110 protein-coding genes and 1 tRNA gene (2 of these 111 running past the window's edge) are annotated in these 112,722 nt (G+C 64.3%); 45 read left to right on the top strand and 66 right to left on the bottom strand.

Annotated features, from left to right (window positions below; all coding sequences use genetic code 11):
* The 4 genes from QF118_RS00850 to QF118_RS00835 all read right to left on the bottom strand — a co-directional run.
* Positions 1-943, bottom strand: the 5' portion of a protein-coding gene (locus QF118_RS00850; protein ID WP_282300750.1) for an Lcl C-terminal domain-containing protein. Its footprint begins 263 nt before the window's first position; only the first 943 of its 1,206 coding nucleotides appear in the window; it begins with the start codon at positions 941-943; the stop codon falls past the left edge of the window.
* 59 nt (positions 944-1,002) lie between these two features.
* Complete coding sequence (locus QF118_RS00845; protein ID WP_282300749.1) at positions 1,003-1,536, bottom strand: ricin-type beta-trefoil lectin domain protein; 534 nt, start codon at positions 1,534-1,536, stop codon at positions 1,003-1,005.
* Between the two features lie 93 nt (positions 1,537-1,629).
* Positions 1,630-2,370, bottom strand: a complete 741-nt coding sequence (locus QF118_RS00840) for a hypothetical protein (protein ID WP_282300748.1) — start codon at positions 2,368-2,370, stop codon at positions 1,630-1,632.
* 161 nt (positions 2,371-2,531) lie between these two features.
* On the bottom strand, positions 2,532-2,798 hold the full coding sequence (locus tag QF118_RS00835; RefSeq protein WP_282300747.1) for a hypothetical protein: 267 nt from the start codon (positions 2,796-2,798) through the stop codon (positions 2,532-2,534).
* 109 nt (positions 2,799-2,907) lie between these two features.
* On the opposite strand from QF118_RS00835, the gene QF118_RS00830 reads away from it, so the two are divergent.
* Positions 2,908-3,342, top strand: a complete 435-nt coding sequence (locus QF118_RS00830) for a MarR family winged helix-turn-helix transcriptional regulator (RefSeq protein WP_282300746.1) — start codon at positions 2,908-2,910, stop codon at positions 3,340-3,342.
* A 25-nt stretch (positions 3,343-3,367) separates the two neighbouring features.
* On the opposite strand, the gene QF118_RS00825 is transcribed toward QF118_RS00830, so the two are convergent.
* The 5 genes from QF118_RS00825 to QF118_RS00805 form a co-directional block, all read right to left on the bottom strand.
* On the bottom strand, positions 3,368-3,736 hold the full coding sequence (locus tag QF118_RS00825) for a cytochrome c3 family protein (RefSeq protein WP_282300745.1): 369 nt from the start codon (positions 3,734-3,736) through the stop codon (positions 3,368-3,370).
* 2 nt (positions 3,737-3,738) lie between these two features.
* Positions 3,739-5,319, bottom strand: coding sequence for an FAD-dependent oxidoreductase (locus QF118_RS00820; protein ID WP_282300744.1), 1,581 nt, complete (start codon positions 5,317-5,319; stop codon positions 3,739-3,741).
* A 199-nt stretch (positions 5,320-5,518) separates the two neighbouring features.
* Positions 5,519-8,554, bottom strand: a complete 3,036-nt coding sequence (locus QF118_RS00815; RefSeq protein WP_282300743.1) for a response regulator — start codon at positions 8,552-8,554, stop codon at positions 5,519-5,521.
* A 200-nt stretch (positions 8,555-8,754) separates the two neighbouring features.
* The gene (locus QF118_RS00810) at positions 8,755-10,101 is read right to left on the bottom strand and encodes an aminotransferase class III-fold pyridoxal phosphate-dependent enzyme (protein ID WP_282300742.1); all 1,347 of its coding nucleotides are present in this window, start codon (positions 10,099-10,101) and stop codon (positions 8,755-8,757) included.
* Positions 10,098-10,907, bottom strand: coding sequence for an IclR family transcriptional regulator (locus QF118_RS00805; protein ID WP_282300741.1), 810 nt, complete (start codon positions 10,905-10,907; stop codon positions 10,098-10,100). Before QF118_RS00805 ends, QF118_RS00810 begins: the two co-directional genes overlap by 4 nt.
* Positions 10,908-11,021: 114 nt before the next feature.
* Between QF118_RS00805 and QF118_RS00800 the strand changes: the two genes are divergently transcribed.
* From QF118_RS00800 to QF118_RS00780, 5 genes are all read left to right on the top strand, one after another.
* Positions 11,022-11,966 carry a tripartite tricarboxylate transporter substrate binding protein gene (locus QF118_RS00800; protein WP_282300740.1) on the top strand — a complete coding sequence of 315 codons (945 nt, stop codon included), beginning with the start codon at positions 11,022-11,024 and terminating at the stop codon, positions 11,964-11,966.
* 66 nt (positions 11,967-12,032) lie between these two features.
* The gene (locus QF118_RS00795) at positions 12,033-12,572 is read left to right on the top strand and encodes a tripartite tricarboxylate transporter TctB family protein (RefSeq protein WP_282300739.1); all 540 of its coding nucleotides are present in this window, start codon (positions 12,033-12,035) and stop codon (positions 12,570-12,572) included.
* Positions 12,573-12,584: 12 nt separating this feature from the next.
* On the top strand, positions 12,585-14,102 hold the full coding sequence (locus tag QF118_RS00790) for a tripartite tricarboxylate transporter permease (protein ID WP_282302518.1): 1,518 nt from the start codon (positions 12,585-12,587) through the stop codon (positions 14,100-14,102).
* 5 nt (positions 14,103-14,107) lie between these two features.
* Positions 14,108-15,592, top strand: a complete 1,485-nt coding sequence (locus QF118_RS00785; RefSeq protein ID WP_282300738.1) for an aldehyde dehydrogenase family protein — start codon at positions 14,108-14,110, stop codon at positions 15,590-15,592.
* Positions 15,593-15,601: 9 nt separating this feature from the next.
* Positions 15,602-16,831: a Tm-1-like ATP-binding domain-containing protein gene (locus QF118_RS00780; protein ID WP_282300737.1), complete on the top strand. Its 1,230-nt coding sequence runs from the start codon at positions 15,602-15,604 to the stop codon at positions 16,829-16,831.
* Here the strand turns inward: QF118_RS00780 and QF118_RS00775 are convergent.
* The 4 genes from QF118_RS00775 to QF118_RS00760 are packed head-to-tail and all read right to left on the bottom strand — an operon-like array spanning position 16,828 to position 20,454.
* Positions 16,828-17,949: an ABC transporter permease gene (locus QF118_RS00775; protein WP_282300736.1), complete on the bottom strand. Its 1,122-nt coding sequence runs from the start codon at positions 17,947-17,949 to the stop codon at positions 16,828-16,830. The two genes, QF118_RS00780 and QF118_RS00775, sit on opposite strands and share 4 nt — an antisense overlap.
* On the bottom strand, positions 17,946-18,869 hold the full coding sequence (locus QF118_RS00770; protein WP_282300735.1) for an ABC transporter ATP-binding protein: 924 nt from the start codon (positions 18,867-18,869) through the stop codon (positions 17,946-17,948). Before QF118_RS00770 ends, QF118_RS00775 begins: the two co-directional genes overlap by 4 nt.
* Positions 18,866-19,816, bottom strand: coding sequence for an HlyD family secretion protein (locus QF118_RS00765; RefSeq protein WP_282300734.1), 951 nt, complete (start codon positions 19,814-19,816; stop codon positions 18,866-18,868). The genes QF118_RS00770 and QF118_RS00765 overlap by 4 nt, the downstream gene beginning before the upstream one ends.
* A complete protein-coding gene (locus tag QF118_RS00760) occupies positions 19,813-20,454 on the bottom strand; it encodes a CerR family C-terminal domain-containing protein (protein ID WP_282300733.1) in 642 nt (213 codons plus the stop codon). The genes QF118_RS00765 and QF118_RS00760 overlap by 4 nt, the downstream gene beginning before the upstream one ends.
* Positions 20,455-20,719: 265 nt before the next feature.
* On the opposite strand from QF118_RS00760, the gene QF118_RS00755 reads away from it, so the two are divergent.
* From QF118_RS00755 to QF118_RS00745, 3 genes are all read left to right on the top strand, one after another.
* Complete coding sequence (locus QF118_RS00755) at positions 20,720-22,984, top strand: putative bifunctional diguanylate cyclase/phosphodiesterase (RefSeq protein WP_282300732.1); 2,265 nt, start codon at positions 20,720-20,722, stop codon at positions 22,982-22,984.
* A gap of 194 nt (positions 22,985-23,178) precedes the next feature.
* Positions 23,179-24,156, top strand: a complete 978-nt coding sequence (locus tag QF118_RS00750) for a D-2-hydroxyacid dehydrogenase family protein (RefSeq protein WP_282300731.1) — start codon at positions 23,179-23,181, stop codon at positions 24,154-24,156.
* A 69-nt stretch (positions 24,157-24,225) separates the two neighbouring features.
* Positions 24,226-25,467 (top strand): aminopeptidase, encoded by a 1,242-nt coding sequence (locus QF118_RS00745; protein ID WP_282300730.1) that lies wholly within the window; start codon positions 24,226-24,228, stop codon positions 25,465-25,467.
* A gap of 3 nt (positions 25,468-25,470) precedes the next feature.
* On the opposite strand, the gene QF118_RS00740 is transcribed toward QF118_RS00745, so the two are convergent.
* Positions 25,471-25,902, bottom strand: a complete 432-nt coding sequence (locus QF118_RS00740; RefSeq protein ID WP_282300729.1) for an RbsD/FucU family protein — start codon at positions 25,900-25,902, stop codon at positions 25,471-25,473.
* Between the two features lie 124 nt (positions 25,903-26,026).
* Between QF118_RS00740 and QF118_RS00735 the strand changes: the two genes are divergently transcribed.
* Positions 26,027-26,500 (top strand): DUF2938 domain-containing protein, encoded by a 474-nt coding sequence (locus QF118_RS00735; protein WP_282300728.1) that lies wholly within the window; start codon positions 26,027-26,029, stop codon positions 26,498-26,500.
* Between the two features lie 65 nt (positions 26,501-26,565).
* Here the strand turns inward: QF118_RS00735 and QF118_RS00730 are convergent, their stop codons facing one another.
* Both QF118_RS00730 and ettA read right to left on the bottom strand, forming a co-directional pair.
* A complete protein-coding gene (locus QF118_RS00730) occupies positions 26,566-26,772 on the bottom strand; it encodes a cold-shock protein (protein WP_282300727.1) in 207 nt (68 codons plus the stop codon).
* 287 nt (positions 26,773-27,059) lie between these two features.
* Positions 27,060-28,715, bottom strand: a complete 1,656-nt coding sequence (ettA, locus tag QF118_RS00725; protein WP_282300726.1) for an energy-dependent translational throttle protein EttA — start codon at positions 28,713-28,715, stop codon at positions 27,060-27,062.
* A gap of 236 nt (positions 28,716-28,951) precedes the next feature.
* Here ettA and QF118_RS00720 point away from each other — a divergent pair, with 236 nt between their 5' ends.
* Complete coding sequence (locus QF118_RS00720; RefSeq protein WP_282300725.1) at positions 28,952-29,557, top strand: nicotinate-nucleotide adenylyltransferase; 606 nt, start codon at positions 28,952-28,954, stop codon at positions 29,555-29,557.
* Positions 29,558-29,664: 107 nt separating this feature from the next.
* A complete protein-coding gene (dacB, locus tag QF118_RS00715; RefSeq protein ID WP_282300724.1) occupies positions 29,665-31,170 on the top strand; it encodes a D-alanyl-D-alanine carboxypeptidase/D-alanyl-D-alanine endopeptidase in 1,506 nt (501 codons plus the stop codon).
* 6 nt (positions 31,171-31,176) lie between these two features.
* On the opposite strand, the gene QF118_RS00710 is transcribed toward dacB, so the two are convergent.
* Positions 31,177-31,605, bottom strand: coding sequence for a L,D-transpeptidase (locus QF118_RS00710; protein ID WP_282300723.1), 429 nt, complete (start codon positions 31,603-31,605; stop codon positions 31,177-31,179).
* A 158-nt stretch (positions 31,606-31,763) separates the two neighbouring features.
* Complete coding sequence (locus tag QF118_RS00705; RefSeq protein ID WP_282300722.1) at positions 31,764-32,186, bottom strand: tellurite resistance TerB family protein; 423 nt, start codon at positions 32,184-32,186, stop codon at positions 31,764-31,766.
* Positions 32,187-32,287: 101 nt separating this feature from the next.
* Here QF118_RS00705 and QF118_RS00700 point away from each other — a divergent pair, with 101 nt between their 5' ends.
* Entirely contained in the window at positions 32,288-33,865 is a 1,578-nt protein-coding gene (locus tag QF118_RS00700; RefSeq protein ID WP_282300721.1) for a lysine--tRNA ligase, read from the top strand.
* 23 nt (positions 33,866-33,888) lie between these two features.
* On the opposite strand, the gene QF118_RS00695 is transcribed toward QF118_RS00700, so the two are convergent.
* Positions 33,889-34,578, bottom strand: coding sequence for an ImmA/IrrE family metallo-endopeptidase (locus QF118_RS00695; protein ID WP_282300720.1), 690 nt, complete (start codon positions 34,576-34,578; stop codon positions 33,889-33,891).
* A 134-nt stretch (positions 34,579-34,712) separates the two neighbouring features.
* On the opposite strand from QF118_RS00695, the gene QF118_RS00690 reads away from it, so the two are divergent.
* Both QF118_RS00690 and QF118_RS00685 read left to right on the top strand, forming a co-directional pair.
* The gene (locus QF118_RS00690) at positions 34,713-35,129 is read left to right on the top strand and encodes a DUF4864 domain-containing protein (RefSeq protein ID WP_282300719.1); all 417 of its coding nucleotides are present in this window, start codon (positions 34,713-34,715) and stop codon (positions 35,127-35,129) included.
* Between the two features lie 114 nt (positions 35,130-35,243).
* Positions 35,244-37,535: a glycosyl hydrolase family 28-related protein gene (locus QF118_RS00685; protein WP_282300718.1), complete on the top strand. Its 2,292-nt coding sequence runs from the start codon at positions 35,244-35,246 to the stop codon at positions 37,533-37,535.
* 69 nt (positions 37,536-37,604) lie between these two features.
* Here the strand turns inward: QF118_RS00685 and QF118_RS00680 are convergent, their stop codons facing one another.
* Both QF118_RS00680 and QF118_RS00675 read right to left on the bottom strand, forming a co-directional pair.
* Positions 37,605-38,084 (bottom strand): HugZ family pyridoxamine 5'-phosphate oxidase, encoded by a 480-nt coding sequence (locus QF118_RS00680; RefSeq protein WP_282300717.1) that lies wholly within the window; start codon positions 38,082-38,084, stop codon positions 37,605-37,607.
* 19 nt (positions 38,085-38,103) lie between these two features.
* On the bottom strand, positions 38,104-38,772 hold the full coding sequence (locus tag QF118_RS00675) for a hypothetical protein (protein WP_282300716.1): 669 nt from the start codon (positions 38,770-38,772) through the stop codon (positions 38,104-38,106).
* A 127-nt stretch (positions 38,773-38,899) separates the two neighbouring features.
* On the opposite strand from QF118_RS00675, the gene parA reads away from it, so the two are divergent.
* Positions 38,900-39,541, top strand: a complete 642-nt coding sequence (gene parA, locus QF118_RS00670; RefSeq protein WP_282300715.1) for a ParA family partition ATPase — start codon at positions 38,900-38,902, stop codon at positions 39,539-39,541.
* Between the two features lie 24 nt (positions 39,542-39,565).
* Complete coding sequence (locus QF118_RS00665) at positions 39,566-40,414, top strand: DUF6206 family protein (protein ID WP_282300714.1); 849 nt, start codon at positions 39,566-39,568, stop codon at positions 40,412-40,414.
* Between the two features lie 105 nt (positions 40,415-40,519).
* On the opposite strand, the gene fsa is transcribed toward QF118_RS00665, so the two are convergent.
* A complete protein-coding gene (fsa, locus tag QF118_RS00660) occupies positions 40,520-41,173 on the bottom strand; it encodes a fructose-6-phosphate aldolase (protein ID WP_282300713.1) in 654 nt (217 codons plus the stop codon).
* Between the two features lie 57 nt (positions 41,174-41,230).
* Between fsa and QF118_RS00655 the strand changes: the two genes are divergently transcribed.
* Positions 41,231-43,450, top strand: coding sequence for a primosomal protein N' (locus tag QF118_RS00655; protein WP_282300712.1), 2,220 nt, complete (start codon positions 41,231-41,233; stop codon positions 43,448-43,450).
* On the opposite strand, the gene QF118_RS00650 is transcribed toward QF118_RS00655, so the two are convergent.
* From QF118_RS00650 to QF118_RS00585, 14 genes are all read right to left on the bottom strand, one after another.
* Positions 43,447-43,878, bottom strand: a complete 432-nt coding sequence (locus QF118_RS00650; protein WP_282300711.1) for an acyl-CoA thioesterase — start codon at positions 43,876-43,878, stop codon at positions 43,447-43,449. The genes QF118_RS00655 and QF118_RS00650 overlap by 4 nt on opposite strands.
* Positions 43,878-44,639 carry a TIGR02186 family protein gene (locus tag QF118_RS00645; protein ID WP_282300710.1) on the bottom strand — a complete coding sequence of 254 codons (762 nt, stop codon included), beginning with the start codon at positions 44,637-44,639 and terminating at the stop codon, positions 43,878-43,880. Before QF118_RS00645 ends, QF118_RS00650 begins: the two co-directional genes overlap by 1 nt.
* A gap of 2 nt (positions 44,640-44,641) precedes the next feature.
* Positions 44,642-45,547 (bottom strand): sulfite exporter TauE/SafE family protein, encoded by a 906-nt coding sequence (locus QF118_RS00640; RefSeq protein WP_282300709.1) that lies wholly within the window; start codon positions 45,545-45,547, stop codon positions 44,642-44,644.
* Between the two features lie 81 nt (positions 45,548-45,628).
* Entirely contained in the window at positions 45,629-46,594 is a 966-nt protein-coding gene (locus QF118_RS00635; protein WP_282300708.1) for an ABC transporter permease, read from the bottom strand.
* Positions 46,594-47,688: an ABC transporter permease gene (locus tag QF118_RS00630; protein WP_282300707.1), complete on the bottom strand. Its 1,095-nt coding sequence runs from the start codon at positions 47,686-47,688 to the stop codon at positions 46,594-46,596. Before QF118_RS00630 ends, QF118_RS00635 begins: the two co-directional genes overlap by 1 nt.
* Before the next feature lie 87 nt (positions 47,689-47,775).
* Positions 47,776-49,374, bottom strand: coding sequence for an ABC transporter ATP-binding protein (locus QF118_RS00625; protein ID WP_282300706.1), 1,599 nt, complete (start codon positions 49,372-49,374; stop codon positions 47,776-47,778).
* A 109-nt stretch (positions 49,375-49,483) separates the two neighbouring features.
* The gene (locus QF118_RS00620) at positions 49,484-50,488 is read right to left on the bottom strand and encodes a BMP family lipoprotein (RefSeq protein ID WP_282300705.1); all 1,005 of its coding nucleotides are present in this window, start codon (positions 50,486-50,488) and stop codon (positions 49,484-49,486) included.
* Between the two features lie 143 nt (positions 50,489-50,631).
* Positions 50,632-51,045: a ribosomal protein S18-alanine N-acetyltransferase gene (rimI, locus tag QF118_RS00615; protein ID WP_282300704.1), complete on the bottom strand. Its 414-nt coding sequence runs from the start codon at positions 51,043-51,045 to the stop codon at positions 50,632-50,634.
* Complete coding sequence (tsaB, locus tag QF118_RS00610; RefSeq protein ID WP_282300703.1) at positions 51,035-51,640, bottom strand: tRNA (adenosine(37)-N6)-threonylcarbamoyltransferase complex dimerization subunit type 1 TsaB; 606 nt, start codon at positions 51,638-51,640, stop codon at positions 51,035-51,037. Before tsaB ends, rimI begins: the two co-directional genes overlap by 11 nt.
* Complete coding sequence (locus tag QF118_RS00605; protein WP_282300702.1) at positions 51,630-52,193, bottom strand: NifU family protein; 564 nt, start codon at positions 52,191-52,193, stop codon at positions 51,630-51,632. The genes tsaB and QF118_RS00605 overlap by 11 nt, the downstream gene beginning before the upstream one ends.
* A gap of 72 nt (positions 52,194-52,265) precedes the next feature.
* Complete coding sequence (locus QF118_RS00600; RefSeq protein WP_282300701.1) at positions 52,266-52,784, bottom strand: ClbS/DfsB family four-helix bundle protein; 519 nt, start codon at positions 52,782-52,784, stop codon at positions 52,266-52,268.
* Positions 52,785-52,863: 79 nt separating this feature from the next.
* Positions 52,864-53,319 carry a universal stress protein gene (locus tag QF118_RS00595; protein WP_282300700.1) on the bottom strand — a complete coding sequence of 152 codons (456 nt, stop codon included), beginning with the start codon at positions 53,317-53,319 and terminating at the stop codon, positions 52,864-52,866.
* A 63-nt stretch (positions 53,320-53,382) separates the two neighbouring features.
* Positions 53,383-54,243, bottom strand: coding sequence for a branched-chain amino acid aminotransferase (locus QF118_RS00590; RefSeq protein WP_282300699.1), 861 nt, complete (start codon positions 54,241-54,243; stop codon positions 53,383-53,385).
* Between the two features lie 131 nt (positions 54,244-54,374).
* On the bottom strand, positions 54,375-54,851 hold the full coding sequence (locus QF118_RS00585; protein WP_282300698.1) for a VOC family protein: 477 nt from the start codon (positions 54,849-54,851) through the stop codon (positions 54,375-54,377).
* A gap of 279 nt (positions 54,852-55,130) precedes the next feature.
* Here QF118_RS00585 and fdhF point away from each other — a divergent pair, with 279 nt between their 5' ends.
* On the top strand, positions 55,131-57,902 hold the full coding sequence (fdhF, locus tag QF118_RS00580) for a formate dehydrogenase subunit alpha (protein ID WP_282300697.1): 2,772 nt from the start codon (positions 55,131-55,133) through the stop codon (positions 57,900-57,902).
* 69 nt (positions 57,903-57,971) lie between these two features.
* On the top strand, positions 57,972-58,157 hold the full coding sequence (locus QF118_RS00575; RefSeq protein WP_282300696.1) for a hypothetical protein: 186 nt from the start codon (positions 57,972-57,974) through the stop codon (positions 58,155-58,157).
* A gap of 52 nt (positions 58,158-58,209) precedes the next feature.
* Here QF118_RS00575 and QF118_RS00570 read toward each other — a convergent pair whose 3' ends face one another.
* From QF118_RS00570 to QF118_RS00555, 4 genes are all read right to left on the bottom strand, one after another.
* The gene (locus QF118_RS00570; protein ID WP_282300695.1) at positions 58,210-58,908 is read right to left on the bottom strand and encodes a response regulator transcription factor; all 699 of its coding nucleotides are present in this window, start codon (positions 58,906-58,908) and stop codon (positions 58,210-58,212) included.
* Positions 58,905-60,791, bottom strand: coding sequence for a hybrid sensor histidine kinase/response regulator (locus QF118_RS00565; RefSeq protein ID WP_282300694.1), 1,887 nt, complete (start codon positions 60,789-60,791; stop codon positions 58,905-58,907). The genes QF118_RS00570 and QF118_RS00565 overlap by 4 nt, the downstream gene beginning before the upstream one ends.
* Positions 60,792-60,918: 127 nt before the next feature.
* Positions 60,919-61,203: an NfeD family protein gene (locus QF118_RS00560; RefSeq protein WP_394357101.1), complete on the bottom strand. Its 285-nt coding sequence runs from the start codon at positions 61,201-61,203 to the stop codon at positions 60,919-60,921.
* A complete protein-coding gene (locus QF118_RS00555) occupies positions 61,200-62,069 on the bottom strand; it encodes an SPFH domain-containing protein (protein ID WP_394357068.1) in 870 nt (289 codons plus the stop codon). The genes QF118_RS00560 and QF118_RS00555 overlap by 4 nt, the downstream gene beginning before the upstream one ends.
* Positions 62,070-62,565: 496 nt before the next feature.
* Between QF118_RS00555 and QF118_RS00550 the strand changes: the two genes are divergently transcribed.
* The 7 genes from QF118_RS00550 (at position 62,566) to QF118_RS00520 (ending at position 70,230) form a co-directional block, all read left to right on the top strand.
* Entirely contained in the window at positions 62,566-64,530 is a 1,965-nt protein-coding gene (locus tag QF118_RS00550) for an AMP-binding protein (protein WP_282300691.1), read from the top strand.
* A gap of 187 nt (positions 64,531-64,717) precedes the next feature.
* Positions 64,718-65,473 carry an ABC transporter ATP-binding protein gene (locus QF118_RS00545; RefSeq protein WP_282302517.1) on the top strand — a complete coding sequence of 252 codons (756 nt, stop codon included), beginning with the start codon at positions 64,718-64,720 and terminating at the stop codon, positions 65,471-65,473.
* 10 nt (positions 65,474-65,483) lie between these two features.
* Complete coding sequence (locus tag QF118_RS00540) at positions 65,484-66,437, top strand: branched-chain amino acid ABC transporter permease (RefSeq protein WP_282300690.1); 954 nt, start codon at positions 65,484-65,486, stop codon at positions 66,435-66,437.
* Positions 66,438-66,554: 117 nt separating this feature from the next.
* Entirely contained in the window at positions 66,555-66,800 is a 246-nt protein-coding gene (locus QF118_RS00535) for a hypothetical protein (protein WP_282300689.1), read from the top strand.
* 74 nt (positions 66,801-66,874) lie between these two features.
* Positions 66,875-67,951: a branched-chain amino acid ABC transporter permease gene (locus QF118_RS00530; protein WP_282300688.1), complete on the top strand. Its 1,077-nt coding sequence runs from the start codon at positions 66,875-66,877 to the stop codon at positions 67,949-67,951.
* A 58-nt stretch (positions 67,952-68,009) separates the two neighbouring features.
* Positions 68,010-69,302 carry an ABC transporter substrate-binding protein gene (locus QF118_RS00525; protein WP_282300687.1) on the top strand — a complete coding sequence of 431 codons (1,293 nt, stop codon included), beginning with the start codon at positions 68,010-68,012 and terminating at the stop codon, positions 69,300-69,302.
* 103 nt (positions 69,303-69,405) lie between these two features.
* The gene (locus tag QF118_RS00520; protein WP_282300686.1) at positions 69,406-70,230 is read left to right on the top strand and encodes an ABC transporter ATP-binding protein; all 825 of its coding nucleotides are present in this window, start codon (positions 69,406-69,408) and stop codon (positions 70,228-70,230) included.
* A gap of 56 nt (positions 70,231-70,286) precedes the next feature.
* Here QF118_RS00520 and QF118_RS00515 read toward each other — a convergent pair whose 3' ends face one another.
* Positions 70,287-70,424 carry a hypothetical protein gene (locus tag QF118_RS00515; protein ID WP_282300685.1) on the bottom strand — a complete coding sequence of 46 codons (138 nt, stop codon included), beginning with the start codon at positions 70,422-70,424 and terminating at the stop codon, positions 70,287-70,289.
* On the opposite strand from QF118_RS00515, the gene QF118_RS00510 reads away from it, so the two are divergent.
* The 3 genes from QF118_RS00510 to QF118_RS00500 all read left to right on the top strand — a co-directional run bounded on the left by QF118_RS00510 (position 70,423) and on the right by QF118_RS00500 (position 73,756).
* The gene (locus QF118_RS00510) at positions 70,423-70,779 is read left to right on the top strand and encodes a hypothetical protein (protein ID WP_282300684.1); all 357 of its coding nucleotides are present in this window, start codon (positions 70,423-70,425) and stop codon (positions 70,777-70,779) included. The two genes, QF118_RS00515 and QF118_RS00510, sit on opposite strands and share 2 nt — an antisense overlap.
* Entirely contained in the window at positions 70,776-71,948 is a 1,173-nt protein-coding gene (locus QF118_RS00505; RefSeq protein ID WP_282300683.1) for a phenylacetate--CoA ligase family protein, read from the top strand. The genes QF118_RS00510 and QF118_RS00505 overlap by 4 nt, the downstream gene beginning before the upstream one ends.
* 128 nt (positions 71,949-72,076) lie before the next feature.
* Entirely contained in the window at positions 72,077-73,756 is a 1,680-nt protein-coding gene (locus QF118_RS00500; RefSeq protein WP_282300682.1) for a peptidoglycan-binding domain-containing protein, read from the top strand.
* 120 nt (positions 73,757-73,876) lie between these two features.
* Here QF118_RS00500 and ykgO read toward each other — a convergent pair whose 3' ends face one another.
* Both ykgO and QF118_RS00490 read right to left on the bottom strand, forming a co-directional pair.
* On the bottom strand, positions 73,877-74,002 hold the full coding sequence (gene ykgO / locus QF118_RS00495) for a type B 50S ribosomal protein L36 (protein ID WP_007792261.1): 126 nt from the start codon (positions 74,000-74,002) through the stop codon (positions 73,877-73,879).
* Between the two features lie 92 nt (positions 74,003-74,094).
* Positions 74,095-74,169: transfer RNA gene (locus QF118_RS00490), tRNA-Val, on the bottom strand.
* A 170-nt stretch (positions 74,170-74,339) separates the two neighbouring features.
* Here QF118_RS00490 and QF118_RS00485 point away from each other — a divergent pair.
* Positions 74,340-75,200, top strand: coding sequence for an N-formylglutamate amidohydrolase (locus tag QF118_RS00485; RefSeq protein ID WP_282300681.1), 861 nt, complete (start codon positions 74,340-74,342; stop codon positions 75,198-75,200).
* Between the two features lies 1 nt (position 75,201).
* On the opposite strand, the gene lpxK is transcribed toward QF118_RS00485, so the two are convergent.
* From lpxK to rbfA, 7 genes are all read right to left on the bottom strand, one after another.
* The gene (gene lpxK, locus QF118_RS00480; RefSeq protein ID WP_282300680.1) at positions 75,202-76,194 is read right to left on the bottom strand and encodes a tetraacyldisaccharide 4'-kinase; all 993 of its coding nucleotides are present in this window, start codon (positions 76,192-76,194) and stop codon (positions 75,202-75,204) included.
* On the bottom strand, positions 76,194-77,408 hold the full coding sequence (locus tag QF118_RS00475; protein WP_282300679.1) for a 3-deoxy-D-manno-octulosonic acid transferase: 1,215 nt from the start codon (positions 77,406-77,408) through the stop codon (positions 76,194-76,196). Before QF118_RS00475 ends, lpxK begins: the two co-directional genes overlap by 1 nt.
* 3 nt (positions 77,409-77,411) lie before the next feature.
* Entirely contained in the window at positions 77,412-77,651 is a 240-nt protein-coding gene (locus tag QF118_RS00470) for a DUF4170 domain-containing protein (protein ID WP_282300678.1), read from the bottom strand.
* 78 nt (positions 77,652-77,729) lie between these two features.
* Positions 77,730-78,503: an inositol monophosphatase family protein gene (locus tag QF118_RS00465; RefSeq protein ID WP_282300677.1), complete on the bottom strand. Its 774-nt coding sequence runs from the start codon at positions 78,501-78,503 to the stop codon at positions 77,730-77,732.
* Positions 78,490-79,836, bottom strand: a complete 1,347-nt coding sequence (locus QF118_RS00460) for a TldD/PmbA family protein (RefSeq protein ID WP_282300676.1) — start codon at positions 79,834-79,836, stop codon at positions 78,490-78,492. The genes QF118_RS00465 and QF118_RS00460 overlap by 14 nt, the downstream gene beginning before the upstream one ends.
* A gap of 71 nt (positions 79,837-79,907) precedes the next feature.
* Positions 79,908-80,657 carry a phosphodiester glycosidase family protein gene (locus QF118_RS00455; RefSeq protein WP_394357100.1) on the bottom strand — a complete coding sequence of 250 codons (750 nt, stop codon included), beginning with the start codon at positions 80,655-80,657 and terminating at the stop codon, positions 79,908-79,910.
* The gene (gene rbfA, locus QF118_RS00450; protein WP_282300674.1) at positions 80,657-81,052 is read right to left on the bottom strand and encodes a 30S ribosome-binding factor RbfA; all 396 of its coding nucleotides are present in this window, start codon (positions 81,050-81,052) and stop codon (positions 80,657-80,659) included. The genes QF118_RS00455 and rbfA overlap by 1 nt, the downstream gene beginning before the upstream one ends.
* An 89-nt stretch (positions 81,053-81,141) precedes the next feature.
* Here rbfA and dapB point away from each other — a divergent pair, with 89 nt between their 5' ends.
* Positions 81,142-81,954, top strand: a complete 813-nt coding sequence (gene dapB, locus QF118_RS00445) for a 4-hydroxy-tetrahydrodipicolinate reductase (protein WP_282300673.1) — start codon at positions 81,142-81,144, stop codon at positions 81,952-81,954.
* Between the two features lie 80 nt (positions 81,955-82,034).
* Here the strand turns inward: dapB and QF118_RS00440 are convergent, their stop codons facing one another.
* Positions 82,035-82,217, bottom strand: a complete 183-nt coding sequence (locus QF118_RS00440; RefSeq protein WP_282300672.1) for a DUF1674 domain-containing protein — start codon at positions 82,215-82,217, stop codon at positions 82,035-82,037.
* Between the two features lie 89 nt (positions 82,218-82,306).
* Here QF118_RS00440 and QF118_RS00435 point away from each other — a divergent pair, with 89 nt between their 5' ends.
* From QF118_RS00435 to QF118_RS00400, 8 genes are all read left to right on the top strand, one after another.
* On the top strand, positions 82,307-83,560 hold the full coding sequence (locus QF118_RS00435; protein ID WP_282300671.1) for an RsmB/NOP family class I SAM-dependent RNA methyltransferase: 1,254 nt from the start codon (positions 82,307-82,309) through the stop codon (positions 83,558-83,560).
* 147 nt (positions 83,561-83,707) lie between these two features.
* A complete protein-coding gene (locus tag QF118_RS00430) occupies positions 83,708-85,456 on the top strand; it encodes a heparinase II/III family protein (protein WP_282300670.1) in 1,749 nt (582 codons plus the stop codon).
* Between the two features lie 29 nt (positions 85,457-85,485).
* Positions 85,486-87,075 carry a bifunctional phosphoribosylaminoimidazolecarboxamide formyltransferase/IMP cyclohydrolase gene (gene purH / locus QF118_RS00425; protein WP_282300669.1) on the top strand — a complete coding sequence of 530 codons (1,590 nt, stop codon included), beginning with the start codon at positions 85,486-85,488 and terminating at the stop codon, positions 87,073-87,075.
* Between the two features lie 72 nt (positions 87,076-87,147).
* On the top strand, positions 87,148-88,302 hold the full coding sequence (locus QF118_RS00420) for a serine hydrolase (protein WP_282300668.1): 1,155 nt from the start codon (positions 87,148-87,150) through the stop codon (positions 88,300-88,302).
* Positions 88,303-88,431: 129 nt separating this feature from the next.
* Complete coding sequence (gene lspA / locus QF118_RS00415; protein ID WP_282302516.1) at positions 88,432-88,902, top strand: signal peptidase II; 471 nt, start codon at positions 88,432-88,434, stop codon at positions 88,900-88,902.
* 52 nt (positions 88,903-88,954) lie between these two features.
* A complete protein-coding gene (locus QF118_RS00410) occupies positions 88,955-89,473 on the top strand; it encodes a DUF3035 domain-containing protein (protein WP_282300667.1) in 519 nt (172 codons plus the stop codon).
* 113 nt (positions 89,474-89,586) lie between these two features.
* Positions 89,587-90,936: a M16 family metallopeptidase gene (locus QF118_RS00405; RefSeq protein WP_282300666.1), complete on the top strand. Its 1,350-nt coding sequence runs from the start codon at positions 89,587-89,589 to the stop codon at positions 90,934-90,936.
* The gene (locus QF118_RS00400) at positions 90,933-92,249 is read left to right on the top strand and encodes a M16 family metallopeptidase (RefSeq protein WP_282300665.1); all 1,317 of its coding nucleotides are present in this window, start codon (positions 90,933-90,935) and stop codon (positions 92,247-92,249) included. The genes QF118_RS00405 and QF118_RS00400 overlap by 4 nt, the downstream gene beginning before the upstream one ends.
* Before the next feature lie 63 nt (positions 92,250-92,312).
* Here the strand turns inward: QF118_RS00400 and dapA are convergent, their stop codons facing one another.
* Complete coding sequence (gene dapA / locus QF118_RS00395; RefSeq protein ID WP_282300664.1) at positions 92,313-93,188, bottom strand: 4-hydroxy-tetrahydrodipicolinate synthase; 876 nt, start codon at positions 93,186-93,188, stop codon at positions 92,313-92,315.
* Positions 93,189-93,330: 142 nt separating this feature from the next.
* Here dapA and QF118_RS00390 point away from each other — a divergent pair, with 142 nt between their 5' ends.
* Positions 93,331-95,283 carry a lytic transglycosylase domain-containing protein gene (locus QF118_RS00390; protein ID WP_282300663.1) on the top strand — a complete coding sequence of 651 codons (1,953 nt, stop codon included), beginning with the start codon at positions 93,331-93,333 and terminating at the stop codon, positions 95,281-95,283.
* A 71-nt stretch (positions 95,284-95,354) separates the two neighbouring features.
* Here QF118_RS00390 and QF118_RS00385 read toward each other — a convergent pair whose 3' ends face one another.
* Both QF118_RS00385 and mnmD read right to left on the bottom strand, forming a co-directional pair.
* Positions 95,355-96,227, bottom strand: coding sequence for a DMT family transporter (locus tag QF118_RS00385; protein ID WP_282300662.1), 873 nt, complete (start codon positions 96,225-96,227; stop codon positions 95,355-95,357).
* A gap of 1 nt (position 96,228) precedes the next feature.
* Positions 96,229-96,894 (bottom strand): tRNA (5-methylaminomethyl-2-thiouridine)(34)-methyltransferase MnmC2, encoded by a 666-nt coding sequence (gene mnmD / locus QF118_RS00380; RefSeq protein WP_282300661.1) that lies wholly within the window; start codon positions 96,892-96,894, stop codon positions 96,229-96,231.
* Positions 96,895-96,942: 48 nt separating this feature from the next.
* Between mnmD and QF118_RS00375 the strand changes: the two genes are divergently transcribed.
* Positions 96,943-97,983, top strand: coding sequence for an NAD(P)/FAD-dependent oxidoreductase (locus tag QF118_RS00375; RefSeq protein ID WP_282300660.1), 1,041 nt, complete (start codon positions 96,943-96,945; stop codon positions 97,981-97,983).
* Here QF118_RS00375 and uvrC read toward each other — a convergent pair.
* The 10 genes from uvrC to ubiA form a co-directional block, all read right to left on the bottom strand.
* Entirely contained in the window at positions 97,980-99,842 is a 1,863-nt protein-coding gene (uvrC, locus tag QF118_RS00370) for an excinuclease ABC subunit UvrC (RefSeq protein WP_282300659.1), read from the bottom strand. The genes QF118_RS00375 and uvrC overlap by 4 nt on opposite strands.
* 298 nt (positions 99,843-100,140) lie before the next feature.
* Complete coding sequence (locus QF118_RS00365; RefSeq protein ID WP_282300658.1) at positions 100,141-100,932, bottom strand: SDR family oxidoreductase; 792 nt, start codon at positions 100,930-100,932, stop codon at positions 100,141-100,143.
* Positions 100,933-100,940: 8 nt separating this feature from the next.
* Positions 100,941-101,891, bottom strand: coding sequence for a calcium/sodium antiporter (locus QF118_RS00360; protein ID WP_282300657.1), 951 nt, complete (start codon positions 101,889-101,891; stop codon positions 100,941-100,943).
* Between the two features lies 1 nt (position 101,892).
* Positions 101,893-102,072 (bottom strand): hypothetical protein, encoded by a 180-nt coding sequence (locus QF118_RS00355; RefSeq protein ID WP_282300656.1) that lies wholly within the window; start codon positions 102,070-102,072, stop codon positions 101,893-101,895.
* Position 102,073: 1 nt separating this feature from the next.
* The gene (locus QF118_RS00350) at positions 102,074-102,871 is read right to left on the bottom strand and encodes a S49 family peptidase (RefSeq protein ID WP_282300655.1); all 798 of its coding nucleotides are present in this window, start codon (positions 102,869-102,871) and stop codon (positions 102,074-102,076) included.
* 148 nt (positions 102,872-103,019) lie between these two features.
* Positions 103,020-103,463: a MaoC family dehydratase gene (locus QF118_RS00345; RefSeq protein ID WP_282300654.1), complete on the bottom strand. Its 444-nt coding sequence runs from the start codon at positions 103,461-103,463 to the stop codon at positions 103,020-103,022.
* A gap of 102 nt (positions 103,464-103,565) precedes the next feature.
* Complete coding sequence (locus QF118_RS00340; protein WP_282300653.1) at positions 103,566-104,438, bottom strand: TIGR01459 family HAD-type hydrolase; 873 nt, start codon at positions 104,436-104,438, stop codon at positions 103,566-103,568.
* A 76-nt stretch (positions 104,439-104,514) separates the two neighbouring features.
* Positions 104,515-104,844: a hypothetical protein gene (locus QF118_RS00335; protein WP_282300652.1), complete on the bottom strand. Its 330-nt coding sequence runs from the start codon at positions 104,842-104,844 to the stop codon at positions 104,515-104,517.
* The gene (locus tag QF118_RS00330) at positions 104,837-106,735 is read right to left on the bottom strand and encodes an OmpA family protein (protein WP_282300651.1); all 1,899 of its coding nucleotides are present in this window, start codon (positions 106,733-106,735) and stop codon (positions 104,837-104,839) included. The genes QF118_RS00335 and QF118_RS00330 overlap by 8 nt, the downstream gene beginning before the upstream one ends.
* Positions 106,736-106,795: 60 nt before the next feature.
* On the bottom strand, positions 106,796-107,761 hold the full coding sequence (gene ubiA, locus QF118_RS00325) for a 4-hydroxybenzoate octaprenyltransferase (protein WP_282300650.1): 966 nt from the start codon (positions 107,759-107,761) through the stop codon (positions 106,796-106,798).
* Positions 107,762-107,773: 12 nt separating this feature from the next.
* Between ubiA and QF118_RS00320 the strand changes: the two genes are divergently transcribed.
* The 3 genes from QF118_RS00320 (at position 107,774) to QF118_RS00310 (ending at position 110,448) form a co-directional block, all read left to right on the top strand.
* Complete coding sequence (locus QF118_RS00320; protein WP_282300649.1) at positions 107,774-108,493, top strand: 16S rRNA (uracil(1498)-N(3))-methyltransferase; 720 nt, start codon at positions 107,774-107,776, stop codon at positions 108,491-108,493.
* Positions 108,490-109,014 (top strand): hypothetical protein, encoded by a 525-nt coding sequence (locus QF118_RS00315; protein ID WP_282300648.1) that lies wholly within the window; start codon positions 108,490-108,492, stop codon positions 109,012-109,014. Before QF118_RS00320 ends, QF118_RS00315 begins: the two co-directional genes overlap by 4 nt.
* Positions 109,015-109,077: 63 nt before the next feature.
* Positions 109,078-110,448 (top strand): glutamate--cysteine ligase, encoded by a 1,371-nt coding sequence (locus QF118_RS00310; RefSeq protein WP_282300646.1) that lies wholly within the window; start codon positions 109,078-109,080, stop codon positions 110,446-110,448.
* Positions 110,449-110,459: 11 nt separating this feature from the next.
* On the opposite strand, the gene QF118_RS00305 is transcribed toward QF118_RS00310, so the two are convergent.
* Complete coding sequence (locus QF118_RS00305; RefSeq protein WP_282300645.1) at positions 110,460-111,029, bottom strand: DUF805 domain-containing protein; 570 nt, start codon at positions 111,027-111,029, stop codon at positions 110,460-110,462.
* A gap of 132 nt (positions 111,030-111,161) precedes the next feature.
* Positions 111,162-112,722 carry the 3' portion of a gamma-glutamyltransferase family protein gene (locus tag QF118_RS00300; protein WP_282300644.1) on the bottom strand. 14 nt of this gene lie beyond the right edge of the window, so only the last 1,561 of its 1,575 coding nucleotides appear in the window; the start codon falls outside the window, past its right edge; its stop codon occupies positions 111,162-111,164.

The following is a 112,722-nucleotide window of genomic DNA, read 5'->3' as shown; positions in this document are numbered from 1 at the left end:
CAAAAACGGTTTCGTCGATGGCGGGCAGCTCTGTCTTGTCGTAATCGACGATGCTTTGCAGTTCCTTGGAATCCGGCAGCGCCCAGTCGTCATGTCCGGCCAGGTCCAGCGCTTCGCAATAGGCCAGCGCCTCGGCCCATTCGCGGCGTGTGCCGTCATCGGCCTGCTGCCACATCCGGCCCGTGGCCCTGTCGGTGACCGTGCCGTCGCCGTTGTCCTGGAAATCGTTCACACCATACAGGTTTTCCGTGCCGCTGACACAGCGCACATAGTTGCCGGGGGCATTGCCGCCGGTGGGCAGCCCGCTGTCGGCCGATGCCTCGCCGGTAAAGAAATCAAACCCGGTGCCATAGGCCTTGATATGGCCATCGGCAAAGTTGAACCCAAAGGCACCCTGGTTCTGGCCGTTGATGACCGGGCCTTTGACGTACAGGGTGCTGCTCCAGTACTGGCCGGCAAAGACCATCGGGGGCTGCGGATAGTCAAAGCCGAACACGGCGCTGTCCAGATAGGGGGTGGGTGTGCCTTGCTCGGGTTTGAGCAGTTCGCCGCGGAAATCGGCCAGCGAATACAGCTCTTTTATGGTGGGAACGCGCCAGTCGGACCGGCCCCCAAGTTCCAGCGCCTGACAAAAGGTCAGGCTTTCAGAGAACTGCAGCCGGGCATTTTCCGGCGTTTGCTGCCATGTCAGGTTGGTGACGCTGTCGGTCACGGTTCCGTCGCCGTTGTCGATGTAGACGGCGGCGCGGCGGGCGTACTGCGCATCCTGTCCAGACAGGGGCTGCCCTTCGGCGGGGCAGGCGATGGTTTGACCGGCGGTGTCAAAGCACCGGTCCTGCATCGTATCGACCAGCGGATAGGTCAGGTCCTGCGCAAGACAGGCCCCGGCGGCCGTGATGGCAAGGGCGGCAATCGCGGCGCATTCAAGGAAACGGGGCATCATCAACCTTCCTTTGGGGGGTGTCGTTCGGATCGCGCGGGGGCGTCCCCGCGCCGTGCGGGTCACTGGGCGGTGCGGTTCGCCCAGGTCTGAAACGCCGCCAGGTCATCGCTGCAGGTTTGCAGCGACAGCGCCTTGATCTGGTTGGTGGGGCTGCGCCCGAACCGGGTGTCGGCACCCAGCGTCAGGCACAGATCGGGCGCCAAGGCCGGGCTGATCGTCCCCTGACCCGCAAAGACAAAGCTTTGGGTTTCACTGCCCGTGCAATTGGCCAGGGCGACGGTCGCGCCGACCTGCGGCGCGGCGATCTCGGCGCAGACGTCAAAGGCAGGCATGTACAAAACCCCGTCGGCGAACCGGTTCGTATCAAATCCCTGGTCCACAAAGATATTGCCCGAGGGGCTGTAACAAGTATGGCCCTGAAGCCCGTTGCCGGGGTCGGCGTCCGCCCCCTGTCCGCCGGCGATATCCAGGCAGTATCCGTTCTGCGTGTTGTCCAGCAGGTCGGTCAGGTGGATTTCGACGGTCTCGGCTTGGGCGGTGGCAGCTGTCAGAAAGGCCCCGGCAAGGGCGGCAGAGAGGCGTATGTTGATCATGGCAATGAGTCTCTTGTTCGTGGTGGGGTCAGGGGCGTTGGGTCTGTCGGGGGGCTTTGCTGACAGTGCGTGGGCTGTCCTTTGCGAAACCGGTCACGCCCAGGGCGGCGCCGCCAGCAGCAGATGGGTGAGCACGGCGTCAGCCGCGTAAAAGCTCCAGTGCAGCGAATAGGCCCAGCGAAAGCCGCTGCGCATGCGCAGGTACAGATAGGGCAGCAATGCGCCGAAAAGGGTCGCGGCCAGCGTGAAGCGGGCGACGTACAGCCACAAGAACCCGTCGAAGGCCAGTCCAAGATGGAACAGCCCGAAGGTCGCCGCCATGCCAAGGCTCATGGCGCCAAGGCCCAGCCCGGCCCGCACGCCGGTCAGGATCAGCGCGGAAATCAGCACCTGCTGGAAAAGGATGTCAGCGGATTTCGGCAGGTAATACCAGGCCGATGCGAACATGAACTCGGGCGGGTTCGCCGGTGCCCGCACCTCTGACACCTTGGGCAACAGCGGCAGGACATAGACGACAAAGACCGCAAAGCCGGCGAGGATCGGCAGCAGGGCAAGCCCTTCGCGCGTCAGCCGGTCACGGTCGAGGACGTCGTTGAACAGCGACCGGAAAAGCCAGGCAGCCACGCCGGCCCAACCAAGATAATAACCCGTGAACAGGATCGGTGCGCCATCATACCCGTTTTCAAGCCCCAGCGCGTCTACAAGGGCATAGTACCCCTGGCTCGACACGATCCACAGCGCGGCGACGATGAAAAGCGTGCGGGCGATCGGGCCAAGTGCGTCGCCGGATTGGTCGCGCGTCGCTGTCGGTTTCATCTTGAGAGAGAGGGTCATGTTCTGGCCTCGCGGCTTTTGGCGCAAAGGGGGGTCACATCAAAGGGTGTCGATTCTGGCGGATGTCCATGCCCCGCCAAGGCCAAAGCGCCAGTTCTGGCCGGATGGACGGTGTATCGGGTATCGGGTCATTCAGGACGGCTCCGGATCAAAAGGCGGGGTCAGGGACGCGGCGGGCGACGGCTTGCATCGCAAACCGTCTCTCCTTGTACGGGGGCACAGCCGGTTTCCGTCGCAAGACAGCCAAGTTTCTGGTGCGAGCCCGCTTGGCCCGCGCCGGTCCGGTTTCTGGGGGTCGAGCGTTCGACCGGAACATTGTCCGGCGGCAGGGCGCAGGTCAGCGTCGGATCCTGCGGCAGGAATTCCGGCAGGTATTGTACGAACCGGTTCTGACAGGCCGGATTGGTTGCGGCGAGGGCGGCAAACATCACGGGAAATCTGGGTGCGCTGCGCGTCGCGGAAAACATGGCCGAATCCTGATTGGACTGCGGGGGCAGCCCTTGTATCCTCCAAAAGAATAGGATACTAACTATCAGCATGCAAGCTGATCAACACCGTTTTCACGGTCTCCTGCACAGCGCCGAGCTGGTCGAGGCTGAACTTCGCCGGCGGCTTTCGCCGCTTGGCCTGCAACCAAGGCAGGCCCGCGTGATCGAGGCGATGGCCCGCATCGGCCCGGTGTCCCAGGCGGTTCTGGCGTCCGAGTTTCAGATCACCTCGGCCAGCATGAGCACGATGACCGACAGGCTATTGGCGGCTGGCTATATCTCGCGCGGGCCTGACCCCGCGTCCCGGCGTCAGAACGTGCTGGAACTTACGGACAAGGGGCGCGCCCAGCTTGCCGGGATCGAGGCGGCCTGGGACGCGGTGGATGACATGCTGGCGGCGGCCCTGGGGCAGAACGCCAACACGTTCTTTGATCTGGCGCGACAGGTGCGCGATGGGCTGGGCGGCACGGTTCCCGGCTCTTGATCGGTGCGCTTGCGCGCTCTGCCGGTCAGGGAACCTTGAAACCCCACATATGGCACTGCGCGCAGGCATCCACTGATGGTTCATGCGCCCGGTGGCAGGTTTCACAGGCCTGCTCTCCCTTGTGAGAGGCATGCGGGTTCGGCTCGATCTCGGCCGTCCGGTTGGCCAGGGCATCGAATGTGCCATGGCAGGTCTTGCAGACTGCCGAGCCAACGGCCTGGGGCGGCGCGCTGCCCTGGTGACATGCGGTGCAGTCCAGCCCCATGTCGACATGGGTGTCGGCCAAAAGATGCGGCGCAGCGCCGTCCCCGGTTTCCTGGGACAGCGCCGCCCCGGACAGCGACAGCATGGCCATGGCGGCCATGCCGTGGCGGGCCCAAGTGGGAACCCGCACCGCTATTCCCCGCGCACCGGCTGGGCGGCGGCGTTCGCCCCGGCGATGCGGCCAAAGGCAAGGCATTCTCCGACGTTGGCACCGCCCTGCGGATACTGGACAAAGATCGAGCCAAGCTCACCGGCGCTGTAAAGCCCGGTGATCGGATCGCCAAAGGTGTCGATGATCTGCGCCTTGGCGTTGCGGCGCGGCCCGCCAAAGGTGTTGTTCAGGCCCGGCCACAGCTGCACCGCGTAGAAGGGCGCAGCATCAAGCGGCGCCATGCTGCTGGCGGCACGGCCAAAATCCGCGTCCTCGCCATCGTCAAAGCCCTGCACCTGCGCGGCCAGAACCGCCGGGTCCACGCCCATTTCCGCGGCCAGCCCTTCGATCGTGTCGGCGCGCTTGATCCAGCCCTTTTCGATCTCGGCGCTGTTGTCCTTGCTCCAGTCGTACATGCCGATGGGGCCCGCGGCACCAAAGAAGGTATAGACGATCGGCCCGGCCAGCCGGCGCTTTTCATCAAAGACGTACCAGGCGGGGATGCGCGGCCAGGTATAGTTGACCGTGTCATAGACCAGCGCGTTCCAATAGCCGGAATAGCCGCCCAGCTCTGCCTCGGACTTGAAGCGTTCGCCGAACTTGTCGACCACCATGTAGCTGCCGGACCCAAAGCTGGGCGCAAAGGCGGTGGGAAACCCGTCGAACTGGTATTTGAACCCGCCGCCCAGCACCGTCATGTGCCACAGGTCGGCGCCGACGCCCTGCGCCATGCGCATGCCGTCACCGGTGTTGTCGGGGTTGCCGTAAAAGACCATCGGCGAGGCCGGCAGATAGGTCCGCCGCGCGGCCATGTCGAATTCGAAACCGCCGGTTGTCAGGACAACGGCGCGCCGTGCCCTGATCGACAGGTCCTTGCCGCCCTGTGTCACCTGAACGCCCACGACCGCGCCGTCGGCGTCGGTGATCAGGCGTTTGCCGGGCGCATCCCAGCGCACGTCGATGCCGCGGTCCTGCACCAGCCCGTCGAGAAATTCGAACAGGTCCTTGCCGATCCCGACCGATCCGTCTGGCTTTTTGATCTGATAGGCCTTGATCTGGTCATTGCCGGGCCAGTCCGGATCGCGCCCGGTGGCGGAAAAGACCTCGAATTCCTGGACGCCCATGCTGGTCAGCCAATCGCGGTTTCTGACGCTTTCCTCGGCCCAGACGCGGATGGTGTCGTCGTCGATGTCCTTTGACTCCGGCATGTCGACGTTCACCAGCGAGGCGACGCTCATGTAGTCGATGCAGCCCTGTACCGTGTCGGGGGACAAAAAGACGCCAAGACACATCTGGGTGTTCGATGTGTGCCCGTCCGAGGCCTGCTTTTCCAGGACCATCACCTTGGCCCCGGCGTCATGTGCCGTGACCGCTGCGACAGCCCCCGCGCCGCCGTATCCGACGACCAGCACGTCGGCTGCGTCATCCCAGGTTTCGGGGATCGCTGCCGGTGCGGCAAGGGCGGGCGCTGCTGCCATGCCCAGTGCTGCCGTGCCCACTCCGGCCCCTGCGCCCAGCAATACGCCGCGCCGTGTGGTTTTGATGCTGCCTTTGTTGTCCATGCCGTCCTCCTACGTGTCAGGAGGGGCGTCGCGATGTCCGCCCCCGAACCCGCCGCGCGGTCGGTTCATGTGGAAAGGCACCAACCGCACCGGGCCCGATCAGCAGTGTTTCACGACTGCAAAACGCCGCATTAACCCCGGTAAATCGCGGGGCAGGCTTAGTGGCGAACCCGCATCGCCGGTCCCGTCATGCGGCATCTCAGCCTTGCAAGGCCTGGCGGACTGCAGCCAGCAAGTCCTTGCGCATGAACGGTTTCGACAGCAGGGTGCCTTCGCTTGGGGCGGCTATGCGGTGCAGGGTCGTTTCCGACGCATAGCCGGTCATGTAGACAACAGGCAACTGCGGCGCTCTTTCCTTCAGCACGGCGGCCAGTTCCGGCCCCTGCAAGCTGCCCGGCATGACGATGTCGGTCAGCAGCAGGTCAAAGGTCGGATCCGCGTCAAAGGCGGCCAGCGCGGCGTCACCGCTGTGCGCGGCGACCAGGTCATAACCGGCCCGTTCAAGAACGGTCACGATCAGGGCCATCACTTCGGGTTCATCTTCGGCAACCAGGATCCGCGCGCCTTTGCCATGGCCCTCGGGGGTATGCAGGTCGGGAAGTTCGGCTTGGCGCCCTTTTATCGACGGCCGGAACAGCAGTTCGAACCGCGTGCCTTTTCCGGGTTCGGACATAACGCGCACGCCACCTTTCGACTGGCGCAGGAAACCCTCGATCATGGACAGACCCAGCCCCGAGCCCGAGCCGGGGGCCTTGGTCGAATAGAAGGGATCGAAGATGCGGGCCAGTTCGTCCTTGGCGATCCCGTGGCCGGTGTCGGTAACGGCCAGCATGACATAGGGTCCGGCCGGCATGTCGGGACAGATCTGGCCGGCCTCGGCGGCATCCAGGGTCACGTTGCCGGTTTCCACCGTGATCCTGCCGCCATCGGGCATGGCATCGCGGGCGTTCAGCAGCAAATTCAACAGCGCGCTTTCTGTCGACCCCGGATCGGCCTCGAGCGTGGCAAGGTTTTCGGACAGGCGGGTTTCGATCGCGGTATTGGCCGGAAAGGCGCGCCCGGCCCATTGCACCATCTCGCGGACGATGTCGTTCAGCTCGATCACCTCGGGCTGAAGCCGCGCCTTGCGGGCAAAGGCCAGCATCTTGCGGGTCAGGTCGGCGCCGCGATGTGTCGCCCCGATGCTGGCATCAATCAGCTGGTGCAGGTCAGGGTCCGCGATTTCCTCGCGCAGCAGTTCCAGGTTGCCAAGGATGACCGCCAGAAGATTGTTGAAATCATGGGCCACGCCGCCGGTCAGATGGCCGATGCTTTCCTGTTTCTGGGCCTGCAGGGCAACGGCTGTCTGCGTCTCGAGCGCCGCCTGCATTTTCACTTCGGCGGTCACGTCCCGGTAAAAGCTGTCGGTCAGGATCATGTCGTCGGCGTCGCGCCGCACACTGGCGTGGATGTCCAGCCACTTTCTTGCGCCGGACCGTGTGGTGATCTGGAACCTGTGGGTAAAGGGTTTTCCGTCCTCGACCGCCTGGTACATCTTGGCGAACATGGCCTCCAAGTCCGCCTGTTTGACACTGGACCGCAAAAGCCCGGGGTTTTCGTAGACTTCATCGGTGGTGTAGCCCCACAGGTCCTCGACCCGGGGGCTGACAAACAGATGGTCCGGCAAGTCTGTGCCGCGATGTTGCATCGCGATGATTGCCCCGGGCAGGTTCGCGATGATCCGGTTCAGGCGTTCCTCGGCCTCGGTCCTGCCGCGTTCGGCGATACAGCGCTGGGTGATGTTGCGCGCAACGACAAGGTATTCGTCGCGCCCGGTGATGGCGCTGATCCGGGCCTCGAAATCCTGCCGGCCCATGGCCAGATCAAGGTGGTATTCCCAGCTGACCACCTTGCCGGTGGTCTTGTGGGTCTGCAATGCCTTGGCAAAGCAGGCATAGGCGTCGGGCGGCAGGACCCTGTTCAGTTGCTGCCCCAGGAAAAAGTCCGGCGCATGCAGCAGGTCGGCGGTGTCGGGGCTGTGATATTCGATGATGCGTTCGTCCTGCGAGATCCGAAAGATGTTGTCAGGAAGGGCGGCGATCAACGCCGACATCTGGTCAGTGCTGGACTGCAAACCGCTTTGGGCGCGCTGCTGGTCCTGGGTTATCTGCTGGAAACTGCGCGCGATCCTGTGAAAGTCCGAGGGCCTTGCAGTCCCGGCGTTTCTTCCGGTGGGGTGATCCCCCGGCGCGTCCCTGTGCAATGCGTCGTGCAGGCCACTGCGGGGGCCGAACACGCGTTTCTGGATCGTGTGGGCTGTCATGAACCAGATCAGGGACAATACGGCGAAGGCCCCGGCAAGCTCCAGCCACAGGGCGCGGTTCGCCTCCTGCACTCCGCTGTCCAAAGGCAGCCCCAGCCACATGAAGGCCGGGTTGCCAAGATCGTCTTCCAGCAGAAGGTGGCGGGTCAGGGCAAATCGCACCCCGTCGATTTCGGCATCGCGGGTCTTTTGGTCAAAGGAGGTGGGCAAATCGGCAAAGTCTGTGCCCTGAAGGTCGGGCCGCTTGGGAAAGCTGGCGACGATCTGCCCGCTTTCATCCTCGACAAAGGCGACGGTCCCTTCGGGCAGCCCCATGTCGGTCAGCTCTCCGGACCACCAATCCATTGAGACAACCGCGAAAACAGAGCCGATCAGCGTATCCGGCTCCTGCCTGGAATAGACCGGATTGACAAAGGTGATGGTGGCCCCCCGGTCCACCTGGTCCTGTTGGAATGTGCTGATACCATAGGTTTCGGTCGCCAGGGTGCGCTGGAAATGAGGGCGGTCGGCGACGTTGATCGGCGCGGCCAGCGGCGCGGCGCTGCAAACCAGATCGCCATTGGCGAGGGTCGCGCCAAGGTTCACGTATTGCGGCGTCAACGACAGGATTTCGGTCAGGGCATCGGCGCAGGCGGGCGCGCCCGGCGCGCGCACGGCGTCCAGGGTGGCAAGACGGTGCAGAAAATCCCGGGTTTGCGCGATGCGTTTGGTCTGAACGGTCACCACGTGCTCGGCATGCCGTGCGGCCAGGGCTCTGATCTCTTGAATGCCGCGATGCCGGTCGGCAAGGCCCAGAACAAGGATGGTGGCCAGAACCACGGCGGCAAGCAGAACAAAAACCGCCTTGATCCGTGTCCGGATTGCCCCCAGCACATGTTCGAGTTCATCTCCATTGATGAACGGTTGCGACGTGCCTTGCGGAGCTTCGGTCATGGATGTGCCGCCTCGTATCAAATCGGTTGCGGTATCATCCATACATCACATGATCTGGATGTAACCCGCAACCGACTCGTGATGCCCGGGTGGGGCAGGGGCCGGGAAATCGCGCCGCTGTGTGCCGGGTGCAGCGGAAATGACCTTGCGCGGCCGGGCGGCGGCGGCGCGCAGATCGACCTGCGGCCCTGGATGGTCCGTCAGGTCGCGGCAAAGCCCGCATCAAGCGCCGACAGGATGGCGTCTGCGTCCGCTTGGGACAGCACCAGCGGCGGCGACAGGATCAGGTTGGCACCGGACACGCGGATCATGGCGCCGTTCTGATAGGCGATCTCTTGCACCGTGGCGGCGGTCCCCGCGTCGATTGGCGCCTTTGTGGCGCGGTCGCTGACCATTTCGATGGCGGTCATCAGGCCATGCCCGCCCCGAACGTCGCCGATGATGTCGTATTTCTCCATCAGCTTGCGGCAACCGTCATATAGCTGCGTGCCCCGGGCGGCGGCGTTGTCGATGACGTTCAGCCGCCGGGTTTCGGCAAGGCAGGCCAGCGCCGCTGCCGCACCGACCGGATGGCCCGAATAGGTATAGCCATGGGCAATCTTGGCGGCGGCGTTGTTTTCGAAAACCTCGATCATCCGGTCGCCCAGCATGACAGCGCCAAAGGGGAAAAAGCCGTTGGTGATGGCCTTGGCCGTGCACATCATGTCGGGCTGTATGCCCCACAGGCGCGCACCCGACCAGGCCCCGGTGCGGCCATAGGCGGTGATGACCTCGTCGGTGATCAGCAAGATGCCATTCCGATTGCAGATCTCTTGCACCATCGGCGCAAATGAGCTGTGCGGGGGGATCACGCCGCCAGCGCCCAGGATCGGCTCCATGATCATGGCGGCGATGGTGTTGGCCCCCTGAAAGGCTATCTCGTCCTCGAGCGCGGCGGCGCAAAGCTGGGCAAGGCGCGCAGGGTCGGTTTCGTCAAAGGGGTTGCGATAGGTGTAGGGCGCGGGAATGTGGAAACAGCCGGGCAGCAACGGTTCATAGGCGTTGCGGAAATTGGCGTTGCCATTGACCGAGGCAGCACCGATGTGCGTGCCGTGATAACCCTTCTTGAGGCTCAGAAACTTGGTTCGGCCCGCGTCACCGCGCAGCTTGTGGTACTGGCGCGCCAGCCGCAGGGCGGTTTCGACGGAATCCGACCCGCCCGAGGTGAAAAAGGCCCGCGTCAGCCCGTCAGGGGCGAAAAAGGTGCTCAGCTCGTGCGAAAGCTCGATTGCGACGTCGTTCGAGGTGCCGCGAAAGGTGGAATAGTACGGAAGGCGGTCCAGCTGGGCGGCAATCGCATCCTTCACCGGCTGGCAGGAATAGCCCAGGTTGACGTTCCACAGCCCGCCCACCGCATCCACCACCTGGTGGCCGTCGATATCGGTGATCGTCACCCCGGCCGAACTGGTGATGATCTTGGGCGGGTTCTGGATGCTGTCCTGCGGCGAGGTCATCGGATGCCACATCAGACGGCCATTCTGTTCCTTCAGGAAATTCGAGTCTTTCATTTTGCAATGTCCAATGTCTGCGCAGGTGCCAGGGAACTGGCCCAGGCGGTCTCGATTTCGGGGGGCAGGGCACCGCCCCAGTTGCGGGTGATGTCGCGGCTGGCGGTGACAAGCTGTGTCTTGATGTCGTGTTCAAGCGCGGGCGTGAAACGCGAGGCGACACAGGCCACGGACACCGCGCCGGCAAACAGGCCGGTCTGATCGTAGATCGGGGCGGACAGGCTGTGGATCTCGGCCTCAAAGCTGCGGTCCGAGCGGGCAAAGCCGGTCGCGCGCGCGTCCTCGACCAGCCGGGCCACGGCATCGGGGGTGACCGGTGTGTTGGCAGTATAGGGCGTCATCCTGGCGGTCGCGGATTTGAACAGCTGCTCTGGCCCGAAAGCCAGCGCGCAGATCCCCGAAGCGGTGGCATGTAGGGGAAAGGTCGTGATGTCGATGACGGCCCGGGTGCCGTGTTTCGGGGATTCGCAGGACGCCAGCGCATAAAGCGTGTTGCCCGACAGGACAGACACATGGGCGGTTTCCCCCGTGACGTCTGCCAGCTGCGTCATCGGCAATTGTGCCGAGGCCTTGCGCGGCACCGTCGCCTCGCGCACTTGCGCAAGCTGCATGACCGCCGGTCCCAGCCGGTACTGCCGGGTCACCGGGTTCTGTTCGACAAATCCTGCGGTTTCAAGCGCCTGCAGGTGGCGATAGGTCGTCGCCTTGTCCCGTCCGGCGATGCGGCACAATTGCGACAACCCGATTTCCGGGCGGGCGGTCGAAAAAAAACTCAAAAGCTCAAGCGTTTTGCGCGCAGAGGACATTGCCTCGGGTCCTTCCGTCCGGGTTCAGAAAAAATTTGACACATGAAGATTAACAAGGCAACCTTTTTTCAGAAACGATGGTTCACAATGTGAACCGAAGCGGAGGGAAGAAAGATGTCCAGATTGGCAAAGCCGATGGCCGTGGCGGCCCTGGCCCTGGCGGCCGTTACCGGAGCCGCGCAGGCCGAGTATCCCGAAAAGCCGGTTGAATTCGTGGTGCCCTGGCCCCCCGGTGACCTTGAGGATGTCCTGACCCGGATGATCGCCGAGGATTTCTCGGAGGCTTATGGCGTGCCGTCGGCGGTGGTGAACAAGCCTGGCGGCGGCGGTGGCCCGTTCCCCGGCGCCATCTCGGTCGCGACGGCCCCTGCTGATGGCTACACGGTCGGGTCTTTCCTGATCGCGATCCCGGTGGTCGGCCCGCAGATCGGCATCCCGGAACTGAACCCCGACCCCTTTGTGCCGCTGGGCAATTTCCTGACCTATCCGTTCGTCATCGCGACCGGCGGCGACGCGCCCTATGACGACATGGCGGGGCTGGCCGCCCATGCGCAGGAAAACGACGTGGTTCTGGGCCATTTCGGCGCGCCGCTGGTGCCGACGCAGGTGACCTTTGGCCTGGCCCGCAAGATGGGGTTCTCCTTTGCTTCGGACGCGGCCTTTGATGCGCTGGACTGCAACACGCTTGCCTCTGGCGATGTGGATGTCATCAACACCACGCTGCAGCTGATCCTGCCCTGCCTTGGGGATGTCAAAGTGCTGGCCTCGATCGGGTCCGAACGTATCCCCCTGACGCCCGACACCCCCACGGTTGCCGAACTGGCGCCGGAGCTGGACGTGTCGTTGTGGAACGGTCTGTTCGTCCACAAGGACACGCCGCAGGACGTGCAGGACAAGATCATCGCCGTGGCGCAAAAGACGGTGATGTCCGAACGCGCCCAGACCCTGGCCCGCGAAACCGGCGCCGCCGTCTACTGGCAACCCGCCGCCGAGGTCGCCGCGCAGATCACCAAGGATATCGAGACGCTGGCGGGCATCGAAAAGATGCTGTCTGAATAGGCCAGGCTTGTCCGGCCGGGCGGCCCGCGCTGCCCGGCCATTTTCCGATCTGACGGGGGTCGCACGGTGTCGCGTGTCCAAACGCTCCAATCCTTGTTCAAGCGCTACCGCCGGCCGGGTGACATCGTCTTTGCATGGATTGCCCTGATCGTGTCGCTGGGCTTGCTGTCGCAGGTGGTGGACCAGACGGCCTGGCGCAGCGGCGGCAAACTGTTTGCGCAGCCCCGGTTCTGGCCGGCGGTGTCCCTTGGCGGCATGGCCTTTTTCGCTGCCTTTCACCTGTTGGGATCAGCGCTGTCTGAGCGCATTCCGGGGCGCTGGCGCGAAGTGTGGCGTTGGATCGCCTCGCTGGAATATGCGGGGTGGTTCATCGCCTATGCCGCCCTTGTGCCCTATGCCGGTTACCTGCCCGCGACGGTGCTTTTCGCCGTGGGGCTTTGCCTGCGGGTGGGGTATCGCCGGGTGTCCGCGCTGTTGGCCGCGGTGCTGTGCGCGGTTGTCATCGTTGTCCTGTTCAAGACGCTGCTGGGGGTGAACCTGCCCTCTGGCCAGCTTTACGAGATGCTGCCCGAGGGGCTGCGCCGCATCATGCTGACCTATTTCTGATCGGACCCGATGATGGAAAACCTGATTGCAGGACTGGAAATGCTGGCCCGCTGGGACGTGATGCTGGCCTTGCTTGTCGGATCGGTCGGCGGTGTGACCATCGGCGCTATCCCTGGCGTCGGGCCCGCCGTGGCCATTGCCATCCTGCTGCCCGCCACCTTTTCGCTGGACCCGATCGTCGGGCTGACCATGCTGTTGGGCATCTACGGGTCGTCCATGTACGGCGGGGCCATTCCGGCGGTTCTGATCAACACGCCCGGAACGGCGGTCAATGCGCTGACCTCGTATGACGGTTATCCGATGACCCAGAAGGGGCAGGCGCACCGCGCCGTGTCGCTGGCCTACAGCGCGTCCTTCTGGGGCGGGATGTTCGGCATCCTTTGCCTGATCCTGCTATCGCCGGTGCTGGCCCTGGTCGCCCCGATGTTCGGCAGCCGAGAGATTTTCCTGGCCGCCTTCCTGGGCATCTTGCTGGTGATCCTTGCGCACCGCGGACAGATCTTTGCCGCCGGACTTCTGGCGATGTTCGGGATCTTCCTGCAGACCATCGGGCTGGACGCGGTGACCTATACCCAACGCTTTACCTTTGGTCTTTCGTTTCTGAGTTCGGGCATCAACCTGATCGTCGTGGTGCTTGGCCTGTTCGCGCTGAGCCAGGCGTTCTTTTTGCTGACCGAACCGGACAGCACACCCGATGCCAAGCCGGTGACCGGCAGGATGTCGGATGGCATCAAGGAGCTGTTGCAGCACAAACGCGTCGCGACGGTGGCTTCGGGCTTTGGTGTCCTGTTGGGCATGATCCCGGGCACCGGCGAATTCACCGCCCAGTTCATGAGCTATACCTACGCGCAGAAAACCTCGAAAACCCCCGAGGCCTTCGGCAAGGGATCACCCGAAGGGCTGATCGCCTCGGAGGCGGCGAACAACGCCGTGCCGGCCGCGGCGATGATCCCGCTGCTGGCGCTGGGCATCCCGGGCGAAGCGCTGACGGCGATGATGCTGTCGGTCTTTTACGTGCACAACGTCGTGCCGGGCCCGCAGCTGTTCCAGAACAACATCGACCTTGTCTATGGGCTGTATTTCGCGCTGATCGCGCTGAACCTGATCGTCATGGTGTTCTTGCTGTTCTCGACCAACCTTCTGACCCGGATCATCCGCGTCCCGACGCGGTTCCTGGGGGTAATGATCCTGCTTTTGTCTTTTGTCGGGGTCTATTCGCTGCGCAATTCGCTGACCGATTGCATGATCTCGGCGGGCTTTGGTGTGCTTGGGCTGGTGCTCAAGCGGCTGAACCTGCCGATTGTCCCGATCATCCTTGGCATGGTTCTGGGCGGCATCATGGAGGTCAAGCTGCGCTCGGCCCTGCCGCGGCTCAAGACTCCGCTGGACATGATCGACCGCCCGATTTCCTTTGTTCTGTTCGTGATGATCCTGATCGTCCTGGCGCTGCACATCCGGGCGCTGGTGCGGGAATGGAATGCCCATCAGACCGACGCGGACCACGACATGCACGACAGCCAGATGAGGTGACCCCATTGGATCAAAGCAAGATAGATGCGCTGCGGGCCTTGCCTGTCCCGGCCTTCTCTCACCTGATCGACGGCCGGGTCGTCGACGCATCGGACGGCGGCCGGATGCCCGTCCTGTCGCCGATCGACGGCACCGTGCTGACCAGCGTTGCCATGGGTACCGCCAGGGACATGGAGACGGCGATTGCCGCGGCCAGGGTCGCCTTTGACGATGGCCGCTGGTCTGCCCAGCCCCCCGCCGCGCGCAAGAAGGTGCTGCTGCGCTGGGCCGATCTGATCGAGGCCAACGCCATGGAGCTGGCGGTTCTGGGCGTGCGCGACAATGGCACGGAAATCGGCATGGCCCTGCGCGCCGAGCCGGGATCGGCGGCAGGAACCATCCGCTATTACGCCGAGGCCCTGGACAAGATCTATGGCGAAATCGCCCCGACAGCCCCCGATGTCCTTGGCCTGATCCACAAGGAGCCGGTTGGTGTCGTGGGCGTGATCGTGCCATGGAACTTTCCGCTGATGATCGGGGCCTGGAAACTGGCGCCGGCGCTGGCGATGGGCAATTGCGTCGTGCTCAAGCCGGCGGAAACGGCGTCTTTGACGCTGTTGCGCATGGCCGAACTTGCGCTCGAGGCGGGGCTGCCGCCCGGGGTGCTGAACGTGGTCACGGGCAAGGGCGCCGTGGTCGGCGAGGCACTGGGCCTGTCGATGGACGTGGACGCGCTGGTCTTTACCGGGTCGGGCGGCACCGGGCGGCGGTTGATGGAATACGCCGCGCGTTCGAACATGAAGCGCGTCTACCTGGAACTGGGCGGCAAATCCCCCAACATCGTCTTTGCCGATGCCCCCGATCTGGCCGAGGCCGCCAGGACCGCGGCCACGGCGATCTTTCGCAACGCGGGGCAGGTCTGCGTGGCGGGTTCGCGCCTGTTGGTCGAGGCCAGCATTCACGATGATTTCGTCGCCGAAGTCGCAAGCGCCGCGCAGGCGATGCGTGTCGGTGATCCGCTGCGTCTGGACACCCATATCGGCGCGGTCAATTCCGAAGCGCAGTTGATGCGGAACCTGGGCTTTGTCGACACGGCCAGGGCCGAGGGCGGACAGGTCATCACCGGGGGCGGGCGTATCCTGCAGGAAAGCGGCGGCTATTACATGGCGCCGACCATCGTGACAGGGGTGACGCCAGACGCGACATTGGCGCAGCAAGAGGTCTTTGGCCCGGTGCTGGCCGTGACGCCCTTTGACACCGAAGCCGAGGCGGTGCGGATCGCCAATGCCACGGTCTATGGTCTTGCCGGAGCGGTCTGGACTTCGGACCTGGGGCGGGCGCACCGGATGGTGCGCGCGGTGCGCACCGGCGTCATGCATGTGAACACCTATGGCGGGGCCGACGGAACGGTGCCGCTGGGCGGTGTCGGGCAATCGGGCAACGGCCACGACAAGTCGCTGCATGCGATCGACAAATACATCAACCTCAAGACCGCCTGGATCAGGCTTTAGGGGGCTGCCATGACCGACAGGACCATTTTGGTGATCGGAACCTATGACACCAAGGACGACGAACTGGGCTTTCTTGCCGGGGTGATCCGGGACCAGGGCGGCAGGGTCGTCACCATGGATGTATCGGTGCTGGGCGACCCGTCGCAGCAAACCGATCATTCCAAACATGACGTCGCGCAGGAGGCGGGCAGCTCGATCCAGGAGGCCATCGACAGCGGCGATGAAAACCACGCCATGCAGATCATGGCCAGGGGCGCCAGCCTGCTGGCGGCGCGGCTGTACGCCGAAGGGCAGTTTGACGGCGTGATCGTGCTGGGCGGCACGATGGGCACCGACCTGGCGCTGGATGTCTGTTCGGCCCTGCCGCTGGGGGTTCCGAAATACATCGTCTCGACGGTTAGTTTCTCGCCTCTGGTTCCGGCGGAACGCCTTGCGGCGGATACTCAGATGATCCTGTGGGCGGGTGGGCTGTATGGGTTGAATTCGGTCTGCAAGGCCTCGCTCAGCCAGGCGGCGGGCGCGGTTCTGGGGGCGGCGCGGGCAGTGCAAAAACCAACCCGCGACAGGCCGCTGATCGGGATGACGTCGCTGGGCACCTCGGCGTTGAAATATGTCGTGCCGCTGAAGCCCGCGCTTGAGGCGCGCGGCTACGAAGTTGCGGTGTTCCACGCGACCGGCATGGGCGGACGGGCCTTTGAAAACCTGGCGCGGCAGGGCGCCTTTGCCTGCGTCTTCGATTTTTGCACGCAGGAACTGGGCAACCACGAGCACGGGTCCAGCATTTCCGCCGGGGCCGACCGGCTGACCAATGCCGGCGCCAGCGGCACGCCGCAGATCGTCGCGCCCGGGTGCTATGACCTGGTCGATATCGTCGGCTGGCAGCCGGTGCCGGAAAAATGGGCGGGGCACCTGCAGCACGCGCACAACCGGCTGCTGACCTCGGTGGTGCTGAACGCTCAGGAACGCAAGGCCGTGGCGCGGGCCCATGCGCGCCAGCTGGCCGGGGCCAAGGGGCCCGTGGCGATGATCTTGCCGCAGGCCGGACTGGGGGAGTGGGACCGCGTGGGGGCGGACCTGCATGACCGGCCCGGGCTGGACGCCTTCCTGGCCGAGATCGAGGCGACGCTGCCCGGCACCGTGGCGCTGCACCGGATTGATTGCCACATCAACGACCCGGGCTTTGCCGACAAGGCGCTACAGATTTTCGACGCCTGGCGCGCCGAGGGCACCGTGCCCTAGTCCAGCGTGCGCCGGAACCGGAGCAGGGCAAGGACCGTCAGCAGCAAGGTGAACAGGCCAAGCGCCGCAAACGACCGGACAACCGTTTCAAAGTCCGCCCCTTTCAACATGACCGCCCGGATCAGGCGCAGGAAATGGGTCAGGGGAAAGATCTCGCCCAGCCATTGCGCCCACAGTGGCATGCCGCGATAGGGAAACATGAAACCCGAGATCAAAAGCGACGGCAGGAAAAAGAAAAAGGTCAGTTGCATCGCCTGCATCTGGGTGCGCGACAGGGTCGAAATCAGGTATCCCAGAATGACCAGCGCCAGCACAAAGACGAAAATCCCGGCCAGGACCAGCGGCAGGGAGCCGACAAAAGGCACGTTGAACACCAGCTTTGCCGCGATCAGAACCACCACCACCTGCACCCCGCCCACCGCCAGGTAGGGCATCACCTTGCCCAGCATGATTTCCAGCGGCGTGGCGGGCATGGACAACAGGTTTTCCATGGTGCCGCGTTCGGTTTCGCGGGTCAGGGCCATGGCGGTCATCATCACCATGGTCAATTGCAGGATCACGCCCAGCAGACCGGGGACGATGTTGTATTGGGTGATGCCTTCGGGGTTATAGCGGCGGTGCACGATGATCTGGACCGGGGCGGCGGGGGCGGTAAACCCGGCCTCGCGCTCCAGCGCCGAGCTGGCCACCGTCGACAGCGTAGAAATCGCGCCCGAGGCCACCGACGGGTCGGTGGCGTCCGCTTCGATCAGGATCGAGGCGCCGTCGCCGCGTTCGACCCGGCGGCCAAAGTCCGACGGCACGGTGACCACAAAGGACACGTCGCCGCGTGCGATCATCGCCTCGGCCTGGGCGGCGGACGCGCCCATTTCGGTAAAGCGGTAATAGCCCGTCAGCTCAAGCGCGCTGACCATGGCGCGGGTGAACCTGTCCTGGGTGGGGGCAACCAGCACGGCGGGCAGTTCCTTGGGGTCGGTGTTGATGGCAAAGCCGAATAGCATCAGTTGCATCAGCGGCACGCCCAGCATCATGGCAAAGGTCACGCGGTCGCGGCGCATCTGGATGCTTTCCTTGACCAGAAGCGCGCGAAGGCGACCAAGCGAAAAGAACCGGTTCATCGCATGTTGTCCCTTGTCTGCCCCATCAGCTGGATGAAAACGTCCTCGAGGCTGGTTTCGGCCATCGCCGCCGTGCAGCCGGTCTGACGGGCCACCTGGTTGACCGAGCTTTCCAGCGCCGCCGCGTCCTGTCCGACCACGTGCAGCGATGCGCCAAAGGGAGCGATCTGGTCGACGCCGGGGGCGCCGCGCAGCGCCTGGGCCGCCGCGCTGACCGCGTCACCGCTGACAATCATGGTGGTCAGCCCTGCGCCTTGCAGCACCTCGGCGACGGTGCCCTGGGCGATCAGCTGGCCGTACGAGATATAGGCGATGCGGTGGCAGCGCTCGGCCTCGTCCATGTAGTGGGTCGAGACCAGCACAGTCAGCCCGCCCTGCGCCAGGCGGTGGATTTCGTCCCAGAACTCCCGCCGCGCCTTGGGGTCGACGCCTGCCGTGGGTTCGTCCAGCATCAAAAGATCGGGCTTGTGCATGATGCAGGCGGCCAGCGCGAGGCGCTGTTTCCAGCCGCCCGAAAGCGATCCTGCCAACTGGTCGCGGCGGCTGGTCAGGCCCAGGTCCTGAAGCGTGTCGCGCACCACCTGGGCCTTGGGTGCCATGCCGTAAAGCCCGGCGACAAAATCGAGGTTCTCGGCAATGGTCAGGTCTTCGTAAAAAGAAAAGCGCTGGGTCATATAGCCGACGCGACGCTTGATCGCCCGGCGGTCGCGGCGGATGTCCTGCCCCAGAACCGTGCCATTGCCTTCGTCGGGTTCCAGCAGGCCGCACATCATGCGGATGGTCGTAGTCTTGCCCGACCCGTTGGGGCCAAGGAAACCCAGGATCTCGCCCTTGCGGACATCCAGCGATACCCGGTCAACCACGGTCTTGTCGCCGAACCGCTTGGTCAGCCCGGTGACGCTGATGGCATGGGCGCTCATTGCGCGGGCTTTGGCAGGGCAACATCGACGATCTGCCCGGGTTTCAAAGGGCTGCCCGGCTCGGGGCGCGCTTCGACCAGATAGACCAGTTTCTGCCGGTTCTGAACCGAGTAGATCACCGGAGGGGTGAATTCGGGCTCGTCCGAGATATAGCTGATGCGCGCCTGCCCGCCCGAGGGGCAGCCATCGCAGTTGACCCTTAGCAGATCGCCGACAGCGATCAGCGCATAAGAACTTTGCGGTACGTAAAGGCGCAGCTTTATGGCGCCGTCCGCCAACACCGCCAGAACGGGGGCGGAAGGGCCGGCAATTTCGCCTTCTTGCCGGATGATGTCGATCACGGTGACCGGTTCGGGCAGCGACAGCCGGCGTTGATCCAACCGCCAGGACACCTGGTCACGGGCGGCTTCGGCGGCGCTGACGGCGGCCTTGGCCTGGGCGATGGCCTGCGGTCGGGCAGGCAGGCGCGCCACCGCCAGTTCGGCCGAAACCTGCGTGACCCGGGCCTGCGCCACCTGCGCGGCCGTGATGGCGTCGTCGCGCTGAGCGCTTGTCACCACGCCGCGATCGGCCAGCTGGATGATGCGTTCACGGGCGCGCTCGGCCTCTTCAGCCTGAAGCCGGGCCGAGGCAAGCGTGGCCTCGATCACTTCGATTTCCGCGTCGCGCGCGCCTTCGAGCAGGTTGGCCAGTTGGCTTTGGGCCTGGGCCAGGTTGGCGTCCGCCTGCGCCAGGGCGATTTCGGCGTCGCGCCGCTCCATCTCGACCAAGGGGGCGCCGGCGGCCAGCCGATCGCCGCGCGCCACAAGAACCTTGCGGACCTGGGCGGTTTCCACCGGGGCGACAAGCGTGAATTCCCCTTCGACATAGCCCGTGGCAAAGGGCGCGGGCGCGTCGCAGGCTGAAAACAACGCGGCAATCAACGGCAGGCTGCACAACAGGCTCATGCCCGGTTCCTTTCGATCATGGCGGTCAGGTTGCCGATCAGGACCTGGGCGATCTGCTCGGCCTGCTGCGGTCCTGTCTCGGGCCAGTCCATGCGCCGCGCGACAAAGGGTTCTGCGATGCGGAAATAGGCGATCTGCCCGATCAGGGAAAAGACCACCAGTTTGACGTGATCCGTATCGGCGGGTTGACCGGTGGCCACGGACCAAAGCCGGCACAGCCTGTCGTGGCGGGGCAGGAACACCCTGTCAAAGATCAGGTCGGCGACGGTGCCCGGAACGGTCAGCTCGCGCATTACAAAGGCGACCATGTCGCGCGCATCCTGCGACCCCAGGATCAGCGCGACAAGGCCGCGGATGGCGGTCTGCATTTCGGCCTCGGCGGCCTGCGGGGATTGCGGCAGGGGGCGGGCCTGCGCGGGCGAAACCACGCCGTTCATCTTGTCGCCGATGGCCTCGGCGCAGGCCAGACGCAACCCGTCCTTTCCGCCAAAGTGATAGGTGATGGCGGCAACATTTGCCCCGGCCCGGCGCGCAATGGCCCGAATCGAGGTGCCGTCAAAGCTTTGATGCCCGAACAGGTGCATCCCCGCTTCGATCAAGGCTGTGCGCGTGCTGTGTTCATCGGATGATGTTGTCATGGACCTAAGTTTAGTCAAACGTTTGATTGAAATCAAGCGAAGCTGATGGAAACGGTCCCAAGGGCCGCAACTGCCGGTTTGTGCAGGTATTTCGGGCGATCGAGCCGTAAAGCCCGCGCAAAGGGCATGTGGGCCGGGCAGGATTTCGGGTCTGTGAACGATGGGGCGATCAGGTATAATTGCATTGCAATCTTTGTAGTTCGGGCCGCGTTAACCAATTGGAAACGTTTCCACCAGCTTATGCAGGGTGGGACGTGAATACATCATGCAAGAAACGGCATCCTTTTCCGAGGGCACCCTGCCCCCTGTCTGGCGCAGATATCTGCCAACGCTTCTGGTCGCCGTCGTGGTGGTGCTGGCCAGTGGATTTGCGGACCATGCGAACCTGCAATTCGAATTGCAGCAGGAACGGGACCGCGTGCGCAACGAGGTGGCGATTTTGGCCACAAGGCTGGAACGCCGCGTGAACGCACCGATCCGCGGCGCCCAGGTTCTGGTTGCGGCGCTGTCGTCCGAACCGGACATGACACCAGATCGTTTTGCCGAATTGGCCGGGCCGCTGATCGAGAAGGTCCCGGAAATCAGAAATCTTGCCGCGGCGCCGAACCTGGTGGTCACGATGATACATCCCTTGGCACACAATGCCTCGGCTTTGGGGCTGGACTATACCCGGAACGAAGCGCAGCGGGCCGCCGTCTACCACGTGCGCGACAGCGGTGAATTCATCCTGGCGGGTCCTTTGGACCTGGTGCAAGGCGGGCAGGCGCTGGTCGGGCGATTCCCGGTCTATGCCGAAGTCGATGGCGTCCATGCCTTTTGGGGGATCCTGTCCGTGGTCGTGGATCTGCCCGAGCTGTATTCCAACGCCGGCGTCAGCAACCCCGAGCTTGATCTGGAAATCGCGATGTTCGGGCGGGACGGGACAGGGCGCTATGGGCCGCAGTTCTACGGACCGATGATGTCCGGACAGGATGCCCCGATTACCGATCATGTGCTGTTTCCGAACGGGTCGTGGACTGTGATGGCCAAACCGATCGCCGGCTGGGGCAGCACCCTGTCCATTGGCCCGTTCCGAGCCTTTCTTGCGGCGGCCGGGCTGATCGCCCTCGCGCTGGTTGCCTTGACCAACTACATGGCGAACCAGCGCCGCGAGACGATTGCAATGCTGCGCCAACGGGAACGGCAGTTGGAATCGGCAAGGCGCGAGGTCGAGGCGCTGGCCCTTCATGACCCTTTGACCGGCTTGCCCAATCGCCGGCTTCTGGATCGCAAGCTCAAGGAAATTGCGGGTCTGCCCTATCCTGGCTTGATGACACTGGACCTTGATGGCTTCAAGGAGGTGAACGACCGATATGGCCATGCGGTGGGTGACCAGCTGTTGTCGCTTGTGGCCGAGCGGCTGCGCAAGGTTCTGGGCCCCGACGCCATCCTGATCCGCAGTGGCGGCGACGAATTCGTGGTGATCCTGTCGCCTGAGCCGGACAGCGAAACCTGCGCCCGCATCGACCGGAAAAAGCTGGAAGATACGGCCAATGCGCTGATCGCCAGCATGAACGCACCGATCATGGTCGGAACAAGCAAATGCCGCATCGGCATTTCGGCGGGCATTCACCAGCACGACGCAGCCGCGAATATTTCCCCCGAAGAACAGCTGATCCGCGCCGATCACGCCATGTACATGGCCAAACAGGCCGGGCGGAATCGCTATGTCTTTACCGCGCCGGGCGTGCCGCAGCCGAAATCGGCGCGCCATGGCAGCTCGGAACTGCTCGAAGCGTTGAGCGAAAATCAGATCGTTCCGTTCTATCAGCCGCAATTCGCCAGCGACGGCGAAACGCTGGTCGGCGTCGAGGCGCTTGCCCGCTGGCGCCATGCCGACGGCAGCCATAGCGTGCCGGGCGATTTCATGGCGCTGGCCCATACGCTCAAGATCGAAGGGGAAATCGACCACCGGATTCTGGAGCAGGCCAAGGCGGACCTGGAGGAATGGGACAAGGCGGGCATATCTGTCCCGCAGGTTTCCGTGAACGTATCCCTGCGCCGCCTGAATGACGAACGTCTGATCGAGCAGATCGACAGCATCAATGTCGATCCGGCGCGCATCACGCTGGAACTTCTGGAATCGATCTGCCTGGATGAACAGAGCATACAGATCACCAGCAATATCGAAGCCTTGAAAAAGCGCGGGTTCCGCATCGAGGTGGATGACTTTGGCACGGGCTATTCGTCGGTCACCAGCCTGCTCAAAATGCGCCCCGATTGTTTCAAGATCGACCGAAGCCTTGTTCAGGCTGCGCCTTATTCGCGTTCGAACCGGCGCCTTTTGGGCAGCATCGCGGAAATGGGCCATGCCTTGAACATTTCCGTCTGCGCCGAGGGCATCGAAACCATCGAGCAGCTTCAGACCGCGCGCGCTGTCGGGTGCACGGTCTTTCAGGGCTTTCTTCTGGCGCAGCCCATGCCCGCCCCCGAGCTGGTGCGCTATCTTCTGCAGATGACGCAAAGCAGCCGCAAGCCACTGGCGGGTTAGGGCGGGACGCAGATCGCCCAAGCTCCGCCTTCCTCAGCCAAGGCCAGGAGTGCCGACGCCCAAGGGAGGCTGTCGGTCGCGCGCAAAACGGCGCTTGCCCTTTGCGTGCGGTCAAGGCTCTGGACGATCTGCCCCGTCTGGGACAAGCTTCGCCCCGAACAGCGCAACCCGTGCCAAGAACGAAAGATCAAACCATGAAAATTCACATCCTTGATGACTGGTTCGACACGCTGCGAACCCTGCCTGGGTTTGCGCGCCTGCAGGGGCATGACGTGACGGTCTGGAACGACCATACCGAGGATCTTGATGTTCTGGCGCAGCGTTTGCACGATGCCGAGGCGCTGGTGCTGTTCCGCGAACGCACCCCGGTCACGGCGGCGTTGCTGGACCGCCTTGGGCCCCTGAAGCTGATCAGCCAGCGCGGGGTCTATCCGCATGTGGACGTTGCCGCCTGCACCGCGCGGGACGTGCTGCTGTGTTCCAACATGAGCGCCGGAAAACCCTCGATCGCGGCGGCTGAGCTGACCTTTGCGCTGATCCTTGCGTCGGCCCGGCAGATCCCGCAGCAGATGGCATCCCTGCGGGCGGGCAACTGGCAGATGGCGCCGGGGCAAACCCTGAAGGGACGGGTGCTGGGGCTGTATGGCTATGGCAAGATCGGCAAACAGGTGGCGCAATTTGCCCAAGCCTTCGGGATGAAGGTGGTCTGGTGGGGCTCGGACGAGGGGCGCGCACGGGCCCGGGCCGATGGCCAGACGGTGGCCGAAAGCCGCCAGGCATTCTTTGAAACCAGCGATTTCGTCAGCATCCATGTGCGGATGACACCGCAGACGCGCGGGTTGGTCACGACCGCAGACCTGCTGGTGATGAAGCCCACGGCGACTTTCGTGAATACCTCGCGCTCTGGTCTGGTCGAAGCCGGGGCTATCCAGTCCGCCCTGCAACAGGGGCGGCCCGGGCGCCTAGCGCTGGATGTCTTTGACGTCGAACCCTTGACCGACCGCAACGATCCGGTGATCCACCATCCCAATGTCATCGCGACCCCGCACATCGGCTTTGTCACCGAGGATGAGTTGGACATGCAGTTTTGTGACATCTACGACCAGATCAACGCCTATGCCGAGGGCGCGCCGATCCACATGATCAATCCGGAAGTCTGGACCGGTGGCTAGGTGCCGCTGGCCAGACAGGGACCCGTGTGTGCCCTTTTCATTTCCCGACAGTCCTGACAGCATGAGACCATGACAAAAGACATCATTGATCCCCGCGCCCTCGACCGCCTTGCAGAGGCGGCCATTTCCGTTGGTCTGAACTTGCAGGAAGGTCAGGACCTGGTCCTGACCGCGCCCGTCGCCGCCATGCCTCTGGTGCGGCGCATCGCGGCGGCGGCTTACCGCGCCGGCGCCGGCGTCGTGACCCCGATCCTGTCCGACGAAGAACTGACGCTGGCGCGCTATCGCAATGGCCACGATGCCAGCTTTGACAAGGCGCCGAAATGGTTGCTGGATGGCATGGCAGCCGCCTTCGAAGGCGGAGCGGCGCGTATGGCCATCGTCGGCGACGACCCCATGCTGCTGGCCGACGAGGACCCCGACAAGGTTGCGCGCGCCGGCAAGGCCAATTCCATCGCCTACCGTCCGGCGCTGGAACACATCGCGAATTTCAGGATCAACTGGACCATCCTGAGCTATCCCACGGCGTCCTGGGCCAAGCGCATGTTCCCCGATCTGCCCGAAGACGCGGCCGTGGCCAATTTGGCCGAGGCGATCTTTGCCGCATCGCGCGTGATGGGTGATGACCCGGTGGCCGCATGGAAAGCGCACAACGCCGCGCTGCGCACCCGTACCGAATGGCTGAACGGCCAGCGCTTTGATGCGCTGCATTTCACCGGGCCCGGCACCGATCTGAAGGTGGGGCTTGCGGATGGGCACGAATGGCACGGCGGAGCCTCGACCGCGCAGAACGGGGTTTTGTGCAACCCGAACATGCCCACCGAAGAGGTGTTCACCACCCCCCATGCCGCCCGGGTCGAGGGCCATGTGCGTTCGACCAAGCCATTGTCGCATCAGGGCAGCCTGATCGACGAGATCGAAGTGCGCTTTGATGGCGGCAAGATCACCGAGGCGCGCGCTTCGAAGGGTGAGGCGGTGCTGCTCAAGCTGCTGGATACGGACGAAGGCGCGCGGCGCCTGGGCGAGGTGGCCTTGGTGCCGCACAGCTCTCCGATCTCGCAATCGGGGCTGTTGTTCTACAACACGCTGTTCGACGAAAACGCCGCCTGTCACATCGCGCTGGGCCAGTGTTATTCCAAGTGTTTCCTGGATGGCGCATCGCTGAGCGAAGACCAGGTCACGGCACAGGGCGGCAACAGTTCGATGATCCATGTCGACTGGATGATCGGCGGGGCCGAGACGGATATCGACGGCCTCAAGCCCGATGGCAGCCGTGTTCCGGTCTTTCGCAAGGGCGAATGGGCATCCTGACCGTCAGGGGGCGATCACGCCCTTGGTCAGGATGATGTTGCCATATAGCCGCGTCTCGCCGGTCTGGACCACAGCAAAGGCCGTCCTGGCGCGGTCATAGAAATCAAAGCGTTCCAGCGATGCGATGCGGGCGGGGATGTCGGCGGTGGTGTCGATGATTTCCTGGAACTTCTGCACGATCTCGGGCACGGCGTCGGGGTCACCGACCACCTGCATGACATGGGCCGGGCTGTCGACAAAGGCGTCCAGAGGCATCAGCGTCAACACGGCCTCAAGCAGTTGGGTCGCGGGGATGCCGTCAAGGCGCAGGGCGGTCGGACCGATGGATTCGGCGGGGAAATTGGCATCGCCAATCACCAGTTCGTCGCCATGGCCCATGGCCCGCAGGGTATAAAGCAGCTCTGGAGACAGGATCGGGGGGATGTTGCGCAGCATGTCCGGGCTTCCTTGTGATTTGCGGCATTGGACCCGAGGCAGGGGCCTGCGGGCAAGCGAAATCGAGAAGGATTGCGCCAGCCGCGCCGGTCGGGCACTGTCAGCGCAAACAGGGAGGACGCACATGGGATTGCTGAGCGCGGGAATACTGATCGGGGCAGGCGGAACGGTGGCCATGGACCTTTGGGCGCTGGCGCTGAACCGGGCCATTGGCCAGCCGCTGCCGAACTGGGGCAACGTCGGGCGTTGGACCGGGCACCTGCCGCGCGGCGTGATCTTTCACGACGATATCGGCGTGGTCGAACCGGTCGAGGCCGAAATCGCCATCGGTTGGGCGCTGCACTATGCGGTGGGCATCGCCTATGGCGTGATCTTTGTGCTTTTGGCGGGGATGGATTGGGTCGCGGCGCCGACTTTCCTGCCGGTCTGGATCTTTGCGATCGTGACCATCGGGGCAGGTTGGTTCCTGCTGCATCCGGGCATGGGGCTGGGCTGGGCGTTGGCCAAAACGGCAAACCCCTGGAAGGGGCGTGTCATGGGGCTGTTGGCCCATACGATGTTTGGCTTGGGGATGTATCTGACCGCGCTGGCGATCTGAGCCGTCTCTGGAATGTCACAGAAAGGCGGGGGTGGAGCGGGCCGAATGGCCCGCCCCGAAACTGATCAGGCCAGTTCGATGTCCGAAGCGCTTTCGCGGCCGTCACGGCCGGACTGCAGCTCGTAGGTCACCTTCTGGTTGTCCTGCAGGCCGGTCAGGCCCGAACGCTCAACAGCAGAGATGTGAACAAAGATGTCCTTGCCGCCGTCGTCGGGTGCGATGAAGCCGTAGCCTTTGGTGGTGTTGAACCATTTCACGGTGCCAGTAGCCATATCCGTGGTCTCCTTGGTATTTGCCGCTCGCGGAGGTGCAGCGGCCCGGCGTAGTCAGAGCAAGTATCGAGCGCTGTAGCCGGATTAGGGAGACAGGTAGGCGATAGTGGTAACGTAGCAGTGCGTCATATGGCACGGGTAGAGATTCGTTTCAAGGGGCTTGCAAGCATTGCGCGAATTGCGGCGCAGCGCAGGCAGACCCGCCGAAAAGATACAGGGCGGGAACGACCCCGCCCTGCCTGATCTGATCGCTGTGCCGGCGAAAGGGCCCGGCGCGGCCGGCTGCCTTAGCGCACGAACTTCTTGAACTTGACCCGCTTGGGTTCCAGTGCGTCGGCGCCCAGGCGGCGTTTCTTGTCTTCTTCGTAGTCGGTAAAGCCGCCTTCGAACCATTCCACATGGGCCTCGCCCTCGAAGGCCAGGATATGCGTACAGATCCGGTCAAGGAAGAAACGGTCGTGCGAAATGACCACGGCGCAGCCGGCGAAATCGACCAGCGCATCTTCCAAGGCGCGCAGGGTTTCGACGTCAAGGTCGTTGGTCGGTTCGTCAAGCAGCAGGACGTTGCCGCCCTCTTTCAGCAGGCGCGCCATGTGGACGCGGTTGCGTTCGCCGCCCGAAAGCGAGCCAACCTTTTTCTGCTGATCGCCGCCCTTGAAGTTGAAGGCGGAGCAGTAGGCGCGCGAGTTCATCTCGGCATCGCCCAGCTTGATCTGCTCGGCGCCGCCGGTGATTGCCTCCCAGACGGTATCGTTGGGTTTCAGGTCGTCGCGCGACTGGTCGACATAGGCCAGCTGCACGGTGTCGCCGTATTCGATGCTGCCTGCGTCGGGCTTTTCATGGCCGGTCAACATCTTGAACAGGGTCGATTTGCCCGCGCCGTTGGGGCCGATCACGCCGACAATGCCACCGGGCGGCAGCGAAAAGGTCAGGTCTTCGATCAACAGCTTGTCACCCATGGCTTTTTTCAGGTGATCCACTTCGATCACCTTGTTGCCAAGGCGCGGGCCGTTGGGAATGATGATCTGGGCACGGGCCAGTTTTTCACGCTCGGACTGGTTGGCCAGATCGTTGTAGGCGCTGATCCGGGCCTTGGACTTGGCCTGACGGGCTTTGGCGCCCTGCCGCATCCATTCCAGTTCGCGCTCCAGCGTCTTTTGCTTGGCCTTGTCTTCGCGGGCTTCTTGTTCCAGCCGCTTGGCCTTTTGTTCCAGCCAGGACGAATAGTTGCCTTCGTAGGGAATGCCGCGGCCGCGGTCGAGTTCGAGGATCCAGCCGGTGATGTCATCCAGGAAATAGCGGTCGTGGGTGATGATCAGGATGGTGCCCTTGTAGTCGATCAGGTGGTTTTGCAGCCAGGCGATGGTTTCCGCGTCCAGGTGGTTGGTCGGTTCGTCCAGCAGCAGCATTTCGGGCGCTTCAAGCAGCAGCTTGCACAGCGCGACGCGGCGGGCCTCGCCGCCTGAAAGGGTCGTGACATTGGCGTCGTCGGGCGGGCAGCGCAGGGCCTCCATCGCGACGTCGATCTGGCTGTCCAGATCCCACAGGTTCTGGCTGTCGATCTCGTCCTGCAGGCGGGCCATTTCGTCAGCGGTCTCGTCGCTGTAGTTCATCGCCAGTTCGTTGTACTTGTCCAGCTTTGCCTTCTTTTCGGCAACGCCCAGCATGACGTTTTCCCGCACGGTCAGGGTTTCGTCCAGCTTGGGTTCCTGCGGCAGATAGCCGACGCGCGCGCCCTCGGCGGCCCAGGCTTCGCCCGAGAAATCCTTGTCGATTCCGGCCATGATCCGCATGAGCGTCGATTTACCGGCGCCGTTGACGCCGACAACACCGATCTTGACGCCGGGCAGGAAGGACAGGCGGATGTTTTCAAAGCATTTTTTGCCGCCGGGATAGGTCTTGGAGACGCCATCCATGTGGTAGACATACTGATAAGAGGCCATGATCCGCTCCGCTTGGGTTCTTGATATCGCCAAGGGGAGTAGCCTTTTGAGCGCGCAGGCGCAATCCGGCACGAAACAGCGCATCGGCAAGGGTTGGCCGCGGTTTTCAAGGGCAGGGGATCAATCGGGTGCAGGCAAGTGCAGGCCATGGCCCGTTCTTGATATGCCTGCGGCACTGCCCTATCCCTGTTCCCCGGCGCCAAGAGCGCTTGGGGGCGGTAGGGGATTTGCGGAACATGCGGGCTGATGACGGCGTTTTGCTGACACCGGGAATGCGGGTCGGCCTGCTTGGCGGTTCGTTCGACCCGCCGCACGCGGGGCATCTGCATCTGTCGAAAGAGGCGCTCAAGCGGTTCGGGCTGGACCGGGTCCTTTGGCTGGTCAGCCCGGGCAATCCGCTGAAGGCCGATGCGCCGGCCCGGCTGGAAAAACGGCTTGCGGCCGCGCGGGCGCTGGTCGATCACCCCGCCATTCTGGTCAGCGACTTCGAGACGCGGGCCGGAACGCGCCATACCGCCCGCACCATTTCCGCGATGCAGGCCCATTGGCCGGGCGTGCGCTTTGTCTGGCTGATGGGGGCGGACAACCTGGCGCAGTTCCACCGCTGGCAGGATTGGCAGGACATCATGCGCCGCGTCCCCGTCGGCGTCCTGGCCCGCCCCGAGGCGCGGCTTGCGGCGCGTGGTTCGGTTGCGGCGCAGGTCTTTTCGCACCATCGCCTGTCGGGGCGGGCCGCAAGGCTGCTGGGCCGGGCCGACGCGCCGCGATGGTGTTTCATCAATATCCCGATGATGCCGCACAGCTCGTCCGCCATTCGGGCATCGGGAGGCTGGACCAGGTAACTGCGGGTCGCCCCCGCGCGCCAAAGCGGGTGGTGATGGGGGAAATGTGATCCATGGGGCAGGGTTGGCCGCTTGCCCAAAGGCGCGGCTTGGGCTTAGATCGAGACATGACGAAAAGCATTTCAAAACGACAATTTCTGGGTTCCGCGCTGGCTTTCGGGGGGCTGGCCGTGGCCTCTCCGGTATTGGCAAAGGCGCCGCTGACCTCGTTGCGGCCCATGGCGCGCGGCGAAGATTTCCGCAAACGCATCCAGCCCCCGGCCGAGGCGCTGATCGAGCGGGCCAACCTGGGCGGCAAGGTTTCCTTTTGCGTGGCCGACGCCCGGACGGGCCTTACGCTCGAGGATCATATGCCCGCGCTTTCGCAGCCGCCCGCCAGTGTCGCCAAGGCGCTGACCGCTGCCTATGCGCTGGAGCTTCTGGGGCCCGAGCATCGCTTTGTCACCCGCGTCATGGCGACGGGCGGCGTGTCGGAGGGCGTGGTGCAGGGCGATCTGATCCTTGCCGGCGGCGCCGATCCGACCCTGGACACCGATACGCTTGCCGGTCTTGCGGCGGCCCTGAAAGAGGCTGGGATCACCGCCGTGAAGGGCGGGTTCAAGGTTTGGGGCGGCGCGCTGCCCTTTGTCGCGCGAATCGACACCGAGCAACCGGATCATGTCAGCTACAGCCCGGCGGTTTCCGGGCTGAACCTGAACTACAACCGTGTGCATTTCGAATGGAAGCGGGCCGGGCAGGGCTATAACGTCGCGATGGAAGGCCGGTCGGAACGGCACCGGCCTTCTGTGCATTTCGCGCGCATGGGCGTCGTGCCGCGGTCCTTGCCGGTCTACACCTACGAGGACAAGGCAGGCCGCGATGAATGGACCGTTGCCAAGGGGGCCCTTGGCGATGGCGGTGCGCGCTGGTTGCCGGTGCGCAAACCCGAGCTTTACGCGGGCGAGGTCTTTCAGACCTTTGCACAGGCGCATGGGATCAAACTTGCCGCGCCCGAAATCATCAAGGCCCTGCCGGACAGCGCCGAACTGGCCCGCACCGAAAGCGCGCCGCTGAATGACATCCTGCGCGACATGCTCAAGTGGTCGACCAATGTCACCGCAGAGGTGGTCGGCATGTCGGCGACGCGGGCGCGCACGGGGGCGATGCCGGGCGATCTGGTCGCTTCGGCGCAGGAAATGAGCCTTTGGGCGAAAGAGCGGTTCGGCATCCAGAGCATGGATTTTGTCGATCACTCGGGCCTTGGTGAGGACAACCGCATCAGCGCCCCCGACATGATGGCCGCGCTGTTGCAGCTGCGCTCCGGATCGGAGCTTAAGACGTTACTGAAATCCTTTGACCTTCGCGACGAAAACCGCCGGGTGATCAAGGACCATCCGATCGACGTGCTGGCCAAGACGGGAACGCTGAACTTTGTCAGCGGGCTGGCCGGGTTTGTCGATCTTCCGGATGGGACGGAACTGGTGTTCGCGATCTTTGCCGCGAACATGGACCGCCGCGCCAAGCTGAGCATCGACGAACGCGAACGCCCTGCCGGGGGATCGTCGTGGAACGTGCGGGCCAAGACGCTGCAACAGGCGCTGATCGAACGCTGGTCGGTTCTGTACAGCGCCTGAGCGACCCTAGTTCTGGATGACGACGCGCATGTTCTGTTTGCCGACGCGCTGGGTCAGCTCGAACAGGCGGGCGGCGTGATCGGGATGCAGGCGCACGCATCCGGCCGAGGCCGGGCGGCCAAGGCGGCTGATCTGGTTGGTGCCATGGATCGCGTAGTTGCCATTGAAAAAGATCGAATAGGGCATCGGCGCGTTGTTGTAGAGGCTGGATTTATGGTGGCGTGACAGCCACTTGGCCGACCAGGTGCCGCGCGGCGTCCATTTGCCTTTGCGGGCTGTCGACACCGGCCAGCGATAGGCCACTTCGCCGTTGTAAACGACGGTCATGGTCTGCGAAGAAATATCAACCTTGGCCACAAGCGGCGCAGCGGCGGCAAAAACGGGCAGCAGGCAAAGCGCAATGGCGCCAATCAATGGAAGGATGATCCGTTTCATTGTGTTCCCCAAAATTGGATGTCTGTAGTGTGCAGAGCGTTAAATACCTGCTTTGGTTATACAATATCCTAACCCTTGGGTCAGTCAGGGAATCCTGACCCAAGGTAAATTTTTCGCACGGATTTGAAACACACCCCACGAGGGCGCGGAATACCGCGTCAGGCGCGCAGGTGGCGCGCCCTTGCGCCGCGTTCGATCGCGGCGGCGTGCAGCCGGTCGATGTTCAGCTCGTACCGGATTTCTTCCAGCAGACGCAGTTCGGCATCCTTGAGCGTTCCGTCGGCGGCGGCCACGTCGCAGGCCAGCGCATAGGCGGTTTCGAACAGACGTTCGGGCAGGTGATCGCGCAGCAGGCCGAACAGGGCGTCCAGGCCGTCCTCCTGTTCGAACAGGTCGAACACGAGCGACGCCATGACGCGCACCCGGTCCGCGTCGTATTCGGCAAAGACCGGCAGGTTGTCCACGGCGCTTTCGATCTTGACCAGTTCGGCGGTCCGAAGGTTTTCGTCCGAGGCCGAAACCGCGATCATCAGGGCAACAAGGCTGTCCTGCGGGCTGAGGGGATGGGCAGTTTCATTCATGGCATGGCCTTTCGGGCGTTGCGGCATTGCAGCACAATTTATTGACGCCGGGACCATGCCGCAATAGGAAGCGCGCTGATATCCCAACAGGAGTGTTTCAGATGTCCGAGATGCGCGACGCGGCAATGAGTTCGAAGGCCTGGCCCTTTGAAGAGGCCCGCCGGATTCTGAAACGCTATGAAAAGGCAGCGCCTGAAAAGGGTTACGTGCTGTTCGAGACGGGTTATGGCCCCTCGGGGTTGCCGCATATCGGCACCTTTGGCGAGGTTCTGCGCACCACGATGATCCGCAAGGCCTTCGAGGTGATCAGCGACATTCCGACTCGGCTGATCTGTTTTTCGGACGATCTGGACGGCATGCGCAAGGTTCCCGGCAACGTTCCCAATCAGGAAATGTTGCAGGACAACTTGCAAAAGCCGCTGACCTCGGTGCCCGATCCCTTTGAGACGCACGAAAGCTTTGGCCATCACAACAACGCCATGCTGCGGCGGTTCCTTGATACCTTCGGGTTCGAGTATGACTTCTATTCGGCGACGGAGTTCTATCGCAGCGGCCAGTTCGACGCGGTGCTGTTGCGCGCCTGCGAACGCTATGATGACCTGATGGCGATCATGCTGAAAAGCCTGCGCGAAGAACGGCGCCAGACCTATTCGATCTTTCTGCCGATCCATCCCGAAACCGGGCGGGTTCTGTATGTTCCGATGAAGAACGTCGATGCCGCCAAGGGCGAAATCACCTTTGACGACGAAGACGGCCGCGAATGGACGCTTCCGGTGACCGGCGGCAACGTCAAGCTGCAGTGGAAGCCGGATTTTGGCGCACGCTGGGCCGCGCTGGGCGTCGATTTCGAGATGTACGGCAAGGACCACAGCACCAACACGCCGATCTATGATGGCATCTGCCGCGCCCTTGGTGCCCGCGCGCCTGAACATTTCACCTATGAGCTGTTCCTGGACGATCAGGGGCAGAAAATCTCCAAGTCCTCGGGCAACGGGATTTCCATCGACGAATGGCTGACCTACGCCAGCACGGAATCGCTGTCGTATTTCATGTACCTCAAACCGAAGACGGCCAAGCGCCTGTATTTCGACGTGATCCCCAAGGCGATGGACGAATACCACCAGCAACTGCGCGCCTATGCGACGCAGGATGCGGCGGCGCGGCTGAACAACCCGGTCTGGCACATCCATTCCGGCGATGTTCCCGATTCGAAGATGGTTGTGCCGTTCTCGATGCTGCTGAACCTGGCCAGCGCTGCGGGCGCCGATGACAAGGCCGCGATGTGGGGCTTTATCCGCCGCTATGCGCCGGATGCCACGCCTGAAACCCATCCTGATCTGGATGCGGCGGCGGGCTATGCCGTGAAGTACTATCAGGACTTCGTGAAACCCTCCAAGACGTTCCGGGCACCGGACGAAACGGAGCGGGCGGCGATGGATGATCTGGCGGCGCGGCTGCGGGCCTTTGATGGCGAGGCGGATGACGAAGCGCTGCAAAGCATCGTCTTTGCGGTCGGCAAAGAACACGGGTTCGAGCCGCTGCGCGACTGGTTCAAGGCGCTTTACGAGGTCCTGCTGGGGCAAAGCCAGGGGCCGCGGTTCGGCGGGTTCATCGCGCTGTACGGCGTTCAGGAAACCGTTGAACTGATCGAAAACGGCCTGTCTGGCAAGCTTGGCTGAGGGCGATCAGCCCGGCGCCGGGTTCAGGACCCGACGCGCCGGGCATATCCCCCCATCCCGGCCCCGGGCGATTGCGGAGGCGGGTTAGGATCGGCCTGATCCGCCTTGGTGTCGGGATCGCTTGGGTCGTGGGAGGCGTGATCCCCAACCGAAGTCAGGTCCAACCATCTGGCGCGATCATAGACAGCCTGTGTCGGAACGTTCAGCGTTTCTGCGGTCAGCTGCGCGCGCCCTTCGTACCAAAGGTTGGTAAAGGTCTCTTCCGGCATCAGTAGATCAAAGGCGAACAGCCGTGCTTCGCGCAGGGCCTTGGTATCCGTGGGGGAATACAGGGCCTGGATGCCGTTGTGTGGATACGCTTCGCGGGTGACGGGGACATGCAGCAGCCAATGGCCGATCCCGGTTGCCAGTGTCATCCTGTCCTGGCGGGGTTTGCCACGCCTTGGTAGCCAGATCACCGCATGGCGGTTCAGCGGCACATCCAGAAGGATTTCATTGGGCGCGTCCGAATATTCCACATCGACATTGAGCGCGCGGCACAGTTTGTCCAACGGCCCGCCGTCGTTCAGCGAAATGGTGGGGTTTTGCGACAGCATGTCCTCGACCATCTGGACGATCTCGGCCTCGGACAGGTTGGCGGCAATCGGTTCGATATAGGGATAGTCGGGGTAGGCCCTTGGCATCGCGGCAATCCTGTTCTTGTTGGCGGTCATGGTGTCCGGGGAACCAGGGACAGCGGGGTTTTACAGCGGGAGCCTTTACACTTCCTCAATCCTGGCGCTTCGTTTTGACGAAAATGCAACACGAGCTAGGTTCAAGGGTATGATAGCGGACAGGGAGTGACGCCATGCGCCTTTTGATTTCAGCCATCGCCGCGATGATCGTCCTGAGCGGGGCGCTGCGCGCGCAGGATGTTCAGCCGGCCAATCCGGGGATCGAGCAGGTGATCCGCGATCAGACCCGGGCTTTTCAAGCCGATGATTTTGTCGCGGCCTTTGATTTTGCCGGGCCGGGCATTCGCAGCATGTTCCGCACGCCCGAGAATTTCGGCGCCATGGTGCGCAACGGCTATCCGATGGTCTGGCGCCCGGAAAGCCTGCGCTTTGGCGATCTGCGCGAGATCGGCGGCGCGCTTTGGCAAAAGGTGATCGTGCAGGATGATCAGGGGCGCACCCATGTTCTGGACTATCGCATGGGCCAATACGACGGTGGCTGGCGCATCGACGGCGTGCAACTGCTGGAGGCCCCCGGTCTGGCCGCCTGACCCTGCGATCCGGGCAACACCCACCGCACGGTGCTGTCAAAGCCCGTTAAGAGCCCGTTGATATTTCCCTTGTCCGACCGAGGCGTGATGCCTCTTGCGAGGAAAGGGATGTCGATGAACATGGCAATTACCGATGGGGTGGTCTTTGCACCGCCCGCTTTTGCGGCTGACAATCTTGGGGTATTTTCGCGGGGGGACGGCACCCCCGGATCATCCACCTATGCCAACCTGCCCACGGCGGCCTTTGTCCCGGCGGATCAGGACTTTGGCGGCTGCCTGGAAATCCAGAAGACCGACAGCACGCAGCGCCTGCGTTACATGGGCCAGACGCCGATGTTCCCGGGCACCTACCTGCAGGTGACTATTCGCATCAAGGCGGTCGCGGGGTCGTTGCCCAGCGTGCGCATCGCCGGGTGGGCCGGGGACGCGGGCGGCAACCAGATCAGCGGTGTGACAACGACCGGCCCTTCGGTCCCGCTGACCACCTATGGCAAGGTCGTCGAAGTCAGCGCCATTGTCGGCACCGGCACACGCGGCGGCGTGGACATGGCCTGGGGGCCGCAGGCGGCCTATGGCCATTTCGGCCTGGACCTGACCGGCGCCAGTGGCGGCGTGGTGCGGATTGACGACATCCGGATCGAGGACGTCACGGCCTATTTCCTGCGCGACATGCTCAGCTTTGTCGATGTGCGCGACTATGGCGCCCGCGGGGATGGCACCACCAATGACAGCCCGGCCTTTTCGGCCGCCGATGCCGCGGCCAACGGCCGCCGCGTGCTGGTTCCGGCCGGCACCTATTACCTGGCCGATTCCGTCGAAATCACCAACCGCATCCAGTTCGAAGGCAAGGTCAGCATGCCCGCCGACGCGATCCTGTCGCTGACCAAGAACTTTGAACTGCCGACCTATATCGACGCCTTTGGCGGCGACGAGGAACTGGCCTTCAAGAAGGCTGTCCAGTCGCTGATGAACAATTCGGACCACGAAAGCCTGGACCTGGGCGGACGGCGGATTTCCGTCACCGCCCCGATCGACGTGCGCGGCGCGGTGCCCAACCGCTCCAGCTATGCGCAGCGCCGGGTCATCCGCAACGGTCAGCTGCGCGCCGAGGAAAGCACCGCCTGGAACGAAGAGGTCGTGACCAGTCAGGCGACCTATTCGGCGAACAACCAGTGGAAGCTGACCAATGTGACCAACATCGCCAACATCAAGAAGGGCAGCTATGTCGAAGGTGCCGGCGTGGGGCGCGAGATCTACGTCAAGGACGTCAACCTGGGCGCACAGGAAATCACCCTGTCACAGCCGCTGTCCGACGCGGTGGGGACCCAGTCCTATACCTTTACCCGGTTCAAATACATCCTGGATTTCAGCGGCTTTGACCGTTTGAACGTGTTCGAGATCGAAGACGTGGAATTTCAGTGCGGAGAGCGCGCCTCGGGGATCATCCTTGCGCCGCTGGGGACGGTCAACGTGATCCGCAACTGCGTGTTCAACCGTCCGGCAAAGCGCGGTATCACCTCTCCTGGGGATGGTTGCCAGGGGATGCTGATCGATCACTGCCAGTTCATCAGCTACGAGGGCGGCACCCTGACCCAGGACCGGGTGAGCGTCGCGCTCAACACCAATGCCAACGACGTGAAGATCCGCAATTGCCGGGCGTCGCAGTTCCGTCATTTTGCTGTCATCAGCGGATCGCATGCGATCGTGTCGGGCAACCACTTCTTTCAGGGCGATCCGTCCTCGAACGGGGTGCGCAGCGCCGGGATCGTCATCTGCCTGCGGGCCTGCAACACCCAGATCACCGGCAACTATATCGACAACTGCTTTATCGAATGGACCAACGAACGTGAACCGGAACCGGATTTTACCGGGGGCTTCGGGTTTGCGGGCCTGTCGATCACCAACAACGTGATGTTGTCGTCCAGTGTCGCATCGTGGTTCAGCTATATCGTGGTCAAACCCTATGGCACGGGCCACTACATCAATGGCATGAACGTGTCGGGCAACACCTTCCGCTGTATCGGCGCGACGATCAACCGGGCCGAGCGGGTCGATACATCCTTTGCCAACCTGACGTTCCAAAGCATGAAGAACGTGTTCTTTACCGGGAACACCTATCACAACGTCAGCAAGGGCGCCGAGAACCCGTTGTTGGTGCGTCATTCGCAGGCCAGCGGGGCGCAGACCTGGGTTGTCGATACCGATGATCGCCTGCCCTTCAATGGCTATGCGATGGAGGTCGAAAGCCTGGTCACCCGGTCGCGCCCGCGCGACGGCAACAACGTGTCCAAGTACCACATGCCCTATACCTCGACCCGCGAAGGCAGCGGGCAGGACCAGGTGCATGTGATCTGGCCCGAGGACATGCGCGGCGATGTCACGCTGAAGGTCCGCATGGACATCTGATCCTGCCATGGCGGGAAGGCCGACGGTACTGTCGGCATGGCCGGGCCCCTTTTCGGGGGCCCGGCCTTTTCAGGTCAGATCGCCCGGAGTCAGATCAAAGGCCTTGCCAAAGCCGCCGTTCAGGAACGCGCCCGTCACGGCCAGCCGCATCAGCGCGAAATCGCCAAACCCGATATACAGCTTGGCCTTGGGTTGCAGCCGCAGATAATGCGCTGCCAGCGCGCCATGGTCCGGCGCGCCATGCCGGATGAACTGCGCCGTGCCCTGCAGGCTCAGCCGCGGATGGGTCAGCGGATCGCCCTTTGTGCCCGGCTCACCCACCATAAGCGAGCAGACCGGATTGGCCTTGAGCGCGACGGTATGCGCCGCAAGGTCCGACACCAGCGACAGCGGCAGGCCATCCAGCCCCGGCACCACGGCGATCCGGCTGACCAGTGGCGCGCCGCTGGTCGGGTCCAGCACGGCAAGAGCGCCGAACCGCGCCTTTTGGATCAGGTCGCGGGCCAGCTGGCGGGCTTCGTCGTCGGTGGGGCGAATGGGCGAGGTCATCGCGCCATCCTAGCGGCTTTCAGAAATCCGTCCATAGCCCGAATTTCAACCCGACAGAACTGTCCCCCGTCAGCCCCCAGGTCGCGCCGGTTTCGATCTTGGACCGTTTGCCCATGGGAAAGACAATCGAGGGCGCCAGCCTGACAAAGGCAGGATCGACCGCGGGTTTGCCGGTCTGTACCTGAACGATCAGCTTGCGATCCCGGGCCAGGTTGCGGCCCCAGGTCAGGTCCATCTTGTAGTCGGTCAGGCCGTTTTCGATCTGGTATTCGGCCATGGAATCGATGGTCAGCCAGCCCTTTTCCATGCCCCAGCCGATGAACAGGCCCGGGCGCAGCACCGTCTGTTCCCCGATGCGTCCCAGCCCAAGGGCCGCCGAAACCTTGGGGCCCGTGTCGGTATTGCGCAGCGGGATCTGCAGAAAACCGATGGTCTTGCCATCCCCGGACACCGACCGCCCAAGATCAAATCCGATGGTCAGGCGATCGCTCAGCCCGTATTCCAGATAAGCGGTATAGTATTGTTCGGTCGGGTTGGGCGATGTCCAATGCCGCAGGTTCTGCGGCCAGGACAGCCGCACGTCGGTGCTGAAGAACCCCTTGCCCTCCTCGCGTGGCCATGCACCAGCCTGCGCCATCGCGGCGCAGAGCATCAGGATCAATCCTGCAATCAATGCGCGCAGGGGCATGCAACGGTTCCTTTCCCGGCCAGAATGGCCCCCGCGTGGTTAATGCGGCGTTAAGTGTCGGGCAGGGGGCTGGCTTTTGACATGCTGCGGGTGCACAGTGGTCGGTGTCTTCAAGGGGGACGGGAACATGACAGGTCAGGTCATCACGGTGGCGCAGCAAAAGGGCGGCTCGGGCAAGACGACGCTGGCCGTCAATATCGGCGTCGGCCTGCGGGCGCTGGGCAAACGCGTGGCCTTTGTCGACCTTGATCCACAAGGCAGCCTTGGACGCTGGTTCATGACCCGCGCCGAAGCCCGCCCCGACCTGATCGAGGGGCTCGATTTCTCGACCTCGTCGGCCTGGGGCATTTCCTACGAAGTGCGCAAGCTGGGCGCGGATTTCGACTTCGTGATCGTCGACACTCCGCCCAAGGCCGACAGCGATCTGCGCCCGGCGCTGCGGGTCGCCGACCTGGTGGTCGTTCCGGTGTCGGTCAGCCACGTGGACCTGTGGGCCACCGAGGGCGTGCTGGACCTGGCCAACCGTGAAAACCGCGACACGCTGCTGGTGATGAACCGCACCCGCAACGGCACCAGGCTGGGCGCCGACGTGGCGCAGGCCGCCGCCAGGATGGAGGCCCGCGTCGCCGATGCCGCCCTTGCCAACCGCGTTGTCTATGCGGAATCGCTGGGGCTGGGTCTGGGCGCGGTGGAAATGCCGCGCGGTCCCGCCCGGGACGAGGTCGCAGCCCTCACGGCAGAGGTGGCGCGGCATCTGTCAAACGGGTAAGGAACGGCTCAAAGGAGACGATCCATGACAGACCTTGCCGCACTGGCCCAGCTGATCCGCGCCGATTCCAATGCCCGCGGCCAGACGATTTCGAAACTGGGGTATTTCTGCGCGCCCTTCCAGCCCGCCACCGGCCCCTTTTCCGACAAGGTCATCAAGGTCTATCGCGGACTGTCCGATGCCGCCGCCCTCGACCGGCTCAAATCCTGCCACGACGACTATGTCGATGCGCTGAACGCCTCGGGCGTAGGTCTGCCCGACACGCAATTCCACCTGCTCGACATTGACGGCGCGCGCATCCCGGTGATCGTGCAACAGGCCCTGCCCACCGAGCGCCTGATGCGCCCGCTGATGCAAAGCGGCACCCGCGACGAGACGCTGGAAATGATGGAGGCCGCCGGCCAGATCATCGCGACCTTCTGGCTATGGGCCAGGGGGCAACAGACCCGCATCGGCTTTCACCCCTCGATCCGCAACTTCGCCTATATCGACGGGCGCGCGGTCTTCTTCGACACCTTCCCGCCGCTGATCCACTATTCGCGCGACGAAATGGGCAAGATGCTCTTGCTCTTCTCCGACAAACGCCTGATGCGGATCGTCGGGCCTTTCCTGCAAAAGAAGGTCACCGGCATCCAGGACGAATGGTACTCGCCCCCCGAAACGCTGGTCGGCCTGGTCGGCAGCGCCTGCCGCCTGCGCCCCGAACATGCGCAAAGCTACCTTGACTGGGGCCGCGAATTCGCCACCCGCGCGATGCAGCCTTGGGCAGACGAGGCCATCGCAGGCATGAAGGAACCGCCGCGCCTGCCAGGTTATTGGACAGGCTTTCGCAAGATCCTCGGCCTTCAGGGCGAACCCAATATCGAAAAATGAAAAAGCGGGCCGCAAATCGCGCCCCGCCCTGGTCTTCTTCTTGGCCGAAATACTCCGGGGAGTGTGAGGGGCTGGCCCCTCACGCCCACAGACCGGCCAGGCGCCTCAGACGATCTTGATCCCGGCGTCCTTGATGTCCTTCAGGAACTGGTCCAGCCCCTTGTCTGTCAGAACGTGGTTCGCCATGGCCTTGATCACCGCCGGGGGCGCGGTGGCCACGTCGGCACCGATCTTGGCGCAATCGCTCATGTGGTTGGCGGTGCGGATCGAGGCCGCCAGGATCTGCGTGTCAAAGCCGTAGTTGTCATAGATCTCGCGGATGTCCGCGATCAGCTCCAGACCGTCGATGTTGATGTCGTCCAGACGCCCGATAAAGGGCGAAATGAAGGTCGCGCCGGCCTTGGCCGCCAGCAGCGCCTGGTTGGCCGAAAAGCACAGCGTGACGTTGACCATCTTGCCTTCTTCGGACAGCACCTTGCAGGCCTTCAGACCGTCCCAGGTCAGCGGCACCTTGACGGCGATGTTCTCGGCGATCTCGGCCAGTTTGCGGCCCTCGGCGATCATGGTTTCGGCGTCCACGGCGGTGACCTCGGCAGAGACGGGGCCGTCGACCAGCTCGCAGATCTCGCGGGTGACTTCCAGGATGTCGCGCCCGGATTTCTTGATCAGCGACGGGTTGGTGGTCACACCATCCACCATGCCCAGATCGTTCAATTCGCGGATGGCATCGATTTCGGCGGTGTCTACAAAGAATTTCATGAGGCGTGCTCCCTTTGATGGCTTGGCCTTTCCTGCATCGGGCTTTACCCCTTTTGCATGGCGCACAAAACCCCGGATCGACACGACCCCCCCGGCTACTACGAGACTGGCGAGCTTGTGGCGGTGCTGACGGCACAGCCCCTGGACCGTCTGCTGGACTACAAGGCCCCCGAAGGCGGCTGCCATCTTGGCGCATTCGTCGAGGTGCCTCTTGGTCCGCGCAAGGTGCAGGGCGTGGTCTGGGGGCCGGGGCAGGGGGACTATGACCGCTCGAAAATCCGCTCGGTCATCCGGGTTCTGGATACACCCCCCATGCGCGAGGAAATGCGGGCCTTTCTGGAACGTTGCGGCGCCTACACGCTGACGCCCATGTCGATGATGCTGCGCCTTGCCACCCGCGCGCCGGGGCTGGGCGATCCGCCGTCGATGCGCAAGGTGTACCGGCTGGGCGATGCCGAACCGCCGCGCATGACCGACGCCCGCCGCCGTGTGCTGGACGCGGCGCAGGACATGGGCGGGTTGGCCCTGACGCTCAAGGAATTGGCCGAGGCCGCGGGCGTCACCACGTCCGTGGTCAAGGGCCTGCTGCCCTCGGGCGCGATTCGAGAAGAGGAAAGCCCCCGCGACACGCCCTTTCCGTTGCTTGATGCCGACTATGGCGGCAAGACCCTGACCGAGGATCAATCCGCCGCGGCAGAACGCCTGCGCGCCAGCGTTCGCGCCGACAGCTATGGCACGACCCTGCTGAAAGGCGTCACCGGATCAGGCAAGACCGAGGTTTACCTCGAGGCCGTGGCCGAGGCGCTGCGCCAAGGGCGGCAGGCGCTGGTCCTGCTGCCGGAAATCGCCCTGTCGGCCGAATTCCTGACCCGGGTCGAGGCACGTTTCGGCGCCAAGCCCGCCGAATGGCATTCCGGCGTGACCATGACGGACCGCCGCCGGACCTGGCGCATGGTCGCCGAAGGCCACGCCCAACTGGTCGTCGGGGCGCGCTCGGCCCTGTTCCTGCCCTATCAAAACCTTGGCCTGATCGTCGTCGATGAAGAACACGACACCAGCTACAAGCAGGACGAGGGCGTGATGTACAACGCCCGCGACATGGCGGTTCTGCGCGCCTCGATCCTTGGGGCGCAGGTTGTGTTGGCGACCGCGACCCCCAGCCTTGAAAGCTGGGCCAATGCCGAAGCGGGCAAGTATGACAAGCTGGTGCTGACCTCGCGCTTTGGCGAGGCGGTGTTGCCGGAAATGCGCAGCATTGACATGCGCGGTGAAAAGCTGCCGTCGAACCGCTGGATCTCGTCGCAACTGGAAACCGCCGTCAAACAGCGGATGGAGCGCGGCGAACAGGCGCTTTTGTTCCTGAACCGGCGCGGCTATGCGCCTGTGACGCTGTGCCGGGCCTGCGGGCAACAGATCGGCTGCCCACATTGCGACGCGCGCATGGTCGAACACCGGTTCCTGCAGCGACTGGTCTGCCATCAGTGCGGCGAAAACACCCCCATCCCCACGACCTGCCCCAGTTGCCAGGCCGAAGATCGCCTGGCCCCCGTCGGTCCCGGCGTCGAACGCATGGCCGAAGAGGCGCAGGAGCTGTTCGAGGGCGCGCGCATCGCCGTTCTGTCGTCCGACCTGTACGGCACCGCGCGCGAGCTGAAGGCGCATATCGAGAATATCGCCCAGGGCGGCGCCGACATCATCATCGGCACGCAACTGGTGGCCAAGGGGCACAACTTTCCGCTGTTGACCCTGGTGGGTGTGATCGACGCCGACCTTGGCCTGCAAGGGTCCGACCTGCGCGCCGCTGAACGCACCTTTCAGCTGATGCGGCAGGTGGCGGGGCGCGCAGGGCGGGCGGACAAACCCGGGGTTGCGATGCTGCAGACCTATCAACCCGAACATCCCGTCATCCGCGCCATTCTGGCCGGGGACGAAGAAAGCTTTTGGCGGGCCGAGGCCGAAGAGCGCCGCGCCGCCGGCATGCCGCCCTATGGCCGTTTGGCCGGGATCATCCTGTCGGGCGGCGAGGCGCAGCAGGTGTTCGACCTGGGCAACCACCTGGCGCGTAATGACGCGGCTTTGCGGCGGGTGGGCGCGGTGGTCTACGGGCCGGCCCCCGCGCCGATTGCGCGGGTGCGCGGGCGGCACCGGGTGCGGCTGCTGGTCAAGGCGCCCAAGGGCGTCGCGTTGCAGGGGGCGATCAGTGACTGGGTCGCGCCGATCAAGCTGCGCGGCGATCTGCGGCTGGCCATCGACATCGACCCGCAAAGCTTTTTCTAGACGGTCAGCCCTGCGAAAATGGCACGCGGGCCATCGGGGATCGGCATGGGGCGCCCGTTCTGGCCCGTCAGGACCTGCGCGAAAAAGCCCTCGGCACTGGCGGTCTGGTCATCGTTTCGGAACAGCCCGATTTCAAAGCGCAAGGAAGAGCGGCCCAGATGCCCGACCCGCAGCCCGGCATGCACGATGTCGGGAAAGCCAAGTTCGGAATGATAGCGCACCCCGGTTTCGACCACGAGAAAGCGCAGCGCCTCTGGCCCGCGGATCTGCACGCCCTGATCCAGCTGCCACAGGCTGACCGCCGTGTCGATAAACGACAGGTAGGCGGCGTTGTTCATGTGGCCGTATTCGTCATTGTCCATCCAGCGCGTTGGCAGGGTGCGAAAGGCGGCGTAATCGGCGCGGGTTGCGGGGGCAGGGCGGCTCATCACGATCTCAGCAGGCGAAAGGCGGTCGAAGCCCCCCAGCCCGCCGCGATGGCGATGGCAAGGGACAGCAAGCCATAGATCAGCGGCTGCTGCCGCGACAGCACGAACAACCAGCGTTCCAGCCCGACCTTGTGTACTTCGATCTCGGTCTCGAAGCTGGAAATGACCTCGCCGCCGCGGGTCAGGAAGATGCGCGTGGGATAGGCGCCTTCGGTCAGGTTGGCGGGCATGGTGATCGAGGTGTTGAACAGGGTCGACTGCCGCAGCTCGACACTGTTTTCATGCACCTGGTACAGCCCGTCGTTTTCGCGGATGCGGATCACCGCCTGGCTGAAACTTTGCGCATCCTGCACCTGCATCGGCGCGCCCACCGACCGGATCGCGCGCGGGATCGAAATGTGGTGGCGCAGGTCCTCGACGTTGGTGATCACCTCGCCCCAGGGCGCCGAGGTGGCGACCGCATAGAAGGACGGCGCATGATCGACCTCGACCGACTCGGTGTTCACCCAGATGCCAAAACGGCGTTCCTTGCGGCGCACGGTCAACGGTTGCTGCGGCCCGGCAAGGGTGATGATGACCTGGAGCGGTTCGCCCTCGGGGATCGGCACCTCGCGCTTGATCGCGCCAAAGATCAGGATTTCCGAGCCGTTGAAATCCGTCGAGATCGACACGCTGTCCTGGCTCAGGCCCAGCACCACCTGTTCGGCGCGCAGGGGCAGGGCCGACAGGGCAAACAGCAAGGCCAGGGACAAGAGGCGCATGATCAGGCCCCCGCGATGCTGTAAAGTTCGGAAGGTTCGATCAACAGCTCCAGCGCCAGCTTGGCGCAGACCAGCAACACAAGGCCCGCCAGCAGGATGCGCAGCTGTTCCGCCTTCATCCGCGATCCGATGCCCGCGCCGAACTGCGCGCCGATGACGCCGCCGATCAGCAGCAGCACGGCCAGCACGATATCGACGGTATAGTTGGTGGCCGCATGCAGCGTCGTGGTGAAGGCCGCGACAAAGATGATCTGGAACAGCGAAGTGCCGACAACCACCTTGGTCGGCATGCCCAGAAGATAGATCATCGCGGGCACCATGATGAACCCGCCACCGACCCCCATGATCGCGGCCATCACGCCCACCATCAGCCCCACCACCAGCGGCGGGATCACCGAGATATACAGCCCCGAGGTGCGGAACCGGATCTTGAACGGCAGCTTGTGCACCCAGTTGTGTTTTCTGCGCTTGGGCGGCACGCCGCGCCGGGATTTGCGCAGCGCGTTCAGGCTTTCGACGAACATCAGCGCGCCGATGATGCCCAGGAAGATCACGTAGAACAGGCTGACCAGCAGATCGACCTGGCCCAGGCTTTTGAGGTGGTTGAACAGGGCCACCCCGAACGAGGCACCGACCAACCCGCCGATCAGCAGCACGGTGCCCATCCTCAGATCGACGGTCTTGCGTTTGAAATGCGCCAGCACGGCCGAAAAGGATGACGCGACGATCTGGTTGGCACCGGTGGCCACCGCCACGGCGGGCGGAATGCCGATGAAGAACAGCAGCGGCGTCAAAAGGAACCCGCCGCCCACCCCGAACATGCCCGACAAAAGGCCGACAAGCCCGCCCAACCCGAGAAGGAGGAAAATGTTGACCGATACCTCGGCTATGGGGAGGTAGACCTGCATTCCAATATCTAGCGCCGCCCGGCGGCCAAAGGCAACGGGGCGGCGCATGTTTCTTGTTGCAGGCGCGGGCTTTGCCCGGGATTAACGCTCTTTGACGTAGGGCGCGCCGCCGGCCCGGGGCGGAATGGCCTTGCCGACGAACCCGGCAAGGATCACCACCGTCAGGATATAGGGCAGCGCGTCCATGACCTGCACCGGCACGGTAAAGGCACCCAGATCAATGTTCTGATAACGCAGCGCCACCGCCTGAAGCAGGCCGAACAGCAGGCAGGCGGACAGGGCGTACCATGGGCGCCACTTGGCGAAGATCAGCGCGGCAAGCGCGATATAGCCCCGCCCGGCGGTCATTTCGCGGACAAAGCCGGCCTGAAGACCCGTCGCCAGGTAGGCCCCGGCCAACCCGCAAAGCAGCCCGCAGATCATCACGGCGGCAAAGCGCAGCCCCTTGACCGAAACCCCGGCGGTATCGACGGCATCGGGCGCTTCGCCCACGGCGCGCAGGCGCAGGCCGAACCGGGTGCGGAACAGCACCCACCAGGTCAGCGGCACCATGGCAAAGGCGACATAGACAAGGAAGGAATGCCCCGAAATCAGGTCGGCGTAGATCGGCCCCAGAACCGGCACCGGGCGCAGCGCCTCGGCAAAGGGTAGGGTCAGCTCTTCGAAGCGCGCGCCGCCGACCAGCGACGGGGTGCGCCCGCCCTGGCCAAACCAGCTTTGCGCGATCAGGACCGTCAGCCCCGAGGCCAGGAAATTCAGCGCCACGCCGGAAATCAGCTGGTTGCCGCGAAACGTGATCGAGGCCAGCCCGTGCAGCAGCGACATCGCCAGCGATGCGCCGATCCCCGCCAGCAAGCCCAGCCAGACCGACCCGGTGACAAAGGCCACGGCGGCGGAAAAGAACCCAGCGATCAGCATCTTGCCCTCAAGCCCGATGTCAAAGACCCCGGCGCGTTCGGAAAACAGCCCGGCCAGGCAGGCCAACAACAGCGGCGTCGACAGACGAACGGTGCTGTCCAGCACCTGGATGATCGTGTTCAGATCCATCAGCGGGGCTCCTTTCCGAATGTCAGGAACAGCTTTTCAAGCGGCATGCGTACCATGTTGTCCAGCGCGCCGGTGAACAGGATGACCAGCGCCTGGATGACGGTGATCAATTCGCGCGGGATGTTGGTCCACAGCGCCAGTTCCGCCCCGCCCTGGTACAGGAACCCGAACAGAAGCGCGGCAAGGAAGACGCCGACGGGGTGGCTGCGGCCCATCAGGGCCACGGCGATGCCGATGAAGCCGGCGCCCTCGGTGGCGTTCATCACCAGCCGTTCGGCTTCGCCCATGGTGGTGTTCAGCGCCATCATCCCGGCCAGCCCGCCCGAGATCAGCATCGACACGACGGTGATCTTGACCGGCGAGATCCCGGCATATTTCGCGGCGGTTTCCGAATGGCCAAAGGCCCGCAATTCATAGCCAAGCCGGGTGCGCCAGACCAGGAACCAGAAGGCGACGCAGGCCAGCACCGCCAGGAAAAAGGTCACGTTGGCCGGCGATCCGCGGAACAGCGGGTTGTCCGCCGTCGCGAACATGTCCTGAAAGGTCGGCAGGTGCGTGGCATCGGGAAAGCGCGCGGTCGCCGGGTCCATCGCGCCCCTGGGGCGCAGCAGGTTGACCAGGACATAGTTCAGCACGGCGGCGGCAATGAAGTTGAACATGATCGTGGTGATCACGATATGGCTGCCCCGTTTCGCCTGAAGATAGGCGGGGATCAACGCCCAGGCCGCCCCGAACAGCGCCGCCGCAACGGTGGCGCCCAGCAAGGCCAGCGACCAATGCGGCCATGGGATGAACAGGCAGGCCAGCGCCACGCCCAAGCCACCGATCATCGCCTGGCCTTCGCCGCCGATGTTGAACATGCGGGCATGAAAGGCGATGGCCACGCAAAGCCCGGTAAAGATGAAGTTGGTGGTGTAATACAGGGTGTATCCCCACCCCGAAGAGCGCATCAGCGCGCCTTCGACCATCAGCTTGAAGGCGTCGATCGGGTTTTCGCCGATCGCCAGGATGACCAGCGCCGAGATGATCGCCGCCAGCAGGATCGAGAACAAGGGAACAAGGACCGCATCGGCCCAGGCTGGCATCTTATCCATGGTGCGCTTCCTTCCGGATCTTTGCGCCAGAGGCGATGTCGGATGCCTCCGGCGGGAGTATTTGGGCCAAGAAGAAGACAGGGCCGGTCATGTCTTGGCGCCTTTGCGTACCGTTTTCGCCAGCATCTTTTCTTCGATGGCCTGGATGATCGGTTTGTCGGTCTTTTCGGTGACGCCCGCCATCAACAGGCCCAGTTCGGTCTGGTCGGTTTCCGAGGGCAGGCGTTCGCCCATGATCTGGCCGTCGAACATGACGGCGATGCGATCCGACAGCGACATGATTTCGTCCAGCTCGACCGAGACCAGCAAGATCGCCTTGCCGGCGTCGCGCAGGGCGACGATCTGCTGGTGGATGAATTCGATGGCGCCGATGTCGACGCCGCGTGTCGGCTGGCCGATCAGCAGGATGTCCGGGTTGCGCTCGATCTCGCGGGCGAGGACGATCTTTTGCTGGTTGCCGCCCGAAAAGCTTTGTGCCGCCAGGTTGGGGTTGGGCGGGCGGACGTCAAAGCGCTCCATCTTTTTTGCGGCCTCGGCCTTGATCGCCGCGTTGTCCATCAGCAGCCCCTTTTGCCACTGCGGGTCGCGGTGATAACCGAACACCATGTTTTCCCAGGCGGTATAGGGCAGGATCAGCCCTTCGCCGTGGCGGTCTTCGGGGACATGGGCGATGCCGCGCGCGCGGCGGCTTTGGCCGTCGGAATGTTTGCCGGTCAGGTCGATTTCCTGGCCGTTGACGCGCACGTTGCCGGTTGCGTCGGCATAGCCGCCCAGAACTTCGAGCAGTTCGGACTGGCCGTTGCCGGACACACCGGCGATGCCGACGATCTCTCCGGCGCGCACGTTCAGCGAAATGCCTTTCAGACGCTCGACCTTGTCCTTGTCCACATGGCGCAGGTTCTCGATTTCGAGCACCAGCGCGCCCGGCGTCGCGGGCTTCTTGTCGACCCGCAGCAGGACCTTGCGGCCGACCATCAGTTCGGCCAGATGTTCGGGGTCGGTTTCCGAGGTCTTGACGGTGGCGGTCATCTCGCCGCGGCGCATGACCGAAACGGTGTCGGTGATTTCCATGATCTCGCGCAGCTTGTGGGTGATCATGATGATGGTTTTGCCTTCGTCCTTGAGCCCGCGCAGGATGCGGAACAGGTGGTCGGCCTCGGCGGGGGTCAGCACGCCTGTGGGTTCGTCCAGGATCAGGATGTCGGCCTCGCGGTACAGCGCCTTGAGGATTTCGACACGCTGCTGGTGGCCGACGGACAGGTCTTCGATCAGGGCGTCGGGATCGACGTTCAGCTGGTAGTCCTGGGCAAGCTGTTTCAGCACGCCGCGGGCGCGGGCCAGGCTGGGCCGCAACAGCCCGCCGTCCTCGGCGCCCAGAATCACGTTTTCCAGCACGGTAAAGTTCTGCACCAGCTTGAAGTGCTGAAAGACCATGCCGATGCCGGCGGCGATGGCGGCCTGGCTGTCGGGGATCTCGGTCTTTTTGCCGCCGATGAAGATTTCGCCTTCGTCGGCTTTGTAGAAACCGTAAAGGATCGACATCAGCGTCGATTTGCCCGCACCGTTTTCACCGATGATGCCATGGATCGTGCCGCGTTCGACCCGGATGTTGATATCCTTGTTGGCCTGAACGGGGCCAAAGGCCTTGGATATGCCTTTGAGTTCGATTGCTGGGGCTTGGGTCATGCTGCGCCTTTGAACTGGGGGCGTCCGCCTGGTCGCCCGCAAGGGCAGTGCCGCCGCCGGGGGCGCAGGCGAAGGCCAGGGCCGGGATCAACCCGGCCCTGGAACTGGATCAGAACTGCAGGACGGGGCAGGTGTCGTCCGACGAATAATCGTGGACCGAAATTTCGCCCGCGATGATCTTGGCGCGCGCGTCATCCACGGCTGCCTTCATTTCGTCGGACACCAGGCTGGCGTTGTTGTCGTCCAGCGCATAGCCCACGCCCTCTTCGGCCAGGCCCAGCACCTTGACGCCGGTTTCCAGATCGGCGCCGGCGGTCATGGCTTCGTTCACGGCGACATCGACACGCTTGAGCATCGAGGTCAGGACCTTGCCGGGGTGCAGGTAGTTCTGGTTGCTGTCCACGCCGACCGACAGGATGCCTTCGTCAGCGGCGGTTTGCAGCACGCCCAGACCGGTGCCGCCAGCGGCCGCATAGATCACGTCGGCGCCCTGGCTGATCTGCGCCTTGGCCAGTTCCGAACCCTTGACCGGGTCGTTCCATGCGGCGGGGGTGGTGCCGGTCATGTTGGCGATCACCTGGGCGTCCGGGTTCACCGCCATCGCGCCCTGGGCATAGCCGCAGGCGAATTTGCGGATCAGCGGAATGTCCATACCGCCGACAAAGCCGACGGTGCCGGATTTCGACGCCATCGCGGCCATCATGCCAACCAGGTAGGAGCCTTCGTGCTCGGAGAACAGGATCGACAGGACGTTGGGATGTTCGCCCGGATCGACAAAGCCGTCGATGGTCACGAACTTGGTGTCCGGGTAGTCGGCGGCCACGGCAGCAATCGGCGAGGACATCGAGAAGCCGGTGGTCACGATCGGGTTGAAGCCGGCCTCGGCAAAGCGGCGCAGGGCCTGTTCGCGCTGCGCTTCGGACTGCAGTTCGATGTCCTTGTAGCTGCCGCCGGTGTCGGCTGCGAACTTCTCGGCGCCGTTGAAGGCCGCTTCGTTGAAGGATTTGTCGAATTTGCCGCCAAGGTCATAGATCAGCGCCGGGTCGGCCAGTGCTGCGCCCGCGCTGAGCGCGACGGCGGCCACAGTGCCCAGTGTTTTTGCGATAAAAGTCATTGAGATGCTCCCAGTCGGTTTAGGGGCGGTCCTCGTTCTTGGGGCCGCCTCGCGGAATGCTGTCAATTAGGGCGCGTGGCTGCCAGATGGTCAACCGATTCTTGGGATATTTGTGGCTGTCGCGATTGTTTAACGCCCTGACGTCAGGGCAAATCCCGCGCCATGATCAAGGCATCGGCGAATTGCTCCGCGCCGGTCCGGTAATAGCCCTTGCGCCGCCCGACCTGGCGGTATCCCTGGCCTTCGTAAAACCGCAAGGCCGGGGTGTTGTCGGTCGACACCTCGAGAAAGACGCGCGCCGCGCCGCGTGCCCTGGCCTGGGTGTGAAAGGCGGCCAGCACGGCGCTGGCCTGACCGCTGCGCTGTTGGTCCGGGTCGGTGGCAAGCGCCAGGATTTCCGCCTCGTCCAGGATCACCTGGCCGAGGACAAAGGCGTGATCGGTGCAGGTCAGCAGTGCCTCGGGGCGTGCCAGGGTGTCGGCGAATTGCGCGGCGTTCCAGGGGGTCAGGTGCCGATAGGCGCGCGCGCACAGATCGGCCAGGGTGTCAGGCGTCATCCAGGATCACCGGGGGCGCATCGCGCGACGGCGCGGCATCGGCGGGGCGGATGTACAAGGGCGCGGGGCGCTCGGCCGGGGGTTTGTGGGCGGCAATCTGCGCAAGGGCGATGGCATTGGCCCGCCAGTCGTCGTCCAGAAAGGCGCAGCCCGGCGGGTCGACGAAGAAATGGCCCAGCTCGACATGGCCGCTTTCGTCCTGCAGATAGACCTGGTCGCGCGGTCCGGCAATCACCGCATAGCTGGCGCGGATGCCGCTGTCCGTGTCATCCATCGGGCCGTGCCGGATGATCTCGAACCCCGAAACGCCGATGGCCGGAATACCAAGCCCCAGCGCGAGGCCCCGCGCGGCACTGACGGAAATGCGGATGCCGGTGAAGTTGCCGGGGCCGATGCCGACGCCGATGCGGTCAAGATCGGACCAGGATTTGCCAGCCTCGTCCAGCAATTCCCCAAGCAGGGGCATCAGGCGTTCCGCCTGACCGCGCCCCATGGCTTCGCTGCGCGCGGCCAGCACCGTGTCGGCGCACAGCAAAGCGGCGGCGCAATGCGCCGCCGATGTGTCGAATGCCAGAACGAGTGGGTCAGACGGCAACCGGACGAACCTCGGTCACCTCGGGGATGTAGTGGCGCAGCAGGTTTTCGATGCCCATTTTCAGCGTCAGCGTGGACGACGGGCAACCGGCGCAGGCGCCCTGCATGTGCAGGTAGACGACGCCGCGGTCAAAGCCGTGAAAGGTGATGTCGCCGCCATCCTGGGCCACGGCGGGACGCACGCGGCTGTCCAGCAATTCCTTGATCTGGCCGACGATTTCGCTGTCTTCACCGCTGTGGTCGGCATGGCCGCCGGCCTGGGTGGCGCCATCGCTCATCACCGGCTGGCCAGACTGGAAATGCTCCATCACCGCGCCCAGGATCGCCGGCTTCAGGTGATCCCAGTCGATGGTTTCGGCCTTGGTGACCGTGACGAAATCGGTGCCGAAGAACACCGCAGTCACGCCGTCCACCGAAAACAGGCGCTGCGCCAGCGGCGAGGACCCGGCGGCATCCGCGGTGGGAAAGTCGGCCGTGCCCATTTCCAGAACGGTCTGCCCGGGCAGGAATTTCAGCGTGGCCGGATTCGGGGTGGATTCGGTCTGAATGAACATCTGGGTCGCACCTTTTGTCGATTGCCTTTTATATGCGCCCAATAGGGCGGGGCGTCAAGGTTTGGAACGATTCTAAACTGGTTCGTGATCCGCGAGGGTCCGCAAACGGCCCCTTATGTACTTGGTGGCCGACCGGTAGTGCGATGCGCCTGCCGCCTCAGCCCAGCGGCCGGTCGTCCAGGCATTGCCGCCGCCCTGCATGGGTGCGCCGTATAGCGCTTTCTCGGGCAGGTTCTTGACAAAATCCACAAGCCGACGGTGGTTTTCACGCAGCAGCGCACGGGCCTCGGCCGGGGTCATAGCCGCCTGCCGATGGCGCAGATCGGCGTTGAAGCGTTTGAGATCGTTCCACTTGTACCCCGGGGCCGGGATGGCGACGGGCGCGCCGGTCAGGCCCTGTTTGTACCAGCCAAGGAAAAGGTCGATCCAGGCGGCCCGATGCCCGACGATGTCCTTGATCGTGGCGTTGTCCGCATCCGGGTCCGGGGTGGTCCAGAGGCGGGCGGGCAGGCTGTCCAGCAGGGCTTCGAGCTTGTCGAATTCCTTTTGGGTCACGGCCAGCAGATCGGATCGGTTTTGCGCGGCGGGCATGGCGGTCCCTCGGTTTTGCGCCAGCCTGCATGGTTTCGCCGCCTTGTCGTTGATCTGGCGCAGACCGCTAGGGGAAACCTCAGGTGACGGCTTCAAGCCGCTCCTTGCTCATGTCGCCGGGGACGATGGTGATCGGGATCGGCAAGGCGCCCGAGTTCTTCATCAGCTGCGTGATGATCGGGCCGGGGCCCTTCTTGTCCGTGGCGGCGCCCAGCACGAGAATGCCGATATCGGGGTCTTCCTTGACCTGGGCGATGATCTCGGGGACGGGCTCTCCTTCGCGGATGACCAGTTCGGGGTCGACGCCCTGCTTGTCGCGCATCCATTTGGCGAAAACTTCGAAATGGGCGTGGATGCGTTCGCGGGCCTCTTCGCGCATGATGTCGCCGACGCCGATCCAGTGGTTGAATTCGTCGGGCGGTATGACCGACAGGATTTCGACGCCGCCGCCGGTGTTGGCGGCGCGCATTGCGGCAAAGCGCATGGCGTTCAGGCATTCACGGCTGTCATCGAGGACGACAAGAAACTTGCGCATTCGGCTACTCCCTATCCGGCGGGATGATGGCGCAGAGGCGCCAGCCGCGCAATAGCGGCGTGATCAGCGCGAATGCGCCCAGTCCCAATACATCTCGCGCACGCGTTTCGTGACGGGGCCGGCCTGGTACGCGGTATCCTCAAAGCCGGTGACGGCGGTGACCTTGCTCATGTTGCCGGACAGGAACACCTCGTCGGCCTGTTCGAAGTCATCAAAGCTCAGCACGGTTTCATGCACCTTCATGCCGTCGGCGCGCATGTTGACCAGGTGGCGGGCGCGGGTGATCCCGGCCAGGAAGGTGCCGTTGGGGATGGGGGTGAAAACCTCTCCGTCCTTGACCATGAAGACGTTGGCGGTGGCGCTTTCGGCGATATTGCCCATGGCGTCGGCGACCAGCGCGTTGCCAAAGCCGCGGGCGCGGACCTCGGCCAGCATGCGGGCGTTGTTGGGGTAAAGGCAGCCAGCCTTGGCATTGACCACGGCGCTTTCCAGAACCGGCCGGCGAAAGCGGGTGTGCCCCAGTTTGACGGTGGCGGTATCGGCGGCAAAGGGGATTTCCTCGAGGCAGATGGCAAAGCCGGTTTCATCCGGTTGCGGCACGATGGCGGTGACATCGCCGTTGATGCCCCAGTACATCGGGCGGATGTAGACGGCGGCGTCCGGGGCATAGGCGCGCAGGCCCTCCTGGACGATCTGAACCATGTCCTCGGGGGTGACGGTGGGCCGCAGCATCAGCGCCTCGGCCGAGCGGTTGACGCGGGCGCAATGGGCGTCGAGGTCGGGCATGACGCCCTGAACGTAGCGCGCGCCGTCAAAGACGCTGGAGCCAAGCCAGGCGCCGTGGTCGGCCGCGCGCATGATCATCGCGTCGCCATCGTGCCACTGGCCGTTGAAATAGGTGCGGATGTTGGTGCCGGTCGCCATGTCGAATGCCTTTTCCCTAGGTGTTGGCGCGGAGGGTAGGCGGCTTGTCCGGCAAGGTCCAGAGGGGCCGGGCGGGGCGGAGCTTGTCCTTGCGGACCTCGCCCCGCCCACCCGGGCCATCCCTGGATTGGTCAGGCCTCGGCCAGAAGGGCGTTCAGGTCGAGCGGGGCAATGGACATGGCCAGCGCGCCATCGGCGCCGCGTGGCCAGTCGGCCGGATCTCGGTCGCGGTAGATTTCGATGCCGTTGCCGTCGGGGTCCTGGAAATAGATCGCCTCGGAGACGCCGTGATCGGCGGCGCCGTCGATTGTGATGCCGGCATCCAGGGCGCGTTGCAGCGCCTGCGCCAGAGCCTGGCGGTCGGGATAGAGGAAAGCGGTGTGGTAAAGGCCGGTGCTGCCACGCGGCGGGCGTGGGCCGCCGGCGCTGTCCCAGGTGTTCAGGCCGATGTGGTGGTGATAGCCGCCTGCGCCGAGAAAGGCGGCCTGCGTGCCGTAGGTCTGGGTGACCTGAAGCCCCATGACATCGCGGTAGAAGGCAATGGCTCGGTCAAGGTCTGCCACCTTCAGGTGCACGTGGCCGATGCGGGTTTCGGGGTGCGTTGGCATGTCGTTCACTCCTTTTGAACGGAGTATATGGCCTGTGTTCTGGCGATCCAATTGCGGCAGGATGCAGGGGGATGGTGCGCAAACGCCGAGGGTCTGGCTGGCTGCAGGGCGGGGTATTTGAGTATTTTTGCCAAGAAGAAGGGCCAGGCCGCGCCTTTTTGGTGCGGGCGTTCCTTATTGGAAACGCCGGGGGCGCAATTTTGCGGCAAGGCGTCGCGATTGATCTGCGCCGGGCGTGCGGGGCATGGTTTAACGGCTGCGACAGAGGAGACGCGCGCAATGTCCGATACGATCCGATTCACCCTGGATGGCAAAGAGGTCGAGGCCGAGAAGGGGCTGACGATCTGGGAGGTGGCCAATGGCCGGGGTCTGAAGATCCCGCATCTGTGTCACAAGCCCGCGCCGGGTTATCGGCCCGATGGCAATTGCCGGGCCTGCATGGTCGAGATCGAGGGCGAGCGGGTGCTGGCGGCGTCCTGCATTCGGGAACCCTCTGAGGGGATGGTGGTGAACACTGGCAATGCCCGCGCCACCGCTGCGCGCAAGATGGTGATGGAGCTGTTGCTGGCTGACCAGCCCGAGCGGGAGGCGGCGCATGACCGGTCGTCGCATCTGTGGGACATGGCCGAGGCCAACGGTGTTTCGGAGTCGCGCTTTCCGACGCTCGAAGCAGAGCGCATTCCGCTGCTGGATGACAGCCATGTTGCGATGCGGGTCAACCTGGATGCCTGCATCCAGTGCGGTCTGTGCGTGCGCGCCTGCCGCGAGGTTCAGGTGAACGACGTGATCGGCATGGCCGGGCGCGGCCACGATGCCTATCCTGTCTTCGACATTGCCGATGACATGGGCGACAGCAGCTGCGTGGCCTGCGGCGAATGCGTGCAGGCCTGCCCGACGGGCGCGCTGATGCCGGCCACCGTGCTGGACGCGGCGCAGCAGGGTGACAGTGCCGATTACGACAGCGAGGTCGAAAGCGTCTGCCCGTTTTGCGGGGTGGGTTGCCAGGTCAGCCTCAAGGTCAAGAATGGCAAGATCAAATATGTCGAGGGCATCAACGGCCCTGCGAACGAGGGGCGGCTTTGCGTCAAGGGGCGCTTTGGCTTTGACTATGTGCACCACGAACACCGGTTGACCAAACCGCTGGTCCGGCGGGAGGGTGCGCCCAAGGGGCTGAATGTCGATCCCGGCAACTGGCAAGAGGTGTTCCGCGAGGCCACCTGGGACGAGGCGATGGACCTGGCAGCCGGCGGATTGGCGCGGCTGCGTGATGACCGCGGGACAACCGTGGCCGGGTTCGGCAGCGCCAAATGCACCAACGAAGAGGCCTATCTGTTCCAGAAGCTGATCCGCCAGGGCTTTGGCCACAACAACGTCGATCACTGCACGCGGCTGTGCCATGCCTCAAGCGTGGCGGCCTTGATGGAGAACGTCGGCAGCGGCGCGGTCACCGCGACCTTCAACCAGATCGAACATTCGGACGTGGCAATCGTGATCGGCTGCAACCCGGTCGAAAACCACCCCGTCGCCGCGACCTATTTCAAGCAGTTCACCAAGCGCGGCGGCAAGCTGATCGTGATGGACCCGCGCGGCGTCGGGCTGCGCCGCTTTGCGACGCATATGTTGCAGTTCAAGCCCGGGGCCGATGTGTCCATGCTGAACGCGATCATGCACACCATCGTCGAAGAGGGCCTGTACGATCAGCAGTATATCGACGCCTTTACCGAGAATTGGGAGGCTGAGAAAGAGCACCTGAAGCAGTTCCCGCCCGAAAAGATGGAGGCGCTGTGCGGCATCCCGGCCGAAACGCTGCGCCAGGTCGCGCGCGATTTCGCCGGGGCCAAGGCGGCGATGATTTTCTGGGGCATGGGCATTTCGCAGCACATCCACGGCACAGACAATTCGCGTTGCCTGATTTCCTTGGCGCTGATGTGCGGACAGGTGGGGCGGCCCGGCGCCGGGCTGCATCCCTTGCGTGGGCAGAACAACGTTCAGGGCGCCTCGGATGCGGGTCTGATCCCGATGTTCCTGCCGGATTACCAGCCGGTCGGTGACGACGGCGTGCGCAGCGCCTTTACCGAGGTCTGGAAGTCCGGTGATTTCAGCGCCGAAAAGGGCCTGACCGTGACCGAGATTCTTGATGCGGTGCATGCGGGTGACATCAAGGGCATGTATATCCTGGGCGAAAACCCGGCGATGTCCGACCCGGATGTGGAACACGCCCGCGATGCCCTGGCCAAGCTGGAACACCTTGTGGTGCAGGACATCTTTCTGACCGAGACGGCGAATTACGCCGACGTGATCCTGCCCGCCAGCGGCTTTGCGGAAAAGTCGGGGACCGTGACCAACACCAACCGCCAGGTCCAGATGGGCCGCCCCGCGCTGGCGCCCCCGGGCGAGGCGCGAGAGGATTGGGCGATCACCGTCGATCTGGCGCAGCGGCTGGGGCTGGACTGGCACTATGACAGCCCGGCGGATGTCTTTGCCGAGATGGCGCTGAACATGAAGTCGCTGAGCAATATCACCTGGGACAGGCTGGAGCGCGAAAATGCGGTGACCTATCCGTCCTTGTCGCCCCAGGACCCGGGGCAGGCGATCGTCTTTGGCGACGGGTTTCCGCGCGCCGATGGCCGGGCACGGTTCACGCCAGCCTCGGTCATTCCGCCGGACGATCTGCCGGATGCGGACTATCCCATGGTGCTGACCACGGGACGGCAGTTGGAGCATTGGCACACCGGGTCGATGACGCGGCGGTCCAAGGTGCTGGACGCGGTCGAGCCCGAGGCGAACTGTTCGCTGCATCCGTCAACCTTGCGGCAGCTGGGGGTCGAGCCGGGCGGCATGGTGCGCCTGACGACAAAGCGCGGCAGCATCGACGTGATGGCCCGCGCCGACCGCGCGGTGGCGCCGGACATGGTGTTCCTGCCCTTCGCCTATGTCGAGGCGGCGGCCAACATCCTGACCAACCCGGCGTTGGACCCCTATGGCAAGATCCCCGAGTTCAAATACTCGGCCGTGCGGGTCGAAAAGGCAGGAGTCGTCGCGGCCGAGTAGGGGCGCGCGCAGGAAAGGACCGCGACGCCGCGGCGGAAACCTGCTAGGCTGGCCCTTTGGGGGGCTGACATGGACCCGGTTTCATTGGGGTTTTACGCCACGGTTTGCGGGCTTTTGGGGCTGGCGGGGCCACGGTTGGGCACGGCGCCGGTGCGGCTGGCGGTCGGCGCGCTGGTTGGGATTGCGGCGGTGGCGATCCTGCCGCTGGTTCAGGGAATGCTGGGCGGCGCGGCCTATACGGTGCCCTTGCCGTGATTTTGCCTGTTCGGCTGGGTCGGCTGAGGCCCCGGATCCAGTCCGGGGCGCGTCACACCCAGACCACATCGCCCAGAAAGATGTAGCCCGCACCATAGATCGTCTTGATCAGGCGGGGGTTTTTCGGGTCTTCGCGCAGCTTGGTGCGCAGGCGCGAGATGCGCACATCCATCGCCCGGTCAAAACTTTCACCCGCCGCGCCGCCTAGGCTTTCTTGCATGTGGGCGCGGGTGATCAGGCGTTTGGGGCTTTCCAGAAACAGGCGCAGGACCTCGCCCTCGGCGTGGCTGAAGGGGGTTTCGATGCCTGCCTCGTCCTCGAGCGCGTAGCGCTCGAAATGGGCGGTCCAGCCGTTGAAGCGTGCCGTGTTGCTGGTGGCGGCGGCCTGTTTGGGGCCGCGCAGGCGGGCGCGGACGCGGGCCACCACCTCGGACGGATCGAAGGGTTTGATGATGTAGTCATCCGCGCCCAGTTCCAGCCCCGTGACCCGGTCCTGCACCTGCGCGCGGCCCGAAATGATGATGACCGTGGCGCCCTGTTCCAGCGCCAGCCGGTGGACCAGCGACAGCCCGTCACGGTCGGGCAAGCCCAGATCGACAAGGCAGACGTCGGGGGTGGTGCGGCGCAGCGCAGCCTCGAATTCCGTGGCGCGGCCAAAGGTCAGGGTGCGAAACCCCGCCTCGGTCAAGGCTTCGGACAGCATTTCGCGGATCGCGGGTTCGTCGTCGAGAATGGTGACAAGGGCGCTCATGGGGTGGGTCTTTCCTGTCCGAGGAACTCCGCCAGATCGCGGGCCGCAAAGGGTTTGGCCAGCACCGGCACGCGGGCACGGGCGGCGGCATGATCGGGGTGATCGGCGGGCAGCGAGGTCATCAGGCGCAGCGGAATGCCCCGCAGGCGGTCGATCAGCTCCAGCCCGGTTTCCTCGCCTTCCAGCGAGATGTCAGACAGCACCAGCGCCAGATCGGGCAGGCCTTCGGACAGGGCGCAGGCCTCGGGGACCGAGGACGCCTCGACCACGGCGAACCCCATCCCGGTCAGCATTTCGCGCACCGAGGCGCGCAGGTCGTCGCTGTCTTCGACCAGCAGGACAAGGCTGTTGCCCGGCAGGTCATCGGCGGGGCGCAGCGGCAGGCGCAGGGTGACGCGGGCACCGCGCGCGCCGTTCGACAAACGGACCGAGCCGCCGGCAAGTTTGGTCATGTCATAGACCATGGCAAGGCCAAGCCCGGACCCTTCGCCGCCCTTGGTGGTAAAGAAAGGGTCAAGCCCGTGGTCCAGCGCCTTTTCGGAAAAGCCGGGGCCGGTGTCGGTGACGGTGATCTGCAGCCAGGTGTCCTGCAGCGATTGCGCGGTGATGTGGATTTCGCCGCTGTTGCCGCAGGCGTCGCGGGCGTTCAGGATCAGGTTCAAAAGGGCATCCTGCAGCAGGCCGGGATCGGCCATCAGCGCGTCTTCGATCTGATTGTCGATGGTCAGGCGGATGCCCTCGGGCAGGGACGGGGTGGCCAGGGTGGCAAGATCGGACAGGAACGGACCAAGCGTGACCGGTTTGGGCTGCCAGCTGCGCTGACTGGTGATGTCGGCGATCCGCCCCAGCAGCGCGCCGCCGCGCTGGGCGGCCTGCAGCGTGGCATTGATCAGCGGCGCGGCTTCGTCGCCGGGTTCCATCCGGGACAGTTTCGACTGCATGCCCAGGATGATCGTCAAAAGGTTGGAAAAGTCATGCGCCATGCCGCTGATCAGCTGCGCCGCCATTTCGCGGCGGCGGGTCTGTTGCAGGGCGGCGCGGGTCTGGGTTTCCTCGGTGACGTCCTGGCTCATGATATAGACGCCGGGTTCCATCGGGTCGGGGGTAAAGGCCGCGCGGATGCGGCGGGAAGAAGCCTCGTCAGTGAATTCAAAGGTGCTTTGCTGGCCATCAAAGGCCGCATCCAGATGCGGCTGGACGCGGGCAAAGGCCTGCGGGCCAAGCGTGTCCGAGATGTGCAGCCCAAGAATATTGCTGGGCCGTCCGGGCATCACGTCGGACAGCCGGCCGTTGGAAAAGGTATAGCGCCCGGCGGCATCGACGCGGGCGATATGGGCGGGCATCATTTCGGTGGTGGTGCGAGTGCGGGCCTCGATTTCCTGAAGCTCGCGGCGGGCCTCGGTCAGGGCGGCGTTGGTGGCGGCCAGCTGGCGGTTGGTTCTGGCCAGCTCCTCGGACCGTTTCAGGACCTCTTCGGACAGCAGTTCCGACCGGGTGCGCAGCAGCAGTTCCTGCGATTTCGTTTCGGTGATATCGGTGTAGACGGTGACCCAGCCGCCCTGCGGCAGGGGCGCGCCCTCGACGCTGATGGTGCGGCCATTGGCGCGGGTGCGTTCCATGTAATGCGGCTGAAAGGCGCGGGCGATGCGGACGCGGTCGGTGACGAAGGTGTCGAGATCGTCGATTGGCCCGTATTCGCCGCGCGTCGCGAGATGGCGGATGGTGTCCTCGAACCGCGCGCCGGGGGTGGTGTGTTCGGCGGGCAGGTCGAACATCTCGGCGAAACGGGCGTTGCAGACGGCCAGCGCAAGGTCGCTGTCGTAGATGGTCAGGGCCTGCTGGATGAGGTTCAGCCCGGCCTGGGTGAGGGCAGTCGTGTTCATGCGGCGAAGGGTATGGGGTGGCGCGGGGTTTGGCCATAGGGCGCGGCGCACCTTGTGCCCGGAGGGGCGAAGCTGGTCCTGCGGACGGCGCCCCGCCCACCCGGGCCATCCCATAGGGCGGTTTGCATCAGTCGTTGATGTCGCGATCCCAGATTTTCACCTGCCCGTGGCGCACGCCCACCGCCTTGCGCAAGGCAAGCCAGCCGATCAGCGACAGCACAGCGAAATAGACCAGCAGCCGGGGCAGCGACGCGCCCAGCCAAAGCGCCAGACCACCGCCAAACAGCAGCGTCAGCCCGGTCAGCCCCGCGCCCAGGGCAAAGCCCAGAAACAGGAAGGCCGGCACCAGCATTTCCAGAATGCCAAGCGCCAGCGCCGCTGCCATCCAGACCCACCAAAGCGCCCACATCAGCCGCGCCCTTTCAGCATGCGGAAGGCATCGCCAAAGGCTTCGAGCGCCTGCGCGGGCACCACGATGGTATGCTGGCCCGCCCCCGCGCCCAGAGTGTTCAGCGCCTCGACCTGTTTCAGCGCCACCTGGTATTGCGCCGCCTCGACGCCGTTTTCGGCAATCGCCTTGGCGACGACCCCGGTGGCATAGGCTTCGGCATCGGCCTGCACGCGCCGGGCCTTGGCGGCCTGTTCGGCGGCGTAAAGTTCGGCATCGGCGTTCAGTTCCACCGCCCGTTTGCTGCCCTCGGCGCGGGTGACCTGCGCCCGGCGTTCGCGTTCGGCATTCAACTGCTGCAGCATCGCGTCGCGTGTCGCCTGATCCAGGTTGACGTCAAGGATTTCGGCGCGCGTCACCTCGATCCCCCAGTCGTCCACCGCATCCTCGACGCTCAGCTTGATGGTCTGGATCAACTGGCCGCGGTTGGCCTGCACTTCGTCCAGATCCATCTGGCCGATATTGGCCCGCACGATCCCCGCCACCGTCGTCGCGATCGCCGCGTCCACATCGCGGATGCGGTAAACCGTCTTTTCCGGCTCGGTGATGCGGTAGAAAACCGAGGTATCGACCTGCACCAGCACGTTGTCGCGGGTGATCGCATCCTGCGAGGCGGTCGGCAATTGCCGTTCGAGGATCGAGATCTTGTGCGCCACCTTGTCGAGGAACGGCACGATGAAATTGATCCCCGGCCCCAGCACCGAGCGCAAACGCCCAAAGCGTTCGACCACATGCTTTTCCGATTGCGGAACGATCCGCACGCCAAGCCAGATCGCCACCAGGATAAAGACCGCCAGCAGGATCAGCGGAAGACCTTCCTGACCGATCATTTGCAATACCTCATCGACATTCATACCCGCACCCGTTGTGAGATTTCCGATCAGCTTAGGCGGGTGCGCGGGGCGGTGCAAACGTCAAAGCGCGCAGCAGGTGATGGCGGGGACGAATGCGGGTTGGTGATGGTGCGTCCGGAATGGTGAGGGGGTGGCTGTCACGTCTGCGCTGCAGACATGACTTTGCCTTGGGCCGCATTCGCTGGGACGAATGCGGGTTGGTGATGGCGCGCCTGGAATGGCGAGGGGGTGGCGGTCACGTCTGCGCTGCAGACATGACCTTGCCACAGACCGCATTCGCTGGGACGAATGCGGTCTGCAACAATTCGTAAGAATTGGGAAATGTTCAGGAAAAAGTTGACCCTCAGCCTGACGCCTGACCAAATGGTGACAGAATCGCGAAACAGCGGTCGGGCCTCGGGATCGAAGGCCACACAACAAAAAGGGAGTGCCGGAGCAATCCGGCATTTTGGGAGGAAAAACTTTGGCGCATATGTCGATGGGCGTAGAGGGTCTACGCTCGGTCCCTGCATTGTTGCAGCGAAACGTTCGCGAGTTCGGCGATAGCCCGGCCTATCGCGAGAAGGAATTCGGCATCTGGCAAAGCTGGACCTGGAAAGAGGCGGCCGACGAAATCGAGGCGCTGGCGCTGGGTCTGCTGAACCTGGGCGTGAACGAGGGCGACCATGTCGCCATCATCGGGCGCAACCGCCCGTCGCTGTATTGGAGCATGGTTGCCGCGCAGATGTGCCGCGCCGTGCCGGTGCCGCTGTACCAGGACGCAGTCGCCGAAGAGATGGAATACGTGCTGGCCCATTGCGGCGCGCGCTTTGTCATCGCCGCCGACCAGGAGCAGGTCGACAAGGTCATCGAGATCCAGGACGACCTGCACCAATTCGAACACATGATCTATGTCGACCCGCGCGGGATGCGGAAATATGACCACACCACGCTGCACGAATTTTCCCATGTGCAGGCGCAGGGCCGCGCCGCGCATGACGAATTCATCAAGGAACTGGATCGCCGCCGGTCCGATCTGAACTATGACGACACCTGCGTGATGCTGTACACCTCGGGGACGACGGGCAAGCCCAAGGGCGTGGTGCTGTCGAACCGCAATATCGTCGAAAGCGCCAAGTCTGCCTCGGAGTTCGACAAGCTCAAGCGCGACGACGAAGTGCTGGCCTATCTGCCGATGGCCTGGGTCGGAGATTTCATTTTCTCGATCGGGCAGGCCTATTGGACGGGCTTTTGCGTAAACTGCCCGGAAAGCGCCGAAACGTTGATGACGGATCTGCGGGAAATCGCGCCCAGCTATTACTTTGCGCCGCCCCGGATTTTCGAAACGCAGCTGACGCAGATCATGATCCGGATGGAGGATGCGAGCCCGCTGAAGCAGCGGATGTTCAAGCATTTCATGGCGCATGCACGCAAGGTTGGTCCGGCGATCCTGGATGGCAAAGCTGTCGGGCTGTTGGACAGGCTGAAATACGCGCTGGGCGAATTCCTGGTCTACGGTCCGTTGAAGAACGCGATGGGCTTTTCCAAGGTGCGCGTGGGCTATACCGCGGGCGAGGCGATCGGCCCGGAAATCTTTGATTTCTACCGCTCGCTGGGGATCAACCTGAAACAGCTTTATGGTCAGACCGAGGCTTCGGTGTTCATCACGGTGCAGCCCGATGGCGAGGTGCGCAGCGATACCGTGGGTGTGCCCGCACCGGGGGTCGAGCTGCGCATCGCCGAGAATGGCGAGGTGTTCTATCGCTCTCCGGGGGTTTTCGTCGAGTATTACAAGAATGCCGAAAGCACCGCCGATACCAAGGATGCCGAAGGCTGGGTCGCCACGGGCGATGCCGGGTTCATCGAGGAAAGCAGCGGGCACCTGCGGATCATCGACCGGGCCAAGGACGTGGGGCAGATGGCCTCGGGGGCGATGTTTGCGCCCAAGTACGTCGAGAACAAGCTGAAGTTCTTTCCGAACATCCTTGAGGCGGTGGTCTTTGGAGCGGGCAAGGACCGTTGCACGGCCTTCATCAACATCGACCTGACGGCGGTAGGCAACTGGGCCGAGCGCAACAATATCGCCTATGCGTCCTACCAGGAACTGGCCCAGCACCCGCAGGTTCTGGACACCATCCAGGGCCATATCGAAGAGGTCAACGAAAGCGTCGCACAGGACGAGATGCTGTCGGGCTGTCAGATCCACCGGTTCCTTGTGCTGCACAAGGAATTGGATGCCGATGACGGCGAGATGACGCGCACCCGCAAGGTCAAGCGCAAGGTCATCGCCGAGAAGTTCGAGGAACTTCTGACGGCGCTCTATGACGACAAGGACAGCGTCTATACCGAGACGGAAGTGACCTATGAAGATGGCCGCAAGGGCAAGATCAAGGCGACGCTGAAGCTGCGCGACGCCAAGGTCTGGCCGGTGGCCCCGCGTGCGGTGGCTGCGGAATGACGGCTGTACGGCGCTCGTTCTGCGAACATCGCCCCGCCCGCCGTCCCGCCGCGGCGCTTCTTGCTGGGGATGCGCTCGGGGTGGGCCGGGGATTGAGTATTTTTGCCAAGAAGAAGCAGGGGGCAGGGACGTGAAGGACACGACGGGATACGTCACAGCCGATGGGCGCCAGATTGGCGGAACCTTGATGGAGCTGAAGAACATCACGCTGAAGTTTGGCGGGGTGACGGCGATTTCCGATATCTCGTTCGACATTCACGAGGGGGAAATCCGCGCGATCATCGGGCCGAACGGGGCGGGCAAGTCGTCGATGCTGAACATCATCAGCGGGTTTTACACGCCGACGATCGGAGAGCTTTGGTACAAGGGGGCCAAGCGCCCGCCGATGCGGCCCTATGAGGTGGCGCGCATGGGGGTGGCCCGGACCTTTCAGAATATCGCCCTGTTCGAGGGGATGACGGTGCTGGACAACGTCATGACCGGGCGTCTGACGCATATGAACGCGGGGATTGCGGCGCAGGCGCTGTGGTTCGGCAAGGCGCGCAACGAAGAGATGGAAAACCGCGAGAAGGTCGAGCGGGTCATCGATTTTCTGGAAATCCAGAGCATTCGCAAGACGCCGGTGGGGCGGTTGCCCTATGGTCTGAAAAAGCGGGTCGAGCTGGCGCGGGCCTTGGCGGCGGAGCCGAGCATCCTGCTGCTGGATGAACCGATGGCCGGGATGAACGTCGAGGAAAAAGAGGACATGAGCCGCTTTATCCTGGATGTGAATGACGAATTCGGTACCACGATCTGCCTGATCGAGCACGACATGGGGGTGGTCATGGACCTGTCCGACCGGGTTGTCGTGATGGATTACGGCAAGAAGATCGGCGACGGCACACCCGACGAGGTGCGCAACAATCAAGACGTGATCGACGCCTATCTTGGCGTGGCACATTGAGGGGACAGACATGATCAAGGATATTTTCATCAATCCCTTCGTGGATATGTTCGCCGCGCCGGATTTCCTGTTGCAGGTGCTGTGGGAAGGGCTGGTTTCAGGCATCCTTTATGCGCTGATCGCGTTGGGTTTCGTGCTGATCTTCCGCTCGTCGCGGATTTTCAACTTTGCGCAGGGGATCATGGTGGTGTTCGCGGCGCTGACGCTGGTGGGGCTGCACTCCTTTGGGGTGCCGGCCTGGATCAGCGTGCTGTTGACGCTGGGGGTCATGTTCGGCCTTGCAGTGTCGATCGAGCGGATCGTCCTGCGGCCCTTGGTGGGGCAACCCGACATCATCCTGTTCATGGCGACCATCGGCATCACGCTGTTCCTGATCGGCTTTGGCGAGATCATCTTTGGCGGTGAAAACAAGGTGATGATCACCGAAGAACTGGGCATTCCGACAGGCAGTTTCGTGTTGGAGCCCTGGGGTGGCCTGCTGATCCTGGAGCAAAAGGACATCACGGCGGTTGCGGTGGCGGCCTTGCTGGTGGTCGGTTTGCTGCTGTTTCTCAACAAGACGCGCATGGGTCGGGCGATCCGGGCGCTGGGGGATGATCACCAGGCGGCCCTGTCGGTGGGGATTTCGCTGCAGACGGTCTGGGTTCTGGTCTGGTTCATTGCCGGCATCATCGCGCTGGTCACCGGCATTGCCTGGGGCGCGCGGGCCGGGGTCAGCTTTGCGCTCGAGGTGATTGCCTACAAGGCCCTGCCGGTGTTGATGCTGGGTGGGCTGGAGTCGATCACCGGGGCGATCATCGGCGGTTTGCTGATCGGCATCCTTGAAAAGCTGTTCGAGATCTACTGGGGCCAGCCTTTGCTGGGCGGCAATACCGAGACCTGGTTTGCCTTTGTGCTGGCGCTGGTGGTGCTGTTGTTCCGGCCTCAGGGGCTGTTCGGGGAACGGATCATCGAAAGAGTTTAGGGCACCCGCCGGGGGCGCTGGCCGCAAGGTCGGGAGCCTCCGGCGGGGATATTTGAAGGCACAAAGAAGCATGGGGTGTGTGGCGCGCGGCGCCCGGCCCGAGGAGGAGAACGGGAAATGCCAAAACTGATCGCCATACTGAACGTGGTGGCCTGGTCCGGGTTCTGGTGCTTTGGCTACCTGGCCTTGACGACGGACCCAGATGCCTCGGGGCGCATGGTGATGGCTTTGATCATGGCGGCGGTCGGGGCGGGGCTGGGGCTATGGGCCTGGTTCTGGATCGTGCGCCACAGCGAAGAGATCGGCTATGCGCCAGCGCCCAGGCGGGCCCGGCCGGTCGAGGACGATGAGGTTGCAGGCTGAGGTCTGCCCAATGATGGGACATTGCGTAGGGCGGGGTTTTTCCCCGCGGCGCTGAACAGGAAAGAAACCGACGGATGCTGTACAGGACTGCCGGACAATTCAAGACAAGCTACGAGGCGGATCAGGCGCTGTTCCCGGTCAAGCAGGATGCCTTTTTGCTGGGGGTGATCCTGCTGCTGGCGGTGGTGGTCTTTCCGCTGACCGCAAGCGAGTTCACCTTTCAGACGCTGCTGATCCCGATCCTGATCTATTCGCTGACCGCGCTTGGGCTGAACATCCTGACCGGGTTTGCCGGGCAGCTGAGCCTTGGTACCGCGGCCTTCATGGGGGTCGGGGCCTATGCCTGCTACAAGATGATCACCCTGATGCCCTGGATGAATCCGATCATCGCGATCCTTCTGTCGGGGGTTTTCAGCGCCGGGGTTGGCGTGGCCTTTGGCATTCCATCCTTGCGGATCAAGGGGTTTTATCTGGCGATCGCAACGCTGGCGGCGCAGTTCTTTCTGGTCTGGCTGTTCGAAAAATGGGCCTGGCTTTACAACTACAACGCTTCGGGCGCCATTCAGGTGCCGAACCTTGAAATGTTCGGGACCTACGTGGCCGGGCCGCAGGCCAATTCGATCGTGCAATACTATGTGGTCTTGTTCATCGTCGGACTGCTGACCTGGGTCTGCATCAACCTGACGCGCGGCAACCTGGGCCGGACCTGGAAGGCGACGCGCGACATGGACATCGCCGCCGAGCTGATCGGCATCAACCTGATGAAGTCCAAGCTGACCGCCTTTGCCGTGTCGTCCTATGTCATCGGGGTGTCCGGCGCGCTGTTCGTCTTCATGTGGCGTGGTGCGGCCGAGCCGAACCTGTTCGACATTCCGCTGTCGTTCCGCATCCTGTTCATCGCGATCATCGGCGGGCTTGGGTCGATCCTGGGCAACTACCTTGGCGCGATCCTGATCGTCGGGTTGCCGGTGGTTCTGAACCTGGTGCCCAATGCGCTGGGCATTCCCATCAGTTCGGCCACGGTCGAGCATCTGAACATCATGATCGTCGGTTCCCTGATCGTGTTTTTCCTGATCGTCGAGCCGCACGGATTGGCCCAGCTTTGGCGCCTGATCCGAGAGAAACTGATTATCTGGCCCTTCCCGCACTAGGGCAGGGGCCAAGATGAAAAAACCGAAGTGACACCAAAATTCTCAGGGAGGAGATACAATGAAACACTTCACCAAACTGGCCGTTGCCGCCGCCATTGCGGGTGTAACCGCGGGCGCCGCCATGGCGCAGGAGCTTTATGCGCCGAACCTTGCCTACCGGACCGGGCCCTTTGCGGCCACGGGTATTCCGCTGATGAACGGCCAGGCCGATTACCTGACCATGCTGAACGCCCGTGACGGCGGTGTTGGCGGCGTTCCGGTCAATGGCGAGGAATGCGAAACCGGCTATTCCACCGAAAAGGGCGTGGAATGTTATGAAAAGACCAAGTCCAAGGCGATCGTGACTCAGCCCTGGTCGACCGGCATCACGCTGCAGGTGCTGCCCAAGACCAACGTCGACGAGATCCCGATCCTTGCGCCGGGCTACGGTTTCAGCCCGATGATGGACGGCAAGACATTCCAGTGGGCGTTCAACACGCCGTCCGGCTATTGGGACGCCGCCGACATGATCATCCAGTATATCGAAGGGCAGGGTGATCTGAACGGCAAGAAGATTGCCTTCCTTCACCTCGACCACCCCTTTGGCAAGGAACCCCTGCCGGTTCTCGAAGCCGCGGCCGAGGCCAAGGGCTTTACCCTGCTGCCGATCCCGGTCGGCCTGAAGGAAATGCAGAACCAGTCGGCCCAGTGGCTGCAGGTGCGCCGCGAGCGTCCCGACTATGTCGTGATGTGGGGCTGGGGCGCGATGAACGCCGGTGCCATCACCGAAGCGGTCAAGACCAAGTTCCCGATGGAAAACATGCTGGGTGTCTGGTGGTCCGGGCATGACGCTGACCTGGCGATCGTTGGCGAGGCCGGCAAAGGCTACAAGTCGATCAGCTGGTCTTTCCCGAACATGGATGCCCCCGTCATGGCGGACATCAAGAAGCACGTGATCGACGCGGGCCTGAGCCAGACCAACGACGTCGAGATGCAGGGCGTGTTCTATTCGCGCGGGCTGGTCATCTCGGCCATCCTGGTCGAAGGCATCACCGCGGCGCAGGCTGAATTCGGCACCGCCGAGATCAGTGCCGAACAGCTGCGCTGGGGCCTTGAGAACATCAACTTGACCGAAGAGCGGATCGCCGAGCTGGGTCTTGATGGCATGGTTCCGCCGTTCTCGACCTCGTGTTCCAACCACACCGGTCATTCGGGTGGCTGGATGCTGGAATGGGACGGGGCCAAGTTCGTCAAGGTGTCTGACCTGTTGAAGCCGAACGTCGAAGGGTATGCCGCGCTGGCAGCCGAGAAGGCCGCTGAATACGCCGAGGCGAATGCGCCCTGGGCGGTCAACGAAAACTGTGGTGGCTAAGCGCTGACACGGTCCGGCGGCGGCGCAGAATGTCGCCGCCGGAATTTGAGTATTTTTGCCAAGAAGAAGCAGGGGCGCTGTGCCCCGGACCCGAGGAAAGCCCATGCTGGATGCCGCGAAAACCGATCAGACCCTGCTTGAGGTCAACAATATCGAGGTGATCTACAACCACGTGATCCTTGTGCTGAAGGGCGTGTCCCTCACGGTCAATCAGGGCGGGATCACCGCGCTGCTGGGTGGCAACGGTGCGGGCAAGACGACCACGCTGAAGGCGATTTCCAACCTTTTGCATTCCGAGCGCGGCGAGGTGACCAAGGGGTCGATCCTTTACAAGGGCGAGCGGGTGCAGGACCTGGACCCTGCGTCCCTGGTCAAAAAGGGGGTCATCCAGGTGATGGAAGGTCGGCACTGTTTCGAACACCTGACGGTCGAGGAAAACCTGCTGACCGGCGCCTATACGCGGCGCGACGGCAAGGGCGCGATCGATGCCGACCTGGACATGGTCTATACCTATTTCCCGCGCCTGAAAGAACGGCGCAAAAGCCAGGCGGGCTATACCTCGGGGGGGGAACAGCAGATGACGGCGATTGGCCGCGCACTGATGTCACGCCCCGAAACCGTGCTGCTGGACGAGCCTTCGATGGGCCTTGCGCCGCAGCTGGTGGAACAGATTTTCGAGATCGTGAAGGCGGTGAACGAAGGCGAAGGCGTGTCCTTTTTGTTGGCCGAACAGAACACCAACGTGGCGCTGCGCTATGCGCATTCCGGCTATATCCTGGAAAACGGGCGCGTCGTGATGGAAGGCCCCGCAGCCGAGCTGCGTGAAAACCCGGACGTCAAGGAATTCTACCTGGGCATGTCGGACGATGGGCGAAAGTCCTTTCGGGATGTGCGCAGCTATCGCCGGCGGAAAAGATGGCTGGCGTAACTGCGCCGCAAGGCAGGGCGAACAAAGTATTCGGCGCATGGTTGTTTCATCCGTTGTCAGGTCCGCTCCGGGCGCATCCTGTCGATCCAAAACAGGGCCTTGGCCCGTGGGGTGCGGGTCATGGGGCGGAAGGCTTGGTGGCTGGGCCGGCGGCCGATTTCCTTTTCGGTTTCCGAGCCGAAGGTGCCGCGCATGCGTGATATTCAGCGTCCTGCCCTGTCGGGCGTACAGCGCCCGGGCCACCGCATTGATCCGGCATCTGTCATCGACCATCAGAACGAGCCACCTGCCCGGGCCGCTGTCGGCGATCCGCGGTTCGATAGGGCTGCAGAGGACGTTGACACCGCGCGCGTGGCAAAAGGCGAAATGCGAGAAATCGACCTCCTTGATGTCCTGGTTGCCATCGAAGCGGATGCGGGCATCAAACTTGGTTCGGGCCATGGGGGCGTTTCCATTTCCCCACGGTTGACACAACGTAAAGGGGCGGGTGCGGCCCGACCCTGTTTCAGATCAAAGCGCCTGGGGACAGGCAGACGGAGGCCGGTATGAGCACCTATTTCGACGCATTGGAAACCCGCACGCAAGACGCCCGCGAAGCGGCGCAGCTGCAGGGATTGAACGCACAGCTTGCCAAATATGGTCTGGGTCCGCTGGCCGGGCTGTCCGATCTGGCGTCGCTGCCGGTCCTGCGCAAGTCCGAGCTGTCGCGGCGACAGGCCGAACAGCCCCCCTTTGGCGGCTTGCCCGTGTCCAACATCGCCCATGTCTTTCAAAGCCCCGGACCGATCTACGAGCCCGGCGGAACCAGCCACGATTGGTGGCGCATGGGGCGTTTCCTGAACGCCTGCGGCATCGGACCGGGGGACATCGTCCAGAACTGCTTTGGCTATCACCTGACGCCTGCGGGCATGATCTTTGAAAACGGTGCGCGGGCCGTCGGGGCCACCGTGTTGCCCGCCGGCACCGGGCAGACCGAATTGCAGGTGCAGGCCGCACGCCACGTCAAGGTGACCGCCTATGCGGGCACGCCCGATTACCTGAAGATCATCCTTGAAAAGGCTGACGAGATGGGCATCGCGCTGGGCATCACCCGCGCGGCCGTGGGCGGCGGGGCGCTGTTCCCGTCGCTGCGCGCCTGGTATCAGGATCGCGGCATCGCCTGTCTGCAATGCTATGCCACCGCCGACCTGGGCAACATCGCCTATGAAAGCCCCGCAATGGAGGGGATGATTCTGGACGAAGGCGTGATCGTCGAAATCGTCACCCCCGGCACCGGCGATCCGGTCGCCCCTGGCGAGGTCGGAGAGCTGGTGGTCACGACGCTGAACCCCGATTACCCGCTGATCCGGTTTGCCACCGGCGATCTGAGCGCCATCATGCCCGGCACCAGCCCCTGCGGCCGCACCAACACCCGGATCAAGGGCTGGATGGGCCGCGCCGACCAGACCACCAAGATCAAGGGCATGTTCGTGCGCCCCGAACAGGTGGCGCAACTGGTTGCCCGGCACGAAGACATCGCCCGCGCCCGCATCATCGCCTCGCGCGAGGGGGAAATGGACGTGATGACCGTGCGAATCGAATCCGAAGCGACGGATCCGGCGCGCTACGAAGGCTCGATCGTCGATATCCTCAAGCTCAAGGGCCGGGTGGAAATGGTCCCGGTCGGCGGATTGCCGCGCGATGGGCTGGTGATCGAGGACATCCGCACCTACGACTGACCTTTCTTCTTGTTCCCCGGGGGGCTCGGGATAGGCTGATATTGGATATCAGCGTGCCTTTGCCCATTCTTTGACCAACAAGGCGCCGTTGATCGGCGCCTTTCGGGCAACGGATGGAGGAAAGACAGATGCGGCTGATGACACTGACCCTTGCGGGGCTTCTGGCAGGAAGCGGTGCGGCGCAGGCCGCAGGCGATGCACTGATCATCGGCAATTCGCGCTACGGCGCTGTCCAAAGCTTTTTCGGCGCGGCGCGGGTGGTGGCAGCGGCCGACAGCCTGCGCGACGCCGGGCTGGACGTGACCGCCATCAGCGATGCCGACGGTCAGGCCATGGACGAAGCCTTTGGCCAGTTCTTCGAAGGGATCGAGGCGCAGGAAACCCCCCTGATCATCGTTCTGGCAGGCACGTTCATGCACGGACCCAGCGGCGCCTACCTGCTGCCGGTCGACGATGGCCAAAGCATCGACGCCTCCGAGATCATGACCCGCGCCTTTCCGCTGGATGCGGCGCTGGATGTGCTGGCCGCGGCGCCGGGGCGGTCCTTTCTCGTGCTGGGTGAAACCGCCAGCGACGTCGAGGCCGGGCCCTTCCTGAAGGCCGGTCTGGGGCAGTTGGATGCGCCGCAGGGGGTCACCATCATTCGCGGGCTGGCGCCCGACGTGGCGGCCTATGCCATTCGCGACATGACCCGGCCGGACGTGCGCGTGGCGCTTGCCGCCCAGACCTATGAGCTGACTGTCGAAGGCTTTGATCCGCCTTGGCAGGTGGTCTTGCGCAAACGCGACATCACCCCGCCGAAGCCAGGGGAAACTGCCACCGACGGCCCCGATCCACTGGCGGCCGAGCAGGCGGACAATGCCGCCTGGCGGCTGGCGCAGCAGGCCGACAGCGCCGAAGGCTACCAGACCTACCTGGATGGCTTTTCGCGCGGATTGCACGCCTCGGCGGCCAAGCAGCGGCTGGCGGCCATTCGGGCCGAACCCTATTACGCCGAACGCCGCGCCGAAGAGGCGCTGGCCCTGTCGCGCGACGCCCGCCGCGACATCCAGCGCGACCTGTCGATCCTGGGCTTCAACACGCGCGGCATCGACGGCATCTTTGGTCCCGGCACGCGCGGCGCGATCAAACAGTGGCAGACCGCTGAACGGCTGCGGCCCTCGGGCTACTTGGACCAATCCCAGATCGGCCGTCTGGATGCGGATGCCCGCGCCCGCGCCGCCGAACTGGAGGCCGAGGCCGAACGCCGCGCCGCGGAACTGGAACGCCAGGACCACCTTTTGTGGCGGCAGGTGCAGGGGCGCGGCGACGAGGCCTCATTGCGGGGCTACCTTGACGCCTATCCCGACGGGCTGCACGCCCCCGAAGCCCGGCGGCTGTTGGCGCAGATCGAGGACCAGCGTGCCGGGACCGCTGCGCTTCAGGACAGGCGCGCCTGGGATCAGGCCCGCAGCGTCGACAGCATCGCCGCCTATCGGCAGTACCTTGCGGCGCGCCCCGGCGGCGCCTTTGCCGGGCAGGCGCAGGCCCGAATCGAAGAGTTGAACCGCGAAGAAACCGAAGCCCGCGCCATTGCCCGCGCCCAGGCCGAGGAAGAGGCGCTGAACCTGAACCCGGTGGCCCGCAAACTGGCCGAAACCCGTCTGAAGCAATTGGGTTTGAAACCCGGCGACGCCGACGGCGTTTTCGACAAAAGGACCCGGCGCGCGATCTGGGATTACCAAAAGTCCCGCGGCCTGACCGTGTCGGGCTATCTGGATGAACAAACCGTCGTCCGGTTGCTGGCAGACGGGATTCTGGGCCGCTAGGGCGCCGCTGCGTGCGTGGTCGGCGGCAGCGCCGCCCGCCGTCGTGCCAAGGCACCCATAGGGCGACGAAAAAGGCCACCCGCAAGGGGTGGCCTTTGAACAACTGTCGTTGCGCGGGTCTCAGCCCTGGCGGGCTTTGAAACGGCGCTGCGTTTTGTTGATCACGTAAACGCGGCCCTTACGGCGCACAACGCGGCAATCGCGATGGCGCTTCTTGAGCGAGCGGAGCGAGTTAGCAACCTTCATGTGGTCTCTCCTCTGTTCGTCGCGGCGCGCGAGCGCCATGCGTGTTTGTTGCCTTGCCCCCGGGTCTGCTGACCCAGAAGCGGTGAAATCCATGGTGGGCGATACTGGGATCGAACCAGTGACCCCTTCGATGTCAACGAAGTGCTCTACCGCTGAGCTAATCACCCATTTTATGGCCTGCGTTGCCCTTTACGCCCCCTTGCCGGTGAGGTCCACCGAAAAAAGAGGCGCAGATGACCGCGCCGGTGGACGGGTCTATAAAAGGAGTCGAAACCGGGATCAAGGGCTTTTGGCAAGGAATGATTTCAGTCTATTGTTTTGTTCGAAAGGACCGTTGATGCCTGAACATGCGTATCATCTGAGCGAACCCGAGGTGACCACCTCTTGTGTCGTTTTCGCATCACCGCATTCGGGTCGGGATTATCCCTGGTCGTTCCTGCGCAGCACGATTCTGGACGATCATGTCATCCGGTCGTCCGAAGATGCCTATGTGGACCGTCTGTTCGACTGTGCGCCGCAGTTTGGCGCGCCCTTGCTGCGGGCCGGGGCGCCGCGCGCCTATGTCGATCTCAACCGCGCGCTGGATGAACTGGACCCGGCGCTGATCGAAGGGGTGCGGCGCGGCGGGCACAACCCGCGCGTGGCCAGCGGGCTGGGCGTCGTGCCGCGTGTCGTGGCGGGCGGGCGCGCGATCTACCGTGGCAAATTGCCCAAGGCCGAGGCCGAGATGCGGTTGCAGCGAATCTGGAAACCCTACCACGCACGCCTGCAGGGCCTGCTGGACGCCGCCCAGACCACCTTTGGAGAGGCGATCCTGATCGACTGTCATTCCATGCCGCGCGAAGCCCTGGACAGCACGGTTCGATCCGGGATGCCGCGCCCGGAAATCGTCATCGGTGACCGATTCGGCGCCTCGGCCAGCGGCGAAGTCGTGGAACGGGTCGAATCCGCCTTTGCCACCGCAGGTCTGAAGGTGGCGCGCAATGCGCCCTTTGCCGGGGCCTTCACGACCCAGCATTATGGCCGCCCCTCGCGGGGGCAGCACGCGATCCAGATCGAAATCGACCGCGCCATTTATATGGACGAGGCAACGATTCGCCCGAGCAATGATTTCCACGCCTTTCGCAGGCTGCTGCGCGGGGTGATTGCGGAAATCGCGGCCATCGGCCACCGCGAACAGCGCCTGGCGGCCGAATGACCTAGTCCAGAATGCGGGCCAGGGCCGCGTCCAGCGGTGCCGGGTCCGCGATCTCCAGACGCACCGGCAGGGTCAGCACCTTTTGCCGGAACTCCTGCGGCAGGCGCACCGCGTCCTTTTCCGTCGTGACCAGTTGCGCACCCAGCGCCCGTGCCTCGGTTTCTAGCCGCGTCATCAGGGCCGGTGTCAGCGGCTGGTGATCCTCCAGCGCCTCGCCGCGCTTGATGTCGGCGCCAAGGGCGCGCAGCGTGGCAAAGAATTTTTCCGGATGGCCGATCCCGGCAAAGGCCAGCGTCGGTAGATCCTGCCAATCCATGCCGGTTTGCAGCGGCGCCAGCTGGCCGGTCATCTGCGGCACCGTGATCTGATCGCTCCATGTTTTGGCAAAACGGGCCTGCCCGGGGGCGGGGCCGATCGACAGCAACAGATCGGCGCGGGCCAGACCGGCGCTGACCGGTTCGCGCAGCGGCCCGGCGGGCATGCAGCGTCCGTTGCCAAAGCCCGCCACCGCATCGACAACGATCAGCGACAGCGCCTTGGGCAATGACGGGTTCTGGAAACCGTCATCCAGGATCAGCACCTGGGCACCGGCGTCTTGCGCCGCGCGGGCACCGGCGGCGCGGTCCCTTGCGACCCAGGTGGGGGTAAAGGCGGCGATCAAAAGCGGCTCGTCGCCGACGTCCTCGGCGCTGTGTTGGCGCGGGTCGACCTGAACCGGACCGGCCAGCCGCCCGCCATAGCCGCGCGACAGCACATGCGGCGTGATCCCGCGCGCCATCAGCCTTTGGACCAGCGCGATGACGGTCGGGGTCTTGCCGGTGCCGCCGGCGTTGATGTTGCCGACGCAGATCACCGGGATGTCCGGGGCAAACCCCGGCGGCTGCGCCACCCGGCGCGCCGTGGCCCTGGCGGTCAGGGCCGCAAGCGGCGCCAGCAACCGGGCGCGCAGGCCGGGCGCATCCGGCGGCGTGAACCAGAAACGGGGCGGGCGCATCAGCGGGCCTCCTCGGAATCGATCCGGTCAAAGATCTCGGTGATGACGGCATCGGTCAGTTCCGCGCCCGAGGACACCACGTCCCAGCCCGCGTGGGCCATCGCGGCGGCCTGGTCGGGGGCCACGATATGCGACACGGCAGTGGCCAGCGAATCGCTGTCGCGCACGATGCGGGCTGCGCCTGCCTCGACCAGCTTGGTATAGGACGACAGATGCCGCCCGACGTTCGGCCCGTACAGGATGGCGGTGCCAAGGGCGGCGGCCTCGTAGGGGTCACTGCCGCCGCGCCCGGGGATCAACGATCCGCCCAGAAACGCCAAAGGCGCGATCCGGAACCAAAGGCCCAGTTCTTCGGGGCCTTCGACCAGCAGCACCTGGGTGTTTTCGTCAGGCGATTCGCCGCTGTCCCAGTGGCATGTGCGCATCTGTTCGGACTGGGTGATCCGGGCGATGGTGTCGTAGTCCTGCGCATCGGCGGGCACCAGGATCAGCAGCAGGCGATGCGCCAGCCGCACGGCGCGGCGATGCGCGCGCAGGATATCGGCGGCCTCGTCCGGCAGAACGCGGGCGGCCAGCCAGACGGGTCGGGCGGCCAGGATGCCGGCGACCTCTTCGTGCTGCGCATCGGGGCATTCCAGCGGTGTGCCGGTATCCATGAAGGGGCCGGACAGGCGCAGGTTGGCGGGCGCCACGCCAAAGCGCCGCAGCTGGCGCCGGGTGGTTTCGCTGGGGCAGTGGATCACGTCGAACAGCGCCAGCGTCGCGCTTGTCGGATCGGGCAGCCAGCGCGGCACGGGGCAGGCCCAAGGGCCATCGCCGGGCGGCAGGGCCACCATGTGCGCGCCGGTTTCCCGGACCGCATGCAGCAGCGCCGGGCGCAGTTGCGACCCCGCCCAAAGGCAGAAATCCGGGCGCAGCGCCCGGGCGAATTGTTCGCAGTCGGAACTGCGTTCGCCGGGCAGGACCACATGCGGAACGTCGGGGGGGGGTTCGGCGTCGCCGGACAGCACGAACAGGACTTCGGGGCGCTGTTGGGCGATGCGGGTGCACAGGCTGACAAGGGCGCGCGCCGCTTCGCGCCCCTGTGCATGGCCCCAGATCAGCGTTCCGGGGCGGCGTTCGGGCCAGGTCTGGGCGGCAGGACCACTGCCAAGCGCCGCGCTGCTGCGCGCATAGGCCAGATAGGCCTGAAGGCTCAGCGCGCGCGGGGCCAAGGCTCAGCCCAGTTCTTCGGTCGGGGAAACCTCGGTTTCCTCGTCGCGCAGGCGGTGCAGATGCGCGATGTAATACCGCATGTGGGCGTTATCCACGGTGCGCTGCGCCGCCGCTTTCCAGGCGTTGTAGGCGGCTTCGTAGTTCGGAAAGATGCCGACGATGTCCAGATCATCGACATTGCGAAAGACGGATTTGGAAGGATCGACGAGCTCGCCGCCGAAAACCAGGTGAAGTCGTTGCATTTTGGTTCCTTTTTGCAAGTGTCAGGATGCGCGGATGCGCCTGTAGCGTCAAGTTAGGCAAAGGATGTCAGGGACGGTTTAAAGCAACTGGTCCAGCAGCGCGGCATGCAGTCGCGGGTTGGCGGCCAGCACGCCATCGGTTTGCGGCATGGGGTTGTTGAACCGCAGCGGCGCCCCGCGCCGATCGCTGACGCGCGCGCCTGCTTCGGACAGGATCAGGGCGCCGGCGGCAATGTCCCATTCCCAGGACGGGCGAAAGGTGAACATGGCGTCATAGCGGCCCTCGGCCACAAGCGACAGGCGATAGGCCAGCGATGGGCGGTGGCTGCGCTTGATCTCGGGCACGCCGCGGGGCCAGAAGCGCGCCTCGAGGCTGGGCTTGGTCGCCAGCACTTCGATCTCGGCCATGGCATCGCGGCGCGAAGTGCGGATCGGCGCGCCGTTCAGCCGCGCGCCCCCGCCAACCGAGGCGCTGTACAGCTTGTCGCGCGCGGGCAGATAGACGACGGCGGCGGTCACCTGGCGGTTCTGCACCACCGCCAGCGCATGCGCCCAGGTGTCGGACCCTTCGATGAAGGACCGCGTGCCGTCGATCGGATCGACGATGAACAGGGTGTCGCTGTCCAGCCGCGCGTCGCTGTCGGCGCTTTCTTCGGACAGCCAGCCATAGTCGGGCCTTGCGCGGCGCAGCTTGTCCTCGAGCAGGGCATTGACCGCCAGATCGGCCTTGGTCACCGGGCCTGCGCCATCATCCTTGTGGCGCACGGCAAGGTCGCCGCCGACATGGCTCAGCGCCTCTTTCCCGGCGGCTTTGGCGGCCTCGATCAGCAGCGTCAGGTCATTCGCCGGCAAGGGTCAGACCTTCGACCAGAAGCGAGGGCACGACGCGGCTTAGCCAAGGGCGGGCGTCGTTGGCGGGGATCAGGGTTTTGAGCATGTCGCGCAGGTTGCCGGCAATGGTCACGCCGGACACCGGGCCTTTGACCTGCCCGTTTTCGACCCAAAGCCCGGCGGCGCCGCGCGAATAATCCCCGGTGTTGGGGTTGATCGTGGCGCCGATCATCGAGGTCACCAACAGGCCGGTGCCCATGTCGCGGATCAGATCATCGCGCGATTGCCTGCCCTGGGTCAGTTCCAGGTTCCAGGGCGTGGGCGACGGGCCGGACCCTGCGCCGCGCGCCGCGTTGCCGGTCGGGTCCAGCCCCAGCTTGCGGGCGTTGGCCAGGTCCAGCGTCCAGCCGGTCAGCACGCCCTTGTCGACCACCGCGCGGCGCCGGGTTGGCAGACCTTCGGCATCAAAGGGCCGCGAGGCGGTGGCGCGGGGGCGAAAGGGATCTTCGATCAGCGACAGGCCCTCGGGCAGGATCTGCTGCCCCATGGCATCGCGCAGCCAGCTGGCGCCGCGCGCCACGGCCGCGCCATTCGCGGCGGCCATCAGGTGCCCGATCAACGAGGCCGAGATGCGTTCGTCGAACAGCACCGGATAGGCCCCGGTCTTGGGTTTGGTCGGGTTCAGCCGTTCCAGCGCGCGGGTAGCGGCGGTCTGGCCGATCTCTTCGGGGCTGCGCAATTCGTCCTGAAAGGTCCGGCTGTCGCCGTCGTAGTCACGCTCCATCCCCAGACCGGTGCCGGCGATGGCGACGCAGGAATTGCTGCGCGAGGTGCGCGCATAGCCGCCCTCGAACCCGTTCGAGGCCGCCATCCAGACCTGCCGCGCGCTGTACGAGGCGCTGGCCGATTGCACCTGGGTGATCCCCGTGCAGGCCAGCGCGGCGGCTTCGGCGCGGCGGGCGTCCTCTTGCAGGGTGGCGGGCGCGGGTTCGGGGGTGGGGTCAGCCAGCTCCAGCGCGTCGATGTCCCAGCTAGTTGCCAGTTGACCGGAATCGGCCAGCCCGGCATGCGGGTCTTCGGGCGCCTCTTTGGCCATGGCCACGGCGCGGGTCGCCATGGCCGCGATGGTGCTGTCCGAGGTGTCCGAGGCCGAAACGATGGCGCTGCGTTTGCCGACAAAGACCCGCAGGCCGATATCGCTGCCCTCGGCGCGTTCGGCCTGTTCCAACTGGCCGGCGCGCACGTCGATGGACAGGGCGGTGCCCGCCACGGCGATGGCATCGGCACTGTCGGCGCCGGCCTGCCTGGCGGCGGTCAACAGCGATTGGGTCAGGTCCTGCGGTGTCTTGGGCATGGGCGCTCCGGCGGTTGTATCGTGCTGGGGAGGTAGGCTGCGCAGGCCTGCTGCGCAAGTCTTTCGCAGGTTCAGGGCGACTTTGGCGCGGTCACGGCAACGATCGGCCCCATCGGGCGGCCAAGGTCGGACCGGCCCAGATCCTGCGCGTGCAACCGCGAGACATTGCCATCCAGAAACAGGGCGTTGGGCAGTTTCAGCACATCGCGGAACAGGCGGGCGAATTCGTGAAAGGTGACCGAGTTTTCCGAGATCACGAAGACCGCGCGCTGACCGTCTTCCGAGGTGCCGACCCCGTTGCGGATATAGCGCGAGGAGCTGTCCGGCAAAAAGCGCGGGTGCAGTTCGCCGTCGATTACCAGCATCGGGCCCGATTGCGTGGCATGCAGGCAGTCGGGACGCTGCGCCAGATAGGCACGGGTTTCAAGGACTTGCGCGCTGCCGTCCTGAATGCACAAAAGACCATTGGGCAGCAGCCCGAAATTGCCGGGGCCGGGGGTGGCGATGACCCGCATTTCTTCCTGCCCGTCCTCGATGTACTGCCCGACCGGCGAGCGGTCTTCGTGGTACATCCCGGCATTCATCGCAAAGACAAGGGTTTCGCCGCGGGCCCCAAGCGCGGTTTCCAACGCCGAAAAGTTGCCATAGGGCTGGCCCCCTTCGCCGCGCAGGAACAGGCGCAGGGTTTCCTGCGCCGGGCGTACCTCGCAGATGGTATAGCGGCTGCCTTCGACGCTCATCGACTCGCAAGTTACTGCCTTGGCGGGCTGGGCAAGCAGCGCCAGACCCAGTGCCGCAAGGGCGCGGGTCCAGGCGCGGATCACTTGTCCAGATCGCGGCGGACCGCGTCCTGCGAAAACAGCCGGCGGTGTTCGTCCAGCTGGTCAAAGGTATCGTCCAGCCGGAAGTGCAACTGCGGAGTGTGCTTGATTTTCAGGCCCTTGGACAGCAGGTGGCGCAATTCGCCCCGATGCTTGTGCAAAAGCTCGAACATCTCGTCCTGGCCCTTGCCGCCCAGCGGCACGACATAGGCCGTGGCGATGCGCAGGTCGGGGGACACGCGGACTTCGCCGACGGTGATGACCATGCGGTTGAGATCGGGATCGTGGATTTCCGCCCGCGAAAGGATTTCTGACAGGCGTCTGCGAAGCAACTCGCCCACGCGCAACTGGCGTTGGGATTGTCCGGGGCCGTCTGGGATTCTGTTATTTGCCATGGGGCAGATGTACGCCTTGCTATCTGCTTTGCCAAGCGGGGCGGGGCGCGCTAAGGAAGGCGCGTCAGATTTTGGATGGAGAAAAGCCGATGACCGAATTGCCGGGCGTTGTTGTGACAGGGGTTTCGGGCCGTATGGGCCAGATGCTGGTGCGGGAAATCCTGGCCAGCGATCGGCTGAAACTTGCGGGCGCCCTGGAACGGTCCGGCCACGACTGGGTGGGGCGCGACCTGGGCGAATGCATGGGCGGCGCGGCGTTGGGCGTGCTGGTCAGCGACGACCCGCTGGAGGCCTTTGCCCGCGCTCAGGCGGTGATCGACTTTACCGCGCCCGCCGCCACGGTGGCCTTTGCCGAACTGGCCGCGCAGGCGCGCGCCGTGCATGTGATCGGCACAACTGGGCTGTCCGCGGATGACCTGGCGAAAATCCACACCGCGGGCCGTCACGCGGTGATCGTGCGGGCCGGAAACATGAGCCTGGGGGTCAACCTGTTGACCAAGGTGACCCGGCAGGTGGCGGCCGCCCTGGACGAAGACTGGGACATCGAGATCGTCGAGGCCCATCACAACAAGAAGGTCGATGCGCCGTCGGGCACCGCCTTGATGCTGGGCGAGGCCGCCGCCGAGGGGCGCGGCGTCGAACTGGACGCGGTGTCTGACCGGGGGCGTGATGGCATCACCGGCGCACGCAAGCGGGGCGATATCGGGTTCCACGCCATTCGCGGTGGCGATGTGGTGGGCGAACACGAAGTGATCTTTGCCAGCGCCGGCGAGCGGATCGTGATCAAGCATATCGCCAGCGACCGGGCATTGTTTGCGCGCGGTGCGTTGAAGGCCGCGCTTTGGGGGCAGGGAAAGGCCCCGGGCGAATATGACATGCTGGACGTTCTTGGGCTGAACTGAGCGGGTTTGGGGGCGCTGCCCCCGGCGCGCTTTGCGCGCCTCCCCCGGAGTATTTGGGCCAAGAAGAAGCAGGGGCGTTGTCAGAAGTCGATGGCGATGCCCTTTTTTTCCCAATCGCCATAGCGGGCAGGGTCGGGGCCGTCGCGTCCGCCCAGTTCCTTTGGCGCGGCTTTTGCCTTGGCCAGGGCCTGTTTGCGGCGCTCTTCGGCTTCGGCAAGGGCGCGTTGGGCGGCGGGGGGCAGGGTTTTTTCGGGTTCAGACATCGGCTTTTCCTTGTTCTGCAGGGTTGATATACGCTTGGGCTTTGATGGGGCAAGCCTTTGCCCCGCAGCGATGCCCCTCGGGAGAGCCCATGACACAATCCTTCAGCCCGGCCCGCAAAGGCGCCGTTCAAATCCTGACGCAGGTTCTGGGTGAGGCGCGCCCGCTGGGCGAGGCGGTTGGCAAGCTGGACCAGTTGGAGCCCGCGGACCGCGCGGCGGCGCAGCGGCTGGCCTCGCAGGTGCTGCGCAGCCTGGAGCGGGCGGACAAGGTGCTGAAGCCGCATTTGCGCAAGGCGCCGGGATTGGTGGTGATGAATACCCTGCGGCTGGGCGCGGTCGAGCTGTGCGAGGGCGGCGCGGCGCATGGGGTCGTGAACGACCTGGTGAATTTCGTCGGCTCGGGCAAGCGGACGGCCCAGTTCAAAGGGCTGGTCAACGCGGTGTTGCGCAAGGTGGCGGCCAATGGCCCCGCGGAATGGGCCAAACTGCGGGTGCCGCGCCTGCCCAAGTGGCTGCGCGCACCGCTGGTCGAGGCCTGGGGCGCGTCGGCAGTGGCGGCGATGGAGGCCGCGCAGTATGCGGGAGCGCCGCTGGACCTGACGCCCAAGGGCGATGCGGCGGCGTTGGCTGCGGCAGTAGATGGCGTGCTGTTGCCGACCGGATCGGTTCGTTTGCCGGGTGGGCAGGTCAGTGCGCTTGCGGGTTATGAGACCGGGGAGTTCTGGGTGCAGGACGCGGCGGCGGCCCTGCCGGCCAAGTTGCTGGGAGATGTGGCGGGTCTGCGCGTGCTGGACATGTGCGCGGCCCCGGGTGGCAAGACCCTGCAACTGGCGGCGGCGGGGGCGGATGTGACGGCCCTGGACCTGTCCGGGGCGCGGCTGGAACGCGTCCGGGAAAACCTGACGCGCACGGGGCTGAAGGCGACTTTGGTCGAGGGCGATGCCCTGGAGCACGAGGGCCAGTACGACGCGATCTTGCTGGATGCGCCCTGTTCGGCGACGGGCACGATCCGGCGCCATCCCGACCTGCCGCATATTCACCAGGGCGAAAGGATCGGTGAGCTGATCGGGTTGCAAGAGGCGATGCTGAGCCATGCGATCAGCCTGCTCAAACCGGGCGGGCGGCTGGTTTATGCCACCTGTTCGCTGATCCCCGACGAAGGCGAATGCCAGATCGACGAGGCGCTGAAGGCACTGGAGGGCATCGAGATCGTGCAGCCGCAGGCGGCATGGATCGAAGACGCCTGGCGCTCGGACGAGGGCGGTTTGCGGCTGCGGCCCGATTTCTGGGCGGAGCGCGGCGGCATGGACGGCTTCTACATGGCTCTGCTGCGCAAATCCTGACCGTCCTGTCACCCTTGGGCCACGTCGCGCCGCCCTGCGTCAAAGCAAGGTGACTTTGCCGGGCGCGCGCGGTATGTTTGGCGCAACCAACAGCCCCACAAGGGGCGCGGTGCGGCAGAGCAGTCGCCAGGAAAAAGAGGCAGTGGGATGTCCAAGGGGCGGAACTGGCGGGCCAGACAGGCGCGCTTACTCAATCGTTTGCATGCCCGGGTGGCGGCGCGCGCGCGTCCGGCCACTGGCTTTGTGTCGCAACCCGAACCGCGGACGATCGGCTATTTCGCCCGGGGGCGGCAACTGATCGCGGGCAACGTGATGTTCGCCGGTCACCTGCTTGAGGTCGATGGCGCGATGATCTGGGACCTTGACCTGCCAAGCGATGCCTTTGGCGAGGCGCTGCATGGCTTTGGCTGGCTGGATGATCTGGCGGCGGTGGGCGATGCCAAGGCACGCGCGCTGGCGCAGGACTGGCTGTGGGGCTGGATCCAGCGCTATGGCAAGGGCACCGGCCCGGGGTGGTCGCCGGAACTGACCGGGCGGCGGGTGATCCGCTGGGTGCATCACGCGCTGTTCCTGCTGCGCGGAATGGAGGCCGACAAGGCCGAAGCCTATTACAAGGCGCTGGCGGCGCAAACCACCTTTCTTGCGCGGCGCTGGCAGGGGGCCAGCCCGGGTTTGCCGCGTTTCGAGGCGCTGACCGGACTGCTCTACTGCGGTCTGTCGATCGAGGGCATGGAGGCGCGGGCCGAACCGGCGCGGATCGCGCTGGGCGCGGAATGTGCGCGCCAGGTCGACGACCAGGGCGGCATCCCGACCCGCAACCCCGAAGAACTGCTGGAAGTTTTCACGTTGTTGACCTGGGCGCAGGCCGCGCTGGAAGAGGTCCACAAGGAGCCCGACCCGGCGCACAAGGCGGCGATCGCACGCATCGCCCCGACGCTGCGCGCGCTGCGCCATGCCGATGGCGGGCTGGCGCGGTTTCATGGCGGGGGCCGGGGCCTGGACGGGCGGCTGGATCAGGCGCTTGCGGCCTCGGGCAGCAAGAAGCGCCAGACCGAAGGGTTGGCGATGGGCTATGCGCGGATCTCGGCGGCGCGCAGCACGGTGATCGTCGATGCCGCGCCGCCGCCTGATGGTCGGGCCTCGGGGCAGGCGCATGCCTCGACCCTGGCGTTCGAGCTGACATCGGGGCGCAGGCCGCTGGTCGTCAACTGCGGATCGGGCGCAGAATTCGGCGAGGCCTGGCGCAGGGCAGGGCGGGCGACCCCATCGCATTCGACGCTGTGCCTGCAAGGCTATTCCAGTTCGCGGCTGGCTGCCGAGCGCTGGATCGGGGCCGCAAAGCGCGAATTGCTGGAGGACACGCCGCGCCATGTGCCGGTGCAGATGGACCACCGCGCCAGCAGCATCCGGATGGAGGCGGGGCATGACGGCTATGTCCAGTTGCAGGGCCTGACCCACGCCCGCAGCATCGAACTGAGCCTGGATGGCCGCGAGCTGAAGGGCGAGGATTACCTGGTCGCGCTGGACGGCGCCGCCAACAAGCGTTTCGACCGCGCCATGAACGAGGTCAAGCTGGCCGGCCTGCCCTTTGACATCCGGTTCCACCTGCACCCCGAGGTCGACGTGGCCTTGGACATGGGCGGCAGCGCGGTGTCGATGGCGCTGCGGTCCGGGGAAATCTGGGTGTTCCGCTTTTCCGGCAAGGCAAAGCTGGATATCGAACCTTCGGTCTATCTGGAAAAAGGCCGGATGCGTCCCCGCGCGACAAAACAAATCGTTTTATCCGGGCGCGCAATGGACTATGCGACCCGCATCCGCTGGTCTTTGGCCAAGGCGCAGGAAACGGCGACCGTCGTGCGCGACCTGGCAAAGGACGAGCAAGAGATGTCGATTTGATCTGAAAACCCCAAGGGGACACTGCTGCTATGTCTGACCTTCATCCCGTGCGCCGCGCGCTGATTTCCGTATCCGACAAGACCGGCCTGACCGATCTGGCCAAGGCTCTTGCTGACCGCGGTGTCGAAATCCTGTCGACCGGCGGGTCTGCCAAGGCGATCCGTGACGCAGGCATCTCCGTGCGCGACGTGGCCGATGTGACGGGCTTTCCGGAAATGATGGACGGGCGCGTGAAAACCCTGCACCCCAAAGTGCACGGCGGTCTGCTGGCGCTGCGCGACAACGCGGACCACGTTGCGGCGATGAAGGAACACGGCATCGGCGAAATCGACCTGCTGGTGGTCAACCTCTATCCGTTCGAGGCCGCCCTGGCGCGCGGCGCCGGATACGACGAGATGATCGAGAACATCGACATCGGCGGCCCGGCGATGATTCGCGCGGCAGCCAAGAACCACGCCTTTGTCAGCACCGTGGTCGATGTCGAGGATTACGGCCCGCTTCTGGCCGAACTGGATGCCAACGACGGCCAGACCTCGTATGTCTTCCGCCAGCGGCTGGCGCAGATCGCCTATGCCCGCACCGGGGCCTATGATGCGGCGGTCAGCACCTGGATGGCCGATGCCATCGGAGAGACGACCCCGCGCCGCCGCGTCTTTGCCGGCACGCTGGCGCAAAGCCTGCGTTATGGCGAGAATCCGCATCAGGCGGCCGCCTTCTACACTGATGGTTCGGATCGTCCCGGTGTGGCCGTGGCCGCCCAGCTGCAGGGCAAGGAGCTGTCCTACAACAACATCAACGACACCGATGCGGCCTTTGAACTGGTGTCGGAATTCCTTCCCGCCGAAGGCTTTGCCTGCGCGATCATCAAGCACGCCAACCCCAGCGGCGTGGCCCGGGGCGCGACCCTGAAAGAGGCCTATCAAAAGGCGTTCGACTGTGACCGCACCAGCGCCTTTGGCGGGATCGTGGCGCTGAATTCCCGACTGGACGTGGAAACAGCCCAGGCGATCTGTGAAATCTTCACCGAGGTGGTGATCGCCCCCGCCGCCGACGATGACGCGATCGAGGTGTTTGCCGCGAAAAAGAACCTGCGCCTGCTGCTGACCCCTGGTCTTGCCAACACCGCCGAGGCAGGGCTGTCCTATCGTCAGGTGTCCGGCGGCATGCTGGTGCAGGATCGCGACAACGGCCAGATGGCGCTGGACGACCTGAAGGTCGTGACGAAAAAAGCCCCGACAGAAGAGCAGATGCGCGACCTGCTGTTCGCCTGGAAGGTGGCCAAGCACGTCAAGTCCAACGCCATCGTCTATGTCAAGGACGGCGCGACGGTCGGCGTTGGCGCAGGCCAGATGAGCCGCCTCGACAGCGCCCTGATCGCCGCCAAGAAGGCCGAGCGCATGGCCGAGGCCATGGGCCTGCCGCAGCCGCTGACCATCGGCAGCGCCGTGGCGTCGGATGCGTTCTTCCCCTTCGCTGACGGGTTGATGGAGGCCGCCGCCGCAGGCGCGACCTGTGTCATCCAGCCGGGCGGTTCGATGCGCGACGACGAGGTGATCAAGGCCGCCGACGAGGCCGGCCTGGCGATGGTCTTTACCGGCATGCGCCACTTCCGGCACTGACGTTCGGGCGCTTGGCCCTTGCACGATGGCTTCCGTGAGGTCATTCTGATCAAAAACAAGGACAGGGCGCAAATGCTTCGGAAAATCAAGGCAATGGCGCTTGGGGCCGCGATGGGCATCTGCCTTGGCGGCCCCTTGGGCGCGGAAACTCCGGATCAGGTTCTGCGCGATCTGATGGAGCAGGGCGCCGCCTCGCAGGACTATACCCCGTCCTTTCTGGCCCAGGCCCCGGTGGGCCGGGTCCAGGAGGTGCTGGACCAGGTCAGCCAGCTGATCGGCACCCCCCGGGTGATCGAGGTGCAGGACGGCAAGTTCTACATCGAAACCGATACGCATCGGGCCGAGGGCACGCTGACGCTGGATGGCGATGGGCGCATCGCAACGCTGTGGTTCGATGCCCCCGAACCGATCCCGACCACCATGGACAGTGCCCTTGGGGAACTGGCGGGCCTTGCAGACGAGGTGTCCTGGCTGGTGCTGCGCGATGGCCAAAAGCTGAGCGCCCTGCGGTCCGACAAGCCGATGGCGGTGGCCTCGGCCTTCAAGCTGGGTGTGCTGTCTGTCCTGCAACAGGACATCAAGGCCGGCAGCCGCAAATGGGCGGATGTGGTGCAGCTGGAGGCGCGGCACAAATCGCTGCCCACCGGGCAGTTGCAGAACCTGCCGGACGGCTCGCCGGTGACCTTGCACACGGCGGCGGCGCTGATGATCTCGATCTCGGACAACACTGCCAGCGACCTGCTGGTGGATGTGCTGGGGCGTGACCGGGTGGCAACGGCGCTGGGAACGCCCGGAATGCTGACCACGCGCGAATTCTTTTCGCTCAAGCTGGACCCGGTGGCCCAGTCGGCATGGCTGGCGGCCGAGCCGGACCAGCGCCCGGACATCGCCGCGCAGGCGGCGCAGAACCTGCCGCCGCTGGCCGAGGTGCCGCGCTTTGTGCCCGGCATCGAATGGAACGTGTCGCTTGACCGGCTGTGCGGCCTGATCGCACCGCTTGCCGAGCTGCCGCTGATGCAGATGAACCCGGGCCTTGCGCCGCGCCAGAACTGGGCGCGCGTGGCCTACAAGGGTGGGTCCGAACCGGGGGTCATCAACTTTACCACCGCGCTGCTGGACGATGTGGGGCGCGAGCTTTGCGTTGCGGTCACCCTGAACGACGGCGGCGACATCGACATGCTGGCCGCGGCGGCGGCCTATCGCGGGCTTTTGGCGGTTTTACGCTAGGTTTGGCCCGCGGCCCCGGCGCATCCGCATATCCCCGGTTCCCAATCGCCGCCCCGGGTTGTAAACCGCCCCAAAGAGTTCGCGACAGGCAAGGCGCAGGCAGTGGCAAAGAAACGGGCATTTCAGGGGATCGGTCTGGTCTGGGCCGTCGCATTCGCGATTTTCCTGGTCGACCAGGTCACCAAGATCTGGGTCGTGCATGTCATGGATCTGGCCACGCGGCTGTCGATCGACGTGCTGCCGCCCTTTCTCAATTTCCGCATGGCGTGGAATTACGGGGTGAATTTCGGCCTTCTGGCCGGGGATGCCCCGGCGACGCGCTGGATTCTGATTTCGGTCGCGGTGGGGATCGTTCTGTTTGTCCTGGTCTGGATGCGCCGCGATCCGCCGGGGCGGCTGGGCCTGGTTTCCGCCGGTTTTCTGATCGGCGGGGCGCTGGGCAACGTGATTGACCGCTTGCTCTATGGGGCGGTTGCGGATTTCCTGAACATGTCCTGCTGCGGCATCGACAATCCCTTTGCCTTCAACGTCGCCGATGTGGCGATCTTTGTCGGGGCTCTGGGGCTGGTTGTCTTTCCGGGTGGGAAAAAGGGCGCGTGACGCCGCCGTTCATATGCGCTAAGGCTATGGACAATTGACGTGGAGGGTTGCGATGCGGGCAGCGCATCTTGTGGGATTTCTGGCGCTTATCGGGCTTTCGGCCTGTGGTGCGGGCAAGCGGGACATCACCCTGCATGACCTGCGCACCAACAGTGGCAAACCCGAAGAATTTGCCATCGTTCCGAACAAGCCGCTGCAAGAGCCCGAGAGTTTCTCGGCCCTGCCAGCGCCTACGCCGGGCGGTGCAAACCGGACCGATCAGACGCCGTTGAAGGACGCGGTCGCCATTCTGGGTGGCCGTCCAGAGCGTCTGGACGTTGGCACCGGAGTGCCTGCGTCGGATACCGCGATCATCAGCTCGGCCAGTCGCTTTGGCCGTGATCCTGCCGTGCGCCAGGACCTGGCCGCCGACGACCTTGCCTTCCGCAAGCGCCGGTCGCTGTTCACCTGGAGCCTGGTGCCCACGGACGAATACTATCGCGCCTACCGCCGTCAGGCATTGGACCCCTATGACTGGATGGAACGTTTCCGCCGCGCCGGGGCCCGTACACCTGCGGCACCGCCGGAATAACCCGGTTTCTGGGGCAAACCCGGCCAAAAGCCGTTCACGGCCGCGTCATGGCAGCTTGAACTTAACCAATCGAGTCGTAGGTTTCCCTTAACCATAACCAGAAGGGGACCGCGATGCGCCGCCTGGCCATATCTCTTGTCTTGACTGTCCTTGCCGCGCTGCCTGCGCGCGCAAGGGAATTGCCCGATCAGGTCACGACCTTCACGCTGGACAACGGCATGGACGTGGTGGTGATCGAAGACCACAGGGCGCCGGTGGCGGTGCACATGGTCTGGTATCGCGCCGGGTCCGCCGACGAGCCGCGCGGGCGCTCGGGCATTGCGCATTTTCTGGAACACCTGCTGTTCAAGGGCACAGATACCCTTGAACCCGGCGAATTTTCAAAGGTGGTGGCGGCCAATGGCGGCACCGACAACGCCTTTACCAGTTATGACTATACCGCCTATTTCCAAAGGGTTGCGGTGGATCGTCTGGATCTGATGATGCAGATGGAATCGGATCGCATGGTCAACTTGCGGCTGTCGGTCGATGACATCGCCACCGAACGCGACGTGATCATCGAAGAACGCAACCAGAGGACGGAAAACGACCCCGGCGCGCTGTTCGGGGAACAGCGGCAGGCGGCGCTGTACATGAACCATCCCTATGGCACCCCGATCATCGGCTGGCGCCACGAGATGGAGACCCTGCAGCTTGACGATGCGCTGGGGTATTACCGGCAGTATTACGCGCCGAACAACGCCATCCTGATCGTGGCCGGTGACGTTCAGCCCGACGAGGTGCTGGCCCTTGCGAAAAAGCATTATGAGCCGATCCCGGCCAACCCCGACCTGAAACCGCGCGAGCGTGCGCAGGAACCGCGCCACATGACCGAACGGCGGCTGTTTTACCGCGATCCGCGCGTCGCGCAGCCCTATGTATTGCGCAGCTATCTTGCCCCGGAACGTGACCCCGGTGCGCAGGAAAAGGCCGCGGCGCTGATGATGCTGTCCGAGGTGCTGGGCGGCGGGCAGACCTCGGTCCTGACGCAAAAGCTGCAGTTCGACAGCCAGGTGGCGGTCTATGCCAGCGCCTTTTTCGATGCGACCTCGCTGGACGATACCAGCTTTGGGCTGGTGGTGGTCCCGGCGGCGGGCGTCACACTGGAACAGGCCGAAGCCGCAATGGACAAGGCGATTGCCGAGTTCATGGCCGAAGGCGTGAACGAAGAAGCGCTGGACCGGATCAAGTTCCAGCTGCGCGCGCAGCAGGTGTTCGAACGCGACAACGTCCAGCAACTGGCACGCAAATACGGCGGGGCCCTGACCACGGGCCTGACCGTCGCGGATGTGCAGGCCTGGCCCGACCTGCTTCAGGCGGTCACCGCCGAGGACATCCTGCAGGCCGCGAACGAGGTCTTTGATCGCAACAAGTCCGTGACAGGCTACCTGATGGAAGCCGCACAAGAGGAGGTCAGCCAATGAACCGGTTCATCGCAGTTCTGGCGCTGATGGTCAGCGCCGTCATGGCCCAGGCCGAGGTCGAGATTCAGCAGGTCGAAAGCCCGGGTGGCTTCAAGGCCTGGCTGGTGCAGGAACCGTCGATCCCCTTTGTGGCGCTGGAAATAAACTTTCAGGGCGGCGCGTCGCTGGATGCGCCGGACAAACGCGGCGCGACCAACCTGATGGTGGCGCTGCTGGAAGAGGGCGCAGGCGATCTGGACGCTCAGGGTTTTACCCAGGCGACCGAGGCACTGGCCGCGCAGTTCAAATACGACGTCAGCGACGACACGCTGTCCGTTTCGGCGCGCATCCTGACGGAAAACCGCGATCAGGCCGTCGCGCTACTGCGCGAGTCGCTGGTGAACCCGCGCTTTGACGCCGATGCGATCGAACGGGTGCGGGGGCAGGTGCTGTCGTCGATCCGTTCGGACCTGCGGGACCCCGACAGCATCGCAGGTGCGGCCTGGGACAAGATGGTGTTCGGCGATCACCCCTATGGGTCACCCTATGACGGCACCGAAGACAGCGTCGCTGCGCTGACGCGCGACGATATTCTGGCCGCGCACAAGGCCGCCATCGCGCAGGACCGCGTCTTTGTCGCCGCCGCAGGGGACATCACCGCCGAAGAGCTGGGCGCGATCATGGACATGTTGCTGGCCGACCTGCCGGAGCAGGGCGCGCCGCAGCCGGCCCATGTGCAGGTTCAGACCACGGCCGGTGTGACCGTCGTGCCCTTTGCAACGCCGCAATCGGTGGCGATTTTCGGGCATGAAGGCATCAAGCGTGACGATCCGGATTTCTTTGCCGCCTACGTGATGAACGTGGTGCTGGGCGGCGGCGGGTTCGAGGCGCGGCTGATGAACGAGGTGCGCGAAAAGCGCGGGCTGACCTATGGCGTCTATTCCTATCTCGTGCCCAAGGATCACGCGGAACTGTACCTTGGCCGAGTGGCGTCGGCCAACGATCGGATCGGCGAGGCGGTCGAGGTGATCCGCGACGTCTGGGACGGTGTCGCACGCGATGGCGTGACGCAGGACGAACTGGACCGTGCCAAGACCTATCTGACGGGCGGCTATCCGCTGCGCTTTGACGGCAACGGCCAGATCGCCAACATCCTTGTGGGCATGCAGACCGAAGGGCTGGACCCGGACTATGTGAACACCCGCAACGCACAGATCGAGGCGGTCACGCTGGAGGATGTGAAACGGGTCGCGGCCCGCGTCCTGAAACCCGATGCGCTGCACTTTGTCGTGGTCGGCCAGCCCGATGGGTTGGAAACGACCTTGGGCCAATGACGGCACGCAAGAAAAAGGGCGGGGAGTAACCCCGCCCTGTCCGTGTCTTTGCGCGCTTTGCGCTTAGTTCAACAGGCCCGCGTGCCGCAGCCCGGCATCCAGCAGGGCGCGCGTCGGTTCGGTCACCGGCATCAGCGGCAGGCGCGTTTCCTCGGAGCACAGGCCAAGCCGCGACATGGCGTATTTCGCGCCGTTCAGCCCCGGTTCGGTAAAGATCGCGCGATGCAGCGGCATCAGGCGGTCCTGGATGGTCAGGGCCTTGGCATAGTCGCCTTCAAGGCAGGCGGCCTGAAGCTCAGAACACAGCCGCGGCGCGACATTGGCCGTGACCGAGATACAGCCGACACCGCCCTGGGCATTGAACCCATGCGCTGTCGCATCCTCGCCCGACAGTTGCACGAAATCGGTGCCACAGGTGATGCGCTGGGCGCAGACCCGCGCCAGATCGCCGGTCGCGTCCTTGACGCCGATGATGCGCGGCAGCTTGGCCAGATCGCCCATGGTTTCGGGCTTCATGTCCACGACCGAGCGGCCGGGGATGTTGTAGATGATGATCGGGATTTCGGCACAGTCGTGCACGGCCTTGAAATGGGCATAAAGCCCGGCCTGCGTCGGCTTGTTGTAGTAGGGCGTCACCACCAATGCGGCGTCTGCGCCCACCGATGCCGCGTATTGCGTAAAGCGCACGGCCTCGTCGGTGTTGTTCGACCCGGCCCCGGCGATCACCGGAATGCGCCCCGCCACGGCCTTGACCACGGCGGCGATCACCTCTTCGTGTTCGCTGTGGGTCAGGGTCGGGCTTTCGCCGGTGGTGCCGACGGGCACCAGCCCGTGCGATCCTTCGGCGATATGCCACTCGACCAGGCGTTTGAGCGTGTCGAAATCCACCGCGCCGTCCTTGAACGGCGTGACCAGTGCAGGCATCGAACCCTTGAACATGACACGCTCTCCCATTTTGGTATCGTCATTTCTCGTTTCAGAGGAAATCCGCCGACCCAAAGGAATTGTGAGTTGAAGGGGCCGGTTTGCGCTATATCCTCAAAGGGCGTCTATCCCTTTTTGACACGGAAATTGCAAGCTCATGTCGCGCCTTCTGGCCTGTCTCCTTTTGTTGTGTACCACCTTTGCTGCGCAGGCCCAGAACAGCGGGCAGGCCTTGGCGCGCGCGATGGACGCCATGCGGGACGGCAACTGGGCCAAGGCCCGAATCGAGGCGCGCGTCGACGGCCAGGCGGCGCTGGACGTGATCTTGTGGCACGCGCTGCGCGCCGGGCGCGGCGATCCCGCCGAGGTGCAGGATTTCCTTGCCCGCAACCCCGACTGGCCCGGCCTTGCCTACCTGCGCGAGAAAAGCGAAGTCGTCATGTCCGAGGCCTCTGCCGCCGAGGTGCGCGCCTTTTTCGCCGATGACCTGCCGCAGACCGGTGCAGGCGCCCTGGCGCTGGCCCGTGCGCAAAACGAGGCAGGCGAAGCCGGCGCCGCCGAGGCGAATGTCGTCCTGGCCTGGCGCACGCTGTCACTGGGCAGCGACGAACGCCGCGCCTTTGTCGAAGACTGGGGCAGCCTGCTTCAGGACCACCACGTCGCGCGCCTGGACATGGCGCTGTGGAAAGGCTGGAGCAGCAACGCCAGCGCGATGATTCCGCTTGTCGACGAAGATTGGCAAAAGCTGGCCGAGGCCCGCCTGGCCCTGCGCGGCAACGAAGCGGGAGTGGATGGCAAGATCGCCGCGGTGCCCGCCAAACTGGCCGATCACCCGGGGCTGGCCTTTGAGCGGTTCCTGTGGCGCGTGCGCAAGGGGCGCGACGCCGAGGCCATCGAATTGCTTCTGGCCCAGTCCACCAGTGCCGCCAGCCTGGGCGAACCCTGGGCCTGGGCCAATGTCCGTCACGATCTGGCGCGCGAACGCATGCGCGACGGCGCGGTACTCGAAGCCTACAAGATCGCTTCGACCCATTTCCTCGTGGACGGGTCGGATTTCGCCGAACTGGAATGGCTGTCGGGCTATCTTGCCCTGCGCTACCTTGATCGCGCCGATCTGGCCGAAGCCCACTTCAAACGCTTTCGCGCGGCGGTCTGGACGCCGATCTCGGTCGGGCGTGCGGGCTATTGGCTGGGCCGCGCGCTGGAAGCGCAGAACAAATCCGCCGAGGCCGCCGCCGCCTATGCCGAGGGCGCAAAGTTCCAGACCTCCTTCTATGGCTTGCTGGCGGCCGAACGCGGCGGCATCGCCCCGGACCCGACCCTTGCCGGGACCGAGGAATTCCCCGACTGGCGCACCGCCGCGTTCACCAAGACCTCGGTGTTCCAGGCCTCTGTTCTGCTCATGGCTGCCGGGGAAACGGCGCTGTCCGAAAGGTTCCTGACCCATATCGCCGAAAGCCTGGACCGCAGCGGCATGGGCCAGATGGGCCAGATGCTCGAGGAATTCAAACGCCCGCACATGCAGGTCATGCTGGGCAAACGCGCCGCCCAATACGGTTTCGAACTGCCCGGCCCCTATTACGCCCTGCACCCCGACATCGTCGGCAGAGAGTTCCCGGTTCCGAAAGAGCTGGTCTTGTCCATCGCCCGGCGCGAATCCGAATTCGATCCCGTGGTCATCTCGGGCGCCGGGGCGCGCGGTTTCATGCAGCTGATGCCCGGCACGGCGCGCGATGTCTCGGGCTGGCTGAACCTCGAGTATGATGCCGACAAACTGCTGACAGACCCGTCCTACAACGCGACGCTCGGGGCGGCCTATCTTGCCAACCTGGCGGGGCGTTTCGACGGAAACGCGGTGATGATGGCGGCAGGCTACAATGCCGGGCCGGGCCGCCCCAACCAATGGATGGAACGCTTTGGCGACCCCCGCAAAGGCGAGGTCGACGTGATCGACTGGATCGAATTCATCCCCTTCGACGAAACGCGCAACTATGTCATGCGCGTCACCGAAAGCCTGCCGGTCTATCGCGCCCGGCTGGGAAAGGACCCGCATCCGGTGCCCTTCAGCCAGGAATTGATCGGGACAACCTTGCAGGCCATCGTCGACTGATCGCCGCCGCCCTGGTTTCTTTGTGCTGAAAATATCCCGGGGGGCGCCAAACGCGCGGGGGCAGGGCCCCCTCAGGTGGCCGCGACCTGGCGGGCCCGCCACAGAGTGAACAGCCCCGCCAGCACGATCAACGCCACCCCCAGCGCCACGTTCAACCGGATGCTTTCCCCAAACACCACGATCCCCAGCGCGCTGGCAAAGACCAGTTGCAGATAGGCAAAGGGCTGCACCGCGCTGGCCTCGGCCACTTCGTAGACCCGGATCAGGGTGTAATGCCCCGCCGCCCCGGTCACGCACAGGATCGCCATCCAGCCCCAGTCCGGCGCGGTCATCGGCTCCCAGAACCAAACGCCGATTGCGGTGGCCACCACCATCCCCACTGTCCCGGTATAAAAGAACGACGTCGCCGCCATGTCCGCCCGCGCCACATAACGCGTCAGCAGCCCGTACAGCGCGAACATCAACGCCGAAAGCAACGGGATCACTGCATAGGGTGAAAACACCCCGCCCGAGGGTTGCAGGATGATGATCACCCCGACAAAGCCCACGGCGATCGCCGTCCAGCGCCGCCAGCCGACCTTTTCCCCCAGCACCGGCCCCGACAGGGCCGCCACCAGCAACGGATAGCAGGCAAAGACCGCGTGGCTTTCGACCAGCCCGAGAAAGACAAAGCCGACCACCATGACGTTGATTTCCACCACCAGCAGCGCGGCGCGAAAGGCCTGCACCCAGGGCATTCCGCTTTTGGCGGCGTTGCGCAGTCCGCCCGCCTGGCGGCTCGCGATGGTGATGACAAAGGCGGCAAAGAACCAATAGCGGACCATCACCACCATCATGGCGTTGTATTCCCCCGCCAGATGCCGCGAAAGCCCGTCCTGCATGGCAAAGATGAAGGTGGTGACGACCATCAGCCAGATGCCCAAGGGTATGTTCTGCTCTTTCATCTCAGGTCTTTCGGGCTTGGGTCATGTGGCGTTTGCGGCCATAGCCGGTCAGGCGGGTCACGTCGAAACCGGCCTGGGCCAGCGCGCGGCGGACATGGCCCGCGGCAGTATAGGTGGCGGCCGTGCCCTTGGGCGCGGTGTGGTCGGCGACCGCCTGCATCAGCTCGGGCGCCCACAATTCAGGGTTCTTGGCGGGGGAAAACCCGTCCAGAAACCAGGCATGCGCCTGCCCGTGCCAGCGCGGCAGGGTTTCGCGGGCATCGCCCTTGATCATCGTGAACCGCAGATCGGGCAGGGTGATCTGCCTCGCACCGGCACGCCAGAATGGGGCCAGTTCCGCCGCAACACCCGCCACCTCGGGAAAGGCATCCTGCGCACGGATCATTTCCTCTCCTTCCAGTGGAAAGGCCTCGAAAGTCGTGAAATGCAATTGCCCGGTCTGCCCCGTTTCGCGCCACAGATGCAGCGCGGCCAGCAGGTTCATCCCCGTACCAAACCCCAGTTCGGCAATGTGGAAACCATCCCGTAACCGCCCGGGCAAGTCGTTGCCCTGAAGAAAGACATAGCGCGTTTCTGCCAGCCCGTTTTCCAGCGAAAAATAGGGGTCATCGAACCGGGTCGAGACAGGAACACCGTCCCGCCAATCAAGCGCGCTCTGGTCTGCCATGGGAAATGTCCTTAGGAGTCCCTTGCGTTGTGCAGGCAGGAGACGACGATGGCAAGCGTGGATGTGACGGTACGCGGGGCAGGCGCCTTTGGCCTGTCGGTGGCCTGGGCCTGTGCGCAGGCTGGCGCGCGGGTGCGCGTGGTCGACCCATTCGGGCCGGGCGCGGGATCGTCGGGCGGGGTGGTCGGCGCGCTGGCGCCGCATGTGCCCGAGAACTGGAACGAAAAGAAGGCCTTTCAACTGGATAGCCTGCTGATGGCCAAAGCCTTTTGGACCGGGGTCGAGGCAGCGGGCGGCGTGTCGGCGGGCTACGGCCGTCTTGGCCGCCTGCAACCGATCATGGACCAAAGCGGGCTGGCACTGGCGCAGGCGCGCGGCGAAGGGGCCGCGCAGTTGTGGCAAGGCCGCGCGCATTGGCGGGTGATCGAGGCCGCGCAGGCCGGCCCCTTTGCCCCGGCCAGTCCCACGGGGCTGTTGATCCACGACACGCTGAGCGGGCGCATCCATCCGCGCCGGGCCTGCGCAGCGCTGGTCGCGGCGCTGGAAACCATCGGCGCCGAAATCGTGACCGAGGCCCCGGATCAGGGCGCGGTGGTCTGGGCCACCGGCTGGCAGGGGCTTTTGGACCTGAGCGAGGCCTTTGGCAAAAAGGTCGGCGAGGGCATCAAAGGGCAGGCGGTTGTGCTGCGCCATGACGCGGGCGACGCGCCGCAATTGTTTGTCGGCGGGTTGCACATCATTCCGCATGCGGATGGCACGGTGGCGATCGGGTCGACCTCGGAACGGGACTTTGATGACCCGACCGGCACCGACGAACAGGCCGACGCCCTGATCCAGCGCGCCCATGACGCCCTGCCGGCCATGCATGGCGCCGAGGTGATTCAACGCTGGGCGGGCGTGCGGCCGCGCGCGCGCAGCCGTGCGCCGCTGCTGGGGGAATGGCCGGGCCGCAAGGGGCATTTCATCGCCAACGGCGGTTTCAAGATCGGCTTTGGCATGGCGCCCAAGGTGGCGCAGGTCATGGCCGATCTGGTGCTGAACGGCCGCGATGCCATCCCGCAGGGCTTTCGCACCGAAGAGCTGCTTTAACCGTTTTCGTGGAAGAAGGCATAGATCCGTTCGGCAAGCGATTCTGACACGCCATCCACGGCCCTCAGGTCGGCCAGATTGGCGCGGCTGACCGCCTTGGCCGATCCGAAATGCGCCAGAAGCGCCCGTTTGCGCGCCCCGCCAACGCCCGAAATCTCGTCCAGCGGGTTCTTCATGTTGGACTTGGCGCGCTTGGCGCGGTGTGTGCCGATGGCAAAGCGGTGCGCCTCGTCCCGCAGGCGCTGGACGAAATATAGCACGGGATCGTTGTGGCGCAGGGCAAAGGGGCGCTGGCCGGTGCGGTGGAATTCCTCTTTGCCCGCGTCGCGGTCCACACCCTTGGCAACGCCGACAAAGGGCAGATCGTCAATGCCATGTTCAGACATGATTTCCGCCACGGCCGAAACCTGCCCCGCGCCGCCGTCGATCAGCATCAGGTCGGGCCAAAGCCCCTTTGTCCGGTCCGGATCTTCCTTGAGCAGACGTTTCAGGCGGCGGTTCAACACCTCTTTCATCATGCCGAAATCGTCGCCGGGGGTCAGATCTTCGCCCTTGATGTTGTACTTGCGGTACTGGTTTTTCATGAACCCTTCAGGGCCGGCGCAGATCATCGCACCGACGGCGTTGGTGCCCTGAATGTGGCTGTTGTCGTAAACCTCGATGCGCTGCGGCGGGGCGTCCAGATCAAAGGCCTCGGCCAGCCCGCGCAGCAGCTTGGCCTGCGTCGCGGTTTCCGACATCCGCCGCGCCAGGCTTTCGCGGGCGTTGCGCAGGGCGCTGTCCACCAGTTCGGCCTTTTCGCCGCGCAGGGGCACGGTGATTTCGACCTTGCGGCCCAGTTTGTCCGACAGGGCCTGCACCATCAGGTCGTCGTTTTCGATCCCGTGCGACAGCAGCAACAGGCGCGGCGGTTCCTTTTGGTCGTAGAACTGGCCGATAAAGGCCTCCATCACCTCAGCGGCGCCCACGTCGTCGCCGACGCGCGGATAGAAATCGCGGTTGCCCCAGTTCTGGTTGGCGCGGATGAAAAACACCTGAACGCAGGCCTGCCCGTTTTCCAGATGCAGGGCGATGATATCCGCCTCGGCCACGGTTTGCGGGTTGATGCCCTGCGCAGTCTGCACCTGCGTCAGCGCGCGGATCCGGTCGCGCAGGGCGGCGGCGCGTTCGAACTCCATCGCCTCGGACGCCTCGGCCATCTGGGCGGCCAGTGTTTCCTGGATCTGGGTCGACTTGCCCTGCAAAAACCGCTGGGCGTCCTTCACGTTGGCGGCGTATTCCGCCTCGGTGATCTTGCCGACGCAGGGCGCGGTGCAGCGTTTGATCTGGTATTGCAGGCAGGGGCGCGTACGGGTTTCGAACATGCTGTCCGTGCAGTTGCGCAGCTGAAAGCCGCGCTGCAACTGGCTGAGCACCCGGTTGACCGCGCCGGCGCTGGCGAAGGGACCATAATAGCTGCCGCCCTCTTTCTTGGCGCCGCGATGCTTCTTGATCATCGGATAGGGATGATCGGTGACAAGGATGTTGGGAAAGCTTTTGTCGTCGCGCAGCAGCACGTTGAACTTGGGCTTTAGCTGCTTGATCAGGTTCTGTTCCAGCAGCAGCGCTTCGGTCTCTGTCCGGGTGGTCAGGAACATCATCGAGGCGGTTTCGCTGATCATCCGCTCGATCCGCCGCGAATGCCCCGAAGGGCGGGCGTAATTGCTGACCCGGTTGCGCAGGTTGCGCGCCTTGCCGACGTACAAAACCCGGCTTTGATCATCCAGCATGCGGTAGACGCCGGGGCTGCCGTCGAGCGTCTTGAGATAGCCCTGGATGACCTCAAAGCCCTTTCGGACGGGGGGCTGTACGTCGTTCATGGATGACCTTGGGTTAGCGTCTGATTCTGGTCTTTGGCTGCAATGCGGCACAGCCGTAATCAAGGGTTATAACATCCACGGTTTCTGTGGATAACTCTGTAGGCAAAAACCGGCTTGCCTGAAATTTCCTTTGTTTCAGGGGGACTTCTGGGTAATGCCTAAAAATTAGGCAATTCCGCAACCCTTTGATAAGGTTAGAGTAAAATCTTCAACACATGCAAGGTATTGAGACTCTTGGAGATTTTGTAACGCTTTTGTAACTTTCGTTAATCCGGTGCAAAACTTGTGACGCGAATGCCTATTCCACCCCCGACACGTCCGGCGTTTCCCAGGCCAGGTGCTGTCCGCCATCGACGCAAAGCAGCTGGCCGGTGACCGCGGGCGCATCCATGAAGTAGCCAAGGGCGGCGGTGATGTCGGCCGGGTTTGCACCCCGTTCCAGGATGGTCGCGGCGCGCTGGCGGGCGAATTGTTCGTCGTCCTGCCGGGGGCCTTTCAGAGTGGGGCCGGGGCCGATGGCATTCACGCGCGCCATCGGCGCCAGGGCCTGCGCGGCGGTCTGGGTCAGGGCCCAAAGACCCATCTTGGCAATGGTATAGCTGGTAAAATGCGGGGTCAGCTTGCGCACCCTCTGGTCGATCATGTTGATCACCAACCCTTGGGCAAGCGGTTCGCCTTGTGCATCGGTGGCGGGTTCGGGCAGCTGCGCGGCCAGCGCCTGGATCAGCACGAAGGGCGCGCGCAGGTTGCTTTCGATGTGCCGGTCCCAGCTGGTGCGGCTGGCGTCCCACAGGCTGTCGCTTTCAAAGATCGAGGCGTTGTTGATCAACAGCGTGATCGGCCCGCCAAGCGCCTGCGCCGCGCGGGGCAACAAGGCCTGTGTCTGGGTTTCGTCCAGCAGGTCGGCCTGCAGCGCGACGGCCTGCCGGCCCATGGCGCGGATCTGGTCGACGGTGTCCTGCGCGGCCTCTTGCGATCCGGCGTAATGCACGGCCAGGTCATAACCACGCTGGGCAAGGTACAGCGACATGGCGCGGCCAAGGCGCTTGGCGCCGCCGGTCACAAGGGCAATTTTGCGGTCAGGGGTCATGGTGGTCCTCAGACGTTCAACACGACCAACACATAGAGCGCATAGAGCGCAGACAAGAGCATGCCCCAAACCCGTGTCAAATCGCGGCCCCAAAAGACGAAGGGCAGCAGGATCAGGGACGCGCCCAGCATGACCCAAAGGTCAAAGCGCAAGAAGGCCGGGTCGACGGGCATCGGTTTGATCACGGCAGCGACGCCGATGATGGCCAGAAGGTTGAACAGGTTCGATCCGATGACGTTGCCGATGGCCACATCGGCCTGGCGCCGGATCGCGGCCATCACGGTGGTGGCCAGTTCGGGCAGCGATGTGCCGATGGCGACCAGCGTCAACCCGATGACGGTATCGGGCACGCCGTACATTAGGGCGATTTCGCGGGCGCTGTCGACCAGCAGATCGGCACCCAGAGGCAGGCCGACCAGCCCCAGCGCCAGGAACAGCGCGATCTTCCACCAGGGCATGTCGGGGTCCGCGCCTTCGGGTTCCTCAAGGTCGTCGTCGATCTCGCCGTTGCGGCGGTGGGCCAGGGCGTCGCGCATGGCCAGCCACAGGAATGCTGCCAGAACGGTCAGCAAAATCACTGCGGCCATCAGGTCGAACACGCCGCGAAAGGCCAGCGCGATGAACAGCACGGTGGCTCCCAGCATCTGAAGATAGCTTTTGCGGGTGTCGCATTCCGAGGTGTGCATCACGGTGATCAGCGCCGGCAGGCCCAGCACCAAAAGCACGTTGGCGGTGTTTGATCCGACGACGTTGCCAAGCGCGATGCCGGGAACGCCCTCAATCGCGGCCTTGATCGAAATCAGCAGCTCGGGCGCCGAGGTGCCAAAGGCGACGATGGTCAGGCTGACGATCAGCGCCGGGATTCCGACGCGCAGGCTCAGGTTCACGGCGCCTTTGACCAGGGCATCCCCGGCCAGCAAAAGGATCACCAATCCCAAGGCAGCATAGGCAAAGACCATTTCAGCCCTTTCTTTTACGGTTGTCTTTGCCGCAGGAACACGGGCCCTTGCCAATGCGGAACCGTCCGCAGCCTGGGCAACGGGCCTTGTCCAGGCGGGCCTTTCCGGGCAGGCGCAGCTTGCCGAACATGGCAAGCACGGCCATGCCGATCAGAAAGAAGGTGACAGCTTTGACAAGCACGTCAGAGTCCGTAACGCGCGAATTCGGCACGCTCTTCGATTTCACTGATCGCGGCCTGGGCCACGGACATGCCGATCCGCGGGAACAGCGGTTTGCGCTGTTCATAGCGGCGGAATTTCACCTTGTCGCCAAAGCGGTCCTTCATCCGGGGGATCAGGTGGCCAATGCCATCGGCAAGCCCCTGTTCGACCGCGTGCCGCCCGACCCAGATTTCGCCTGTGAACAGGTCGGGGTTCTCGGCCAGCTTGCCCTTGCGGCGGGTTTTGACAAGGGTGATGAAGTTTTCGTGCAACTGCCCCAGCAAACGGTTCAGCCGCGCGACGTCCTCTTCGGTTTCGGGTTTGAACGGGTCCATCATGGATTTCGATTTGCCCGCCGTGTGCACCCGGCGTTCGATGCCCTGCCGTTGCAAAAAGACATGCGCGCCAAAACTGGACGAGATCACCCCGATCGAGCCCAGGATCGAACTGTCGTCGGCCCAGATTTCATCGGCAGAGGCAGCCAGCCAATAGCCGCCCGAGGCCGCGACATCCTCGACGAAGGCAAAGACCGGAACCTTGGTTTCATCGGCCAGGCGGCGGATGCGCGCGCCAATCAGCGAGGATTGCACAGGCGATCCGCCGGGCGAGTTGATTTCCAGCGCCACGGCGGCGGGCTTGCCCTTGCGAAAGGCCTTTTCCAGTAGCGGAGCCAGCGACCGGTCGCTGATCGCGCCGCGCGCGCCCATGCCAATGGCACCTTGCAACCGCACGACCGCGACAACCGGGTCGGCTTTGATAAAGGGGATCCAACGTTTCATGTCTGGTGATGTAGATTGCAGGGCCAGCGCGTACAAGGCCGCGCGGCAAAGAAGCTGCGCTTGTGGCGCAGGGGCATGGTGGGGCGGCATCGAAAAAGCCCGCCGGATCCGGGGATCGGCGGGCCAGGTCAGGGATAATCCGAAAGGGTCAGTCGAACTTGCGCGAGGGGGCCAGCACCTTGGCCTCGCCGATCAGGACCTTTTTGCCATCGACCGAACAGTGGCAATCCAGCGTCACGCGGCGCTTGGCATGGTCGATGTCGACGACCTTGACCTCGGCATAGACGACGTCGCCGGGACGCACGGGGGCCAGGAACTTCAGCGTCTGACCCATGTAGACGGTGCCGTGGCCGGGCAGCTGTTCACCGATCACGGCCGAGATCAGCCCGGCGGTCAGCATGCCATGGGCAATGCGCCCTTCAAAGATGGTGTCCTGCGCGTAGTCATCGTCCAGATGCACCGGATTGCGGTCGGTCGACACCTGCGCGAACATCTCGATGTCCTGATCCGTCACCTGTTTGCGCAGGTGCCGGGACATGCCCATTTCGATATCTTCGATGCAGATCGTGCCGCGTGGCAGATTGTCCAACATCTCGCCCTCCATGATCAACCGTCCGGTAATAAACGCGCGCCTTTTGGCGTTGTTCGGTAATTTTATTACTTTGCGGTTGCAGCAAAATCAAGGGGAAAAATCTTAGGCCAATGTCCCCATGGCAAAGCTGGGATTGATCATTTCCTTTTGGATATAGGCGCTTAGCGCATCCGTATCGGGCCCCTGCGTCGTTTTGGTCTCTTCCCGGGCCAGGCCGCCGGTGATGAAGAGGGAATCGATGTCTTCGCCCATGGCGCCACGAATGTCGGTGGCCGGACCGTCGCCGATGGCCAGGATTCCGGCGTCCTGCACGCCTTTGCGGTGCTCGGCCAGGCGGCGGCGGGCCAGGTCGTAGATCGGCGGATGCGGTTTGCCGAAATACAGGCTTTCGCCACCCATCTCGGTATACAGCTGCGCCACGGCCCCGGCGCAATATTCGCGCCGATCACCGCGATCGACGACGATATCGGGGTTGGCGCAGAGCAGCTTCATGCCCTTTTGCTTGGCATACAGCAGCTTGCCCCGGTAGACGTCGGGATCGGCGTGGGGGTCTTCGGGACCGCAGCAGATGATGCCCTCGGCCTCTTCGAAGGGCACGCGGCTGATGGCGACGGGGTTTTCCAGCAGGTCCAGCGGCTCGAAAAAGCTCAGATCGTGGCGTTGCCCCATGAACCAGACCTTTTGGCCCACGGCCCCCTGGAACATCGCCGCGCGGGCGCTGTCGCCGCTGGTGGCAATGTCGTCATAGGCGTCCTTGGGCACACCGAAATATTCCAGCTGCCGGGCGACGTCATCGCGTGCGCGCGGCGCATTGGTGACCAGGATCACCGCCCCGCCCCGGGCGCGATAGTCCGTCAGGGCCTGAACCGCCGAAGGGATCGCCCTGACCCCATTGTGGACACAGCCCCAAAGGTCGACGAACAACGCGTCGTAGCGGTCGGAAATCTCTGAAAGTGCTGTGATGATCTGGGTCATGGCCGTCCGTTCCTTCTGCTCGGTCCTGTATGAGCATAACGGAAGGGGTTTGGCCAGAGTTCCCGCAGCCGGGGGATTACCCCGGCTGGTTCATGCGCTCGACGTAAAGGCGCATTTCCTCGGCCTCTTGCCGGGCCTCGCGCAGACCGTCCATGGCGGCGGAAAGCTCGGCCTCGGTCTGGGCCAGCTGGTTGGTCAGCTCGGCCTCGCGCTGTTGCAGGTAGGTGATGGCCTGGTCGCGGGTTTCCTCGGCCTCGTGCAATTCCTGGCTCATGCGCTCCAGCTGATCGACGTCGGCCTGGCTGACGCGTGAAAACCGATGCACCAGCCAGTTGGCGAACCATCCAAGACAGAAGGCCACAAACAGGATGATGGCTGTTGCAATGATGAATTCGGTTCTATTCATCCCCGGTTCCTTTTTCCGGCGCTGCTTCGGCGCCTGTGTTATCTTCCACCTGCTCGGGGGTGGGGTCGCTTTCTTCTGCCTGCTCGGACTTCAGAAGCTTGAATTCGATACGACGGTTGGCTTCGCGGCCCTCTTCGGTGCCGTTGTCGGCGATGGGCGTTGCTTCGCCATAGCCGTTTACGCTGTAGGATGCCACAGGAACCAGCCGTGTGCGCAAGGCTTCAAGAACGGATTGCGCGCGTTCCTGGCTAAGCTGCTGGTTCATCGTCTCGCGGCCCTGGCTGTCGGTATGGCCGCCGATCTCGATCGGGATGTCGCCGCATTTCTTCAACAGGTCGGCCAGTTCATCAAGGATGTCCTTGGCCGAAGCGTCCAGCGTCGCGCTGCCCGGTTCAAAGGTGATCTTGCGATCGCCGATGATCTCGACGATCTGCGCTTCGCATTCTTCGGGCGAGGGCAGCCCCAGCGAGGCATCGAATTTCTTGAGATACTCGACGTTTATGTCAAAGCTGGCCTCGTCGCCCAGCTTGGCCGCCAGCAGGCGCGCGATTTCGGCGCTGGCGTCGGTATTGCCGGTGTTGCCCGTGACGGTGACCTTGTCGGGGGTGACCTTGACGGAGCCGTTGACCAGCTGCGCCAGCACTTCGATGGCGGCAAGGGTGCGCACCGGCCAATCGCCGGGCAGCGTTTCGTCGACCCGCGCCGCCGTGTAGACCGCGTTTGATCCAAACCGCGCCCGGGCAAAGCTGTCGGCGGTCTGCCGGGCCACTTCGCTGGACATCCGGCCGCGCAGTTGCACGGCGCCCTCGGGGCTGAGCGTCGCCATGAATTCCGGCGGGCCCTGATTCGTCTCGTCGGCCTTCTTGGGAAGGGTGGCGTGCAGCGCAAAGACATCGGGCAGGGCCGCCTCCATTTCGCCGACGACGCGGTCGAACAGCGCCTGGTCGGTGCCCTCAAGCGCGATCAGGGTGATGTCTGCATTGGTAAAGGTGACCGACCCGCCGCCCAGTTCGGCCAGCTTGGAAATACCGATTTCGGCGGCGTCGGCCCAGCGGCGCGACGGCACGCCCAGGCCCAGGGTGCAGGTTGCCTTGCCTTCCAGACCGGCGCGGGCGGCGGCGCGCAGGATACGGTCGCGCGACGCCTCGTCATCGGCTGAACAGGCATCAAAGCGCGCCTCGCCGTCCTCGATCACGAACCGCAGGGTAAAGGGGCTGATGACGGGCCGCGGCGCGGTCAGGTTCAGGGCAAGACGCAGGTCGCTGGGCTTGCGCCGGGACAGGGCGGTTTCCAGTCGCTGCTTGGACTCGCCGCTTTCGGTCATGGCCTTGATCGACACGCGCTCTGAATCCACGGAAATCTGTGACCGGGGCAGATCGCGTAGCGCGCCGATGGCATAGCGCAGCGCCGCGTCCCAGCCATCGGGGGCCGGGTAATCGGCGGTGTCCAGCAGGTCCGACACCTCGCCTATGGTGGCGATTTCGCGGAACTGTTTCAGCAGGTCCTCGCGGTCGGTCGAATCCGGGATCAGGCCGATGACCGAAATCCCCGCGTCATTGCGCAGGATCTCGACCGAGAAATAGGGCGGTGCGTAATCCTCTGGTTCCTCGATCAGCATCTGGTCGATGACGCGGGCGGCGTCCACGATGCGCCCCGCCGTGCTGAGCGCCTGGAACCGCGTGGCTTCGTCCGGGGCGGTGCCGATCAGGAAAACCTGCAGGCCATTGGTGTCGACCTCGGCCCAGGTCAGCCCTTCGCGATCCAATTCATTCAGAACCCCGGAGCGAGAGGCGTTTTCGACCATGCCCACGGAAAAATAAGCCGTGATCAGGCTGACGAGCGCTGCCGCGAGGAATGTGCCGACGAGGATGAAAAGCGAGGAAAGGCGCATGGGCGCTTTGGTTCCTTTGTTGACTTAAAGCCTGATAGGCAAACAAACCCGGATAGGCAATCACACGAGGACGGCACCGGCGAAAAACAGCACGGGGATCAGGCCGCAGTCGCGGTTGGCGCGAAACAATTCCAGCAGGCGGTCGGCATCGTCCATTTTCAGGCGACGCATCTGCCACAGCATGTGCCAGCCCATGGCCCAGGGCCCGGCCAGCAAGATCACCAGTTTCAGGATCTCGCCGTCGGGGATGGCCAGCACGATCGCCGCGCCCATCAGCGCAACGGTGGCCACCATGAAACGCGCCAGCCATTTGGGGGTGTCCTCTCCGAACAGGCGGGCGGTGGATTTGACGCCGATCAGCGCGTCGTCTTCCTTGTCCTGGTGGGCATAGATGGTGTCATAGAACAGCGTCCAGGCCATGCCCGCCAGGTACAGCAGCACCGCGGGCAACCCCAGGCTGCCGGAATGCGCGGTCCAGGCCAGCAAGGCCCCCCAGTTGAAGGCGATTCCCAGAAAGACCTGCGGCCACCAGGTGAACCGCTTGGCAAAGGGATAGATCGCGACGGGCAGCAGTGACAGCACCCCCAGCGCGATGGCCGCCGGCGGAAAGGTGATCAGGATGGCAAAGGCGATCAGGCACTGAATCACGGCCCAGGCCAGCGCCTGCTTTGCCGTGACCTGCCCCGAGGGGATCGGCCGCGAGGCCGTGCGTTCGACGCTGCCGTCGATGTGGCGGTCGGTGATGTCGTTCCACGTGCAGCCTGCGCCGCGCATCAGCACCGCGCCAATGCCGCATCCGGCAAAGATCCACAGATCGAACCAGCGCGCCTGCCCATCCGCCACCATGGCCAGCAGCAGCCCCCACCAGCAGGGCAAAAGCAACAGCCAGGTGCCGATTGGCCTGTCCGCGCGGCTGAGGCGCAGGTAGGGCCGCGACCATCGCGGCGCGCGCCGGTCCACCCAGTTGCCGCGCACGGCGTCGCGAACCTGTCCGTCGGCCTCTGGTGAATCGGATGTGCCGGTCATATGTTGCGTCTCATGAAAGCCAAGGTCCGCCTTTATGTAGAGCACCCTTTGGGGCAGGGACAACCACTGCCTCTGTCCAAAGAGCAGGCGCATTACCTGTTTGGGGTGATGCGGCTGGGCCTGGGCGACAACGTGGCCCTGTTCAATGGCGCGGATGGCGAATGGCAGGCCACGGTCGCCGAGGCCGGCAAGCGCGGCGGCACCCTGACCTGCACCGCGCAGACCGCGCCCTTGGCCATGCCGCCCGACCTGTGGCTGTGTTTCGCCCCGATCAAGAAGGCGCGCACCGATTTCATCGTCGAAAAGGCGGCCGAGATGGGCGCCCGGCGCATTCTGCCGGTGGCGACCGAATTCACCAACTCCGAACGTATCCGCCAGGATCGACTGCAGGCCCATGCCATCGAGGCGGCCGAGCAATGCGGCGGCACCTTTGTCCCGCAGGTGGCCGAACTCCAGCGGTTGGACAGGCTTCTGGCCGACTGGCCCGAGGACCGCAGCCTGATGTTCTGTGATGAAAGCGCGGCGGGCCAGGCACTGACCCTTCACGGCAAGCCCGGATCATGGGCCATCCTGATCGGCCCCGAAGGCGGGTTCAGTCCGGCCGAGCGCGCGCGCCTTGCCGCCTTGCCCTATGCCTGCCCGGTGGCTTTGGGGCCGCGCATCCTGCGCGCCGACACGGCGGCGGTTGCGGCGATGACCCTGTGGCAGACCACCTTTGGAGACTGGGCATGATCCGCCCCGAAGCCGCGGCCACGCTGGGCCGGTTCCGCGAGGCGCTGACCGGTGCCGGCGTTCTGCTGCTGGGGCTTTACTGGGCCTTTTTCACCGGCGGCGGCCTGCTGCATTGGATCGGCTATGGCGTGATGACGCTGGGGATCGTGCTGATCGTCACTGGCCTGCAAAGGGCACGGTTCCGGCGCGGTGACGGCGGCCCCGGAATCGTGCAGGTGATCGAAGGACGCATCACCTATTTCGGCCCCCTGTCGGGCGGCGTCGCGGATATCGACGCCCTGTCGGCCCTGACGCTGGACCCGACCGCGCGCCCGGCGCATTGGCGGCTGGACCAACCGGGCCTTCCGCCGCTGCATATCCCCGTCAATGCCGAAGGCAGCGAGGCGCTGTTCGACGCCTTTGCCCACCTTCCCGGGATTCGCACGGAATTCATGCTGCGCGAGCTTGAACGCAAAGGCGCACACCCGGTTGTGATCTGGCGCGCAGCCTCTGCGCAGCCGATCACGCGCCGCCTGCATTGACACCCGGAAATTTTCCGCCCAAGGCTTGGCCTCCTTAGGTGTCACGCAGATCGGAGCAGTCCCATGTCCATTCCCCAATCCGGCGGCGGGCCGATCGAACGGCACGAACAGATGGTCGAATACCTTGCCTCGGGCTGCAAGCCCAAGCAGGATTGGCGCATCGGCACCGAGCACGAGAAATTCGGCTACTGCAAGGACACCCTGAAACCGCTGCCCTACGAAGGCGAACGGTCGATCCTGGCGGTGCTCGAAGGGCTGCGCGACCGCTTTGGCTGGTCCCCGGTCACCGAAGGCGGCCACCTGATCGGCCTTGAAAAGGACGGCGCGAACGTCAGCCTTGAACCGGGCGGCGCATTGGAGTTGTCCGGCGCACCGCTGGAAACGATCCACCAGACCTGCGACGAGGTGAACGAACACCTGCGCGAGGTCAAGGAAATCGCCGACAAGATCGGCGTCGGGTTCATCGGCCTTGGCGCCGCGCCAATCTGGACGCACGAGGAAATGCCGCTCATGCCCAAGGGGCGGTACAAGTTGATGAACGACTACATGCAAAAGGTCGGCACCATGGGCACCGCCATGATGCGCCGCACCTGCACGGTTCAGGTCAACCTTGATTTCGGGTCCGAGGCGGACATGGTGCAAAAGATGCGCGTCGCATTGGCCCTGCAGCCCGTGGCGACCGCACTGTTCGCCAATTCGCCCTTTTTCGAGGGCAAGGTGAACAACCACAAAAGCTGGCGCTCGGTGATCTGGCGCAATCTGGATGCGGCCCGTACAGGCATGCTGCCCTTTGTCTTTGATGACGGGTTCGGGTTCGAGGCATGGGTCGACTATGTCCTTGATGTGCCGATGTATTTTGTCTACCGCGATGGCAAGTACATCAACGCGCTGGGGATGTCCTTCCGCGATTTCCTGAAAGGCCAGCTGCCCGCTCTGCCCGGCGAAACGCCGACGCTGTCCGATTGGGCCGACCATCTGACCACCGTCTTCCCCGAGGCCCGCCTGAAGAAATACATCGAAATGCGCGGCGCCGATGGCGGTCCGTGGCGGCGCCTGTGCGCGCTGCCCGCGCTATGGGTCGGGCTGACCTATGATCAGGGCGCGCTGGACGCGGCCTGGGATCTGGCCAAGGGCTGGGATGCCGAAACCCGCGAGGCGCTGCGCGTCGCGGCCTCGGTCGATGGGCTTCAGGCCGAGGTGAACGGCATCAAGATGCATGATCTGGCGCGCGAAGTCGTCGCCATTGCCGATGCCGGGCTGAAGGCCCGCGCCATGCCGGGGGCCGGGGGCCTTGTCCCGGACGAGACGCATTTCCTGAACGCGCTCAAGGAAAGCGTCGAGACCGGCAAGGTTGCGGCTGACGAATTGCTGGATCACTACCACGGCGACTGGAACGGCGATCTGACACGGGTATTTACCGAATACAGTTATTGAGGGTGGGGCGCTCAGGCGCCCTGACCCAGAACCCGGCTGCGATAATAATCGCTGATTTCGGCGCGCCGCGCTTCGAGTGTGGCGGGGGTTGGATCGGCCTCGCCGTTGACCAGGTAGGCATAGCTGGCAAAGGGATTGTGCTTTTGCGCGCTGGCCGTGCCGTCCGACATGGTTTTCGCGCTGGTCACGACGCGACCCGACGGGTGGCGCGGTTCGCCCCACTTGTTTTTGTCCATGTCCGAGCCAGCCACCAGGTAATAGCCGAACAGCGGCAGACCGATGACAGGCAGAAGCACGACGGCGATCTTGAAGGATGACCGCCCCGTGTCGTGAAGCCGCCGCATGGTCAGTGTCAGCGTCGGCACCGCGAACAGCAGCAAAAGCCAGGGCGTCAACATCCCGGCAAAGCCGATGGCCGCAAAGCCGTGGACGTAAAGGCTCCAGATATCCATGGTGATGCTGACCACGTAGATCAGGAATTGCGCCAGAAAGACCCACCAGTATTCGGCACGTGTGGCGCGGCCGCTGACGTTGAAGGCGTTGAAGATAAACGCCTCACAGGCGGCGATGGGTCCGAACATGTCTCTCTCCGGGCTTTGTTAACCAAAGGGTAACCGGTCAGAGGGGCCAAAATTTGGCAAAGACGTGTCAGACCCGGGGAGTCTGCCCTGCGCAACGATCCTGATGCGCAGGGTTTTCATCAAATGGTTTGATCAATAGCCGACGGCGCAGCCATCCTTGCGCGGATCGGACGCGCCTTCGAGCACGCCGCTGTCGTGGATGACGATGGATTGCGCGCCCCCAAGGGGCGTATCGGGGGTTTCAACGTCATGCCCCATCGCGGCCAGATCGGCGGCGACCTTTGGATCATAGCCGCGCTCCAACTGCAGCTTGCCCTTTTCGGCAAAGCTGCGCGGCGCATCCAGCGCGGCCTGCGCGTCCAGTCCATAGTCGGTCATGTTGGTGACCACGCGGGCGTGGCCGTTGGGCTGATACTGCCCACCCATGACGCCAAAGGGCATGGTCACGCGGCCATTGTCGCGCATCATCGCGGGGATGATCGTGTGCATCGGACGCTTGCCGCCCATCATCTCGTTCGGGTGGCCTTCGGTCAGGCTGAAACCCGCGCCGCGGTTCTGGAACAGGATGCCGAATTTCTCGGAGGCAATCCCCGAGCCAAAACCATGGAAGATCGAATAGATCAGCGACACGGCCATGCGGTCCTTGTCCACCACGGTGATATAGATCGTGTCCTTGTGCACCGCTTCGGACATCTCGGTCGCCGAGGCCATGGCGCGTTTCGGATCAATCAACGCGGCCAGTCTCCTGGCGGTGTCCATGCTGGTCAGATGATCCAGCCGGGTCATGCTGGCGGGATCGGCCAGAAAGCGGTTGCGCGCGTCATAGGCCAGCTTGGCCGCCTCTGCTTCCAGATGGGCACGCTGGGCGCCAAAGGGGTCAAGGCTGGCCAGATCGAACTGCGACAGGATGTTCAGGATCAGGTGGGCGATGATGCCCTGACCGTTGGGCGCATGTTCCAGCAATTCGCGCCCGCGATATGTGCCGGTCACCGGATCGCCTATGGTGCATTGGGTGGCGGCGAGATCGTCCAGCGTGTGCACCCCGCCCATGGCGCGCAGCGAGGCGACCATGTCCTCGGCCACTTCGCCCTCGTAAAACCCTTTGCGGCCTTCGCTGGCAATGCGCTTCAGCGCCTTGGCCTGGGCGGGCAGGGCGAACAGATCGCCGACCTTGGGGGCGCCGCCGGGCTGGAAATGCGTCAGGGCGTGGCCCTGCAGAACCGGCGCATCCTTGGCCCAGTCAAAGGCCACGCGCGGCGCAATCGGCACCCCGATTTCCATGTAGGTGATCGCCGGGCTCAGAACGGCCTCCAGCCCCAGTTTTCCCCACCGGTCGGACATGGTGCAAAAGGCGTCGATGGCGCCGGGAATGGTGACCGCGTCGGGCGTGTTCAGCGGCACGGTCTGCAGGCCCTTGCCGCGCAACGCGGCGGCATTGGCGGCGGCGGGCGCGCGGCCCGATCCGTTCACCGCGACCACATCCGCCCCTTCGCCGGGCGAAATCAGGGCAAAGCAGTCGCCGCCGATGCCGGTCATCTGTGGTTCGGCCAGCCCCAGAAGCACGGCGCCCGCGATGGCCGCATCCACCGCATTGCCGCCCCGGCGCAGGATGTCGACGGCCGCACTGGCCGCAAGCGGGTGCGAGGTGGCGCAAATGCCGTTCGTTGCATAAACGGCCGAGCGACCGGGTTGG

The sequence above is a fragment of the Tropicibacter oceani genome (assembly GCF_029958925.1).
Classification (GTDB): domain Bacteria; phylum Pseudomonadota; class Alphaproteobacteria; order Rhodobacterales; family Rhodobacteraceae; genus Pacificoceanicola; species Pacificoceanicola oceani.
The sequence above is the reverse complement of the archived record's forward strand: the minus strand, read 5'-3'. Positions and strand labels throughout refer to the sequence as shown.

Coding starts and splice junctions, on each gene's coding strand:
- QF118_RS00845 (WP_282300749.1), bottom strand. CDS start 1,536: ATGATCAACATACGCCTCTCTGCCGCCCTTGCCGGGGCCTTTCTGACA.
- QF118_RS00840 (WP_282300748.1), bottom strand. CDS start 2,370: ATGACCCTCTCTCTCAAGATGAAACCGACAGCGACGCGCGACCAATCC.
- QF118_RS00835 (WP_282300747.1), bottom strand. CDS start 2,798: ATGTTTGCCGCCCTCGCCGCAACCAATCCGGCCTGTCAGAACCGGTTC.
- QF118_RS00830 (WP_282300746.1), top strand. CDS start 2,908: ATGCAAGCTGATCAACACCGTTTTCACGGTCTCCTGCACAGCGCCGAG.
- QF118_RS00820 (WP_282300744.1), bottom strand. CDS start 5,319: ATGGACAACAAAGGCAGCATCAAAACCACACGGCGCGGCGTATTGCTG.
- QF118_RS00815 (WP_282300743.1), bottom strand. CDS start 8,554: ATGACCGAAGCTCCGCAAGGCACGTCGCAACCGTTCATCAATGGAGAT.
- QF118_RS00810 (WP_282300742.1), bottom strand. CDS start 10,101: ATGAAAGACTCGAATTTCCTGAAGGAACAGAATGGCCGTCTGATGTGG.
- QF118_RS00805 (WP_282300741.1), bottom strand. CDS start 10,907: ATGTCCTCTGCGCGCAAAACGCTTGAGCTTTTGAGTTTTTTTTCGACC.
- QF118_RS00800 (WP_282300740.1), top strand. CDS start 11,022: ATGTCCAGATTGGCAAAGCCGATGGCCGTGGCGGCCCTGGCCCTGGCG.
- QF118_RS00790 (WP_282302518.1), top strand. CDS start 12,585: ATGGAAAACCTGATTGCAGGACTGGAAATGCTGGCCCGCTGGGACGTG.
- QF118_RS00780 (WP_282300737.1), top strand. CDS start 15,602: ATGACCGACAGGACCATTTTGGTGATCGGAACCTATGACACCAAGGAC.
- QF118_RS00775 (WP_282300736.1), bottom strand. CDS start 17,949: ATGAACCGGTTCTTTTCGCTTGGTCGCCTTCGCGCGCTTCTGGTCAAG.
- QF118_RS00770 (WP_282300735.1), bottom strand. CDS start 18,869: ATGAGCGCCCATGCCATCAGCGTCACCGGGCTGACCAAGCGGTTCGGC.
- QF118_RS00765 (WP_282300734.1), bottom strand. CDS start 19,816: ATGAGCCTGTTGTGCAGCCTGCCGTTGATTGCCGCGTTGTTTTCAGCC.
- QF118_RS00760 (WP_282300733.1), bottom strand. CDS start 20,454: ATGACAACATCATCCGATGAACACAGCACGCGCACAGCCTTGATCGAA.
- QF118_RS00755 (WP_282300732.1), top strand. CDS start 20,720: ATGCAAGAAACGGCATCCTTTTCCGAGGGCACCCTGCCCCCTGTCTGG.
- QF118_RS00750 (WP_282300731.1), top strand. CDS start 23,179: ATGAAAATTCACATCCTTGATGACTGGTTCGACACGCTGCGAACCCTG.
- QF118_RS00745 (WP_282300730.1), top strand. CDS start 24,226: ATGACAAAAGACATCATTGATCCCCGCGCCCTCGACCGCCTTGCAGAG.
- QF118_RS00740 (WP_282300729.1), bottom strand. CDS start 25,902: ATGCTGCGCAACATCCCCCCGATCCTGTCTCCAGAGCTGCTTTATACC.
- QF118_RS00735 (WP_282300728.1), top strand. CDS start 26,027: ATGGGATTGCTGAGCGCGGGAATACTGATCGGGGCAGGCGGAACGGTG.
- QF118_RS00730 (WP_282300727.1), bottom strand. CDS start 26,772: ATGGCTACTGGCACCGTGAAATGGTTCAACACCACCAAAGGCTACGGC.
- ettA (WP_282300726.1), bottom strand. CDS start 28,715: ATGGCCTCTTATCAGTATGTCTACCACATGGATGGCGTCTCCAAGACC.
- QF118_RS00720 (WP_282300725.1), top strand. CDS start 28,952: ATGCGGGCTGATGACGGCGTTTTGCTGACACCGGGAATGCGGGTCGGC.
- dacB (WP_282300724.1), top strand. CDS start 29,665: ATGACGAAAAGCATTTCAAAACGACAATTTCTGGGTTCCGCGCTGGCT.
- QF118_RS00710 (WP_282300723.1), bottom strand. CDS start 31,605: ATGAAACGGATCATCCTTCCATTGATTGGCGCCATTGCGCTTTGCCTG.
- QF118_RS00705 (WP_282300722.1), bottom strand. CDS start 32,186: ATGAATGAAACTGCCCATCCCCTCAGCCCGCAGGACAGCCTTGTTGCC.
- QF118_RS00700 (WP_282300721.1), top strand. CDS start 32,288: ATGTCCGAGATGCGCGACGCGGCAATGAGTTCGAAGGCCTGGCCCTTT.
- QF118_RS00695 (WP_282300720.1), bottom strand. CDS start 34,578: ATGACCGCCAACAAGAACAGGATTGCCGCGATGCCAAGGGCCTACCCC.
- QF118_RS00690 (WP_282300719.1), top strand. CDS start 34,713: ATGCGCCTTTTGATTTCAGCCATCGCCGCGATGATCGTCCTGAGCGGG.
- QF118_RS00685 (WP_282300718.1), top strand. CDS start 35,244: ATGAACATGGCAATTACCGATGGGGTGGTCTTTGCACCGCCCGCTTTT.
- QF118_RS00680 (WP_282300717.1), bottom strand. CDS start 38,084: ATGACCTCGCCCATTCGCCCCACCGACGACGAAGCCCGCCAGCTGGCC.
- QF118_RS00675 (WP_282300716.1), bottom strand. CDS start 38,772: ATGCCCCTGCGCGCATTGATTGCAGGATTGATCCTGATGCTCTGCGCC.
- parA (WP_282300715.1), top strand. CDS start 38,900: ATGACAGGTCAGGTCATCACGGTGGCGCAGCAAAAGGGCGGCTCGGGC.
- QF118_RS00665 (WP_282300714.1), top strand. CDS start 39,566: ATGACAGACCTTGCCGCACTGGCCCAGCTGATCCGCGCCGATTCCAAT.
- fsa (WP_282300713.1), bottom strand. CDS start 41,173: ATGAAATTCTTTGTAGACACCGCCGAAATCGATGCCATCCGCGAATTG.
- QF118_RS00655 (WP_282300712.1), top strand. CDS start 41,231: ATGGCGCACAAAACCCCGGATCGACACGACCCCCCCGGCTACTACGAG.
- QF118_RS00650 (WP_282300711.1), bottom strand. CDS start 43,878: ATGAGCCGCCCTGCCCCCGCAACCCGCGCCGATTACGCCGCCTTTCGC.
- QF118_RS00645 (WP_282300710.1), bottom strand. CDS start 44,639: ATGCGCCTCTTGTCCCTGGCCTTGCTGTTTGCCCTGTCGGCCCTGCCC.
- QF118_RS00640 (WP_282300709.1), bottom strand. CDS start 45,547: ATGCAGGTCTACCTCCCCATAGCCGAGGTATCGGTCAACATTTTCCTC.
- QF118_RS00635 (WP_282300708.1), bottom strand. CDS start 46,594: ATGGATCTGAACACGATCATCCAGGTGCTGGACAGCACCGTTCGTCTG.
- QF118_RS00630 (WP_282300707.1), bottom strand. CDS start 47,688: ATGGATAAGATGCCAGCCTGGGCCGATGCGGTCCTTGTTCCCTTGTTC.
- QF118_RS00625 (WP_282300706.1), bottom strand. CDS start 49,374: ATGACCCAAGCCCCAGCAATCGAACTCAAAGGCATATCCAAGGCCTTT.
- QF118_RS00620 (WP_282300705.1), bottom strand. CDS start 50,488: ATGACTTTTATCGCAAAAACACTGGGCACTGTGGCCGCCGTCGCGCTC.
- rimI (WP_282300704.1), bottom strand. CDS start 51,045: ATGACGCCTGACACCCTGGCCGATCTGTGCGCGCGCGCCTATCGGCAC.
- QF118_RS00605 (WP_282300702.1), bottom strand. CDS start 52,193: ATGTTCATTCAGACCGAATCCACCCCGAATCCGGCCACGCTGAAATTC.
- QF118_RS00600 (WP_282300701.1), bottom strand. CDS start 52,784: ATGCCCGCCGCGCAAAACCGATCCGATCTGCTGGCCGTGACCCAAAAG.
- QF118_RS00595 (WP_282300700.1), bottom strand. CDS start 53,319: ATGCGCAAGTTTCTTGTCGTCCTCGATGACAGCCGTGAATGCCTGAAC.
- QF118_RS00590 (WP_282300699.1), bottom strand. CDS start 54,243: ATGGCGACCGGCACCAACATCCGCACCTATTTCAACGGCCAGTGGCAC.
- QF118_RS00585 (WP_282300698.1), bottom strand. CDS start 54,851: ATGCCAACGCACCCCGAAACCCGCATCGGCCACGTGCACCTGAAGGTG.
- fdhF (WP_282300697.1), top strand. CDS start 55,131: ATGTCCGATACGATCCGATTCACCCTGGATGGCAAAGAGGTCGAGGCC.
- QF118_RS00575 (WP_282300696.1), top strand. CDS start 57,972: ATGGACCCGGTTTCATTGGGGTTTTACGCCACGGTTTGCGGGCTTTTG.
- QF118_RS00570 (WP_282300695.1), bottom strand. CDS start 58,908: ATGAGCGCCCTTGTCACCATTCTCGACGACGAACCCGCGATCCGCGAA.
- QF118_RS00565 (WP_282300694.1), bottom strand. CDS start 60,791: ATGAACACGACTGCCCTCACCCAGGCCGGGCTGAACCTCATCCAGCAG.
- QF118_RS00555 (WP_394357068.1), bottom strand. CDS start 62,069: ATGATCGGTCAGGAAGGTCTTCCGCTGATCCTGCTGGCGGTCTTTATC.
- QF118_RS00550 (WP_282300691.1), top strand. CDS start 62,566: ATGTCGATGGGCGTAGAGGGTCTACGCTCGGTCCCTGCATTGTTGCAG.
- QF118_RS00545 (WP_282302517.1), top strand. CDS start 64,718: ATGGAGCTGAAGAACATCACGCTGAAGTTTGGCGGGGTGACGGCGATT.
- QF118_RS00540 (WP_282300690.1), top strand. CDS start 65,484: ATGATCAAGGATATTTTCATCAATCCCTTCGTGGATATGTTCGCCGCG.
- QF118_RS00535 (WP_282300689.1), top strand. CDS start 66,555: ATGCCAAAACTGATCGCCATACTGAACGTGGTGGCCTGGTCCGGGTTC.
- QF118_RS00530 (WP_282300688.1), top strand. CDS start 66,875: ATGCTGTACAGGACTGCCGGACAATTCAAGACAAGCTACGAGGCGGAT.
- QF118_RS00525 (WP_282300687.1), top strand. CDS start 68,010: ATGAAACACTTCACCAAACTGGCCGTTGCCGCCGCCATTGCGGGTGTA.
- QF118_RS00520 (WP_282300686.1), top strand. CDS start 69,406: ATGCTGGATGCCGCGAAAACCGATCAGACCCTGCTTGAGGTCAACAAT.
- QF118_RS00510 (WP_282300684.1), top strand. CDS start 70,423: ATGCGTGATATTCAGCGTCCTGCCCTGTCGGGCGTACAGCGCCCGGGC.
- QF118_RS00515 (WP_282300685.1), bottom strand. CDS start 70,424: ATGCGCGGCACCTTCGGCTCGGAAACCGAAAAGGAAATCGGCCGCCGG.
- QF118_RS00505 (WP_282300683.1), top strand. CDS start 70,776: ATGAGCACCTATTTCGACGCATTGGAAACCCGCACGCAAGACGCCCGC.
- QF118_RS00500 (WP_282300682.1), top strand. CDS start 72,077: ATGCGGCTGATGACACTGACCCTTGCGGGGCTTCTGGCAGGAAGCGGT.
- ykgO (WP_007792261.1), bottom strand. CDS start 74,002: ATGAAGGTTGCTAACTCGCTCCGCTCGCTCAAGAAGCGCCATCGCGAT.
- QF118_RS00485 (WP_282300681.1), top strand. CDS start 74,340: ATGCCTGAACATGCGTATCATCTGAGCGAACCCGAGGTGACCACCTCT.
- lpxK (WP_282300680.1), bottom strand. CDS start 76,194: ATGCGCCCGCCCCGTTTCTGGTTCACGCCGCCGGATGCGCCCGGCCTG.
- QF118_RS00470 (WP_282300678.1), bottom strand. CDS start 77,651: ATGCAACGACTTCACCTGGTTTTCGGCGGCGAGCTCGTCGATCCTTCC.
- QF118_RS00460 (WP_282300676.1), bottom strand. CDS start 79,836: ATGCCCAAGACACCGCAGGACCTGACCCAATCGCTGTTGACCGCCGCC.
- rbfA (WP_282300674.1), bottom strand. CDS start 81,052: ATGGCAAATAACAGAATCCCAGACGGCCCCGGACAATCCCAACGCCAG.
- dapB (WP_282300673.1), top strand. CDS start 81,142: ATGACCGAATTGCCGGGCGTTGTTGTGACAGGGGTTTCGGGCCGTATG.
- QF118_RS00440 (WP_282300672.1), bottom strand. CDS start 82,217: ATGTCTGAACCCGAAAAAACCCTGCCCCCCGCCGCCCAACGCGCCCTT.
- QF118_RS00435 (WP_282300671.1), top strand. CDS start 82,307: ATGACACAATCCTTCAGCCCGGCCCGCAAAGGCGCCGTTCAAATCCTG.
- QF118_RS00430 (WP_282300670.1), top strand. CDS start 83,708: ATGTCCAAGGGGCGGAACTGGCGGGCCAGACAGGCGCGCTTACTCAAT.
- purH (WP_282300669.1), top strand. CDS start 85,486: ATGTCTGACCTTCATCCCGTGCGCCGCGCGCTGATTTCCGTATCCGAC.
- QF118_RS00420 (WP_282300668.1), top strand. CDS start 87,148: ATGCTTCGGAAAATCAAGGCAATGGCGCTTGGGGCCGCGATGGGCATC.
- QF118_RS00410 (WP_282300667.1), top strand. CDS start 88,955: ATGCGGGCAGCGCATCTTGTGGGATTTCTGGCGCTTATCGGGCTTTCG.
- QF118_RS00405 (WP_282300666.1), top strand. CDS start 89,587: ATGCGCCGCCTGGCCATATCTCTTGTCTTGACTGTCCTTGCCGCGCTG.
- QF118_RS00400 (WP_282300665.1), top strand. CDS start 90,933: ATGAACCGGTTCATCGCAGTTCTGGCGCTGATGGTCAGCGCCGTCATG.
- dapA (WP_282300664.1), bottom strand. CDS start 93,188: ATGTTCAAGGGTTCGATGCCTGCACTGGTCACGCCGTTCAAGGACGGC.
- QF118_RS00390 (WP_282300663.1), top strand. CDS start 93,331: ATGTCGCGCCTTCTGGCCTGTCTCCTTTTGTTGTGTACCACCTTTGCT.
- QF118_RS00385 (WP_282300662.1), bottom strand. CDS start 96,227: ATGAAAGAGCAGAACATACCCTTGGGCATCTGGCTGATGGTCGTCACC.
- mnmD (WP_282300661.1), bottom strand. CDS start 96,894: ATGGCAGACCAGAGCGCGCTTGATTGGCGGGACGGTGTTCCTGTCTCG.
- QF118_RS00375 (WP_282300660.1), top strand. CDS start 96,943: ATGGCAAGCGTGGATGTGACGGTACGCGGGGCAGGCGCCTTTGGCCTG.
- uvrC (WP_282300659.1), bottom strand. CDS start 99,842: ATGAACGACGTACAGCCCCCCGTCCGAAAGGGCTTTGAGGTCATCCAG.
- QF118_RS00365 (WP_282300658.1), bottom strand. CDS start 100,932: ATGACCCCTGACCGCAAAATTGCCCTTGTGACCGGCGGCGCCAAGCGC.
- QF118_RS00360 (WP_282300657.1), bottom strand. CDS start 101,891: ATGGTCTTTGCCTATGCTGCCTTGGGATTGGTGATCCTTTTGCTGGCC.
- QF118_RS00350 (WP_282300655.1), bottom strand. CDS start 102,871: ATGAAACGTTGGATCCCCTTTATCAAAGCCGACCCGGTTGTCGCGGTC.
- QF118_RS00345 (WP_282300654.1), bottom strand. CDS start 103,463: ATGTTGGACAATCTGCCACGCGGCACGATCTGCATCGAAGATATCGAA.
- QF118_RS00340 (WP_282300653.1), bottom strand. CDS start 104,438: ATGACCCAGATCATCACAGCACTTTCAGAGATTTCCGACCGCTACGAC.
- QF118_RS00335 (WP_282300652.1), bottom strand. CDS start 104,844: ATGAATAGAACCGAATTCATCATTGCAACAGCCATCATCCTGTTTGTG.
- QF118_RS00330 (WP_282300651.1), bottom strand. CDS start 106,735: ATGCGCCTTTCCTCGCTTTTCATCCTCGTCGGCACATTCCTCGCGGCA.
- ubiA (WP_282300650.1), bottom strand. CDS start 107,761: ATGACCGGCACATCCGATTCACCAGAGGCCGACGGACAGGTTCGCGAC.
- QF118_RS00320 (WP_282300649.1), top strand. CDS start 107,774: ATGAAAGCCAAGGTCCGCCTTTATGTAGAGCACCCTTTGGGGCAGGGA.
- QF118_RS00315 (WP_282300648.1), top strand. CDS start 108,490: ATGATCCGCCCCGAAGCCGCGGCCACGCTGGGCCGGTTCCGCGAGGCG.
- QF118_RS00310 (WP_282300646.1), top strand. CDS start 109,078: ATGTCCATTCCCCAATCCGGCGGCGGGCCGATCGAACGGCACGAACAG.
- QF118_RS00305 (WP_282300645.1), bottom strand. CDS start 111,029: ATGTTCGGACCCATCGCCGCCTGTGAGGCGTTTATCTTCAACGCCTTC.